Source organism: Kineosporiaceae bacterium (genome assembly GCA_016713225.1).
In the GTDB taxonomy this organism is placed as follows: domain Bacteria; phylum Actinomycetota; class Actinomycetes; order Actinomycetales; family Kineosporiaceae; genus JADJPO01.
On the sequence record JADJPO010000011.1, the window covers coordinates 403,701 to 519,043 of the forward strand.

Consider the following 115,343-nt stretch of genomic DNA (forward strand, 5'->3'; position numbering starts at 1 on the left):
CCTGCCGAGCCCGGCACCCCACTCACGGCGACGACGACGCTCTGACTCGTCACGCGTGGTGCGTCACCGGGCTGCTTTCCCCGGAGGTGACCCGCCATGGCCCGCCCGTCCCGCCCTCTCGCCCGCACCCTGCCCCTGGCTGCGCGGACCATTCCGCTGCGCCCCCTCGTCGCGGCGACCAAGACCGTCAACGGACGACGCCCGGCGATGACCGCCGCTGCCACACCCCCCGAGTCCAATCGCCTGCTGCTCGACGCTGCGGTCGACTGGGCGCTCTACATCGAGGGCATCCGCCAGGAACACCAGGATTTCGACGCTGCCTGCGCCGTGGCCCGCTCGGGTGAGGGCTTCATCTGGCTGGGGCTGCACGAGCCGACCACCAACCAGCTGAACCAGCTCGGTGAGGTCTTCGACCTGCACGAACTGGCCCTCGAGGACGCCTCCAACAACAAGCAGCGGCCCAAGATCGAGCGCTACGACGACATGCTCTTCCTCGCGCTGCGCTCGCTGGCCTACATCGACCGCGACGACCGCATCGGTGAGGGGCTGGACGGCGGCGACATCGTCGAGACCGGCACGGTCATGGTCTTCCTCGGCGAGTACTACGCGGTGACGGTGCGCCACGGTCGTCATGCCTCGATGCGGGGGTTGCGGCGCCGGCTCGAGCAGGACCCCGAGCAGCTGGCCCTGGGGCCGTCCGCCGTGCTGCACGCCGTCTGCGACAAGGTGGTCGACGATTACCTGGCCGTGGTCGACCAGGTCAACGAGGACATCGAGGAGATCGAGACCTCGGTCTTCACCCAGCGTCGCATCACCGATGTCGAGCGCATCTATCAGCTCAAGCGCGACATCATCGAGATGAAGCGCACCGTGAGCCCGCTCGCCGGGCCGCTGCACGAACTGGCCCACCGCGCCCAGGGCCTGGTGCACCCCGACATCCGCGAGTACTTCCGCGACGTCGAGGACCACCTGATCCGGGTGCGTGAGCAGGTGCAGAGCTACGACGAACTGCTCGGCTCGATCCTGCAGGCGGGCCTGGCACGCCTGACCGTCAGCGAGAACGAGGACATGCGCAAGATCTCGGCCTGGGTCGCGATCGCGGCGGTGCCCACGATGATCGCCGGGGTGTACGGCATGAACTTCGACTACATCCCCCTGCTGCACAACCAGTGGGGCTACCCCATCGTGTCGCTGGTGATGCTCACCATCTGCGGCACGCTGTTCCGAGGCTTCCGCCGCAACGGCTGGCTCTGAGCGCCACGCCACCTCCCCTCTCCCCCGCCTCTCACCTCCCACCTCCCACCTCCCACCTCCCACCTCCCACCTCCCACCTCCCACCTCCCACCTCCCACCTCCCACCTCCCTAAGATCACCGTTTGGGATCCAGATTCCGGTGTTTTTGTCCCGGATCCGGAGTCCAAACGATGATCATGGATGGGGCGGGGGGGTGAGGGGATGCGGGGCGCGAAACGCGCAGTGCTGGGCCTCGCGACGAGCACCGCGATGCGTCCCCAGAGGCGCCGCGTCGTCCCACTGTCCACAGGCCGGCTCGGCAAGGGCCACCGCGGCTTCCCCTTCAGGCGAGGCTGCGCGACATGGGGAGCCACCGAACCGGCACGCCGTCCATCTCCGCGCGCCAGGCAGGCGTGTTCACGGCGGCGCAAGCTCGCGACGAGGGTTGGACTCCCGACCAGATCCGTCACCGACTCACGCGCGGCGGCTGGCAGCAGATCGCCGGTCGCGGCCTGGCCGCACTCGACGGCCCTGTCGGCCCCTGGCAGCTGGCTTGGGCCACCCATCTGACCTGGCCGGACGTCGTCCCGTGCCGCACCCTCGCCGGTGCCATGCACGGGCTACCGGTGCACCTGGAAGCACCCGTTGACGTCTACGCGCCACCCGGACGGCGACGCGCGTCGGGGATCCGAGTGCACCGATCCCCGTGGACGCTGGACGAGCCGACCACCGTGCGCGGCCTGCCGTGCACCTCGTTGCGGACCACCGCCCTCGACTGTCTCGCCACCCTCGACTGGCCCCGCGCCCTGGATCTGTATGCCTGGCTCAGCACCCGCGACATCCTGACTCGCGACCTGATCCTCGACGTGATTCGCTCCGGGACCGGACGACACGGCGTACCTCAACTCCTGCGTCTCGCCCGCGTCGTGCGGACCGGCGCCGTGAGCGCGGCCGAGGATCTGTTCCACCAGATCCTGCGCCGAGGCGGCCTCGCCGGGTGGGCCGCCGGCCAGAAGGTGTTCGACGACGTGGGCCTCATCGGCGTGGTGGACGTCTTGTTCCGCGCAGAGCGGGTCGTGGTCGAGATTGATGGCAGGCGTGCCCATTCCGATGCTCGCGTCTTCCAACAGGACCGCGAACGACAGAACCGACTGCTGGCGGCGGGCTACCTCGTCCTGCGCTTCACCTGGTGGGACCTCACCCAGCGCGCGGACTCCGTCGTGGACCAGATCCGCAGAGCCCTCAGCACCCGCTCATGATCACCGTTTGGACTCCGGATTCGGGACAGAAACACCACAAACTGGATCCCAGACGGTGATCATGACGGGGGTGGGTGGGAAGGCTCAGGCCTCGGGCGCCTCGGGGAGGGGGCGGGTGTCGCGGTCGGCGGCCTCACGGGCCTCCCGGGCCTCGCGGGCCTCACGATCGGCCTTCTCCCGAGCCTCGAGGCGGCGTTGCTCCATCACCTCGCCGTAGGTCAGACCGGTCGGCGGCGAGTCCGGGGTGGCGGGCGAGGCAGGCGCACCCGGTGGGGAGGTCACGGGCTGGGACGGCGTCCACCCCGTCGGATGCGGTGGCCCGCAGGGCTCACCCGGGCCCGGACCCGGGGACGGCGCACCGGTCGGCGGCGGGCCGAACTGCCCCGGCGAGGGCCAGCCCGGTTGCCCCATCGGGGGCTGCTGTCCCATCGGGTACGGCGATCCCATCGGATTCTGCTCTGCGAAGGCGCCCCCCGGGCCTCGGGACAACCCGGGACCACCCGGCAACTTGGAGAGCAGGTCGGTGGCAGCCCGAGAGTGCTCCGGCATGCAGAGCACCTCATACTCGCTGGCCACGATCTGGCTGGTCGAGGTGAAGTCGCGCCGGCCACCGGTCAGCGCATACGAGATCACCCCGAAGAGCATGCCGAAGGCGCCACCGATGAGCATCGAGGCCACCACGAATCCCCCGGGGTAGTCCGAGCCGAACAAGGTCAGCAGCAATCCGACGAACAACCCGAACCAGGCGCCGGACGCCGCCCCCGCGATGGCAACCCGCCCGTAGCTCAGCCGACCGGTCACCCGCTCGACCATGCGCAGCCCACTGCCCACGATGGTCACGAACTGCACCGGGAAGTGATTGTCCGAGAGGAAGTCGACCGCTCGCTGCGCCTCGAGGTAGGTGCCGTACCGCGCAATCGGTTCACCCCGCGGCGGCGTCGGCAGCCCAGGCTGGCGCTGACGGCCCATCGGTCCCAAGTTCGACATGGTCCCATCCTGGCCTACCGCTGCCCGGCCCGCCCATCCGGGGACTGGCCTGAGATGGCACGCCTCGGCCTGAGACACTGACCGTGTGACTCTCCACCGGGCGGCGCCGAGCGGGCATGGCCCGATCGAGGTCGGCCCGGACGGACGACCCCCGGCCACCGGCCGGATCGAACTGCCCGATCTGCGCAATCTGCCCCCCTTCGGATCCGAGGAGTCCACCGCCGGACCCGAGCCGGCGCCGTCCGGCTCGCGCGTGGCCAAACTCGCACGCAAGGCCAGCTGGAACCTCGCCGACCAGGTCATCACCGCCGCCACCAACACGCTGCTGTTCATCGTGCTGGCCCGATCGGTCAGCAAGGGCCGCCTCGATGCCTTCACCAACGCCTTCTACATCTTCACGTTGATGATCGGCATCGGCCGGGCACTGGTGGGCCAGGTGCTCAGCGTCCGGTTCAGTGACAGCGAGGGGGCGCCGTGGCGCACCGCCCTGCGACAGGCCTTCGGCTTCATCGTGGCGATCACCCTGGCCGCCTCGGCGGTGATCGCCGGGGTCGGGCTGCTGGTGGACGGCCCGCTGCACCAATCGCTGTTGGCACTCGCCGTGGTGCTCCCCGCCCTGATCATGCAGGACGCCTGCCGCAATGCCTTCTTCGCCCAGTCGCAGGCCAAACAGGCCGCACTCAACGACGGTCTCTGGGCGGTCATCCAGTTCGGTGCCATCGCGGCGCTGATCCACTTCGGGCACGCGGATGTCGGTTACCTGGTGCTGGCCTGGGGTGGTGGCGCCGCGGTGTGCGTGCTGCTCGCGTTGACCCAACTGCGCGTCGTCCCCGATCTGCGGGCCGCCCCTGCCTGGATCCGCCGATCGTGGAACCTGTCGCGGTTCTTCCTGGCCGAGAACCTGCTCACCTCCGGCGCGTTCACCGGCGGCTTCCTGATCGTGGGGGCGATGGTCGGTGAGGGCGCAGTGTCGGCGATCCGCGGCGCCCAGGTGCTGGTCGGGCCGCTCGAGACCCTGAGCTCGGCGATGTTCACCTTCACGCTGCCCGAGCTGGCCCGGCGTTCGTGGCTGAGCGTGCGCACCCGATGGAAGATCGCCACGGCGGCGAGCGCCGCCATGCTCACCGTCGCGCTGGCCTACACCGCCGTGCTGTGGCTCATGCCGGACGACGTGGGCCGGCTCATCTTCCGGGCCAACTGGGACGGCCCGAGCACGGTGCTGCTACCCATCGCCCTGGGCTCGGCCGCAGCCCGGGCCTGCCTCGGACCGGCGGTCACCATCTACGCGATGGGTATGGCCCGGCGCACCTTCAAGCTGATGACGGTCGAGGCACCGCTCGTGCTCAGCCTGATGCTGGGTGGGGCCGCGGTGGGCGGTGTGGTGGGCGCCGCCTGGGGTCTGGCGGCCAACCAGGCCCTGCTGATCCCGCTGTGGTTCCTGACCCTGCGCTCGATCCTGCGGCTGCCCCCCGAGGCACTGGCCGCCGAGTCGCTGCTGCACGACGACCACGACACCCCTGACACCGCCGGCACGCCCGGCTCGCCCGACACCGCTGCCCTGCCGGTGCTCGACGGGTCGGGGCGCCCGATCCAGCCGCGGCACGCGGCATTCGGCAGCCTGCCGCTGCCGCCCGGGGCCGGACCGGCCCGCGGGCGGCACACCCGCAACCGCTGAGGCTCAGCCCTCGAGGGCGTAGTCCTCCAGCAACCGTCGTCCGATGATCATGCGCTGGATGTCGGCCGTACCCTCACCGATCAGCAGCATCGGCGCCTCGCGGTAGAGCCGCTCGATCTCGTACTCCTTGGAGTACCCGTAGCCGCCGTGGATCCGGAAGGAATCCTCGACGACGTCCCGGCAGTACTCACTGGCCAGGTACTTGGCCATGCCGGCCTCGAGGTCGTTGCGCTCGCCGGCGTCCTTCTTGCGGGCGGCCATGATCATCATCTGGTGGGCGGCCTCGACCTTGATCGCCATCTCGGCCAGGCGGAACTGCACCGCCTGGTGCTCGGCGATCTTCTTGCCGAACGTCTCGCGCTGCTGGGAGTAGCGGATGCCGAGCTCGAAGGCCCGCATCGCCAGGCCGCACGCGCGGGCGGCGACGTTCACGCGGCCGACCTCGACGCCGTCCATCATCTGGTAGAAGCCCTTGCCCGGTACGCCCCCGAGGATCTGCGCGTCGGTGGTCCGGTAGCCGTCGAAGACCAACTCGGTGGTGTCGACGCCCTTGTAGCCCATCTTCTCGATCTTGCCGGGCACGGTCAGGCCGGGCGCGGTCTCGCCGAAGCCGGAGGTCTTGTCGACCAGGAAGGTGGTCATGTTCTTGTAGACCGAGTTCGCGCCGAGGTCGGTCTTGGTCAGCACCGCGACGAGGTTGCACGAGCCACCGTTGGTCAGCCACATTTTCTGACCGTTGATGCTCCAGGTGCCGTCGGCCTCCTGCGTGCTCTTGGTACGAATCGCCGAGACGTCCGACCCACAGTGCGGCTCGCTCATCGAGAACCCGCCGCGGATCTCACCGGTGGCCATCTTCGGCAGGTAGTGCGCCTTCTGCTCCGGCGTGCCGTGCTGAATCAGCATGTAGGCCACGATGAAGTGGGTGTTGATGATGCCCGAGACGCTCATCCAGCCGCGGGCGATCTCCTCCACCACCAGGGCGTAGGTCAGCAGCGACTCCCCCAGCCCGCCGTACTCCTCGGGGATCATCAGGCCGAAGACACCCATCTCCTTCATGCCCTCGACGATCTCGCTGGGGTACTCGTCCTTGTGTTCCAGCTCGGTGGCCACCGGGATGATCTGTTCGTCGACGAACTCCTTGACCAGCTTCAACATCTCGCGCTGGTCGGCGGTCAGCCCTTCGGTGTGCTGGAGACGTCCCATGGTGGTGTCCACCCCTTCGTGGAAAGTGCAGGTGCGTCACGGCGCAGGTGCCATCGAGTATCGCCACCCCAGCCGCGTCTGGCCCCGGGCTGAGATGTGAACCCCACCACCCACCGAGCCCGAACCAAACCCGCTCATACTCCGCAGGTGACCGCCCATACTCCGCGGGTGACGCGTGACAGCGATGTCATCAGGCCTTCGCGCGACACCTGCGGAGCATGGGCGGGTTGGGGGTGGGTTGGGGGTGAGGGCGGTGAGGGCGGTGAGGACCACAGCGGGATACTCGTTCGATGACGACGCGGCCGCCAGGCACCCCGCGCTCTCGGCCCGAGCCGACGCCGCGAGGGTTCGACTGGGCGGTCGGGATCCTCACCCTGGAGGGAGTCCTGACCGGGGCGTTCGCCGTCTTCGCGCTCGTGATGTCGGTCATCGACGCCTCTGTCGGCGACGTCGGTCTGGTCGGTCTCGCGAGCGTGCGGGCGGATCGACGATGGTGGGTGATCTCGCTGCTGGTCTTGGCAGCAATGGGCAGCTACCGCGTGTGGTCCAGCGCCCTGGACGACGCCCACCTCCGTCCGCAGAAGGCATCGTTCGAGATCGCGGGGATCGCCTGTCTGCTCTGGCCGTCCACCCGCCGATACGTCGCTGCCTCGCGGACGACCCGCGAGGCCCTCGGCAAGGACAGGGAGCAGCCAGACCCAGAGCAGGCCCGATGAGTCCTGCCTGAGGCGCGGGGTGGGGGGCGGATCGAACTTCGGCCCTGCTGGTCCGACATCCCTCCCACTGTGGCCGGGTTGGAGTCACTGTGGCCGAGTTGGAGTCACTGTGGCCCTGGCATATCGGGGCGACAGTGACCTGCCGCTGCGTCAGTGCCCAGTCGGGTAGCTCAGATGCCCCGCACCGGCCGACACCGGGCCGGCGGATTGTCCGACAGTGTGCACGAATTGCATGATCACCGAGGAGCTGGTGTGCGCACCCCAGGCCCGGCGTCCAGCGCGTCGCGACATGGGATTGGGCGGGGCTGTCCAAACCTGGGGATGCTGTTCGTCGTACGGGCAAGCGAGCATCGCACCAGCGGCGCTCACCCACCCTGGAGGACCTCATGCGCTACATGTTCTTGCTCTACTCCGCGCCCGACGCCGGCCCCGCGGACGGAACCCCGGAGGCGGCCGCCGAGATGCAGGAGTGGTTCGCCTACACCCAGGCGATGGTCGAGGCCGGCGTGATGATCGCCGGTGACCCGCTGCACCCGGTGACCTCCGCGACCACCATCACGACCGGGGACGGCGGGACGGTCACCACCGATGGTCCGTTCGCCGAGACCAAGGAGGTGCTCGGTGGGTACTACATCGTCGACGTCCCCGACCTGGACGCCGCGCTGGCCTGGGGCACGAAGGCTCCCACCGCGCGCTACGGCTCGGTCGAGGTGCGCCCCGTGGTCGACCTGAGCACGCTCGGCGCGCCCGCCGGCGCCTGAGCACGGCTGAGACCACCTGATCGTGATCACCTCTCGGGTCGCCCAGGTCTTCGCGGCGCAGTGGCCGGTCCTCGTGGCCACGCTGCGCCGCGACCTGGGCGACCTGGACCTGGCCGAGGAGTCGGCGCAGGATGCCTTCGTCGAGGCCGCCGCCCGCTGGGGACCCGGCACCACGCCGGAGCGGCCGGGGGCCTGGCTGCTCACCACGGCCCGACGCCGGGCCATCGACCGGATCCGGCGGGATCAGCGATTCACCGCCCGGCTGCCCGCCCTGGCCGAGCTCGCGACGTCCGATCACGGCCCCCGACCCGCCGGGGAGCTGGTCGACGACCAACTGGCCCTGATCTTCGGCTGCTGCCACCCCTCGCTCGACCCGGCCTCCCGCATGGCACTGACGCTGCGCGAGGTGTGTGGTCTGTCGACCGGGCAGATCGCGGCGAGCTTTCTGGTGCCGACACCGACCCTGGCCAAACGCCTGGTGCGGGCCAAGGCGAAGATCCGGACGGCGGGTGTCCCGTTCGCCGTCCCGGCGCGCGACCAGCTGCCGAGCCGCAGCGACGAAGTGCTGCGTGTGATCTACCTGATCTTCACCGAGGGCCACACCGCCGCCGAGGGGCCCGCCCTGATCCGCGGCGACCTGTGTGACGAGGCGCGGTGGCTGGCCGGGCTGCTCGCCGACCTGCTCGCCCAGTTGCCCGTCTCCGGCACCGGCGACCACGAACGGATCGTGGCGCTGGCCGAGACCCTCGGGCTGCAGGCCCTGATGCTGTTCACCGACGCCCGGCGCCGCACCCGGCTGGACGACGCGGGACGCCTGGTGCTGCTCGAGCACCAGGACCGAACCCGCTGGGATCGCGCCCTGATCGCCGAGGGCCAGGCCGTGCTGTCGCGCGCGCTGGCGCTGGGACACGTGGGCGCCTACCAACTCGAGGCCGCCATCGCGGGGTTGCACACCACGGCGACGGACTGGCCCGGCACCGATTGGGTCGGCATCAACCGGCTCTACGACCAACTGCGGCTGATCCAGCCGACCGACGTGGTCGCCCTCAACGCCGCCGTCGCCACCTCGATGATCGACGGCCCCGAGGCCGGGCTGAGAGCCATCGAGGCGATCGCGGCCCGCGGCGACCTGGCCGACTACCGCTACCTGCACGCCGCACGGGCCGACCTGCTGCGGCGGCTGGACCGCATGCCGGAAGCCGCGCTGGCGTACCGGCGGGCGATCGAACTCACCGCGAACGAGGCCGAGGCGCGCTACCTGGCGGACCGGCTGGACGCCTGCGAGGAGCCCGGCGCCACATCCTGACCCGCACCCGATGGTCACGGCGCGAACCCGGACGTAGCCTGAACGTCGAACGGGTGTCGCCGGACGCGACGCACACCCGCGCGGCGGAGGTGGCCATGACCCTGACCCGCAACCTCACCGATGCCCTCGTGGTGCGACGCGCCGAACGCATCCTGCGCCGAGCTGGCCGGTCGGAGGCCCGCCGACTCGACCGGGAGCTGTCCGCGTTCACCACGCAGGCCGAGCGCAACGATCTGCTGGCAACCCTCGCCCGCTACCCCGATGAGCTCACCGAGCACCATCGAGAGGTCTTGAACCGGCGTCAGAATCGACGTGCTCGGTAGCCGGCTCAGAAAGTGACCGGCTCAGTAGATGGTGTCCGCCACCCGCTGCGGGTAACTCGCGTCGTACGTGGCTCCGTCGAAGGCGCCCTGGGTGATCTCGGCCATGATCGCGCCGACGGTGGGCAGCTCGTCGGCGGTGCGGTGCAGCTGCGGGTTCCACAGGTCCGCGCGGATCAGCGCCTTCGGGCACTGGGTGTAGACCGTCTGCACCGCGATCTCGATCACGGTCTGGGGCAGTTTGCGCCCGTCCAGGCGCGCCATCGCGTACCGCTCGAGCAGGGCGGGATCGGTGCGCAGCACGGCGGTTCCGTTGACGCGCAGCGTCGTCCCCAGGCCCGGGATCAGGAACAGCAGGCCGACTCGGCCGTCGAGCACGATGTTGCGCAACGAGTCCAGCCGCTTGTTGCCCCGCCGGTCGGGCAGGTGCAGCGTGTGCTCGTCGACGACATGGACGACGGGCGCCGGGTCACCGCGCGGGGAACAGTCCAGTCCCTCCTCGCCCGCCGTGGCCAGCAGCACGAACGGCGAGGCCTCGATCCACCGCCGCTGCAACGGCGTGATCACCGGCGTCTCCTTGAGGCGGCCGCCCTCGGGGAATGCCCCGTAGATCGCCTCGAGTGAGGCGATGTCGGACACCACATCGGACGGCGGGTGCGCGCTCATCACCCCACGGTACCCGCGTCGTCCTCGATCATGATCGAATCGAGAGGTCGAGAAAGCCCCGTTTCGGGCGTCCGAACCGTGCTTTCGTGACCCCTCGATTCGATCACGAGAAATGGAACCGGGTGACGTCGCCGGGAAAGGCGAACCAGGCCATCGCCTTGTGCGGGGTGAACACGCGCAGGCCGCCGGCGTCCGGGCCGGACCAGGCATCGGCGGACGGCGCATAGCCGCGCTCGCCGTACTTGCGACCCAACTCGGCCGCGACCCGCTGCCCCAGCTCACCGGCGACCGGCTCACTGGCGCGGGAGACACCCTCGACGATCACCGCCTCCCAGCCATCGCCGATGTGCAGGGCACAGTGGGGGTTGTCACCCAGGTTGCGGGCGTGCACGGTGGCCGGCGAGCCGTCGTAGAGGAAGTGACCGTCGAGCCAGATGCCCCACCGCGGCACGACGTGCGGGCGACCGTCCGCGCGGGTGGTCGACATCCAGTACTGCGGCGCCTCGACCAGGAGCTGTTCGACGGCGGACCACTCGACCAGCCCGTCGTCGGTCTCGGGGACGCCATACCCCTCGGGCATGATCGGTCGGTCGCGGGCAGGTACCGAGGTCGACGATTCGCTCATCGAGCGACGGTAACGCCGCCAGTCGACCCCTGCGCGGCGATCTGGCGGTGAGGCCCTCGTGAGGGGATCCAGGCCCCACACCGTCGCCGAGGTCGACCCCGGCCGGGGGCCGGTCACCCTCCCCTGATCACGTTGAAGATCACGTTGAGGGATCCGTGCACTTCCGAGCACACGCACTCCTCAACGTGATCTTCACGATCGACGGAAACCCGCAACGTGATCTTCAACGTGATCTCCAGCGGAGCGGGCCTCGCGGCAACCGCCGGGAATGAGCCCGGCCTCGGCGCGGTTGTCGGGGCACGGCCCACGTGACGCCAGATGTCGAGACGGTCGTCTCACATGATGGCAATGCGTTGACCCGCGACCCAGCGCTACGTATCGTCACCAGAGCCCATCCAGAGCGGCCGAGAGACCTGGCTCGTCGACGCCGCAGCAACCACCCGATGACGGGACGGTGCTACCGCCAGGCCGATGGAGGACCTCGTGCAGCAGAACGCCCCGGACGGTGGCGGCGTCCATCTCGTGCGCCGGCACCACGTCGACCTGCTGCGCACCGCCAGCGCCACCTGTCGCGCCTGACCTGTCCGGCCCTCCGGCCCTGTCCGGCGCTGTCGGCCCTGCCCTCAGCAGGCGGCGATCACGGCCACCCGTCCTCGATCGCCACGCCGTGCCCGCTCCGGCTCATCGCTGTCACCCATCTCGAGAGGACTCTGCGTGAGCACCACCCGCACCCGCCCCGCCCGCCCCGAGGGCCAGTGGGCACTGGGTTCCACCGAGCCGCTGAACGCCAACGAGGAGTTCAAGGCAGCCGACAACGGACTCAACGTGCGTGAGCGCGTGGAACAGGTCTACGCCCACCAGGGCTTCGCCTCGATCGAGGCGAGCGATCTGCGCGGCCGGCTGCGCTGGTGGGGCCTGTACACCCAGCGCCGCCCCGGCATCGACGGCGGACGCACCGCCACCCTCGAGCCGCACGAACTGGACGACGAGTACTTCATGCTGCGGGTACGCATCGACGGCGGCGCGGTGAACCTGGCCCAGCTGCGCGTCCTCGCCGACATCTCGCAGCGCTACGCCCGCGGCACCGCCGACATCACCGACCGGCAGAACATCCAGTACCACTGGATCCGCATCGAGGACGTGCCCGCCATCTGGCAGGCGCTCGAAGCGGTCGGGCTGAGCACCACCGAGGCATGCGGCGACACCCCCCGCGTCGTCCTGGGCTCGCCGCTGGCCGGCATCGCGGCCGACGAGATCATCGACGGCACCCCCGCGATCGACGAGATCACCCGCCGCTTCATCGGCGATCCCGACCTGGCCAACCTGCCCCGCAAGTTCAAGACCGCCATCTCGGGCAACCCGAACCTGGACGTCGCCCACGAGATCCAGGACGTCGCGTTCGTCGGCGTGGTGCACCCCGAGCACGGCCCCGGGTTCGACATCTGGGTGGGCGGCGGACTGTCGACCTCTCCCGCGCTGGCGCAGCGCCTCGGCGCCTGGGTGCCGCTGGCCGAGGTGCCGGACGTCTGGCACGGCGTGATCCGGATCTTCCGCGACTACGGCTACCGCCGGCTGCGCAACCGCGCCCGGCTGAAGTACCTGATGGCCGACTGGGGCGCGGCGAAGTTCCGTGAGGTGCTCGAGAGCGAGGCCTACCTGGGCCGGCCGTTGATCGACGGCCCGGCGCCCGCCGAACCGCCTCGGGGACGACGCGACCACGTCGGGGTCACCTCACAGGGCCGCGGCCGGTTCATCGTCGGCGCCGCCCCCACCGTCGGACGAATCTCCGGCGCCACCCTGACCGCCCTGGCCGGGGCCGTCGAGCGGGCCGGGTCCGATCGGGTGCGCTTCACCGTCGACCAGAAGCTGGTCGTGCTGGACGTCGCGGCCGAGGCGGTGGCCGACCTGGTCGACGAGCTCGACGCGATCGACCTGCAGGTGCGCACCTCGACGTTCCGCCGGGGAACCATGGCCTGCACCGGGATCGAGTTCTGCAAGCTGGCGATCGTCGAGACCAAGGCCACCGCCATCGACGTGATCGGCCAGCTCGAGAAGCGGTTCTCCGACGTGCCCGAGTTGTTCGCACCAGACGCACCACAGGTGTCCATCAACATCAACGGCTGCCCGAACGCTTGCGCCAGAACGCAATTGGCCGACATCGGGCTCAAGGGCATTCAGTTGGCCAACCCCGCCGACCCGGACGGCGCCACGGTCGACGGCTTCCAGATCCACCTGGGCGGCGGGTTGGGGCTCAGTGCAGAAGCCCACGGCGGCAGCGGGTTCGGCCGCAAGCTGCGCGGTCTGAAGACCACCGCCGCCGACCTGCCGGACTACGTCGAGCGCGTCGTCCGGCACTGGCTCGAGCAACGCACGGACGGCGAGGCGTTCGCCACCTGGGTGGCACGAGCCGCCGAGGCGGATCTGCAGTGAGCGCCGGCACGGCGTCGGCCGCGGCGAGGGCAGCGGTGAACCACTGTCCGTTCTGCGGCGAGAGCGACCTGCGCCCCACCGACGCCGAACACGTGGGCGACTGGTACTGCCGGTCGTGCCTGCGGCTGTTCGCCGTCACCCCTCACGGCCTGCGCCGCACCATTCCGACGGAGGACTCCCCATGACCGCCACCGCCCTGGACGCCGCCACCTCGATCACGGAACCGGCCACGACCTCGATCCCCTCCACGATCCCGGCGCCGGCCGGCCCGAGCCGGCGTGGTCAGGGGGTCGGCTCGCTGCTCACCGACCCCAGCGACGTCGCCGCTGCCCTGGCCGACGACCCGATCGGCTTCGCCCGACACGCCGACTCGGTGCTCGAGGGCGCCGATCCGCTGACCGTGCTGGCGTGGGCCGGGCGGGCGTTCGGCCGCGAGCTGGCGGTCACCGCGGCCATGGGCGACACCGCGCTGGCCCACCTGGCCTCCCGCGCCGTCCCCGGGGTGCACGTGTTGTTCGTCGACACCGGCTACCACTTCGGCGAGACCCTGGGCACCGCGGACGCCCTGGCCACGACCTACCCGGTGCGTCTGATCACGGTGCGGGCGCAGCAGAGTGTGGTGGCCCACGAGGCCGAGCACGGCCGGCAATACCGCAGCGACCCCGATGCCTGCTGCGCCGTCCGCAAGGTCGCGCCGCTGAACCAGGCACTGTCGGGGTATCGGGCCTGGGCGACCGGGTTGCGCCGCAGCGACTCCCCCTCCCGGGCACTGACCCCCACGGTGCAATGGGACCCCCGGCGTTCACTGCTCAAGCTGGCCCCCATCGCCACCTGGACCGACGACGACCTGGATGCCTACCTGGACGCCCACCCGGACGTGATCTCGAATCCGCTGCTCCAGATGGGGTACCCCTCGATCGGCTGTTGGCCGTGCACCCAGCCCGTGGCCGAGGGCGAGGACGCCCGGTCGGGACGCTGGGCCGGTCGCTCCAAGACCGAGTGCGGGATCCACTACCAGATCTGACGGTGTGCACGAATTGCATGATCACCGACGAGGAGGTGGCGCGGAGGTGATCTGAGCTGGTTCGTTGGCAGGATCCGATGTCGCCCGGGTACGGTCGAGACGGTCCGGGGGGACTCGCCAGGTGAGTTCGGTGGCCGCCTCGAGGAGTGTCATGTCCGATCCTGCCCAGTCGCCGTCCCGTGCCGGGGCCGAGGACACGACGGTCTGGGCGCTGTGTGCCGGCTGCGGCCAGCGCTCACACATCTCGGCCTCCCGGTGCCCCTCGTGCGGTGCCACCCTCGACGTGCCCACGGCACCCATCTCGTTGGCCGACCTCGACGACCTCGACGACCCGGACGACGGCACGAGCCTGATCCGACCCCAGGCCCCCCCGACCCTGGTCACCGCCCCACCGGCCCTGGTCACGGCTCCACCGACCGTGGTCACCGCGGACGGCGCGGCCCTGATCGCCGGTCTCGTGCGCGACACGGTGGTCTCGTCCGTCCCCGTGGTGCCCGCGGCCGTCATCCCTCCGCCACCGGTTCCTCCCGCACCGGTGCCGCCGGCCGCGGGTCACCCGGTCTCGCCCATGCCACCGGCCCCGCCCATGTCAGCGGCCCCGCCCATGCCACCCGCCCCGCCCGTGTCAGCGGCCCCGCCCGTGCCGACGGCTCCACCGATCCAGCCGGTCCCACCGATCCGGCCAGCGCCACCGATCCCGTCGGTCGATGCCCGGCCCTACCCACCCACCGCCGAGCGCTCGCCGCTGGTGCTGATCGGTGCCGGCGTGGGGGTCGGCGTCCTGCTGTTGATCCTGGGCGCCCTGGTGACCGGCCTGTTCGGCGACCGAGGCGACGAGGCGGCCGCCCCGACCGGCACCCCGGTGGCGATCCCGGCTGCCTCGATCACGGCCTCGGCCTCGAGCACCCAGGAGGCCGAGGGCGGGGTCACCTACACCGCCCAGAACACCCTGGACGGGCGCGCCGAGACGGCGTGGAACAGCGACGGTCGGGCGGACGGCAAGGGCCCGGGCATGGTGCTCATCTACCGGTTCTCCGACCCGGTCGACCTCACCACCCTCACCGTGCTGAACGGGTATCAGAAGACGGTGCAGAGCAACGGCAAGACCTCTGACCTGTTCACCCTCAACAGCCGGTTCCGCAGCCTGCGGGTCACCACCGATGCCGGGTCGTGGACCTGGGACCTGCCCGACGATCGCACGCCGCAGACCCTCACCCGGGCCTTCGGCAAGACCTCCAACGTGCGCCTCGAGGTGCTGTCGGTCTACCCCGGCAGCAAGTACCTCGACCTGGCCCTGTCCGAGGTGTCCTTCGCCGCCCGCGGCTGACCCGTGCCCGCCACACACCCACCGCGCAGACGTGGGGCCGCTGGTGTGGCACCCTGCCAGGGTGAGCAAGGTCGAGACGCTGGTCGGATTCTTCGGTGAGCGACGCACCGACGCTCGCCCCGTCGTCCCGGCGCGCGCGGATCTGACCCCGGCACAGCGCGCGCTGATCGCCGAGTCCTGCGCCAAGTCCGGGGTCATCTGGGTGCGCCCGCTGGAGGACGCCCGCCCTCATCTGGCCTGGCACGTGTGGCACGACGAGGCGGTGCACGTGGTCTACGGCGTCGGCGAGCAGATGCTGCCGATGCTGACCGGCCACGTCGAGGTGCAGGTGCCGAGCAAGCACGACCGCAGCCTGCTGGTGGTCTTCGCCGCGACCGGCACCGTGCTGGCCCCCCATACGCCGGCCTGGCAGGACGCCGTGACCGCCCTGGCCAGCGCACGCCTCAACAGCGTGGACACCACAGACGTCCAGTCCGGGCGCTGGGCCACCGGGTGCCTGGTCAGCCGGTTGGATCCGATCACGGTGTTCGCCGCCGGGGCCGGCAGCCGCGAGGCACCCAACCCGGCCGCCACGCCCGCGGGCAACCCGGGCACCACTCTGACCCGCCGCCCCTGGCATCTGGGCGGGCGACGCCGGCGCTCACGCTGAACGCCGACCACGCGGACGCCGCCACCGCGCACCGGGTGTTCGTCGCCCGGTTGGCCGGCATGGCCGTGTTCGACCCCCTCGGCGACCAGGTGGGACTGGTGCGCGACGTCGTGGTGGTCAGCGGCGCCGCAGCGACCGCCAGCCCCCGCGCCGTCGGCCTGGTGATCGAGGTGCCCGGCCACCGGCAGGTCTTCCTGCCGATGACCCGGGTGACCAGCATCCAACCCGGCCAACTGATCATCACCGGGCTGGTCAACCTGCGCCGGTTCGAGCAACGGGTCACCGAGACCCTGGTGGTCGATCAGCTGCTCGGCCGCCGGGTGCAGGTGCGCGGCAGCGGCGAGCCGGTCGTCGTCCAGGACGTGGCGATCTCCCTCACCCGCGCCCGGCAGTGGCGGGTGAGCACGATCTATGTCCGCCACCTGCCCGCCGGCCGGGCCGGCGCCGCGCTGGCCGCGGTGCCCGGCCTGGCCCGGCTCACCCGCCGCCGGGGCGAGACCGAGCTGGTCGACCACACCGCGCTGGACGGCCTGATCCCCTCGGCCCCCGACCGGGCCACCTCCGACCTGCTGGCCTCGCTGGAGGATCTGCGCGCGGCCGAGGCCGCGGAGGCGGTGATGGACATGCCCGCCGAGGACCGGGTGCGGGTGACCGCCGCGCTGGACGTCGAGCGGCTGGCCGACGTGCTCGAGCAGCTGCCCGAGGCCACCCAGGTCGAGATCCTGGCCAGCCTGCGCGACGACCGTGCGGTCGAGGTGCTCGAGGCGATGCAGCCGGACGACGCCGCCGACCTGCTCGGCGAGCTGAGCGACGAACAGGCCGAGTCGCTGCTGGCGCTGATGGACCCGGGCGAGGCCGAGGACGTACGGCGGCTGTTGGCCTACGACTCCGACACCGCCGGCGGCATGATGACCACCGAGCCGGTGATCCTGCCGCCCGAGACCACGGTCGCCGAGGCGCTGGCGCGGGTACGGCGCGCCGACCTGGCCCCGACCCTGGCCATCGGCGTGTTCGTCTGCCGCCAGCCGCTCGAGACCCCCACCGGCAGCTACCTGGGCATGGTGCACCTGCAGCGCATGCTGCGCGAACCTCCCGCCACACCGGTCGGCGACATCCTGGACACCGAGGTCGAACCGCTGGATCCGACCGACCGACTGACCACCATCACCCGGCACCTGGCCACCTACGACCTGGTGTCGGTGCCGGTCATCGATGCCGACGGCAGCCTGCTGGGCGTGGTCACCGTCGACGACGTGCTCGACCACCTGCTGCCCGAGGACTGGCGGACCCATGACGACTGAGCGCGGCGGGCTCGACGTCCCGATGGATCAGCGGCGGGGCCTGTCGGCGCCGCACCTCGATCCCGAACTGTTCGGGCGCTGGTCCGAGCGCTTCGCCCGGTTCATGGGTACGGCCACCTTCATCGCCGCGATGACGGTCTTCGTGGCCGCGTGGCTGGTCTGGAACACCTGGGGGCCGGATCGCTGGCAGTTCGACCCCCGCACGTTGAACTACACACTGCTCACGCTGATCCTGTCGTTGCAGGCCTCCTATGCCGCTCCCCTGATCCTGCTGGCGCAGAACCGCCAGGCCGACCGGGACCGGGTGTCCTTCGAACAGGACCGCCAGCGCAGTGAGCGGGCGTTGGCCGATACCGAGTACCTGACCCGCGAGATCGCGTCGCTGCGGATCGCGGTCGGCGAGCTCACCGGGCTGGTGCGCGACGTGATGGCCGAGCTGCCCCCCGATGAGGTGTCCAGATGGGTCAACCCCGAGCCTCCGGCTGCCGACTCTTGAGGGGTGACCGCCGCCTCGAACCCGATCCCCGGCCTGCCCCTGCGGCGGCGACTGGGTGATGTTCTGGTGGATTCCGGGCTGCTCACACCGGAGCAGCTCGACCTGGCCCTCGAGAGCCAACGGGTCGCCCAGGGTGATCGCCGCCGGCTCGGCCAGGTGGTGGCCGACCTCGGGCTGGCCTCCGAACGTGACGTCGCCGAGTGCCTGGCGAACCTGCTCGGCCTGAAGATGGTCGACCTGTCCAAGACGGTGCCGGCGCCGGACGTCGTCCGGCTGCTGCCCCGCCAGGTCGCCGAACGCACCCGGGTGCTGGTGCTCGACCGCACCCCCCAGGGCCTGGTGGTGGCCTGCGCCGACCCGACGAACGTGCTGGCGCTGGACGACGTGCGGCTGCACACCCGCTCGCTCGAGCTCACCGTGCTGGTGGCCACCGAGACCCAGATCCGTGATCAGATCAACCGCGCCTGGGCGCTGGGGCAGGACGACTCCTCCGTCGCGGCGCTGACCGACGAGGGCGAGGACGACGAGGGCGACGCCGGGCCCAGCGGCGGCGCCGACGACGAGGCGCCGATCGTCAAGCTGGTCAACCAGATCCTGGCGGACGCCGTGCGCACCCGGGCCTCCGACATCCACGTCGAGGTGCAGCGCGACGCGCTGCGGGTGCGCTACCGGGTGGACGGTCTGCTGCGCGATGTGATGAACGCGCCGAAACGGATCGCGACCCCGGTGATCAGCCGCATCAAGATCATCTCTGGGCTGGACATCGCCGAGCGTCGGGTCCCGCAGGACGGGCGCACCCGGTTCTCCCTCGAGGGCATGGCGATCGACGCCCGGGTCTCGACCCTGCCCAGTCTGCACGGCGAGAAGGTCGTGATCCGGCTGTTGGCCCGCGGCGATGCGATCCCCTCGCTCGAGGGTCTGGGTTTCGAGACCAAGCAGCTGGCCACGTTCCACGCCTCGCTCGCCGTCCCGCAGGGGCTGGTGTTGATCACCGGACCGACCGGATCCGGCAAGACCAACACGCTCTACTCGGCGATCGCCGAGATCCGCACCCCCGAGAAGAACATCGTCACCCTCGAGGACCCGATCGAGGTGCAGTTGCCGGGCATCACGCAGGTCGGCGTGAACGTCAAGGCGGGCATGACCTTCGCGGCGGGGTTGCGCTCGATCCTGCGTCAGGACCCGGACATCATCCTGGTCGGCGAGGTGCGTGACGGCGAGACCGCCGAGCTGGCCCTCAAGGCCGCCATGACCGGCCACCTGGTGCTCACCACCCTGCACACCAACTCGGCCGTCGCGGCGGTGACCCGGCTGGTCGACATGGGCATCGAACCGTTCATGGTCGCCTCGTCGCTGACCTGCGCCATCGCCCAGCGCCTGGTGCGTCGGCCCTGCGAGGCCTGCGCCGCGCCCTACATGCCGGACGACGTCACGCTGACCCTGCTCGGCCTGACCAAGGCCGACCTGGCCGGCGCCCGGCCGATGAAGGGCGTCGGCTGCTCGGAGTGCGGCGACACCGGCTACCGCGGCCGCACGGCGGTCTACGAGGTGCTCGAGGTCGACGGCGCGATGCGTCAGGTGTTGCTGTCCGACCCGAGCGAGGCGGCGATCTCGGCTCAGGCCCGGGCGTCCGGCATGGCGACGTTGCGGGCCGCGGCACTGGACAAGGCCGCCCACGGCCTGACCACTTACGAGGAGGCGATCCGGGTCACCCACGCGGATCACTCGGGCGGGTCGAGCTGCCCCGCGTGCCGGCGTCCGGTCGAGCAGGGCATGGTGGTCTGTCCGTGGTGTGCCACGACGGTCGACCGCGGACACTGCCACAAGTGCGCCAAGCAGTTGGACGCCGACTGGCGGATCTGCCCGTGGTGCCGGACACCCGCGGAGCCGTCCCCCACGGCACGGCACGTCACCAGCGCCGCGAGCCGACCGCCCGCCGCCCGGCCCCCGCACCAGGCACCAGCACAGCAGGCGCCCCAGCAGGCACAGCAAGCCCCACCACAGCAGACGCCACAGGCTCACCAGCCGGCACCCCAGCGGCAGGCTGCCCCACAGCAGCCCCAGCAGCGCCCGCCGCAGGCACCCGCCCAGCGCCCCGCTCAGACTCCACCCGCTCACCAGGTCCCCCGCCAGAGCGCACCGGCGAACCCCCCTCAGGGCGTCCCCACCCGGACGCCGCCGGGCGCCGCACCGCCGGCTCAACCGGCGCGTCGTCCGGCGTCCCCGCCCGCATAGCGGACCGGCCGCGCCCCACCCGTCGAGGCACCCTACGATCGGGGTATGTCTGCTACGTCCACGTCCCCCTCGCTCGACGCGATCCGCGCCGCCCTGGCCACGGTGAACGATCCCGAGATCCGCAAGCCGATCACCGAACTCGACATGGTGCGGGCGGTCGAGGTCGACGACGCGCACGTGACGGTCGACGTCCTGCTCACGGTTCCCGGGTGCCCGATGAAGGACCAGATCACCCGTGAGGTCACCGCGGCGGTCAGTGCCGTCGAGGGGGTGGAGCAGGTCACCGTCACCCTCGGGGTGATGAGCGAGGAACAGCGCACCGGCCTGCGCCAGAAGTTGCGCGGCGGGCCGGCCCAGGGCCGCGACATCGTGTTCAACCGCGCCGGTAACACCACCCGGGTGTACGCCATCGCCTCCGGCAAGGGCGGCGTGGGCAAGTCGAGCGTGACGGTGAACCTGGCGGCGGCGATGGCCGCGCAGGGCCTGGCCGTCGGGGTGCTGGACGCCGACGTCTACGGCTTCTCGGTGCCGCGCATGCTCGGCGTCACCGGACAGCCGACCAAGGTCGACGACATGATCATGCCGCCGGTCTCCCACGACGTGAAGGTCATCTCGATCGGCATGTTCGTGCCCGGCAACCAGCCCGTGGTCTGGCGTGGCCCGATGCTGCACCGCGCCCTGGAGCAGTTCCTGGCCGACGTCTACTGGGGCGACCTCGACGTGCTGCTGCTCGACCTGCCGCCCGGCACCGGCGACGTGGCGATCTCGATGGCCCAGCTGCTGCCGACCGCCGAACTGCTCGTGGTGACCACCCCGCAGACCGCCGCCGCCGAGGTCGCCGAGCGCGCCGGAGCGATCGCCCTGCAGACCAAGCAGCAGATCATCGGCGTGGTCGAGAACATGTCCTGGCTGGAACTGCCCGACGGCTCCCGCATGGAGCTGTTCGGCGCCGGCGGCGGCCAGGCGGTCGCCGACTCCCTCACCCAGGCGGTCGGGGTGAAGGTGCCGCTGCTCGGCCAGGTGCCGATGGACGTCGCGCTGCGCACCGGTGGGGACGACGGCACCCCCGTCGTCCTCAGCGCCCCGAACACCCCCGCCGCCCAGGCGCTGCGCTCCGTCGCCGAGACCCTGGCCGCTCGCGGCCGCACCCTGGTCGGCCGCACCCTCGGCCTGACCAAGATCAGCTAGCCCAGCCGCCACCAACCACCACCCCCCCAAACCCTCGGTGATCATGTAATCCGTGCACGTTTTGTGCACGGATTACATGATCACGGGGGGTTTGGGGGCGGGGTGGGGTGGGCCTCAGGTGGCGTCGGGGTCGAAGCGCGGGCCGGACGCTGCGGCCCCCGCCGCACCGGCCGCACCGGCCGCACCGCTGGTGGGTTCGGCCGGTGTCGAGCCCGCCGACCCGGTCGACCCGGGCTGACCCGTCCGGGACGAGCCGTTGGACGTCGCCCCGCCGGACTTCAGGCCCAGCGGGTCGTCGGGGTCGAAGGTGTCGGCCAGGGCCTCGCGCACGATGCGGCGCGGGTCGTACTGGCGGGGGTCGAGCTTGCGCCAGTCGACCTCGTCGAACTCCGGCCCCAACTCCTGACGCACCTGCTCGGTGGCGCCCTGCGCCATGCGACGCAGCTCCTTCACCAGCCGGGCCAACTGTTGGGTGTACTGCGGCAACCGCTCCGGGCCCAGCACGATCGCGGCCACCGCGAGCAACACGATGAACTCGGGACCGCTGATGCCGAACACCAGCGAACCTTAACGCCCGGCCGCGACCAGCGTCACCGTGACCGTGCGCTCGGACCCACCACGACGCACGATCAGCTTGACCGTGTCGCCCACCGCCTTGGCACGGATCGCCACGATCAACTCCACGGACGACGTCACCGGCCGCCCGTCGATGGCGACGATCACGTCACCGGCCTTGATCCCCGCCTTGTCCGCCGGGCCGCCCGGCTGAACCGGTTGGGTGCTGCCCTCCGCCCGCTCCAGGACGCGCACGCCCTCGCCGTCGTAGGACGAGTCGAGGCTGACCCCGATGATCGGGTAGTCCGCCTTGCCCTTGGTGATCAACATGGCCGCGATCCGGCGGGCCTGGTTGGACGGGATCGCGAAGCCCAGGCCGATGTTGCCGCCGGTTCCCCCGACAGCCCCGGGGGCGCGCGCGATGGCTGAGTTGATGCCGATCACCGCGCCGGCGGCATCGACCAGCGGGCCACCGGAGTTGCCCGGGTTGATCGCCGCATCGGTCTGGATCGCGTTGATGTACGAGGCATCCGAGGCCGACTCCCCCGCGCTGACCGGTCGGTTCTTGGCACTGACGATGCCCGTCGTCACGGTGCCCTGCAGCCCGAGCGGCGCCCCGATGGCGATCACCGGGTCGCCCACCGTCACGGCGTCCGAGTCACCGAACGTCAGTGCGGGGCGGGTGCCGGTGTCGACCTTCAGCACGGCCAGGTCGTAGGAGGCGTCCTTGCCGACCACCGTGGCCGACTTGTGGGTACCGTCATCGAAGACCACGGTGAGCTTGGGGTTCGTCACGGCCGAGACGACGTGGTTGTTGGTCAGCACGTGGCCCTGGCCGTCCATGATGAACCCTGACCCACTGCCCTCCCCCTGGCTGCCGCTGACCATGATCTGCACGGTGCTGGTCAGCACGGTCGAGGCGACGGCGGCCACGCTGTTGGCGGGCCGGGTGACGGCGGGGGCGGGTACCACCCGGCCGGACGACGTCCCGCCGGCCGGTTCGATGCCCACGGACGACAACGTGCCGGTGCGCGCCATCAGCCACACCCCGGCAGCGCCCCCGAGCACCCCGAGCAGCAGGACGGCGGTCGCCGCGGCGAACAGCCGCGCACCGGTCATCCGGCGGCGAGCGGTGCCGGCCGCCACCCGGGCGAGCAGGTCGGCGTCCGCCCCCGCGGTGGTCGCCATGGGCGCCGGCGGCGGTCCCGGAACCGGAATCGAGCCCGGAATCGGAGTCGGGCTCGGAGTGGCCACCGCCTCGTAACCCGGCGGAGGCGGCAGCGGGACCGGAGCCGTCTGCGGCAGCGGCGGAGGTGCCCCGGTATCCGTCACCGGTCTGGTCGGCCGGTCGCCGGAGACCGGTGCGCCGTCGGTCGTCGAGGGCCGCGCCCAGCCGTGGTCGGGGTGCTGCGTCATCGAGCGAGGAACCCTCCGGATCGGTGATCGAGCCGGACGCCGGGTCAGCGTCCGGGCGCGGTGCCGCCGAGCCAGCGCCCCGGCAGGGCGTTCACGATCGGCAACCCGGTCATGGTTATCACAGTCCGGGCCATCGACAGGTTCGCCTGTGGGGTCATGGCCGCGTTCACCGACGGTGAGACCACACTCAAGGCGAACACCCCGGCGCCCAGCACGCCCATCGATCCGGCGACCGTGGCGGCGAAGCGCGTCCGGCCGGGCCGGCGGGACAGCCGTGCGCGACGGCGGCCGAGGACGGGCCGAACCGCGGCAGCCGCGGTGTCCGGCACGCCACCGGGACGCGAGGCAGCGGGGCGGCGCGACCCGGACGGGCCGGCGTCCGGACGAACCGCGGTGTCCCACGGTGCGGGGCGGGCCGCAACCAGCCGATCGTGCTCCGCCCGATCGCCCGTGGCCGGGCCGACGGTGACCATCGGCTCGTCCCGCGGTGCCGCCGGGTCGTCGTCGAGCGGTTCGGCGACGTCCGCCGCCAGGGCCGGCACGGCCAGCAGCCGCGCCATGAAGTCCCCGGACGGCGCCGGGCCGGCCAACGCCGACAACCGGGCCTTGGTCAGCCGCTCGGCCTCGACCATCTCGCGGCAGCTCGCGCAGACGCCCAGGTGGGCGTGCGCCGCCTCGGCCTCGGCCGCCCCGAGGCGAGCGTCGACCAGATCGCTGATGCGCGACTCCAGGTGGCTCATCGGGTCACCCCCGTGCCACTGCTGAGCACGATCGGGCCGACGCTGGTGCGCGTGGCCGCGGGGCGCGAGCGATCGGCGTCCGGACGGCGGTGGGCCAGGGCCTGACGCAGCTGTGCCCGACCGCGGTGGATCCGGGAGCGGACGGTTCCCAGTTTGATGTTCAACGTGGCCGCGATCTCCTCGTAGGACAGACCTTCGATGTCACACAGCACCACCGCGGCCCGGAACTCGGGGGGCAGGGTGTCCAGCGCAGCCTGGACGTCACGGTCGAGGTTGTTGTACTCCCACATCCGCTCGGGGCCGACGTCCGACCCGGCGATGCGGGTGTCGGCGTCCTCGGGCAGGGCATCGAAGCGGATCCGCTTCTTGCGGCGGACCTGGTCGAGGAACAGGTTGGTGGTGATCCGGTGCAGCCAACCCTCGAAGGTGCCGGGGGTGTAGGAGGACAGCGAGCGGAACACCCGCACGAAGACCTCCTGGGTCAGGTCCTCGGCATCGTGCTGATTGCCGGTCAGTCGGTAGGCCAGCCGGTAGACCCGGGCCGAGTGCTGGGTGACCACTTCTTCCCAGCTCGGCGGGGTCCACGGCTCCTCGGCGGCGCTCAGCGGGACGGCGCCGGGCACCCGGATCGGGGCAGCATCGACGGCAGCACCCTGCCCGCTCTCGCCCGACTCGCTCACCACGGCCCTCTCCCCGAGACGTTCCCTCAGCGTCCGGCGACGCAACGAGCGCACCGGTAGAGGTACGGCATACACCGACACCTGGACTCCCATCCTCGCCCACGACGGAGCTTCTGCCCAGCCAACGGGGCCGACGCGGCCCGGGTTCCCGGCACTCTGGCGCCCCAGCGCAGCACCGTCGAACTAGGCTGGGCACCGCTGGAACTCACACACGGCATGAACGCACCGGCAATTTCCGTCATCAGAGCAGTCCCGCCGCACCACCCGACGACCGACAGGAGTGCCACGATCAGCGCCCCGAGCCCTGCCACCTGGGCCTACACCGAGAACTTCGTACCCGAGGACGACGTCGTCGACCGGGCGCGCGGTCGTGCCCGTGAACTGGGCTGCGAAGCGGTGACCCCGGGTGCCGGCGCCGTGCTGGGGCTGCTGGCGGCGGCGGTGCAGGCCCGGGGCGTGGTCGAGATCGGCACCGGGGCGGGGGTCTCGGGGATCTATCTGCTGCGGGGCATGCCCGCCGACGGCGTGCTGACCACGATCGACGTCGAGGCCGAGAACCAGCGGGCCGCCCGGGAGGCGTTCGGCGAGGTGGGCGCGCGGCCCAACCGCACCCGGGTGATCTGCGGCCGGGCCCTCGACGTCCTGCCGCGACTGACCGATGCGGCCTACGACCTGGTGCTGGTCGACGCCGGCCCCGGGCAGTGTGAGCGCCATGTCGAGCAGGGGCTGCGGCTGGTGCGACCGGGCGGCGTCCTGGTGGTCAACGACGCCCTCTGGCACGGCCGGGTGGTCGACCCGGCGCAACGGGACGGTGCCACGACAGCGATGCGCGAGGCGGCCAAGCGCCTGCGGGACGACGACCGGCTGCTGCCGGCCCTGTTGCCGGTGGGTGGCGGGCTGCTGATCGCGGCGCTGCCGGCCACGAATGGCACCTCGCCGGGGGTCATGGGGGGGCGCGAGGTGAGACCCCACTGACCGACGACCCCTTCGTCACCCAACCGGTACCGGTCCAGGCCGGTACCCCGACTCCCCCACGCCGTCTGCTGCGCGGTTCGGAGCAACTCGCCCATCTGGTGGGGGCGCGTCTGCTGGTCGGGATCACGTTCCGCGACCCCAGCGGCTCGGTGCTGCGCTCGGACCAGTTCTGCGGCCGGGTGATCGAGGTCGCCGAGGGCGTGGTCGTCGTCGAACGCGGCGGTGAGCAGGCCGTGCTACCGGCCGATGCCGGCGCCTACGAGACCGCCCAACCCGGCCGATACGTGCTGCAGAACACCGGCGAGGCGGTGGTCGACCCCGACTACCTGACCGTCTGGGACGTCCAGGTCGATTCCTGACCGACACCTGACGCGCTCCTGGACGACGCGGCGCACCGCCGACCCGGCCGGCGTGCTCAAGCTCGCCCCGCGCACACCGATGTTCCTGCCATGGCTCTCTCCGGCTCTCGCCTGCCCGCGCTGGCCCTCGCCGGTGCCGTGGCGCTGCTGGTCGCGGCGCCCCTGGGCGGGTGCAGCGACCGTTCGCCCGCCGCGGTGCCCAACCGCCAGGTGCAGGACGACGACGGCGCCCCCACGCTGCAGCAGTACGCCTCGGGTCAGCTCGCCTTCGGCGACCCGGCGAAGGCCGGCTACGCCCCGGTCGCCGAGCCCGATCTGCAGGACCAGGGCAAGCAGGCCCCGGTCACCCGTCCGGTGCTGCGCACCCCTGAGCAGGCGCTCGCCGGCATGGGTACGGTCCGGATCACCGCAGGAGTCGAGACGCTCTCGCACCTCGCCCCGGTCGATCACGCGCCCGCTGCGGGGTCGGTACCGCACACCCGCGACGGCAATCGGCGTAACGACCTCGGCGAGCTGGTGGTACTCGACGACACCGCTGCCCTGGCCTGTGGCGACGTCGAGATGGCACTGCGGCAGTTCGATGCCGGACGGCGCGAGAACGCCGCCGAGCAGCTGCGCAAGGCGGCCGGACAGCTCGAGCACTCGATCACCCCCGGCATCACCGCCTGGGTGAAACCCTTGGCGACGATCGCCTCGAACGGCTCCGATGTCACCACCGCGGTCGCCTTCCTGACCGTGTGCACCGACGGGGGGTACGAGCTGTGAGCCGGGCGCGCGTCGTCCGCGGTGTCCGCGCTGTTCCGGCCCGCCGGCGACGGACGGCCCCGGTGACGCTGGCGCTGGCCGGCCTGGTCGCCGGGGTGCTCGGCGCGGCCGTGGGTACGGCGCCCGTCGCCGCTGCTGCCACCACAGCCCCGGTCACGGCCGCCGCGGCGGCCGACCCGCAGCCGACGCCCGTTGCGGTGGACAACCTCGACCTGGTGCCGGTGAAGACCTGGGGCGTCTCGGGGCTGGACTCGGCGAACACCCAGACCTCGACCCTCGACGTCCTGGTCTGGGACATGGTGCAGGTCGGCGGGCGGTTGTTCGTCGCCGGCGGGTTCCTCAACGTGCAGCAGGATAAGACCACCACGCCGATCCCGCAGAAGTTCATCGCCGCCTTCGACGTCAACACCGGCGCCTGGATCGACACCTGGCGACCCCAGCTCGATCGGGCCGCGTACTCGGTGGCCGGCTACGGCGGCAAACTGATCGTCGGCGGTGAGTTCACCACGGTCAACGGTCAGCCGCGCAAGGGCCTGGTCGCGCTCGACCCGCTCACCGGGGCCGTCGACTCCTCGTTCGCCGGCTCCGTCGACCGCCCGTGGTCGACCGCTCGCGCCATGGTGCGCGACCTGGACGTCGAGAACGGCCGGCTCTACGTCGCCGGGAACTTCTCGCACCTCGTCGGCGCCGGCAACGCCCGGGTGCCGGTCTACAAGGCGGGCCGGTTCACCTCGACCGCCGGAGCCGTGGACACCGCGTGGAAGCCGGCGATCACCGGCTCGTCGGTCTGGGGTATCGACGCCGACACCACGACCCATCAGGTCACCGTGGCGGGCTACTTCACCGGCGTGAACGGCCTGGCCGGCAGCGGCTACTTCCACACCGTGGACGACGCCACCGGTGCCTCGGCGCCGGGTATGAAGGCCGTCCCTCGCAACTACCCCGCGAGCCAGCCGGAGTTCTTCGACGCCACGGTGGGCAACGGACTCGTCTTCGCCGTCGGTGAGCAGCACGTGCTGCAGGTGCTCTCGCCGACCGACCACACCATGCTCGGTTACCACCACACCGGCTACGTGAACCCCGGGTTCGCCTACAACAGCGGCAGTTTCGCCGGCGGGGCCTACCAGGTGGGGGTGCGGATCGGGAACATCGTGTTCGCCGGGTGCCACTGCACCTATTCGACCCGCAACGGCTACGTGAACCACTTCTCGTCCTACACCGGCACGTTCACGCCGAACCGGCTGGTGATGGCCTACGACGCCACCACCGGGCGGCTGATCGAGAACTTCCTGCCCGACATCAACTCACCGCGCGACGGCACCTGGGCGGTCACCAGCGACACCAATGGCTGTCTCTACGTGGGCGGTGACTTCCACGTCGGCGGGGTCGACCACGCCAAGGCCCGATGGCTCGGCGGGTTCGCGAAGCTGTGCCCCAAGGGCTACGACCCGGCCGCCCAACCGGCGGTCGGCGCCGACCGCTACCTGCCGGCCGGATCCGTCTGGTCCTACGACGATTCCGGCACGGATCGGGGAACCGCCTGGCGTGAGCCCGGTTTCGACGCCGCGTCGTGGAAGAAGGGGCCGGCCGGCCTCGGCTTCGCCAGCGGCGAGAAGACCTCCCTGGCCACCGGGCACACCACGTACTACGCACGAACCAGCTTCGAGGTCTCCGGTGCGCTGCCGCCGTCCCTGGCCCTGAAACTGAAGGCGGACGACGGCGCCGTGGTCTACCTGAACGGCCGCGAGGTTCTGCGCGACAACCTGCCGGGTGGCACCGTCACGGCCGCCACCACCGCGGTCGAGTGGCGCGGTGGGGCCGCGGAGAACTTCACCGTGCACACCGTGCCCGCCTCGGCGCTGGTCAAGGGCACCAACGTGCTCGCGGTCGAGGTGCACAACGTCTGGAGCGGCAACAACGACCTGGCCTTCGACCTGGACGTCGCCTCCTCGGACGTCGTGGTCGCCGCCCCAGCCACGCCGACGCCGTCCGCGAGCGCCACCGCGACGCCCCCGGCGGCGGCCACCGCCCTGGTGCCGCTGGGCTCGACCTGGGCCCACACCGACTCGGCGAACGGCGAACCGGCCAACTGGAAGGCCGGCCTCGGTGGCGGCGCCAGCGGCCCGGGTGAGTTCGGCTTCGGGGACGGCGACGAGAAGACGGTGCTCACCGCCGGCCGCCAGACCTACTACTTCACCCGGACGTTCGATGTCGCCGATCCGGCGCCGTACGCGAAGGGGCTGACCCTGTCGTTGGCCGCGGACGACGGTGCGGCGGTCTACCTCAACGGCGTCGAGCTGAAGCGGGTCAACCTGCCGGACGGCGTCCTCGGCCCCGACACCAAGTCGGTGATCTGGGTCGATGCCGCCGACGAGAAGGTCAAGACCTACGCCGTGCCTGCCACCGCACTGCAGGCCGGAGCCAACGTGATCGCCGCGGAGGTGCACCAGGTGTACGCCGGCAACAGCGACCTGAGCTTCGACCTCGGCCTGGGCTGAGGGCAGTGCGCGGCTGACGCTGACCGGGCGCGGTCACTTCTGAGCCCGTGCGGTCACTTCTGAGCCCGTGCGGTCACTTCCTAGCCTGTGCGGTCACTTCCAACCGGGTGCGGTCACTTCTGACCGATCTGCGGTCACTTCGAGCACCTGACAACGCTGTCAAACGGTCGGAAGTGACCGCACTCAGCGGGCTGAGGGCTGAGGGCTGAGCGAGGGTGTGAGAGCTGAGCGGCAGGTGATGGGGTGTGGGCTGAGCGCAGGTGATGGCTGGGGGCTTGGCGGGAGGTGGTGCTGGGGTGACGTGATCGGGGCTGAGCGATGGGGGCTGAGTGAACGGGCGCGGATCAGTCCGTGCCGGGACCAGGGCCAGACGCGAACCCGGCCGGCCCCTCGGCGACCGCCACCACCTCGACCCGGGTGATCTCGATGGGGGCCGAACCGATCATCACGCTGACCGGGGCCGTGGGCGCCGCAGCGGTGAACGAGGCGTGGAAGGCGTCCCGCGCCGCGGCGGTGGCGAAGACATAGGTGCCCTCGAACCACTCGCCGGCCACCATGCGCCAGGTCTTGAAGCTCAGGCCGTCCAACTGGGAGAACCGGGCCAGGGACTCGGTCACCACGTAGTCGCGCAACTGCTGCTCGAGCCCCTGGGGAGCACCCGTCAGTGACCACCGTGCCGCGAGTCCATACATACCGCCCACCCTAACCAGACCCTTGGTGATCATGTAGTTCGTGCACGCTCGTGAATGGATTCACGAGCGTGCACGAATTACATGATCACGGCGGGTCTCGTGAGGTTGGGGTCGGTCAGCCAAGGCCTCCAGGTAGCGCAACAGCAGCCGGGCGCCGTAGCCGGTCGCGCCCTTGCACACCTCGTGACTCACCTTGTCCGAGCGGGCCACCCCGGCGATGTCCAGGTGCGCCCAGCGGCGCCGTCCGGCGAAGGACCTCAGGAACAGGGCCGCCGTGATCGCCCCGCCGCCGATCGAGCCGTCCAGCGGCACGTGGCGCAGGTCGGCCACCTCCGAGTGCAGCGCCGGGGTGTAGTCCTCGACCAGGGGCATCCGCCACACCTGCTCGCCGCTCGCCCGGGCCGCGGCCTCGAGCGATCGGGCCAGGGCGTCGTCCTCGGTGAACAACGCGGCATACCGGCGGGCGAGCGCCATGGTCGCCGCCCCCGTCAAGGTGGCGATGTCGATCATCACCTCGGGATTCAGGTGCGCCTCGGCGTAGGCCAGGGCGTCGGCGAGGACGAGGCGTCCCTCGGCGTCGGTGTTGGCGATCTCGACCGTTCGCCCGCCGTAGCTGGTGATCACATCGGCCGGACGGTACGAGGAGCCACCGAAGCTGTTCTCCGCCAACGGCAACAACCCGGTGACCGGACGACGCACCCCGGCGTCGCGACACGCGGCCAGCGCGGCGAGCACCGCGGCCGACCCGCTCATGTCCGTCTTCATCGGCACCATCGCCGCCCGCGGCTTGAGCGAGATGCCGCCGGTGTCGAAGGTGATCCCCTTGCCGATCAGCACCACCGGCGCGCGCCGTGCATCGCCCTCCGGCCGGTAGTCCAGCCGTACCATCGCCGGTGGTGAGGCGGACCCACCGCCCACCGCGACCAACCCACCGAACCCCTCGGCAGCGAGCCGGTCGGCGTCCCAGACGGTGATCGTCAGCCCGGCCTCGGCGGCGACCTGCCTGGCCTGCTCGACCATCCAGGCAGGGTTCTTGACCGAGGACGGGGTGACGGCCAGCACCCGGGCCCGCACGGTGGCCTCGGCGTCCCGCCGGCCCGCGGCGACCGCCGCGGCGTCCGGGGTGCCGAACATCGTGATGCGCCCCACCGGACGGGCGTCGTCCCGGTTCTTCGTGCCGGTCGCCGGTGGCGCGTACCCGCCGAGCAGCAGGCCGGTCACCCCGGCGCGCACCCGCGACCGCTCGCGGCCCGCGACCAGAGAGGTCGCCAGCGTCCGACGGCCCCGAACCCTGCGGCCCAGGGCAGCACCGGCGCGGCGCAGATCATCGGGCTCCCCGCCCCCGACACCGATCAGCAGCCAGTGCACCGACGCCACCGGCACCCGGGTCACCTCACCGGCCCGCCCCCGCACCTTCTCGGCGGCGAGCACTGCGTCGAGGTCGATGCCGTGGGCGGCGGCGGCGCGTCGTCCGGCGGCGTCGATCACGACCGGTTCGCCCTCGACGGGACGCCCCACCGTGGTGGCCAGCACCTCGGCGTCCACCTCGGCATTCGCCTCGGACGGGTTCGGCTCGCCCGTCACCAGTTCACTGATCGGCACCTTCACGCGGTCAACCTAGCCGGACCCGCCCTGGCCTCGCCGAACCCTCATCCCGCCGGACAGCATCGAACCCCGGACCGAGTCGGTCCGGGGTTCGTCGCGGTTACTGTCGCGCCACCACGATCAACCAGTGATCAGGGGAGGACTGCCTTCAGCGCGTCTCCGAGGTCGCCGGCTTCTGCCGGTGTCAGCTCCACGACGAGCCGCCCGCCACCCTGAAGGGGCACGCGCATCACGATGCCGCGGCCCTCCTTGGTCACTTCGAGCGGGCCGTCGCCGGTCCTCGGCTTCATGGCCGCCATGCGGCATCCCCTTTCCTCGTGAGGTGCCCGCGCGGGGTGGATCCGCACAGTCCAGTCGGAGCATTATCCCTTGCCGGGCTGCCGGAGGCGAAACGGGGGTCGAAACAGCGTCCGTCCGGGGTCACGGCAAGGTCACGGTGGGAAGCCTCCGACACGCCAGATCGTGACGATCCACACCACTTGGAGCATGAATCCTCCGGCCGTCAGTGCCCGACGATAGGCGGCCGACGGCGAGAGCACGAGCAGCAGTACGCCCAGCGGAAAGGTCAACAGCAGATACCGGGCCAGACTCGTCGTGGGGTCCAGGACGGCGATCAGATAGGCGCCGTAGGCCACGCACCAGACCCTCAGGTCGGCTCCCAGGACCCGGGCGATCGGGCGGGTCAGCCACCAGAGCATCACCACCGGGATGGCGACCAGCAGCACACGCCCCACGAACACCCCGAGGTAGCGGGCCGAGGCATCCAGCCACGGGTCCACGGGCACGAGCCCACGGCCGTACCGCCAGGCGGCCATGGTCTCGGTGTACGCCGCCGCACGCCCGGTGACCACCGCAGCGGTGATCGGCCAGCTCACCGCCCCGATCCCCGCGGTCACCAGCAGCCCCGCGGCCGTCCCCGGCCGATCGCGAAGCCGTCGGACGGCGTGCACGGCGGCCACCAGGGCCAGCGGCACCGCGATCGGGCGGGCGAAGCCGACGATCAGCAGCGCGATCATCGCGGCCGGGTACGCCCTGCGTTGCAGGCACCAGAGCACGGTGACCAGCATCAACACCCCGAGGGCGTCGCTGTAGGGCAACTGCAGCGCCGGAGCTGTCGGGAACGAGCCGAGCAGGGCCACCGACCACAGCGCGACCTGCGGTCCGGCCAACCGCTCGACGAGCGAGCGCAGCACGACCGCCGAGGCCAGGGCACACCCGATCGCCACCAGCCAACCTGCCACCGGCCACCCCAGGCCGAGGGCCATCAGGGCCCGCGCGAGCAGCGGGAACACCGGATAGAAGGCCCAGGGGTTCTGCTTCACCTCACCGGTGAGCGGATCGAGGGGCAACACCTGCGGGTAGCCGCCCTGGGCCACCTTGCGATACCAGGCGCTGTCCCACCGGGCGATGAACTGCAGGTAGGACCAGTCGGCGGTGCGTCCGGTCGCGTCCACCACGGTGAACCGCGAGGCCCGATCCAGCAGGAAGGCGGTGAGCAGCATGCACCCGGCCATCACGACCAGCGCCTGCGCCCAGGGCGGGGTGCGCAGCCACCGGTCGAGCAGGCGGACGAGGCGAGTGTGGCGTCCGGTCAGTCGCGGCAGCCCGACCGGTGGGGTGGGTGCGGCGGGCAGATCGAGCCGGTCGGTCATCCCGGGCCACCCGGCGTGTCGGAGGCGTGACGCGCCCAGCACCCCTGGAGGTGATCGTTCACCAGCCCACAGGCCTGCATCGCCGCGTAGGCCGTGGTGGGGCCGACGAAGACCATCCCGTGCCGGCGCAGGGCCTTGGCCAGGGCGACCGAGGACGGCGTCTTCGCGGGCACGTCCCCCAACCGAACCGGCACCGGACGGGCGTCGGCCGGAGCCTCGGGGAGGTCGGCGTCCCGGACGGCGAACGACCACACCAGCGCATCCAGGCCGCCGTGCTCGCGCAACGCCACCACGGCGGCGGCGTTGGTGATCGCCGCATCGATCTTGGCTCGGTTGCGCACGATCGCGGCATCGGCCATCAGTCGCGCTCGATCGGCATCGGTGAAGGCGGCCACGGCCTCGGGATCGAACCCGGCGAACGCCTGCCGGAACCCCTCGCGCTTGCGCAGGATCGTCAGCCACGACAACCCCGACTGGAACGCCTCCAGGGTGAACCGTTCGAACAGCGCCTGGTCGCCGTGCACCGCTCGACCCCACTCGGTGTCGTGATAGCCGACGTAGTCGGGGGCCGAGACACCCCACGCACAGCGCGCGAGCCCGTCGTCCCCGATCACCAGCCCGCCGGCGGCGAGGTCCGGTTCGCTCACTGCACCTGCTCCTCGTGTTCGATGTCGCGGGCCATCGCCCGCAGCACCCGGTCGAGCCCGAGTCCGGTGACGACGGCGATCAGCCGAACCAGCGGCCGGGGCACCACGACGTCCTCGACCCAGTGCACCCGGCTGCGGCCGGCGTCCAGTGGCTCGACCTCGAACTCGGCGCCGCCCCGGACGACGCGACCCAGTTTGACGACCTCGCAGCGGCCGGTGGCCCCGCCCTCGGGTGGCTGCCAGGCCACGACCTCCATCACGTCGTCGAACCCGAGAGCCGCCAACGGGCGTGGCGCCGCGGTACGCCCGACGAAGCGCGCACCGAGACCCAGCCCGGACGGCGTGAGCGTACGCACCGTGGTCAGCGGCACCCAGGCACCGTGCCGGGGCCAGTCCACCAACACCGCCCAGACCTGCTCGGCGGGCGCCGCCACGTCGATCGTGCGCAGAACCCGGCACCGCGCGAGCAGCCTCACCGGCGCTCAGTCCTCGGTGTGGGGCCGGCGCATCGGCGGGTGGTTGGCGTAGGCGTCGTCGGCGTAGGGCTCGTCCAGGTAGGGCTGCTCGACGTAGGCATCGACCAGGGCCGGCTGGTGGCCGGGCTCGGTCGGCACCTGGCTGAGTCGCTCGATCTCGGCGTCCCGGCGGGCCAGTTCCTCCGCCAACCGGTCGAAGGCGGCATCCACCTGGTCCATGCGATAGCCGCGCAGCGCCGGGGCGAACCGGACGTGGTCGAGGTCGCCCACCACGAGTTCGCCGTCCGGCAGACCGGTGGGCGGCAGCGACGACGTGGCGGCGTCCAGACCGCCCCCGATGCGTCCGAGCGCTACGGCGACGACCAGTCCGAGGACCACGATCGTGAGCACGATGAAGACGAGCGTCACGCGCTGATCCTCGCATATGCCGCTGTGCAGCCGATCCCCTGCGGGCCAGGGGACGTACCTCGCCCGATCGAGGACCAGACGAGGCTCCCGGTGAGTTGCGCGCGCTGTCAGAGCCGGCGGTACATCACGTGCAGGCCGACCAGACCGTGCCGGGCGCTGCGGAAGGCCTGCGGCACCGTGCCGATGATCTCGAAGCCGAGCGTGCGCCAGAGGTCGACGGCGCCGGTATTGGTCTCGACCACCGCGTTGAACTGCATCGCCGCGAACCCGGCGGCCTGCGCCCGGGCCAGCACCGCCTCGGCCAGCAGCCGGCCGACGCCGCGACCGCGCGCTGCCGAGGCGACCATGAAGCTCGCCGTCGCGACGTGATCACCGCGGCCGGGCCGGTTCGGCCCGTACTTGGCCGAGCCGAGCACCTCGCCCTCACCGTCCACCGCGACCAGCACCTGCATCGGTGCGGGTTCGAACCACAGCGGGCGCGCGTCGTCCGGGCCGAGGCCCTCGGGGTAGGCATAGGTCTCGCCGTCCGCGACGATCGTCGACCAGAAGGGCCAGATCGCGGGCCAGTCCGCCTCACTCGCCTCGCGGACGACGAGCCGGCGTGCCGGGTCGTCGACGGGTTTGCCGGTCATCGCGTGCTCACGCCGTCCTCACGATGTGCTCACGACGTGAACAGGCCGCTGTAGGCGTTGAGGGCCGGCTGTCCGCCGAGGTGGGCATAGAGCACGGTCGAGTCCTCGGCGATCTCGCCGCTGCCGACCAGGTCGATCAGCCCCGCCATCGACTTGCCCTCGTAGACCGGGTCGAGGATCACGCCCTCCAGGCTGCCCACCAGGCGGATCGCGTCGAGGGTGGACTGCACGGGAATGCCGTACTTGTCCCCCGCCCACCCCTCGAGCACCGTGATCTCGTCATCACGCAGCTCGCGGCCCAGGCCGATCACCTCGGCGGTCCCCCGGGCGATCCGCTCCACCTGGTCGCGGGTCTCGGCCAGCGTCGCGGAGGCGTCGATGCCGATCACCCGGCGCGGCCGCGGGCCGTCGGGCAGGTCGGCGAAGCCGGCGATCATGCCGGCATGGGTCGAGCCGGTCACGGTGCAGACCACGATGGTGTCGAAGAAGACGCCGAGCTCGGCCTCCTGCGCGGCGACCTCGTGCGCCCACCCGGCGAACCCCACCCCGCCCAGGCGGTGATCGGAGGCCCCCGCCGGGATCGCGTAGGGCACCCCACCTCGGGCCCGGACGTCGTCCAGCGCCTGCCGCCAGCTGTCCTTGAACCCGATGCCGAACCCGGACGGGTCGAGGCGTACCTCGGCACCCATGATCCGCGACAGCATGATGTTGCCGACCCGGTCGTTGACCACATCCGGCCAGTCGACCCACTTCTCTTGCACCAGAACGCACTTCATACCCAGATGGGCGGCGACGGCGGCCACCTGACGCGTGTGGTTGGACTGGAAGCCACCGATCGAGACCAGGGTGTCGGCGCCCTGCGCGAGCGCCTCGGGAACCAGGTACTCGAGCTTGCGCACCTTGTTGCCGCCGTAGGCCAGGCCGCTGTTGCAGTCCTCCCGCTTGGCCCAGATCGCCGGGCCACCCAGGTGGGCGGACAAGCGCTTCAACGGGTGCACGGGGCTGGGCCCGAACATCAACGGGTACCGCGGGAGGTCGCTGATCGCCATGGCGCACACGATGCCACGAGCGGCCCAGAGCCACGGTCACGAACTGGTCGTGCCGTATAGACCTACGGAATCGGTTGTATTGGTCCCGATCGGCACACGCCTTCCGCAGTCCAGTAGGCGTTTCACAACGCATACGGCATGATGGACGACATTCCTCTCGCTGAGCCCTGCGCTGAGTGACACCAAGCCCGCCTCCCTGGAGCCGACAAAGTGACCGAGACCCGGACCTGGCCCGCCCACGACCCTGCGACCCGCCGGTCGCTGCCGACCACCTCGACCCCACTGGACCCGGCACGCGTCGAGCAGCTGCTCGTCGCCGAGTGGGAGCGCTTCACCGCGGCCACGCCGGGCTCGGCCGCCCACAACCTGCAGGCCAGCAAGTCCCTCCCGCTCGGGGTCACCTCCTCGTTCCAGCACTGGGACCCGTACCCGATCTCGATCGCCTCGGCGCGCGGCGCCTGGCTGACCGACGTCGACGGCCGCCGACTGCTCGACCTGTCGATGGGTTTCGGCGCCATGATGGTCGGCCACCTCAACCCGGTCGTGGTCGAGCATGTTCGGCACGCGCTCGAGTCGGTCGGCACGCTGTTCGTCACCCCCTCGCCCACCGCGACCGAGGTCGCCGAGCTCTTCCAGCAGCGCTTCGGGCTCGACCTGCTGCGCTTCACCCAGTCCGGTACCGAGTCGCTGATGTACGCCGTCCGCGCGGCTCGCGCGTACACCCAGCGCAAGGCGATCATCAAGATCGAGGGCGGCTACCACGGCGGCTACGACCCGCTGCAGGTGTCGGTCAAGCCGGGCCTGGACGAGATCGGCCCCGCCGACGCCCCGACGCCGCAGGTTCCCTTCGACGTCGAGGCCGGCACGGTGCACGTCGTGCCCTACAACGACCTGCCGCGGCTCCAGACGATCCTGGCCGAGCACGGTCGCGACATCGCCTGTGTCGTCATGGAGCCGGTGCTCGAGAACCTCGCGATCGTGGTGCCGGACGAGGGCTACCTCGCCGGGGTCCGGGCGGCCTGCGACGCCAGCGGCGTCCTGCTGATCTTCGACGAGGTCAAGACCGGACTGACCGCGGGCTATGCCGGCGCGTCCCAGCGACTCGGCGTCCGGCCCGATCTGATCACCCTCGCCAAGAGCATCGGCGGCGGGCTGCCGCTGGCGGCGTTCGGCGGACGCCGCGAGGTCATGCAGGTCGTGGTCGACGGGCGGATGGCGCACTTCGGCACGTACAACGGCAACCCGCTGGTGATGGCCGCCGCTCGGGCCGTCGACGAGATCTGCACCCATGAGGCACTGGCGGCCGCCGAAGGCATCAACGTGCGCACCCTGGACGCGATCGACGAGGTCATCACCGAGTTCGAGCTGCCGGCGCACACCGTCGGGCTCGGCCTGAAGGGCTGCATCACGTGGTCGACCACCCCGGTGCGCAACTACCGCGACTACAAGGCCACCGACTTCCGCGTGGCCGAGTTGTCGTGGCTGTGGGGCGTCAACCGCAACATCCTCACCCCGCCCGGGCTCGACGAGCAGTGGCTGGTGTCGTTGGCGCACACCGACGACGAGATGGCGGTGCTGGTGTCGGACTTCCGGCAGCTGGCCCAGGCCCTGCGGGCCTGAGTCGGCGGGCGGCAACCTGCCCGTTCACCGGATCGCGCCCGTTCAACCCACCTCGGCCTGCGCTGCCTCGGCACGGGCTCGCGTCAGCACGTCGGCGAAGGCCTCCACCGGCTGTGCCCCGCTGACGCCGTAGCGACGGTCGACGACGAAGAACGGGACGCCGCTGACACCCAACGAGCGCGCCATGTCCTGGTCGGCCCGCACTGCGTCCGCATGGCGGTCACCGGCCAGGACGTCGCGGGCCAGGGTCTCGGGCAGGCCGGCCTCGACGGCCAGCCGCACCAGGGTCTCGACGTCCCCGATGTCCTGCCGGTGGGTGAAGTGGGCCGCGAGCAGGGCTTCCTTCAGGGCCGACTGCACCGCCGGACCGCCGTGGGCCAATGCGGCGTGCAGCAGCCGGTGCGCATCGATGGTGTTGGTGAGTACCGCGGCACTCTGGTCGTAGGTCAGGCCGTCGGCGGCCGCGATCGCGTCGACCTGCGCCACCATCTGCTCGGCCTGGGCGATCCGAGCGGCCGGCTCACCGGTGCCGTACTTGCCGGCCAGGTACTCGACGGTGCGTGGGCGGGGCCGGCCGTCGCCCGGCCTGGGGGCCGAGGGGTCGAGTTGGAACGAGCGGTAGATCACCTCGACGTCGTCCCGATGGGCGAAGCCGGCCAGTGCGGCCTCGAACCGCCGCTTGCCGATGTAGCACCACGGGCACACGACGTCGGACCAGATCTCGACCTGGATCGGGGTTGTCATGCCGCGGACAACTGCCACCGAGGTGATCCGATTCCCGATGGCGCCGACCGATCGCCGAGCGCGCTGCCTGCCACCGTCAGCCGACGTCGAGACCCAGATCGTGGCGCGAGGCCTGATCGAGGTCGACCAGGGCCTGGCTCAGCGATCGCAGCAGCTCGGGCAGATCCTGCCCCGACACCCGCACGGTTCCCACGCACGTGTCGTCCTGCCAGATGCTCAGCACGACCCGGTTCTGCTCGGGGTGGCTGCTGACCCGCAGCGCCCGGCCGCGCGCGTCCCGCCCGACGACGATGTCGCCGCGCCGCGGAATCGGACTGACGCGCATCCCTGCAGTGTGCGCCGACGATCCCGGGCCGTCCACAGGCAGCCGCTGTGCACCGCCTGTGATCACCCCCGCGGCGGACCGGGTCACCGCACGACGCCGCACGCCCCTGGCGTTTCACTGTTGCCCTGACTGGGTCACTGTTGCCCCGTTTCACCCCGAGCTCAGTGGCTCCGACCCCAGGACAGTGCTCACCACCCCAGAAGAGTGCCGAGCCGAGGGACGGGTGGCGACCACATCCACACACAGCGATCTTCACGCCGTCCCCAGACCCCTCAGTGAAGATCGCCGTGCGTGAAAGTGGTCGCCATCGTCGTGCGGTCGATCCACCAACTGCTGGTCCACCGAGTTGCGGGTCCGTGATCTCCCTCAGTCCAGGGGGTCGGCGAACCGGCGCACGGTCTCGATCGCCTCGTCGACGTCGTCGGTCAGGGTCAGCAGGTCGAGGTCACCGGGCGAGATCATTCCCTCGGCCGCCACGACCTCGCGGATCCAGCTGATCAATCCACCCCAGTAGGCCGAACCCATCAGCACGATCGGGAACGAGGTCACCTTGTGGGTCTGCACCAGCGTCAGTGCCTCGAACAGCTCGTCGAAGGTGCCGAACCCACCGGGCAACACGATGAAGCCGGTGGCGTACTTCACGAACATGGTCTTGCGCGCGAAGAAGTAGCGGAAGTGCACGCCCAGGTCGACCCACTCGTTCATGCCCTGCTCGCGAGGCAGCTCGATGCCCAGGCCCACCGAGACACCGCCGCCCTCGATCGCACCCTTGTTCGCGGCCTCCATGGCACCGGGACCGCCGCCGGTGATCACGGCGTATCCGGACTCGGCCAGCCGTCGTCCCACCAACTGCCCGAGGGCGTAGTTGGGGTGCTCGCGCGGGGTGCGCGCCGACCCGAACACGCTGATCGCGGGGCCGAGCTCGGCCAACGCCCCGAAGCCCTCGACGAACTCGGCCTGGATACGCATCACCCGCCAGGGGTCCTGGTGCAACCAGGAGGTGGGTCCCCGCTGATCGAGCAGTCGCTGATCGGCTGTCGTCGCCGGCACCTGAGATCCACGCAGCGTGATGGGGCCTTTGTAGTACGCAGCGCTGCGAGCGGAGGTGCGTTGTTCGGTCATGCGCTCACTTTGGCACGGCGGCCCTCCCCCATCCGGGTCGGACGCGACTGGCTCACCACGGCAAACTGTCACAGCGCGCTACTGTTCGTCCGTGCAGAGTTGGCGGGCGGACTCCTCGGGCGGAGCCGGTGTGTCGGCACCCGAGCCTGCGCGCGCCGCGACACCGCGGGCGGGCGGGGGACGACCCGCCAATCGCCCCCGCAACGAGGTGATCGAGACCGAGCGGCTGCTCGTCCAAGGACGCTTCGGGGACCCGGTCGCCGCGCTGGCCGAACTCGAGCAGTACCTGCCCGGATTGCAGCGGCACGCCGACCACGAGGCCTGGCCCCTCGGCTTGTACGCGCGGGCCTTCCTGATGCGACTGGCGGGGGCCAACAAGGCCGAGGTGGTCGCTGCCTGGACCATGCTCGAGAGCGCCGCCGCCGAACGCCAGCTGCCGGTCTGGGTGGCGATGGCCTGCGCGATGCGCGCCCGGACCCGACTCGAGAGCGGCGAGGCCGGCGCCGCCATGGGCGACCTGGCCCGCATCCATCTCGATGCCCTCACCGACGAGCTGACCTCGATCGCCGGGTTCCGGTTGCTGGACGCCGCCGCCGCGGCCTTCGCCCGCATCCGCCTGTTCGATCGCGCGGACGACGCCCGCTCGCTGCTCGAGGCCACCATCAGCGGTCACGAGCCCCTCGACCAGGCCACCCACTGGGCAACCTGGGCTGCCGAGTTGGCCGCGCGGGCACTGGAGCCGGTGGCCCGCGGGGCCACCGACCCCGAGCCACGGCTGCTCGATCGCGCCGTCCAGATCGCCGAGCGGGTGATCGCGCTCGGGGTGAGCCCGGTGCCCGAGCCGCTGCGCCGGGTCGCCAACGGTGTACGCGCCCTGTCCGCCAGTTACCGCGGCCAGCCCACCGAGGCCCTCAAGCTGCTCGGCTCGGACGCGTTCGGCGAACCCCTCGGCCTGCAGGCCCCCGAGTCCCAGCTGCTGGTCGTGGCGGCCCTGCACGCCCACACCCTGGTCGGCTCCCACGCCACCGCGCGCAGCCTGGACGAGAGCGTCTCCCGGCAGTTCGGCTCGCTGCCCAACATCGTGCTCGAGGTGTGTCGCGCCCGGGAACGGCTCTGGCTCGAGCGTGAGGCCCGCGGCGATCTCAATCGCCCCACCACCCGGCTGACCGACCTGCTGGTCCGGCTCAGCTGGCAGGGCATGGAGTTGGCCGGCGAGACCGCCCGCCAGGCCATGGAACACCAGCTGCTGGTCACCGAGAGCCGCACCGATGCCCTCACCGGGGTCGGCAACCGCCGCGCCCTCGATGAGGAGATGGCCGCCATGCTGCGGTTCACGCAGTTGCCGGTCGCGATGGTGCTGGTCGATCTCGACGACTTCAAACAGGTCAACGACACCTTCACCCACCTGGTCGGCGACGAGGTGTTGCGGCAGGTGGCCCGCACCCTCAGCGAACAGGTCGGCCCCGGCGACCGGCTGGTGCGCTACGGCGGCGACGAGTTCGTCGTCCTGCTGCCGGGGGCCGGCGACGCCGAGGCGACCAAGGCCGCCCGACGGATGTCGCGGGCGATCCACACCCTGCCCTGGGACACCGTGGCCTCGGGACTGCGCGTGCGGGTCACCACCGGCTGCGCGGCGCTGTACGCCCTGACCGGACGCCGCCCGGCCGCCGATGCCGAGCGACTGTTCCGCCGTGCCGACGAGGCACTGCTCGAGGCCAAGCGCCGCAGCCGGGTGAGCCTGCCCGCCCCCGGCTCGGTGATGCCCGACGCGATCGGGGCCATGCCGGAGGAGGCCCCCGAGTCCGCCGAGGTCGCACCGCCGCGCGAGCGCACCAAACCGACCTCGGCCAGACCGCGTAAGCGCGCGACCCCCGAGAGGGGCACGACCAAGACGCCACGCAGCAAGGCGGCGACCGCGCCCTCGTCGACGGCCGGGGCCGCCGCACCGCCACCCACCGAGGTTCTCGACCTGCGCGAGGCACCCTCGTCGACGGCCGGGACCAATCCCCCGCCCACCGCGGCACGTGGCGGCGATCTGCGGGCCCGGCACGCCCTGGGTGACGTGCCGGACGACGAGCCGCCCGAGGCCACCACGGCCGAGGTCCGCCCGGTGCGGCGGAGCGGTCGGCGCGCTGCGGTGATCGACCTGTCCACCGGCCAGAGCACGGCCGCGGCATCCTCGTCCGGCTCGTCCGGCTCGTCCGGCTCGTCGCGGTCTGCCACACCGCGCGACTGACACACCGGTGATCCTGGCCCGATATCGGCCGTTGCTCGCGGTGCCCGGGGTTCGCCGGGCACTCTGGCTCGGCCTGGCGATCCGCACCCCGATGTGGGCGGCCAACGTCGTCCTCACCCTGCACGTGGTCGGCGCGCTGCACCGCAGCTATGGCGCCGCAGGCGTGGTGACGATGGCCGCGACGATCGCGCTGGGCATCAGTGGCCCGTGGCGCGGCCGGCTGCTGGACCGGCGAGGACTGCGCCGCATGCTGGCCCCGTGCCTGGCGGTGAACCTGGTGTGCTGGAGCGCGGCACCGTTCCTGCCGTTCGAGGCCCTGGTGCCGGTGGTCGCCCTGGCCGGGTTGTACGGCATCCCGGCGTTCTCGATCACCCGCCAGATGATGATGGCCGCCACCCCGCTCGACCAGCGCACCGCCGTGCTCTCGCTCGAGTCGGTCGCTCTCGAGGTGTCGTTCATGATCGGCCCGGCACTCGGGGTGTTGCTGCTGACCTGGTGGCCGACGACCTGGGTGCTGCTGGGCTGCCAACTCGGCGCCTGGGCGGGCGGGCTCGCGTTGTGGTGGGCCAACCCCTCCCTGCAGCACGAGGACGAGACCGATGGCCCCGAGGTCGCCGCGGCGGCCACGTCGACCAAGGCCACCGAGGCTGCCGAGATCACCGAGGGATCGGCCCCCGCCGACCCGCGACGGGTCCGACCGCTGTGGCTGACCGCTCCGGTGCCCGCCATGCTCGGGATCAGCACCGCGACGGTGCTGCTGCTGGTGGGCAGCGACCTGAGCATCGTGGCCGCCCTGCGCGCCATGGGTCACCCCGCCTCGATCGGGCTGATGCTGACCCTGTGGGGTGCCGGGTCGGCGATCGGTGGGGTGATCTACGGCGGCCTGCACCGGCGGATGTCACCGGTCTGGCTGCTCGCCGGCCTGGCGCTGACCACCCTGCCCGCGGCGTTGGCCGACGGTCCGGTCGTGTTCGGTGCCCTGATGGTGCTGGCCGGGCTGTTCTGCGCGCCCACGCTGACCGCCACCGTCGACGAGCTCAGTCGGGTGGTGCCGCTGGCCCGGCGCGGTGAGGCGATGGGCTGGCAATCCGGGGCCACCACGGCCGGCAGCGCGCTCGGCGCTCCGGTGGCCGGTTTCGCCATCGATCAGGCGGGCTGGCAGGGCGGGTTGACCCTGACCGCGCTGGTGGGGTTGGCGGTCAGCCTGGCGGCGGGGTCAGCCAGCGCCGTAGGGCGTCGGCGCAGGCGGTGAGCTGAGCCGCGGGGCAGCGTTCGTCGTCCCGGTGGGCCAGCAGCGGATCGCCCGGCCCGAAGTTCACCGCCGGGACGCCCAGCCCGGTGAACCGGGCGACGTCCGTCCAGCCGAACTTGGGCTTGGGCGGCTGACCGATCGCGGCGACGAACGCGGCGGCCGCCGGGTGACCCAGGCCCGGCAGCGCGCCGTCCGCGGCATCGACGACGGCGACCTCGAAGCCGTCGAACACCTCGCGCAGGTGGGCCTGCGCGTCCGCCACCCGCCGGTCCGGCGCGAACCGGTAGTTGACCGTCACCAGGCAGTGGTCGGGGATCACGTTGCCCGCGATGCCCCCGTGGATCGCCACCGCGTTGAGCCCCTCGCGGTAGGTCAGACCGTCGATCGTCACCTCGCGGGGCAGGTAGGACGCCAGCCGCGACAACACCCGCCCGGCGTCGTGGATCGCGTTGTGTCCCATCCAGGATCGGGCCGAGTGGCTGGCCACGCCGTGGGTGGTGACCTCGACGCGCATGGTGCCCTGGCAGCCACCCTCGACGGTGCCGTCGGTCGGTTCGAGCAGCACGGCGAAGTCGCCGGCGATCCAGTCCGGGTGGCGCTCGGCCAGCCGCAGCAAGCCGTTGCGGGCGGCGTCCACCTCTTCGTTGTCGTAGAAGACGTAGGTGACGTCGCGCGCCGGTTCGGTGAGCGTGACCGCCAGGTGCAGCTGGACGGCGACCCCGCCCTTCATGTCGACCGTGCCGCGGCCGTGCAGCACGGCCTCGCCGTTCTCGTCGAGGATGCGCACCGGCAGGTTCGGCGTGCCGTCCGGGCGCTTCGCCAACGGCACCGTGTCGAGGTGGCCGGCGAGCACCACCCGCTCGGGCCGGCCCAGGTGGGTGCGCGCCACCACGGCGTCGCCGTCCCGCAGCACCTCGAGGTGGCCGGCCTCGCGCAGCACCGCCTCGACCGCGTCGGCCAGGGGGCCTTCGTTGCCGCTCACCGACTCGACGTCACAGATCGCCCGGGTCAGCCCGACGACGTCGCGCACCTGCGAGGCCAGCTCGCTCGCCATCTGTTGCATGCGCGAAGGCTAGTGGGAGCGGCCGCGAGCCGCCGCGCCGCCACGAGCCGACGCAGGCACTGTCGGACGCCGCATAGGCTTGCGGCATGACCGCGTCCGCGACCCCCTCCGCCACTCATCGCGCCGCGTGGGCGCACGGCCTGGCCACCGTCGCCGTCGGCGGCACCGGGCCCGAGGTGGTGCTCGACACCTGGTACCCGGCACCCCGCCTGGGCGAGCCGGACGGCTCCCCCGCACCCGCCGAACTGGTGGCGCTCGCCGGCGCCGACGCCGCGCGGGGGGTCGAGCGACGCGTGGTGACCACGGTCATCGACCTGGACGCCGCACCCGCCGACGTGAGCGATGCCTACCTGCGGCTGCACCTGCTGTCACACCGGCTGGTCGCCCCGCACGCCCTGGCCATGGCCGGCATCTTCGGGGTGCTGACCAACGTGGTGTGGACCAACCGCGGCCCGTGTGCCGTCGAGGGCTTCGAGCTGACCCGGGCGCGGCTCGCCACGACCGGACCGGTGGTGGTGCTGGGGGTCGACAAGTTCCCCCGGATGACCGACTACGTCGTGCCCACGGGCATCCGCATCGCCGACGCCGATCGGGTGCGCCTCGGCGCCCACCTGGCCGAGGGCACCACGGTGATGCACGAGGGATTCGTGAACTTCAACGCCGGCACCCTGGGCGTCTCGATGGTCGAGGGGCGCATCTCGGCCGGCGTGGTGGTCGGTGACGGCTCGGACGTCGGCGGTGGCGCCTCGATCATGGGCACCCTGTCCGGTGGGGGCACCGAGGTGATCTCGATCGGACGGCGCTGCCTGCTCGGCGCCAATGCCGGCATCGGCATCAGCCTGGGCGACGACTGCGTGGTCGAGGCCGGCCTGTACGTCACGGCCGGTACCAAGCTGACCCTGCTGCCCGGCGGGCAGGCCGTGAAGGCGGTCGAGCTGTCAGGCGCCAGCGGTCTGTTGTTCCGCCGCAACTCCCTCACCGGTGGGGTCGAAGCCGTTCCACGCGAAGGGAAGACGGTCGAACTCAACGCTGCCCTGCACGCCAACGCATGAGTCGGTGGCTGCGGACCCTCGCGGTCCTGGTGGTGGTCGTCCTGGTCCTCGGCGCGGGCTGGGTGTGGCTGCGCGGCGTGCTGGATCGGCTGACCCTGCTGCCCGGCTGCTCGGCCACGGCGCTGGGCACGACCGCAGTGCTCGACCCCGAGCAGTCCGGCAACGCCGCCGTGATCGCCGCGGTGGCGGTGGATCGAGGCCTGCCCGGCCGGGCGGCCACCATCGGGATCGCCACGGCGCTGCAGGAATCCAAGCTGCGCAACATCGACTACGGCGACCGGGACTCGCTCGGCCTGTTCCAGCAGCGCCCCTCGCAAGGGTGGGGCACCGCCGAGCAGATCATGGACCCGGTCTATGCCACCAACGCCTTCTACGACGTGCTGGTCAAGATCGAGGGATATCAGAGCCTGCCGATCACCAAGGCGGCGCAGAAGGTGCAGCGGTCGGCGTTCCCGTCGGCGTACGCCGCGCACGAGACCGAGGCCCGGGCGTTCGCGTCGGCGTTGAGTGGGTACTCGCAGGCTGCGCTGACCTGCAAGCTGCGCGACCCCGAGAACCTCTCCCGCGAGCAGGTGGGGGCCGCGGGGCTGACGCCCCGAGCCGCCTCGGTGGCCACGGCGTCGGCCGCCGAGACCGGCCGCACCGGTGCCTCCGCCGGGGCCGAGGACGGCACCGCGGTGCGCTTCGTCCTGACGGGGGCAGAGGCCACGCGGATGTCGTGGGCGCTGGCGCACTGGGCGGTGGCCCGGGCCGACGGACTGCACGTGGTGGCGGTCGAGGTGGGCGGTCGGCAGTGGCGGCGCGATCACTCGCAGGACGGGTGGACCAGCTTCGCCGGCGCTCCCTCGACCGGCAGCGTGATCGTCCGGGTGGCCGCGGGCGGCTGAGTCGGGTGGCGCGGCACGACCGCGGTGATCAGGCAATCCGAGCACACCGCGCCGCAGGAATCGCCCCTCAGTCGGTTGGGCTGACGTCGGTCGGTGTGACGTCGGTCGGTGTGACGTCGGTCTGGCCGACGTCGGTCGGGGCGGAGTCCGTGAGGGTCGAGTCCGTCGGAGTGGAGTCGGTCGGGGTCGTGTCGGTCGTCGCAGAGTCGGCAGAGTCGGAGGGCGTTGCGGACGGGCTCACGGAGAGGCTCGCGGAGAGGCTCACGGACGGACTGGTTGATGACGGACTCGAGGACGGACTCGAGGACGGACTCGGTGAGGACGCCGGCGAGGGCGTCGGCGTCGGCGAGCTGGATGGCGAGTTGGATGGCGACGGCGATGGCGTGGGGCTGGGCCGACCGGTGGGACTCGCGGCAACGGCCGGCGGACCGATCGGCACCTGCCCGGAGGCAAACGCCGCCGCGAGCCGGATCACGGTGTCGGCGTAGGCAACCGAGTTGTTGTAGCGCAGCACGGCCGAGCGCAGCCCGACCGGGTCGGCGAGGTCGGCGCCGCCATGGCAGAGGTAGGCGGCCGCGGTCAGCGCGGCGTCCCGCAGGTTCTGGGGGTCGGGTGTGCGGCCCGGATCGGCCGAGCGCGCGAATCCGGCCCAGGTGCCCGGCAGGAACTGCATCGGGCCGACCGCGCGGTCGAACACCGGGTCACCGTCGAGGCGACCGCGGTCGGTGTCCATCACCCGCGTGGTGCCGGGCCGGCCGCCGTCCAGCCGGATGCCGATGATGGGCGGACGCACGACGCCGTCCGGCCCGAGCACGGCGCCGCCGAAACGGCCGTTGTCCGACTCCACGGTGCCGATCGCGGCCAGCAGGCTCCAGGGCAGGTGACAGCCCGGATCGGTGCGGGCCAGCCGGTCCGCGGCGCTGCGATACGCGGCCAGCGCCCCGGCGGGAAGGCCCGGCGACACGATGCGGCCGGCGGGTACCGGGTCGCTGCTCTCGTGCGTGCGCAGCGGGGCCGGGCGCGTGGTGGGCGCCATCGTCGACGTCACCGATGTTGTCGATGGCACCGGCCCAGACGACGAGGCGAGCTCGGTGGCGTAGCGCGCCAGACGTTCCAGGTCGACGGGTGGTGCGGCCTGCGTGAGTGGCGGCGTGGCCGCCGACTCCAAACTGGTGCGCACGTCGTCCCGGCTCGCCCCGCCGGCCCCGGCGGCCGACAGTGCGGCGACGCAGGCCAGCAGGACGGCGCCGCTGATCGCCCAGGAAGCGACCGACCGAGCACGGTGCCTCGGGGGACGGGGCGTGAACCGGTGGCGGGGCAGGGCGTCGCGGGGGCGCGGGGCAGGCGGATCCGCTCGATGTCGAGCCATGCGCGCCCTCCCCGTGTGCCACCCCTACCAGGGTGCAACGGGTTGCGACGTACGTCATCTGCTCAGGCCGTCCACCACCCCGTGATCATGCAATCCGTGCACAAAACGTGCACGAATTGCATGATCACGGGGTGGTGGACGGGTCGGGGCCCCTACTTGGTCGGGGCCGGCGCGGGTGCGGTCACGGCGAATCCGGTGCCCGGGGCGAACGTCGTCACGCTCGGCGGGATCGCCTTGAGCATGTCGATCTGGGCGCAGGCCGGGCAGTTCTCGTACCCGGCCTGACGCGCCTTGTTGGCTGCCGCCTCAGCCTCGGCCTGCTTGACCTTGGCCTGAGCCTCGGTCACCGCCGCGAAAGCTGCCTGCGACTTGTTGATGGCCTCCTGCACGGCTGCCGGCAGGGTGATCTTGGCGAGGTTGAACCGAACGTTGGTGATGAACGCCCCACCCAGGGTGGCGTCGAAGTCGACCGCCAACGTCTTGTTGATCTCGTCCTGGATCTTGGAGATCTTCAGGTTGCTCTTGCCCGCCGAGGCGTTGACTGCCTGCAGACTGCCGCCGTTCTGCACGAGGGCACAGGAGGCCTGCAGCTCCGAGCACTGCACCGACCCGATCTGCTCACGCAACGCGTTGCTGATCACCGGGCGCACGATCTGGTCGAGGAAGGTCGCCCAGCCCTCGTCACTGTCCCAGGCATACCGGAACTCGCCGTCCGCGCCGCGGTACCTGCGGGTGCCGTACTTGTCGTCGAAGGCCTTCAGCGCCTCCGGATCCGCGCTCAGCTGGAAGTACACGGTGCCCTCGACGCCCACCTCGACGCCGTCCGCGGTCGGCAGGTTCTCGACGTCCACACCGGTGCGATCACCTCGCGTGCTGTCACCGGTGATGGTGTAGAAGCGCTGCTGGGCCGGGTAGGGGTGCTTCTGGGAGAAGAACCCGATCCAGGTCACCCCCGAGGCGGGCGGCACGATCTGGCGGATCCGGTTGTTGTTCAACGGACCGCCGTTCCGGATCACCGCCACCTCACCACCAGCGGTCTTGGTCACCGCGGTGGGCAAGAGCGCCGCCAACCCCGCCACCACGAGCACGCCGATGATCGCCCGGCCCCTCACCCGGGGCATCGACCGCGCGAGCGCCTTGCCGTGCGGCCGCGTGGCGTCCTTCGACGTCCCGCCATCGGCTGTCCCGGTGTCGCTGTCCTTGTCGCCGTCCTTGGTGTCCGCCACCGGACTCATCCTCCGCTCCGCACCGGCATCCGCCGGGTAGACAAGCCGTCCGACGATCACCAGCGAAGATCGGTTCCCGCCGGGTGTGCCGCCTGCGCACCCATCGGCAGGTCGACGCCCCACCCTGACAGCCGGAGCACCGGCGCATCGATGCGAGAATCGTGTCTCGTGGAGACCAGCACCCCGACCGACCCAGCGACCGACCCAGCGACCGACCCAGCCGACGAGCTCGACGCGAGCATGCGCAGCGACTGGGTGGCCCGGTTCGCCGACGAGGTCATCGCCGAGGCCGACCGCCGTCTCGCCGCCGACCCGACCCTGGCCGGCAAGCCGATCATCTGCGCCTCCGGGGTGAGTCCGTCCGGCCCGATCCACCTGGGCAACCTGCGCGAGATCATGACGCCGCACCTGGTGGCCGACGAGATCCGCCGACGCGGGCGCGACGTCGTCCATCTGTTGTCGTGGGACGACTACGACCGCTTCCGCAAGGTACCGTTCGGCATCCCCGGGGTCGACGAGAGCTGGAACGAACACATCGGACGACCGCTGACGGCGATCCCGGCACCGCCCGGCAGCGCGCACGCGAACTGGGCCGAGCACTTCAAGGCGCCGATGCTCGAGGCGTTGGCCCGCATGGGTATCGAGGTGCACCAGCTCAGCCAGACCACCAAGTACACCGCGGGCGACTACCGCGACCAGATCCTGCTGGCGATGCGCGAGCGGCAGCGGATCGACGCCGTCCTGGGTCGATACCGCACCAAGAAGGCCGCCCCGGCTGCGGGCACGACCGAGACCACCGACGATGCCGACGAGAACGCGCGGGTCGCCGCCGAGGGATCGGGCGCGGCAGCCGAGGACGACGGCGCCGGCGCGTCGGGTTATCACCCCTACAAGCCGTACTGCACGGTGTGCGACAAGGACCTCACCACCGTCACCGCCTACGACGACGAGACCACCGAGCTCGGCTACACGTGCGCAGCGTGCGGTCACCACGAGTCGGTGAAGCTGGCCGAGTTCACCCGCGGCAAGCTGGTCTGGAAGGTCGACTGGCCGATGCGCTGGGCCTACGAGGGGGTGGCCTTCGAGCCGTCCGGGGTGGACCACACCAGCCCGGGGTCCTCGTTCACCGTCGGCACCGAGCTGGTCAGCGAGATCTTCGGTGCCCCGGGGCCGATCGGGCCGCGCTACGCCTTCGTCGGCATCAGTGGCATGGCCAAGATGAGCAGCTCCAAGGGCGGGGTGCCCACCGCGATGGACGCCCTCGAGCTCATGGAGCCCTCGCTGCTGCGCTGGCTGTACGCCCGCCGTCGGCCGAACCAGGCGTTCAACGTCTCGTTCGACGCCGAGATCGCCCGGCTCTACGACGAGTGGGATGCGTTGGGCCGCAAGGTGTCCGCCGGTACCGCGAGCCCCGCCGACACGGCGTCCTACCATCGCGCCCGCTCGACCCAGAGCGCCGGCGTGCTGCCGCAGACGCCGCGCCCGGTGGCCTACCGCACCCTGGCCTCGATCGTCGACATCACCACCGGGGACGACGCCCAGACGCTGCGGATCCTGGCCGACCTGGACCCGGCCGACCCGGTGGCGAGCCTGGACGACGTCCGGCCCCGGTTGGATTGCGTCGAGCGGTGGGTGGCCACGCTGCCCGCCGACCAGCGCACCCAGGTGCGCACCACCCCGGACGCCGCGCGCCTGGCCGAACTCGACGAGACCCAGCGCGCCGGGTTGCGGCTGCTGCTGGACGGTCTGGCCGACCACTGGTCGCTCGATGGACTGACCACTCTGGTCTACGGCGTCCCCAAGCAGCAGTTGGGCCTGGCCCCCGACGTCAAGCCCACCCCGGAGCTGAAGGTCGCCCAGCGCGCCTTCTTCGCCCTGCTCTACGAGCTGCTGGTCGGCCGCGACACCGGCCCCCGACTGCCCACCCTGCTGCTGGCGGTGGGCCAACCCCGCACCCACACCCTCCTCACCCCCTGATCCACCCCCAACCCTCTCCCCAACCCGCTCATGCTCCGCAGAAACCGCGCGATGCTCCGCCGGTGACGCTCGCAAACGTTGTCATCGGACGACGTCCCGTCACCTGCGGAGCATGAGCGGGCGAGGAACGCGCAGCCGAACTGCGCGGGTGCGTAACGAATCGGTTGCCGTCCTTCGGGCAGGTCGTGCCTTCACGCTAGGTTGCTGGACGATCCGATCTCTCGATCTCGCCAGGAGGCTCTCCTCATGACCACACGCAGATCCGCGCTGTTGGCACTCGGCGCAGCGGCCGCACTCGGGCTCACGGCCTGCGGCGGGGGCACCGGCGCCTCGTCGGCCGGTGGCGCCAGCGCCGACGCGAGCGGCTCCGCGGCCAAGGTCAGCTCGATCAAGATCGTCGCCGCGGAGTACAGCAAGGACAACACGAAGGCCTTCTGGGACGCGTTCGCCACCGCCTACAAGGCCAAGACCGGCACCACGCTCGAGGTGCAGGTGGTCAGCTGGGACAGCATCGACCAGACCTCCTCGACGATGGTGCAGAACAACCAGCCGCCGGACATCCTGAACCTCAACGTCTACGCCTCCTACGCCAAGGACGGCCTGCTCTGGTCGGCCGACGACGTCCTGTCGGATGCCGCCAAGGGAGATCTGCTCGACGCGTTCGTGAAGTCCGGGACCTACCAGGGCAAGCTCTACGGCATGCCGGACCTGTCCAGCGCGCGGGCGTTCTTCTACAACAAGGACCTGTTCGCCAAGGCCGGCATCGCCGCCCCGCCGAAGACCTGGGCCGAGTTCGAGGACGACGCCAAGAAGATCACCGCGCTGGGCAACGGCACCGTCGGGTACGCGATGCCGCTCGGCCCGGAGGAGGCCCAGGGCGAGTTCTCGATCTGGACGTTCAACAACGGCGGCGACTGGAAGGCCGACGGCAAGTGGACGATCAACTCGGCGAAGAACGTCGAGACGCTGACCTTCTTGAAGAAGCTGGCCGTCGAGGACAAGGTCACCCAGAACAACCCCGGCAAGACCAACCGCGCCGACGCCTTCGACCTGTTCAAGTCCGGTAAGGCCGGCATGGTGGTCGGGTTCTCGCCGCTCGCCGGCGCGCTCGACGCCGACAAGAAGGTCAACTACGGCGTGGCCCCGATGCCGACCAAGGACGGCGGCGCGCCGCAGACCTTCGGTGTCACCGACTACCTGATGGCCTTCAAGAAGCCCGGTAACCAGGAGGCGGTCAAGGCCTTCTACGACCTGTACTACCAGAAGGACCAGGTCAACACCTTCATCAAGAAGGAGGGCTTCCTGCCGGTCACCAAGAGCGGTCTCGAGGTGTTCGCCTCCGACCCGAAGCTGAAGGTCTACCTCGACACCCTGCCCAACATTCACCTCACCCCGACCGACGACCCGACCTGGGACAAGATCAAGCTCGCGGTGCAGCAGAACATCGGTGCGGCCACGGCGCCCAACGGCGACCCGAAGGCCGTGCTCGACGGGCTGCAGAAGACCGCCGAGACCACGAGCTGACGTTCCCGGTCATCCAACGGTGATCACTCGATGAACACGCGCGGCCGGTCCGGTCCACTGCAGGCACTGCTGTGGATCGGGCCGGCCCTCGCGCTGATCGTGGGGGTCGTGCTCTTCCCCGCGGTCCGCCTGGTGCAGGCCTCGCTGAATCGCTTCTCCATCACCGGGTTACGCCAAGGTGGCGCGGGGTGGCGCAACTACCGGGCGGTACTCGAGCACCCCACCTTGGGCACGGTGCTGACCAACACCGTGATCTGGGTGGTGGCGGTGGTCGGGCTGACGATCCTGGTCTCGCTGATGCTGGCCCAGTTCCTGAGCAAGGAGTTCCCCGGACGACGCGTGGCCCGCCTGGCGCTCATCGTGCCGTGGGCGGCGTCCCTGCTCATCACCTCGCAGCTGTTCGTGCTGCTCTACGACTACAACTACGGATTGCTCAACGCGGCCCTGAAGAAGATCGGCGTGATCTCGGAATCGATCGACTTCCTCGGCGACGACTCCTGGACCCTGGCCTCGATGATCGTGGTCGGGGTGTTCGTCTCGATCCCGTTCACCACCTTCGTGTTCGTGGCCGGGCTCAACGCCATTCCCGATGACCTCCACGAAGCCGCCCTCGTCGACGGCGCCTCACCCTGGCAGGGCTGGCGCCTGATCACCTTCCCGTTGCTGCGTCCGGCGATGCTGGTGGCCACGGTGTTGAACACCATCTACGTGTTCAATTCCTTCCCCATCGTCTACACCCTCAACGACCGCAACCCCGGGTTCGCTCACGACACCACGATCACCTTCATGTACAAGCTGGCCTTCAAGAGCCAGGAGAAGGACGTCGGGATGTCCGCTGCCGCAGGCCTGCTCAACGTCGCCCTGATCCTGGTCGTGGTGGCGATCTACCTGAAGGTCGTCGACTGGCGGGAGGAGACCCGATGAGTCCGGCCGTCAGCACCACCGGCACGAACCCGACCGCGGCGACCACATCGACAGCCCGGACGCCGCTCTGGCGGCGGGTGCGCCGTCCGGTCATGGGTCTGGCCGGAGCCGTGATCACGCTGGCCTTCCTCGCGCCCTACCTGGTGATGGTGCTCGACTCACTGCGCACCAGCACCGATGTGAAGACGACTCCCCCGTCACTGTTCCCGCGCGAGTGGCAGTGGTCGACCTACGGCCAGGTGCTCGGGGACGAGCGGTTCCTCAACTGGCTGAAGACCTCGCTGGTGGTCTCGGTGGCCTCGACGGTGATCGTGGTGCTGGTGGCGGTGCCCGCGGCGTACTACACGGCGCGGTACCGGTTCCCGGGTCGGACGGCGTTCCTGATCCTGGTGCTGGTGACCCAGATGTTCTCGCCCACCTCGCTCGTGGTCGGCATCTACCGGGAGTTCTTCGAGCTCAACATGGTCAACACCTATGGGGCACTGGTGCTGACCAATGCGGCGTTCAACCTGGCGTTCGCGATCTGGATCCTGAACTCGTTCTTCTCCTCCATCCCCAAGGAGGTCGAGGAGGCCGCCGAACTGGACGGCGCGGGCCAGTTCGCCCGACTGTGGCGGATCATGTTGCCGCTGACCCGCCCGGGCCTGGTGACCGCGACGATCTTCACCTTCATCGCCGCCTGGAACGAGTACGTGGTCGCGTTGACCCTGATGATCGACGACGACAAGAAGCCGCTGACCGTCGGCATCCGCGCCTACGTCACCGGGTACGAGCAGCACTGGGACCAGATGTTTGCCGCCTCGGTGATCGCCGTCGTCCCGGTCGTCGTCCTGTTCATGCTGATCGAGAAGCACCTCGTCGGCGGCCTCACCGCCGGCGCCGTCAAGTAGCCCCACCCCGAGCCACACCCCGAGCCACACCCCGAGCCCAACCCGCTCATGCTCCGCAGGTGACGCCTCATGCTCCGCTACTGACGGTCGACAACGTCGTCAAAGGGCCATACCCGCGCCCCTGCGGAGCATGGTTAGGTTTGCGCCATGGTGCGACGTTTCCGGCGGACACTGGCCGAACGGCCGCACTACGTCACCGCTCTGATCGTGCTGGTGCTGCTCGGCGCCGGGCTGATCGTGCTGGCCGTGCTGTTGCCCGCGGGCGCGATGCGCGACCTGCTGATCAACCTCGGCGCAACCGTGGTCGGCGTCGTCCTCACGGCGGTCGTCCTCGAACCGCTGATCGAGATCGCCCGCCGACCCGAGGAGCGCATCCTCACCGCCTTCCCGCACCGCGAGTTCATCAGCGGTGTCGCCGGTGCCCGGCACACGGTCAAGATCATGGGCGCCTGGCCCTATGTCATGGACCAGCCGTGGCGCCAACCCTTCCTGGACGCCGCGCGCTCGGCTCTGCGCGCCGGCGCCTCGGTGCGCATCCTCACCATGGACCCGATGAGCCACGCCGCCGAACAACGTCAGGACGACCTGGGCACCTCGGTCGACGTGGCGGCCCTGATCGCCGACACCCTGGTCGAGCTCGAATCGTTTCGCGACTCGCTGGATTCCGCTGCGGCCCAACGCTTCTCGGTACGCATCTACTCACTGCTGCCACCGGCTCGGCTCTACCTGACCGACCAGCGGGCGCTGTGCTCGTTCCTGTCCCAGGGCACGAACCTGGGCACCGACGTCCGGCACTACGACACCAGCATCATGTCCGGCCTGGCGCGGTTCGTCGACGAACAGTTCGACGTGATCTGGGGCCACCGGACGACGCGCGCCCTGGACTCGTACTGGCACCTGCCCCTGACCACCAGCAGCGACGGACGGCGCTACGACGTCCAGTACGTCGAGCTCGATGAGGTCATCTACGTCGCCTCGCGCCGCCTGATCGACGTGCTGTTCCGCCGCCGCCTGCAGGATGAGCAGGTCAGCGTGCCGGTCAACGGCTCGGTGGCGGTGTTCACCCTCGAGGCCTCCCTCGACAGCAGCGACGAGGTTTCCGGCATCCGGACGGCGCTGGATCGCAAGTACGGCAGCCGCAGCGAGCTGCGCCAGGGCCTGGGCGCCGTGGTCAAGCTCATCCCACTCCCCACGCCCGACTGACCCGACCCCACGACGTCCGACCCCACGACGTCCCACCCCCAACCCGCTCATGCTCCGCAGGTGACCGGGTTTGCCCCCGCGACGACGTTGTCATGCGTCACACGCGGAGCATGACGGGGCACCCGCGGAGCATGAGCGGGTTGGGGTTGGGGCGGGTTGGGTTCAGGTGAGGCGGGCGGGGAGTTGGACGGCGTCCGCGTCGGTGATGCTCAGGGCCACTCGCACGTGGCGTGCGGCTGCTGCGCCGTAGAACTCCCCCGGCGCCACCAGGACGCCGCGTTCGGCAAGCCAACGCACGGTGTCCCAGCACGGCTCGTCGCGCGTCGTCCACAGGTAGAGCCCGGCCTGCGAGTGCTCGATCCGGAACCCGGCCGCGGTGAACGCCTTCAGCGCCAGGTCGCGTCGCGCCCGGTATCGCTCGCGCTGCTCGGCGACGTGTGCGTCGTCCGTCAGGACAGCGGTCAACGCGGCCTGCACCGGCGCGGGCATCATCATGCCCGCGTGCTTGCGGATCTCGAGCAACTGCTGCACCAGCGCGACGTCCCCGGCCACGAACGCCGCCCGGTACCCGGCGAGATTCGACTGCTTGGACGTCGAGTAGACCGCCAGCAGCCCCTCGTGCGACCCGCCACACACCCGGGGGTCCAGGATGCTCGGCACCTCCGCCACGTCCCAGCCGAGCTCGGCGTAGCACTCGTCACTGGCCACCACGGCACCGATCGAGCGCGCCCAGGTGACCACCTCGGCCAGCTCGGCCACACCCAGCACCGCACCCGTCGGGTTGGACGGCGAGTTGACCCAGATCAGCCTCACCCCGGCCGAGGCCTCGGGCGAGAGCACCCCGTCGGCCGGCAACGGCGTCGCGCCGGCCACCCGCGCCCCGACGTCGTAACTCGGGTAGGCCCGCTCGGGGAACACCACCACATCGCCCGGGCCGAGCCCGAGCAGGGTCGGCAGCCACACCACCAGCTCCTTGGAGCCGATGGTGGGCAGCACACCGTCCGGGTCGACGTCCGGCACCCCGCGGCGCCGGGCGAACCAGGCGGCGACCGCCTCGCGCAGTGCGGGCGTGCCGTAGGTCGCCGGATACCCCGGGGCATCGGACGCCGCGATCAGCGCCTCGCGGGCCACCGCCGGCGTCGGGTCGACGGGCGTACCGATCGAGGCATCGATGATGCCCCCGGGGTGCCGGCGGGCGAGGTCACCGAACGGTGCCAGCCGGTCCCACGGGAAGTCGGGCAGCGAGCGCAGCTCAGTGCCCTTCGGTCTGCTGCGGCGGCAGCGCGGCGATGATCGGGTGGTCCTTGGCGATCTTGCCGAGTTTGGCGGCGCCGCCGGGCGAACCCAGGTCGTCGAAGAACTCCACGTTGGCCTTGTAGAAGTCCTCCTTCCACTGCTCCGGGGTGTCGTCCTCGTAGTAGATGGCCTCGACCGGGCACACCGGCTCACAGGCACCGCAGTCGACGCATTCGTCCGGGTGGATGTACAGCGATCGCTCGCCCTCGTAGATGCAGTCGACCGGACATTCCTCGATGCAGGCCTTGTCCTTGAGGTCGACACACGGCAGGGCGATGACGTAGGTCACGGTAGGTCCTCCTGTGCGTTGCGCGCGCACGTAGTCGGGCGGTTCCGGCAGCGGGTCAAGTATCGCGGTCCCGGGCAAGTATCGCGCGGTCGACGGGCAACCTTGACCGAGGGGTGAGACGCCACGCACCACATCAGCCGAGCAGGGTCAGCTCCATGACCGCCTTGGCGGTGTGCATCCGGTTCTCGGCCTGGTCGAACACGCGGCTGTTCGGCCCCTCGAACACATCGTCGTCCACCTCACGCAGATCGGGCCGAGCTCGGGCCGCCTCGGTGTCCAGATCGTGGAAGGCGGGCAGACAGTGCAGGTAGATCGAATCCGGACGCCGCGTGGCCGCCATCATCGCGGCCGTCACCTTGTAGTCGCGCAACAGGGCGATCCGCTCGTCGGTCTGGTCCTCCTCGCCCATCGACACCCAGACGTCGCTGTACAGCGCCGCCGAGCCGTCCAGCGCCGTGGACCAGTCGTCGGTCACGGTGATGGCGCCCACGGGGCTCTCGCGCCGTGCCAGCAGCCCGGCGATCAGCTCGGGGTCGGGGTGCAGCTCGGGCGGCGCGAGGATGCGCAGGTCGAGCCCGATCTTGGCGGCGGCGATGGCCAGGGTGATCGCCATGTTGTTGCGGCCGTCGCCGACATAGGTCAGGGGCAGGCCACTCAGCTCGCCGAAGTTCTGCCGCAGCGTCTGCAGGTCGGCGAGCACCTGGGTCGGGTGGTACTGCTCGCACAGGCCGTTCCACACCGGGACGCCGGCGTGAGCGGCAAACTCGGCGATGGTGGCGTGCTCGAAACCGCGGAACATGATCCCGTCAAACATCCGGCCCAGCACGCGGGCGATGTCCTTGGTCGACTCCTTGACCCCGAACCGGATGTCGTCGCGGGTGAACACCTCGGCGTGAGCACCGGTCTGGGTGGCGGCCACGATGAAGGCGGCCCGGGTGCGGGTGGAGGGTTTGAGGAAGATCAACGCGATGGCCCTGCCGGCCAGGGTGGCCACGTTCGCGCCGTCTCGGCGGCGCTGGCGCAGCAGCTCGGCCCGCTCGACCAGTTCGAGGATCTCGCCCCCCGTGACGTCGTCCAGGGTCAGCAGGTTGCGGCCGCGCAGGGTCGAGAACGCGCTGGCGGAACCCGGCCGAGACTCGGGCCGGGAGACCGGGGTGGGCATGGACGACCCCTCCGAGAGGCAGCTGTCGAATCGAAAGATCAACCCTAACATGGGACTTCCCGCAGCTCAGGGGCCATTGAGCCCCTGGCGAACCGGCAGAATGGGCTCTCGTGACGGCAAGCCCCCGCGACGGTCGACACCCATCCCGACGGCCCCTCGTGGCCGGCGCCGCGATGGTGATCGCCGTCCTGTCGGCGGGCTGCAGCGACCAGGCGACGCCCACCCCTCCGGCGCGCAGCCTCCTGCCGGCCGGTGCCGGGACGACGCCCGCCCCCGCCCGCACGTCCCTCGCCGCCACCCCGACACCGAGCCGGACGTCGAGCCCGACACCGACTCCGACCAGCCCGACACCGACGCGGACCGCCACCGTGGCCGGCATCGACGTCTCGGCCTACCAACCCCACGTCGAGTGGGCGGCCCAGCGCCGCAGCGGCGTCCGGTTCGTGTGGATCAAGGCCAGCGAGGGCACGACGTGGCGCAGCCCGCACCATGCCACCCAACGCGCCGGGGCACGTGCGGCGGGGCTCTTCACCGGGTCGTACCACTACGCCCGCCCCCTCGGCGCGACCGGGGCAGCCCAGGCCCGGGCCTTCCTCGCCGCCGGGGGCGGCTGGACCGCCGACGGTCGCACCCTGCCCGGAGCTCTCGATCTCGAGAAGAACACCGGGGACGCCGCCGGCGGCGATCCCTGCTACGGCCTGTCCCCCGCCCGCATGCGGGCCTGGATCCGCAGCTTCACCACGACCTATCGCACCCTGACCGGACGCGATGCGCTGATCTACGTCCGAGCCGACTGGTGGAACCGGTGCACCGGGTCCGACACCACCCTGGCGGCCTCGAACCCGTTGTGGCTGTACGACCACGAAGGCGTGGCCGGGCCGCTGCCCGCCGGCTGGACCCGGGCCACGGTGTGGCAGTCCGGCGTCCGCGGCGGGCTCGACCGCAACACCTTCTTCGGCACCGAGGCTCAGCTGCGCGCCTGGGCGGCCGGGTCGTGAACAGGACGTCGGCTGCCTCGCTGGCCGAGCTCGAACGGCTCGAGCTGGCGCACTGGCGGCCGAGCCACTGCGAGCCGCTCGGGCCATGGCTGCTCCGCGCTCACCACGGATTCACCGGGCGGGCCAATTCCGTTCTCGCCCTGGGGAATCCGGCCACCCATGGGCTCGACCTGGGCGAGGCGTTACGACGGGTGCACGCCTTCTACACCGCACGGTCGCTGCCGGTGCGGATGTCATTGCCGGTTCCAGCGGACTGCCCGGCCCCGGTCGCCGGCCCGGCCACCGCACTACCCGTCGAGGCCCTGGCCGCCCTGCCCGAGCTCCGCGACGGCGCCGAACAGCTCGCGCTGCGCGCCGCCGTGGACGCCGCGGGCTGGCACCCGGGGGCGGGTACCAGCGCCTACACCCTGACCAGCACGCCCGAGCGGCTGCTGGCCGAGCCGGCGACGCCGTTGCCCGACGGCCTGGACGCCACCCGCACCGACACCCCGGACGCCGCGTGGCTGGCCACCTACCGCTACCTCGGTCAGGACCTGCCCCCCGCCGGCAGCTCCCTGCTGCTGTCCGCGCCCATGCAGGCGTTCTTCACCGTGCGCGATCCGGCAGCCGACGTCACCGCAGCGGTGGCCCGCGGCTCGCTCGACGGCGACCTGGTCGGAGTGACCGCGGTCGAGGTGCACCCCACCTATCGCCGCCGCGGCCTGGCCCGGCACCTGCTGTGGGCCATCGCCGACTGGGCCGCGGCCGCCGGCGCTCGCCGAGCGTTCCTGCAGACCGCAGCCGCCAACGGCGCGGCGCACCGGCTCTACCTGTCGAGCGGGTTCCGCGTGCATCACCGCTACGACTACCTGACGCCGACGAGTTGAGACCGTCGGGCGGAGGTCGTCGGGCGGAGCTCGTCAGCGCCCGGGCCGTGGGCCCGGTACCAGGTTCGTGTCGCTCGGCTTCGGGCCGCAGATCACCTTGTCCTCAGCGATGTACGTGGTGCGCCAGGTCTGATCCTTGACGACCTTGCCGTCCTTGAGGACCTTGCGTCTCACGGACACGTCGAAGCCCGAATTGGCGTCCTGCGCCACGCAGTTCGGCCTCGGGTCGTACACCGTCTTGGGCAGTCGAGGGTTGCTGCGCTCGCTCTTGGAGGCGATCACATCGTCGTACTGCTTGGTACTCCAGAAACTGACGTTGACGGTGTTGGTCACACTCGCCTCGACCAGCACGCCGTACGGAGAGTCGTTGCGCCACTTCAGGTCCACGTTCGGGTAGTTGACCGTGGCCTCGCGCCCCTCGGGATAGCGCGAGATGTAGAACGAGTGCGGCATGTGATGGACGTCCTCGAGACCGGCGAAGAAGACGTTGTTGTAGATGGTGGTCGCCATCTGCGACACCCCACCGCCGTAGCCCGGAACCAGTCGGCCGTTCATGATCGTCGGTGCCTCGGCGTACCCTTTCTCGGGAGTTCGCTTGCCCAGCACCTCGTTCAGGCTGAACACCTGCCCCGGCAACACCAGGGTGCCGGTGACGGTGCGGGCCGCGATGCGCAGGTTGTTGGTGCGCGGCGCGTTGGACGTCAGATTGGTACTGAACGTCGAGACCTTCTCCTTCACACCGAGCGCCGTGGCCTGCTCGGTGGTCAGCTTCGGCTTGGCGACGGCCGCGGCCAGCACCAGCTTGCGGTCAGGTGCCAGCAGAGCCGTCTTCGCCGCAGCCGCCAGCGCCACCGGGTCCAGCGTGACGCCGTCCTTGGACGGGATCACCGTCGGGACGCCGTCCTTCAGCACGATCTTGGCGTCCTGCGGCTTCTGCTCGGTCACGCTGCCGGCGGCCAGGACGGCGGTGCGCAGCGCAGCGCCGTCGACGACGAGTTCCAGCCGGCCCTTCGAGGCGGCGCTGGGCGCCATCGACAGGATGGGCTGCACCGCGGCCTGGGTGATGGTTGTCGTGGTGCCACCGATCACCACGGTGAGCGGCCCCGAAGCGGCCTTGGCGGCGTCCTCGGCGAGCGCCCGGTCCACCTCGGTCTGGGTGATCACGGGTTGGGTCTGCTTCACCGGCAAGCTGAGGGTGCCGGAGCGGGCGAGCCACCCCCGGGCCACCACCTCCAGTGCGGCGTCCACATCCAGGCTGGTGCCGGTCACCGCGGCGACGGCGTGCGGGCCGGCGGCCTCGAAGGTGATGTCGCCGTTGACCGGCGGCTGGGCGGTCTGCTGGGCGATCGCCTCCAGCGTGGTGCGCAGCGCCGTCCGGTCGGCCCCGGGCAGGGCGGGCTCGTCGGCACCGCCGACGATCTGGTGCCAGACCCGTGACGGGTTGACCGCACCGCCCAGGACGGCGTCGACGCTCGCCGCGGCATCCAACCGGAGGCCGGCCGCAGTCGGGTCGAGGCTCGCCTGACGCCCCCCCACGGCAACCGGGATCGGCAGGCTGGCCGACGGGGCGCGGGCCGAGAGCTCGGTGATGGCCCGATCGCGGCGCAACCCACCCAGCTCGACGCCCCCGATGCTGGTACCCCGGGGGACGAGGTCCACAGTCGCTGCCGCGGCCACCGCACCGCCGAGAGCCCCGAGCAGCAGAACCGAGGCCGTCACCAGGACGGCGCGGCGGCGGCCGTTCCGGTGGTCGGCCGCAGGCGGCGGACCACCGACGGATGCACCGGGCAGCAGCGTGCCGGCCGGGGACGAGGACCAGGTGGCGGGACCGCTGGACAGCAGGGTGCCGTCGGCAACGGTGTCCCCGGCGAAGGGATCCGCGACCACGGCGCCTGCGGCAACTGGAGAGGACGGTGACGGCGTCTCACGTGCGGCGCGAGCCGCCGCCTCGGCCTCAGCCAGGGCCTGCTGGTCGACGGGGGGCAACGGAACCGGCCGCGGCGAGACCGCGGGGGCGAACACCTCCGAGAGGAGGTCCATCCCCTCGGTGGGCGGAGTGACGTCGACGTCCGGGCCGGCGTCCGGGCCGACGTCGCCGACAGACGCCTCGGGCGGGGCAGCGGGCATCGTCAACGGGGCTGTCGGCGGCAGCGGCGGTGGCACCGGAGCCGGAGCTGGCGCCTGCGCCGGGCCCGGAGCCGGGGCGGGTACGGGAATCGGTGCCGGGGTGGCTTCGGGAGGGGGTGTGGACGTCGGCGCCACCGGACGTGCAGCAGGCAACGGGATGGCGTCGGTGGGGTGGACCCACTCGTCACCCGCGACGGTTGCCGCGACGACCGGTGCGACGACGACCGGTGCGACGACGTCCGAGTCCTCCTCGGCCGGCTCCGCGTCGCCGGGTGCTTCGGCGACGAGTGCGACGTCGCCCGCATCCGCGTCGACCAGATTCGCGTCGGCCGAGTCCTCGTCGCCGGGTGCTGCGTCGTCCGATTCGCCGACGCCCGATTCGCCGTCGGCCGATGCACCGCCGGCCGAGGCCGCGTCTGCGGGTGCATCATCGTGGGGGGCTGCGTCATCCGACGCGGCATCGCGTGGCGCAGGCTGTTCCCCCTGCCCCCCGACGGTGCCGGATCGCGTCATCCAGGCCAAGAGGTCGGCCGGCGAGGCCCACCCGGGCCGGGAGCCGGGCGAGGCGTCCTCCTCGGATTCCTCGGATTCCTCGGCCGTCTCGACAACCTCGACCGCTGCCCCGGACGCCCCCGGCGCTTCGACCGTGTCCCCGGCCTCACTCGACTCCATCGGTTCGCTGGAGGTCACCGTGATCACCTCGGGTTGATCCGCGGCCTCTGCGGATCGGCCGCGGTCACTCAGGGCGTCAGTCACAGCGGCATCGTAAGGCGCCCGAGACGACCGCGACGCCCAGGTCCGACGAGGTGGGACGACAAAGAGTCACGAATGGTGTCAGTCAGTCGCGGACTGCGGTCGCCGCTGAGCAGATCGTCACCGCAGGTCGCGGTAGCTACTGCGGTAGTAGAGCAGCGCTCCGGCGTCGGAGTCGGCCAGCACGCAACCGAGCACCTCACCCACCACGATGCTGTGGTCCCCGGCGGCCACCACCTGAACCGTGCGGCACTCCAGCCAACTCAGCGCCTGTTGGAGCAACGCCACCCCGGTGTGCTCACCGCGCACGTGGGCCACCCGGTCGAGTTGGCCCGGCAGCGGCCGTCCCCGGGTGGCCAACCAGGTCGAGGCGCCCTGCGCCGTGGCATCCAGCACGCTGACGCCCCACCGTCCGCTGGCGAGCACGGCGTCGTGAAACCGGGCCTCCTGCTCGACGCAGACCAACACCATCGGCGGCGTCATCGACACCGAGGTGAAGGCGTTGGCGGTCATCGCATGATCGACCCCGTCCACCACGGTGGTCACGACGCAGATGCCGGTGGCGAAACGGCCGACCGCCCGCCGAAAGACCTGGGGGTCGGCTTCGGCGGGCGGAGGCGTGGCCGGTGTGGGCGAGGTCGTCGACACCCGATGGAGACTACGCGGTCGTTGTGGGCTCTTTGCGCTGAGTCGGAGCCCACCAGGCACCGCCGGTTCGCAGATCCACCGTGGCCGGCGGGGCGATCCGCTGGGTGGGCCAGGACGCCGCGGCGGGCACCTCGGACGCCGTCCCCGGACTCACGCGGACTCGCGGCCGCTGATCGCTCGCCTGGTGGGCCGCCTGAGCGGCCTCCAGGACGTCGGTGATCTCGCGTCCGATGAGCTCGTGGCGCTCCAGCAGCGCATCCCGCAGCGCCTCGACCAGGTGCCGGTTGCCGGCCAGCAACCCGACAGCCCGTTCCTTCTGGGCCGTGAGCAGTCCCTCGACCATCCGGCGGCCCTCACCGTCACCGAGTACCCGACCGACCAGGCCCGGGTCGCCGAAGGCCGACCCCTGCACCGCACCGAACGAGATCAGCGTGTCAGACATGCCGGCCTGACCGACCATCTGGGCCGCAACGTTGGTGGCGTAGGTCAGGTCGCCGGCCGGGCCGGTGGAGATGTCTCCGAAGAACAGTTCCTCGGCCACCTGACCACCGAAGGCGATGCACATCAACGCCTCCAGCTCACTGCGTGAACGGGTGTAGACGTCGGCCGTGTCACCATGCGCCAGCAGCCCCAGGGCATCGGCGCGTTTGACGATGGTCAGTACCTCGAGCCGGCGCTGCGGTGCCACCAGCCAGGCGAGCGTGGCATGCCCGGCCTCGTGCGTGGCGATCAGGTTCTTCTCGTGCTCGGTGTAGCCGACGGGTTGACCGAGGCCCACCTCGATCACCATCCGGGCCCGCTCCAGGTCGGCCCAGTTGAGGCCGTCGCCGTCGCGCCGGATGGCGTTGATCAGCGCCTCGTCGAGCAGGTGCTCCAGCATCACCGGGGTATAACCCTGCGTGATGCCTGCCAGAGCATCACGACGCTCGTCGTCGTCCATCTCGCTCTCGTGCGCCTTGCGGCCCAGGAAGTGGTCGATCAGCTCGCGGCGTCCGGCATGGTCGGGCACCGAGAACACCAGCCGGCGGTCGAACCGGCCCGGACGCAACAGCGCCGGGTCGAGCCCGTCGGCCCGGTTGGTGGCCGCGATCACCAGCACCTCAGGGGCCTCGGTGCGCGGCCGCGGGATCTGACGCGAGGCCGGCAACAGGGTGTTCACCGCATCGATCACGGCGCTGCGCATCCGCTCGCCGGTGGTCGGGGTGTCGAACGACTGCATCTGTACCAGCAGTTCGTTCACCACCCCGCCGACGCCCTCGCTGGTCATCGACCGATGGACGACGCCCCCCGCCGGGTTGACGGAGGCTGCGGAATACATCGCCGGCAGGCCGGTGAGACCACCGCAGTCCAGGGCGGACATGCCCACGACGGCCCGGCTCGATCCACCAGGTGTCATCGCCGCGCCCGAGTGGGCCACCGCGGGCATGCCGCCCCGCGTCATCGCGATCGCGTCGATCTCCTCGATGAAGGCGATGGCCCCACCCTCGGCCCGGGCGGCCTTGCGCAGTTCGGTGAAGAAGGCCCGGATCTTGCGCGAGGTGGCGCCGTAGAACATCGACTGGAACGAGGTCGCCGAGACGAACAGGAACGGGACCCCGGCCTCGGCGGCCATCGCCTTGGCCATGTGCGTCTTGCCGGTGCCGGGTGGGCCCTCGAAGAGCAGGCCGCGTCGGGGGCTGCCGCCCATCTCCCGCCGGAAGGTGCGGGCCGACAAGAACAGGTCGAGCGAGCGCTTCACGTCCTCGGTGACCGGGGCCAGGCCCTTGACGTCCTCGAACCGGACGTCGAGCTGTTCGGGGCGGTAGACGAGGTGTGGCGAGCGACCGGCGAAGACGTAGCTGCCGAGGGTGGCGGCGATCATCGCGGCGAAGAAGATGCCGGTCATCAGGTAGATCGGGTCCACCGTGGGCATCGCGGGCAGCACATGGTCGGCGATGGCCAGGCGGTAGCCCACCCAGGCCAGGACGACACCGAGCCCGGCGGCCAGCCGCAGCACCCGGAACCGCCGGCGGCGCTCGCGCATCCGGGCCACGTCCGTGATCAGCGGGCGGGTCGAGCGCGACGCGGCAGCGAGCGTCTCCACCGGGGTCGCCGTGGATGCGGTCATCACGATGGGTGCCTGCGTCTCGTCCTCGGCGTGCCTGCCCATGTCACTCCCGGTCTCGTTCCGCCCGGCTGATGATTACCGGTAGTGACGATGATGCGGACCAGGGGGCCGTGGGTGCCACCCTGAACACTCTCAGTCACCCAGGCGACGGCACCGATTCACTCGGACAGCCCCACCCTCGGTGATCATGTAATCCGTGCACGCTCGTGAATTGCTTCACGAGCGTGCACGGATTACATGATCACCGAGGGTTTGGGAGGCCGGCGAAGAGGTCGGTGAGCGGCTCGCCGTCCGGCCTCGGGTGAGTGCCACCGGCGAGGCGGTAGTACTCGACCGGGGCGATCAGCTGCCCCAGGTCGTTGCTCAGCGCGAAGTAGGGCTCGTGAACGCTCACCTGGGTGGCGTGAGCGCGCAAGGCAGCTGCCTTGCGCGCCAGCACCGCATGCCCGTCGACCGCCGCGCTCACCTCCTCGTCGGCGACCACCACCGGCGACGGCGCGGCGTCCGGCCAGGGGGCGAACGGGTTGCCCGGCTCGGCGAGCCGTGCCCGCTCGGCGGCCGCGACAGAGGCCGGCACCACGATCCAGAACACCCGCGCCACCGGCCAGACGGCCAGCTCCACCGCACGCATGGTCACCCGATGAGCCTGCACGTGATCCGGGTGCCCGTAGCCACCGCTGGGGTCGTAGGTGATGACCACCTGGGGCCGGACGTCGTCGATCACCGCCGCCAGCAATCCCGCGGCACGCTCGACGTCCGCCACCGCGAAGGCGTCCGCTGCGACGTCCTCGGGCAGCACCACGCCACCGGCGCCGTCCAGCGCCATGCCCGAATCGATGAACCGCACCCCGGACGCCGCCCCGAGCCACCGATGATCGCTCACCCCGAGCGCGAGCATCGCCTCGGCCAGCTCACCCTCGCGATGCCGGCCCAGAGCCGCCCCGTGCAGGTGGGCGAGCTGCGGCGGGATCACCTCGCCCTGCTCACCTCGGGTGCAGGTCACCAGGCACACCTGCGCGCCGGCAGCGGCATAGTGCGCCATGGTGGCGCCGGTGGTGATGCTCTCGTCGTCCGGATGAGCATGCACCAGCATCAGCCGGCGCTGGGACCGGCGGTCCGGGCCGGGTCGATCGGTGGAGGTCATCCCGCCGAGGGGTCGTCCTGGGTCGGGATGAACGAGACCGCCTCGGACTTCGGCTCGGGGAAGTGGCAGGCCACCTGGTGGCCCGGCTCCAGCTCGACCACGGGTGGGACCTCGACCGAGCACTGCTCCTGCACCTTCCAGCACCGGGTGCGGAACACACACCCGGACGGCGGGTTGGCCGGCGAGGGCAGATCCCCTTGCAGCCGAATCCGTTCCACCTTGGAGGTGAACGCGGGGTCCGGCACCGGGACGGCCGAGAGCAACGCCTTGGTGTAGGGGTGGCGGGGCGACTCGTAGAGCGTGTCGCGGTCGGCATTCTCCATGATCTTGCCCAGGTACATCACGACCACCCGGTCGGAGATGTGCCGAACCACCGACAGGTCGTGGGCGATGAAGACGTAGGCCATCTGCTGCTCGGCCTGGATGTCCTCGAGCAGGTTGACCACCTGCGCCTGGATCGAGACGTCCAGGGCCGAGACCGGCTCGTCACAGACGACCAACTGCGGCCGCAGCGCGATCGCTCGGGCCACGCCGATGCGCTGCCGCTGGCCACCGGAGAACTCGTGCGGGTACCGGTTGTAGTGCTCCGGGTTCAGGCCCACGCGCTCCATGAGTTCCTGGACCGCTGCCTTGACGCCGCCTGCGGGCTTGACCTTCTGGATCTCGAAGGGCGCGGCGACGATCTCGCCCACACTGTGCCGGGGGTTGAGTGAGCCGTACGGGTCCTGGAACACCATCTGCATCTCGCGGCGCAACTGCTGCAGCTCGCGGCCCCCGACCGTCGTGATGTCCTTGCCGGCAAACTCGATGGTGCCGGCGGTCGGGTCCAGCAGGCGCAACATGGTGCGTCCGGCGGTGGACTTGCCGCAGCCCGACTCGCCGACCAGACCGACGGTCTCGCCGCGCGACACCTGCAGCGAGATGCCGTCGACGGCCTTGACCGGGTCGTCCGGTAGCCGGATGATGCCCGGCTTCTTCACCGGGAAGTGCTTCTTCAGGTCGGTGACCTTCAGCAGGGTCTCGCCGACGGCGACGCGGGGCGCACCGCTGAGGTCGGGCAGGCTCTCGGTGGCGCTCACTCGGGCTCACCACTTTCCTCGGGGCGGAAGGCCGCGGCGTCCGACTGCCCGCCACTGCCACGGAACTCCAGGCGGCTGCGATCCCTGGCCGTCAGGAAGCACCGGGCCTCTTGGCCGCCGCCCACCGGGACGAGCTCGGGCATCTCCTGCCGGCACCGGTCGTCGGGTACCTCGTCCCGATGCGCGCACCGGGGATTGAACGAACACCCCGACGGCAGGTTGATCAAGGACGGCGGGCTGCCGGGGATCGGATCGAGCGCAGCCTGGCGGGACTGGTCCAGGCGCGGCATCGACTTGAGCAGGCCGACGGTGTACGGATGCTTGGGCCGGTAGAAGACGTCGTTGACCGTGCCCTTCTCGACCGCCCGACCGCCGTACATGACCATGATGTCGTCGGCCATCCGGGCCACGACGCCGAGGTCGTGGGTGATCAGGATGATCGCTGATCCGAACTCGCGCTGCAGGTCCTTCATCAGGTCCAGGATCTGGGCCTGCACGGTCACGTCGAGCGCCGTGGTCGGTTCGTCGGCGATCAGCAGTTTGGGGTCGTTGACCAGTGCCATGGCGATCATGGCGCGTTGCCGCATCCCACCGGAGAATTCGTGCGGGTACTGGTCGATCCGCTTGCCCGGATTGGGAATGCCGACCAGGCCGAGCATGTCGATGGTGCGGGCACGGGCCTGGGCCTTGGTGACCTTGTTGTGCACCCGATAGGCCTCGATGATCTGATTGCCCACCGTGTAGTACGGGTGCAGGGCCGACAGCGGGTCCTGGAACACCATGGCGATGTCCTTGCCGCGCAACGCCCGCAGCTCGTCGTCCGGCAGCAGCAACAGGTTGTCGTCGCCGAGCCGGATCTCACCGGTGACCTGGGGCCCGAGTGCCACGATGCAGGCCGAGGATGGCCTGGCTGGTCACCGACTTGCCCGACCCCGACTCCCCCACGATCCCCAGGGTCTTGCCGGCGAACAGGTCGAACGACATCCCGTCGACGGCCTTGACCAGGCCGTCCTCGGTGGGAAAGTGCACCTTCAGGTCGCGCAACGACAGCACAGGGGCGCCGGGGCGGCCGGCGGCCGATGGGGACGAGAGCGTCTCGGCAGTCATCGAACCCTCCTAGGCCAGTTTCACGCGTGGGTCGATGAAGGCGTACAGCACGTCGACGATGATGTTCGCCAGGATCACGAACGAGGCCAGCAGCACCACGATCCCCACGGTCATCGGCAGGTCGAACGTCTGAGCCGACTGGACGGCGAGCTTGCCGAGCCCGTCGTAGTTGAAGACCTGCTCGGTGATGATCGCCCCACCCAGCAGACCGGCCAGGTCGAGCCCGGCGATGGTGACGATCGGCGTCAGCGAGGCCCGCATGGTGTGCTTGAACAGGATCCGAGCGGGCGAGAGGCCCTTGGCCTTGGCGGTGCGCAGGTAGTCCTCACTGAGCGATTCCAGCACGAAGGCCCGGGTCAGCCGGACGTAGCCGGCGGCATAGAACAACGCGAGCGTGAGCGCAGGGAGCAACAGCCCCTGCAGCCAGAGCAACGGCCCGTCCTTGAAGGCGGTGTAGGTCGGGATGGGCACGATCGTCCACTTCAAGGCCAGGAAGATGTAGAGGGACAAGCCGATGAAGAAGGTCGGGAAGGCATAGAACACCAGTGCCACACCGACCAGACTTCGGTCGATCAGGGTGCCCTTGCGCAACGCGGCGACCACCCCACCGACCAACCCCATGATCATCCAGAGCAGGAACGCGCTGACGGCGAGCGAGGCCGAGACCGGGATCCGGTCCTTCAGGATCGAGCCCACCGGCGCGTTGGCCATCGGCGAGTACCCCAGGCAGGGTGCGTCGCAGCGGGCGATGGTCTCGGGGGCCACCTTCTTCAGTTCCGGGTCGTCGGGAAAGTCGCGACCCACGGCGATGCCCTTGACGAAGTTGACCCATTGCACCGGCCAGGGCTTGTCGTACCCCAGCGCCTTGCGGTTCTGCTCGACGAGTTCGGGGGTGCAGTTCTTGCCGCACGTGTAGCGGGCCGGGTCGGGACCGGAGAAGAACATGGCGAAGGTGATGAAGCTCATCACCAGCAACAACACGACGCCGATCGCCAGTCGGCGGATCACGTAAGCAACCATGTGTGTTCAGCCCCTGCGGGCTGTTCGCTCCTCTCGCGGGCTCCGTGAACCGGCACCTGAACCAGCACCGTGCCGTTGCACCGATGGCAGGTGGTGGGCAGGCAGTCGAGACTGCCTGCCCACCACCGATGACGCCGACCAGGTCGTGCGTGTCGTTACTTCGCGACGCCGACGGCGCCGAGGTCGACGTACATGTTGGTCGCCGGGCTGTTGCTGTACCCGGTCACCTTGGACCCGTAGAGGAAGAAGAACTTCGTGATCTCCAGCGGGATGTACGCGACGTCGTCACCGAGCTTGGCGTCGATCTTGGCGTAGGCCTCGGCCTGGGCGTTGACGTCGGGCAGGGCCGCCGCCTCGTCCAGCATCTTGTTGACCTCGTCGCTCTTGTAGTTGCCGTAGTCCTGCCCGTTCGACTTCTCGGTCAGGTTGATCCGCGAGTCGAACAGCGGCGGGATCACGGTCGAGATCGCCGGCCAGTCAGCACCCCAGCCACCCCAGACCACGTCGGACTTGTCGTTCGCCGGGTTCTGGACGATGTCGTAGTAGGTGTCGGTCAGCGGGTCGAGCGTGACCTTGAAGCCGGCCTTGTCCCAGGTGTCCTTCAGCGCCGCAAAGGCGTTGTCACTGGTGGGGGTACCACCCTGGTAGGTCACCCGGATCGGGTACGGCATCGGCACGCCGGCCTCGGTGAGCAGCTTCTTGGCGCCCTCGATGTCACCGGTGTCCGGCGCGGTGAACGCCGGGTTGTCCTTGTACCCGACCAGAGCCGGGCTGACGATCGACTTGGCCGGCTTGGCCACCTTGTCGCCACCCAGAGCCGCGATGTAGGCCGACCGGTTGGTCGACATCGCCAGTGCCTTGCGGACCTTGGGGTCCTTCATCCGGTTGAAGTTCGGCAGCAGGTAGTTGGTGAACGGCGACTCGGGGTTGGCCGAGCGCTCGGCCACCGGGCCGGTCACCTTGGCGAAGAACGCCGGCGGAACCTGGCGGTCGGTGACCGCGGTCTTGTCGTTGCCGCTGTCGGCGATCAGTCGCTGGGCGATGATCTCGTTCGAGAGACCCTCGACGAAGACGATCTTGTCGGGCAGGGCCTTGCGCTGACCGTCGGTCTTGGGGTCGTACTGGTCGTTGCGAATGAACGTGCCGCCCTTGTCCTTCTGCCACGGGGTCTCGAGCTTGTAGGGGCCGTTCGAGAAGATGGCGTAGTTGGACTGGTCACCCTTGTCCTGGTCGGCGCGGTAGGCGTCGAAGGTGCGCAGGGAGGCGATCGCCAGCGGGAAGTCCGGCCACGGCTTGTTGAACCGGTAGGTGATCTTCTTGCCCTCGCAGGTGACGGCCTTGTCGTAGTCGGCCTGACCGACCTTCTTGTACGGGCCGTTGTAGATCGCGGCGCCGTCCTTCTGCGGGACGTCGAGGTAGCCCAGCTGGTAGTTCGGGCCACCGGTGATGACATCGACGGCGAACGACCGCGAGAACCCGTACTTCAGGTCCTCACACGTGACGTCCTTGCCATCCTGCCACTTGATGCCGTCCTTGAGGGTGAACGACCACTGCTTGCCGCCGTTCTCGGACGTGCCGGTGTCGGTCGCCATATCCGGAACAGGCACGACCGACTTCTTGGCGTCGTCCGTCACCGGGAACTGCACCAGGCTGCGGTAGACCATGCGGCTCAGGTCGGCGAGGTCACGGCCGATGTAGGTGCGCTGCGGGTCGAGGTGCTCGGCCGGACGCTTCGTCAGGTAGTAGATCGTCCCGCCCGCAGCAGCGGACCCACCCGAGGCGGCGGACGTGGAGCCGGAACTCCCCGTCGAGCTGTCCGAGCCGCAGGCGGCCATCGTCAGTGCGACGGCGGCTGCGATCGTTGCCGCCGACGCCCTCGTCTTGTGGGTCATGCACTCTCCTTAGAGTCTGTTGTACCGACGCCTCGGCACAACACCTGCCAGCGGGTTCGCCGGCAGGAGATCGGGGGTAGACCGGTCATCGACCGGCCTTGGGGTCCAACGCATCGCGCAGGCCATCGCCCAGCAGGTTGAAGCTGACCACCAGGGTGGCGATGAACAGAGCGGGGAACACGAAGAAGGCGAAGTCGCTCTCGGCGTAGTTGGTCGAGTACGTCAGGATGTTGCCCAGCGTCGGGGTGGGCGGCTTGATGCCGACCCCCAGGAAGCTGAGCGCCGCCTCGGCCGAGATGAACTGCGGCAGCGTGAGGGTGAAGTACACCAGGATCGGCGCCCACAGGTTCGGCAGCAGTTCGCGGAAGTAGATCCGGCCGTTCTTGGCGCCCAGGCTGCGCGCGGCCTCGACGTACTCGCGCTCACGCTGCGACAGCACCTGCCCACGGATCAGCCGGGCGAAGCTGGGCCAGCCGAACAGGCCCAGGACCAGCACGATGTACACGCCGTTGGCGATGTTGCCGGACGGGATGCCCATCGAGATCAGCTGATCGATGAACACCCCCGACAGCGCCAACAGCATCAGGGTCTGCGGGAAGGACAGGGTCAGGTCGACCATGCGGCTGATCAGCATGTCGACCCGGCCGCCGAGGTAGCCCGAGACGATGCCCAGCACCGTGCCGAGCACCACGGCTACCAACGCTGCACCCAGCGCCACCGTGAGCGAGTAGGTGATGCCCAGGATCAACCGGGAGAGCACGTCACGACCGGTGCCGGGTTCCACGCCCAGAGGGTGCGACCAGCTCAGCCCACCCTTCTCGTTGGGCAGACCACCGGTGGCCGTGTCGATCAGGTCGTTGTGAATCGACGTGGGGTCGAGGATCCCGGTTGCCGACAGCACCGGCGCCGAGACGGCGAGCACCAGGAAAACCGCTACCACGACGAGCGAGACCATGGTCAGCTTGTCCTTGAGCAGCCGGCGCAGGGCGAGGCGCGTCAACGACAGACCCTCGACGGCCTTCGCAACCTCGGCCGTCCCGGCATGAGTCAGCTGTACCTGGGGCCCGAGTGTCACCCGGCACCTCCTTTCCCACCAACGTCCAACCGGTCGTCTTGCGGCAACAGGCCCTGACCACGCCAAGTCCTTCGGGGCCGATGTAGCGGCACAGTAGCCCACGCCGTTCAGCGCGTGTAGCACCTGCCGAACGACGGACAACCGGGCGTAACCACTCCCTCACCGCGACGACCGACCGACCGGTCGAGCGTCCGTCACTCACTGCGCATTTTGGCGCGCTCTGACCACTTTCAGTGGCGAATACGTCAGTGGCGGCCTGCGCGAGGCAGCAATCGGTCACGACTTCGTAACGACACGCCCTGTCCGGCCTCGCGGTAACGATTTGATAGCCGCGGTCCAGCCGAGCCCGTCAGGCCTTCTTGGCCCGCGCTGTGGCCCGGCCGCGCTCCACCTGATCGAGCACCACCTTGCGCAGCCGGACGGCGTCCCGCGTGACCTCGACGCACTCGTCGTCCCGGCAGAACTCGAGGCACTGCTCCAGCGACAGCTTGCGTGCCGGCACCAGCCGCTCGAAGTCATCCGAGGTCGACGCCCGCATGTTGGTGAGCTTCTTCTCCTTGGTGATGTTGACGTCCATGTCGTCGGCGCGGGAGTTCTCCCCGACGATCATGCCCTCGTACACCTCGATGGTCGGCTCGACGAACAGCGTGCCGCGCTCCTGCAGGTTCGTGATCGCGAACGCGGTGGCCGCGCCGGTCCGGTCGGCGACCAGTGAGCCGCTGGGCCGGGTGCGCAGCTCGCCCACCCACGGCTCGTAACCCGTGAACACGTGGTGGGCGATACCGGTACCGCGGGTGTCGGTGAGGAACTCGGTGCGGAAGCCGATCAGGCCGCGCGAGGGAACAGCGAACTCCATACGCACCCAGCCGGTGCCGTGGTTGCTCATCTGCTCCATCCGGCCCTTGCGGACGGCGAGCAGCTGGGTGATCGCGCCCAGGTACTCCTCCGGGGCGTCGATCGTCAGGTGCTCGAACGGCTCGTGCACCTTGCCGTTGACCACCTTGGTGACCACCTGCGGCTTGCCCACGGTCAGCTCGAAACCCTCGCGACGCATGGTCTCGACCAGGATCGCCAGCGCCAGCTCACCGCGGCCCTGCACCTCCCAGGTGTCCGGTCGCTCGGTGGGCAGCACCCGGATCGAGACGTTGCCGACCAGTTCGCGATCGAGGCGGTCCTTGACCAGGCGCGCGGTGACCTTGGCGCCCTTGGTGCGACCGGCCAGCGGAGACGTGTTGGTCCCGATGGTCATCGAGATCGCCGGCTCGTCGACGGTGATCAACGGCAGCGGGCGCGGGTCGTCCGGGTCGGCCAGGGTCTCGCCGATGGTGATCTCGGGAATCCCGGCGACCGCGATGATGTCGCCCGGCCCGGCGCTCTCGGCCGTCTTGCGCTCGAGCGCCTCGGTCATCAGCAGCTCGGTGACCTTGACCTTCTGCATGGCGCCGTCGTGACGGCACCAGGTCACCTGCTGACCCTTGCGGATGGTGCCCGAGTGCACCCGGCACAGCGCGAGCCGGCCCAGGAACGGCGAGGCGTCCAGGTTGGTGACGTGGGCCTGCAGCGGCACCTCGTCGTCGTACGTCGGCGCCGGCACCGTCGACAGGATGGTCTCGAACAGCGGCTGCAGGTCGGGACTGTCCGGCTGGGTGCCGTCCTCGGGGCGGGTCAGGCTGGCGCGACCGGTCTTGGCCGAGGCGTAGACGATCGGGAACTCGAGGGCCTTGTCCGGGTCGACCCCGGTGCCGTCGATCAAGTCCATGAACAGCTCGTAGGTCTCGTCGACGACGGCCGAGATCCGCGCGTCCGGCCGATCGACCTTGTTCACCACGAGTATCACCGGCAGGTGCGCCTGCAACGCCTTGCGCAACACGAACCGGGTCTGCGGCAGCGGACCCTCACTGGCGTCGACCAACAAGGCGATGGCATCGACCATCGACAGGCCACGCTCCACCTCACCACCGAAGTCGGCGTGACCGGGGGTGTCGATGATGTTGAACGTCACCCCACCCGCCGGCGCGCCCTTGCCGTCCCACCGCACCGCGGTGTTCTTGGCCAGGATCGTGATGCCCTTCTCCCGCTCCAGATCACCGGAGTCCATCGCGCGTTCGTCGACGTGTTGGTGCTCCCCGAAGGACCCGGTCTGCCAGAGCATCGCATCGACCAGCGTGGTCTTGCCGTGGTCGACGTGGGCGACGATCGCGATGTTGCGCAGGTCGTCGCGGGTACGGATGGGCATGCGGAAACTCACTTCATCGAGATCGGGGAGGACGGCCCATCGTAGTCGGACGCCGCGACGTCGCGGACGCACGGCCAGGTTCCGGCCGCCGTCCGCACCGATTCGGCCGCCAGCAGGGCGTGGCCGATGGCCCGGGTGACCACGTCGGCCGCGGCCTGCAGGATCGCCTGAAACCCCAACAGATCAGGTGCGGCCCGCTGCCCGGTGGCGAGCGCGAACACGGTGTCGCCGTCCAGCATGGTGTGCACGGGGCGGATCGCCCGGGCCATCCCGTCGTGGCCGAGGCCCGCCACCTTGGCGCACTGGGCCTTGGTCAGGGCGGCGTCGGTGGCGATGACCCCGATCGTGGTCGCCTGCGGGATCACCGGGGCGCCGGCCTGCAGCAGCGGCAGCGGAACCCGGACGACGGGTGCGTCGTCGAACTCGCCGTCCAGGCCGAAACCCGCCGCGTACAGCCGACCGGTGACCGGGTCGAGGCAGGACCCCATCGCGTTGACCACCATCAAGGCGGCCACGGTGACCGCGTGAGCGCTGACGCCGTCGCTGCCACCGCCACCGCCACTGCCACTGCCACTCAGCACCAGGCTCGCAGTGCCCACCCCGCCTCTGAAACCGCCTGCCACAGCGCCGGTTCCGGCGCCGACCCCACCCTGGGCGCACGCCGGGCTCGAGGCATCGGGGGCACTGTTCAGGGCGGCGTCCAGGGCGCGCGACCCGAACGCGGCGTCCGGCCGGGCGGCGAAGTCACCACCGCGGCCCAGGTCGAAGATCACGGCGGCGGGCACGATCGGCACCACCTCACCCGGCGCCCCCACCGGGTAGCCGATGCCGCGCTCGGCCAAGCCGACCATCACGCCGTCCGCTGCGGCCAACCCGAACGCACTGCCGCCGGTGAGCACCACCGCGTGCACCCGCTCGACCAGGTTGCGCGGGTCGAGCAGGTCGGTCTCGCGGGTACCCGGCCCGCCGCCACGCACGTCCACCCCGGCCACGGCACCCTCGGGCGGGGCGAGCACCACCGTCGTGCCGGTCAGCCAGCCGTCGCCACGCCGATCAACGTGCCCGACCCTGATCCCCGCGACATCGGTGAGGGCGTTGTGCCGGCCCGCCCGCGGCGGTGGCGACGACGTGCTCATCGCGCGCCCACTCCCCCGGCCATCTCGATCAGCCGGGCCACGATGGGTTGGTTGGAGGGCAGCCAATCCACACAGTCCGCATCTGCCTCGGCGCCCGCTGCGGCGGCGCCGGCCCAGGCGCCGGCGTCGAGCCAGGCGATCGCGTCGTGATCCTCGATGGCGGCCGGTTCGCCCGTCGCCACCTGCGCCCACCACACCCGCATCCGATAGCCCGGCCGAATCGCCCAACCGGGGCGTGCGTCGTCCGGGTCGGGAACTTCTCGGCCGAGCGTGACGGTGACACCGAGCTCCTCGGCCAGTTCGCGGTGCAGCGCCGCCACGTGTTCCTCCCCGGGTTCGACGCCGCCGCCCGGCAGTTCCCACAGCCCGGCAGCCCACGCGGGTTCGGTGCGCCGCGCCGCGAGCAGGCGCCGCGGAGCTCTGAGATCGTCGACCACGGCCGCGGCGACCACCCACCGGATGTGCTCCATCGGCTCAGCCTGGCAGAGTTCGGGTATGTCCTCTGCCGCTCCGCGCCTGCTCGACGACGCCGAGATCACCCGCCAGCTGCTCGACCTGCCGGGGGTGGTGCGCGGCGTTGCCGGAGCGCTGACCCTCGCCGTCCGGGCACCGTCCTTCGAGGAGGCCGTGCAGCTGGTGCGCCTGGTGGCCAAGGACGCCGAGTTGATGAACCACCACCCCGACATCGACCTGCGGTGGTGCACCGTCACCTTCACGCTGTCGACTCACTCGGCGCGCGGGGTGACCCAACTCGATATCGAACTCGCACACCAGATCCTGCAGTCCGCCATGGCGGTGGGCGCCGTCACGTTGCCCGCGCCGCACCGGGTCGAGGTGGCACTGGACGTCGCCGACGTGGACGCCGTCCGGCCGTTCTGGACGGCGGCTCTGGGCTACGTCGAACGTCAGGGGGACGAGGCGATCGAGCTCGTCGCCGGCGACGGGCAGGGACCCTCGCTCTGGTTCCAGACCACGGCCGCCGACGACCCGCGACTGGCGATCCGGTCGCGGTTCCACCTCGATATCCATGTGCCCGCCGAGGCCGTGTCGGCACGACTCCAGGCCTGCCTGGACGCCGGGGGTCGGCTGATCAGTGAGGCGCATGCCCCGGCGTGGTGGGTACTGGCCGACCCCGAGGGCAACGAGGCGTGCCTGTGCACCTGGCCGGCGCCGAGCACGAGCACGCCGTGAGCGCGACCCTGGACGAGGGTGCCCACGACGACGAGGCGCACTCGGGCGCCGTTGCCGGGCAACTGAACTGGTTGCGCGCAGGGGTCCTGGGCGCCAACGACGGCATCGTGTCGGTGGCCGGCCTGGTGGTCGGTGTGGCGGGCGCGACCACCGACCGGACGGCGATCCTGACCGCCGGCGTCGCCGGACTGGTGGCCGGAGCGTTGTCGATGGCCGGCGGCGAGTACGTCTCGGTGAGCACCCAGCGCGACACCGAGCGCGCCCTGCTCGACCTGGAACGCTGGGAGCTGGCCAATCTGCCCGAGCACGAGCTCGAGGAACTCACCGCGATCTATCAGGGCAAGGGGCTCGACCCCGAGCTCGCCTCCCGAGTGGCCGAGCAGCTCACCGCCCACGATGCCCTCGGCGCCCACGCCGAGGCCGAACTGAAGCTCGACCCGCACGAGCTGACCAGCCCCTGGCAGGCGGCCTGGGCCTCGTTCGTGGCGTTCTCGGTCGGCGCGCTGTTGCCGTTGCTGGCAATCCTGCTGCCGCCGCAGTCCTGGCGGGTGGGGGTCTGCTTCGTCGCCGTCATCGTGGCGCTGGCCGTGACCGGTGGGGTGAGCGCCTCGATCGGCAAGGCCCCGATCCGCCCGGCGCTGGTGCGCAACATCGCGGTGGGTGCGCTCGGTATGGCCGTCACCTTCGGCGTCGGGGCCTTGGTCGGCACCCAGATCTGAGCACGACTGCTGGACTGGTCGACATGAGTCCCGATCGCGCCCACGAGGGCGAACCATCACCGAACGCGCTGACCCTGGCGAGCTATCAGGCTCACGTCGACGACTACGTCCGGGGGGGCCCCCCCGCCGCCGCGGCGCCGGCGGCGGGGGGGGCCGCGGGGGGGGCCGGGGGGCCGGCGGCCGCGGGCCGGCGGGGGGCGGGGGGGGGGGGGGGGGGGGGGGCGGCCCGGCCGGCGGACCGCGGGCGCGGCCGGGGGGCGCCGGGGGGGCGGGGGGGGGGGGGGGGGGGGGGGGGGGGGGGGGGGGGGGGGGATGCCACTCCAGCCTTCGTGGACCTGTTGCGCGCCAACGGACATCACGATGCCTACCACCTCGACATGGTGACCGATCCGTTGCCCGAGGGCTACGACGTCATCATGTCGGTGGCCGCGATGCTGCACCTGACCCGGCCACAGTTCGAGGACCTGGTCGCCCGGGTTCGGACTGCACTGCCCGACGCCGGGCGATTCGCGTTCTCGGTCAAGGAAGGCGACGGTGAGGCCTGGACCACGGTCAAGCTCGGTGCACCGCGCTACTTCTGCTACTGGCAGGCTCACGACCTCCGAGACCTCGTGCAGCGCCATGGCTTCACGGCCCGGATCACCCATTCTCGAGGGCCGACCGGAGAGCCGTTCGTCCGCGTGATCGCCACCCCGGACGTGTCGTGCTGATCACCTCACGCGGCCTGGCCGAGTACCGGGCGATGTTCTCCCTCACCGAGGCCGACCTGGCCGGGCGAGTGCTCGATTGTTGCGCGGGCGCGGCGTCCCTGGTGGCCGAGGCGAACGCACGCGGCGGACAGGCCGTGGCCGCCGATCCGGTGTTCGCGCTCGGCCTCGACCGGGTGGCGGACGCCGTCCGGGCGAGCTCGTCCGGTGGGCAGCAACTCGTCGACGACCACGAGGACCAGTTCGTCTGGCACTGGTACGGCGACCGCGGCAGGCGCGACCGGATGCGTACCGAGGCCGCCGAGGTCTTCCTGGACGACGCGCGCCGTCACCCGGGGCGCTACCTCGCCGCGGAACTGCCCCGGCTGCCGTTCGCCACCGGCAGTGTCGACCTGGCGCTCTGCTCGCACCTGCTGTTCACCTGGGCCCGACGGTTCGATCGGGCCTGGCACCGGGCGGCGCTGGTCGAGTTGGCCCGGGTGGCCACCCAGGTTCGGGTGTTCCCGCTGGTCCGGGCCGGGGACGGTTCGCCCACCCCGTTCCTGGACGATCTGTTGGACGATCTGCGGGGCGCGGGGCTGACCCCGCGGGTGCAGCAGGTCGAGTACGAGTTCCAGCGCGGCGGCAACCAGATGCTGATCGTCGATCACACCTGACCGGGCCAGGATGGGCACCATGCAACTCGCCGAGCTCACCGCCACGGTCGAACGGGTCTCCGAGGGATACGCCGATCGCTTCGGCATCGACCGCACACCGGATTGGTTCCTGATGAAACTCCAGGAGGAACTGGGCGAACTCACCCAAGTGCACCTGCAGCGGCAGGGTCAGGCACGCACGAAAGGCCTGAGTGCGCACGAACTGGACGAGGCCTTCGGTGGCGAGGTGGCCGACGTCCTCGGGCAGCTGCTGCTGTTGGCCCACCATCACGGCATCGACCTCGAGCGCGAGATGCGCCGTAAGTGGTTCCGCTGGTTGCCGACCCCCGCGCGAGACGGCCCGCAGCCGGTCGAGTGATTACCGGCATCTGGGCCACGCCATCCCCGCGGGCTGATTACGCTCGATCATCAGAACGCCCCATTCGGGGATCACCCGACCGCCCGATGGGCAGCCCTGAGGAGACCATCCATGTCCACCCGGAACGAACGGATCCAGACGATCCTGCGCGACCTCGTGGGCAGCACGCCCGACATCGAGGGCGCCGCCCTGGTCACCACCGATGGCCTCCCGCTGGCCGCAGCACTCCCCCAGGGCACCGACGAGGACCGGGTGTCGGCGATGGCCGCTGCGGCTCTGTCGATGGGGTCGCGCATGGCCGCCGAGCTCAAGCGCGGCACGCTGGAACAGGTGTACGTCAAGGGAAACGCCGGCTACGTCGTGATGATGCAGGCCGGTGAGGAGACCGTGCTCGAGACCATCTCCTCCAGCGATGCCCGACTCGGCCTGCTGCTGTACGAGATGAAGGTGGCGGCCAAGGAACTCGCCAACCTCGTCTGAGGCGAGGCCTGACCGTGAACGCCATGCGTGACATGCAGCCCGAGGACGTCCCGGGGCAGGGCACCCCTCACGTCGTGCGGTACTTCGACGGATCCGCCCGGGTCGTGATCACCACCGAGCACGAAACCCTTTTCCCCACAGGCGAACTCATCGTCTCGCAGACCGATCTCGACGGGATCATCACGATGTGCAACGAGGCTTTCGTACGCATGTCGGGCTACAGCCGCGAACAGCTTCTGGGTGCGCCGCACTCGATCCTGCGCCACCCCGACATGCCTCGGGCGGCGTTCGCCGACCTCTGGACGACCATCTCGGACGGCAAGCGCTGGAGCGGCTACGTGAAGAACCTGCGGCGAGACGGCGGCTTCTACTGGGTGTACGCCACCGTGATCCCGAAGATTCGTGGCGGCGAGATCGTGGGCCACACATCGGTGCGGCGTCAGCCCTCGCGAACCAAGGTCGCCGCGGCCGAACAGCTCTACGTCACGATGCGCCGAGACGAAGCCGCCCCCGCGGCGGCGGAGGTCACGTCGTGACCTTCGGATTCGCCATCAGCCCCGACGTTCACGTTCGTGACATCACCGACTGGTTCGTGCTGAACACCCGGCTGCAGCGGCTCACCGGTCAGCCCATCCGGGCGACCGTCTACGACGACTTCGGCGACCTGCACCGGGCCTATGACGACGGCCGGGTCGACTTGGTCTACGCCAACGCCGCCGACACCGCTCTGTTGGTGCGCGACCACGGTTTCCTGCCCGTCGCGGCACCACAGGAGGTCTCGGACGAGGCCGTCGTCGTGGTGGCGCAGGACGGACCCCTGCGTTCCCTGGATGATCTCGGCGCACATCTCACGGTCGCCGCCACCGATGCCCCGGACGTCGAGCGGATCTGCCGCATCCTGCTGGAGCCCGCCGACCTCACCTCGGCCGACATCGACCTGGTGATGCAGCGCAACTACGTACTGGTGGCCAAGGCCGTGATGTGGGGGGAGGCCGAGGCCGGCTTCTTCCTGCGGGCCGCCTACGACCAGCTCTCCCAGGTCATCCGCGCCCGGCTGCATCCACTGATCTCCAGCCGGATCTACGTGGTGAGCCACTGCCTGCTGGCAGCCCCGACGATCGCCCCGCAGGTCGAGACGGTGCTGGCCGGCTTGCGGGCGCTCGCTGCCGACCCGGCGAACGCCGCTCTGCTGGCGGCCCTGGGCGCCCCTGCCGGGTGGAAGCGGATGACCCGGGAGGACACCGAGTTCATGATCGATCTGATGGACGCCCTGGCCCAGCAATAGGCCTCGAGCACGACGCCGTGCGCCGGTCTGGGTTAGGTTCGATCTGCGACGTCCCCGGTAGCTGACCAACCACCACGCGCGATCCCGGGGCGTGAGGGAGAGCCATGAAGTCGCCGTCCGGGCGAAGCGCCCACCTGGGTCGGCTGGTCGCGACCTCGGGACGCGAGGGGGGCGCTGCGATCGCCACCGCGGTCGGGGCGCTGGCCACCGGCGGGCAGCGTGCCCGCCACCTGCTGCGCACCCGCTACCCCACCGTGGCGGTCACCGGCATGACCGGCGTCGGCAAGACCGCGCTGGCCGACCGGATCAGCCGCAAGGCGGCCGAGAACGGCCAAGCGGACGTCGGCTCGGCCGTCCTCGAGAAGCGCACCCGCACCACCGGGTCGTTGCGCGGGTTCCGGTTCCGGGTGGTGCCCGGCGAGAACGCCGCGACGCGCCTGGGCGCGCTCGACCAGGTCTTCCACGACGAGGCGGTGGACGGCGTCCTGCACGTCGTCGCCAACGGCTACGCCACCGGACGGCGCGCAGCCGGCATCAGCGGCTCGGCACCGGTCGATCGCGAACTGCAGCTGGCACGAGAGCTGGACGACTGGACCATCACCGCCCACCGCATCGCCTCGATGGCAGTGCGCCGCGACAAGCCGACCTGGTTGGTGATCGCGGTGACCAAGGTCGACCTGTACCCGGACGAGATCGAGTCGGTGGTGCGCTCCTACTCCCCCGGCGCCGGCACGCCGTTCGCGGTCAAGCTCGACGAACTGCGTGCCTTGGCGGGGGCGGCCAAGCTGTCGGTCGACGTCCTGCCGGTGTGCGCCGAAGGCGGCAAGAACTCAGCCGTCTCGGCCAAGCAGCGCGATGCCTACGTCGCCGCCCTGGAGTTGCGCATGGCCCAACTCTGCGGGCATCGCTGACGCCACCCGCCTCGTGCGGTCACTTCCGGCCTCGTGCGGTCACTTCTGAGCCCGTGCGGTCAGTTCTGGCCCCGTGCGGTCAGTTCTGACCTATCTGCGGTCACTTCCGGTGAATGACATCGATGTCATCGGTCGGAAGTGACCGCACTGATCCGGCATTCGCGCGGACACCGGCCTCGACCTGACCGACGAACATCACGTCCCCGAGGTCAGGCGAGGGTTTCCCGCCGGGGGGTCGCAGCGGGGAGGATGGTCTGGTGACGAGCGCGCGCGAGATCCTGACCTACGAGACCTTCGGCACCGCCTGCCGCGAACTGGCCCAGGCTGTGGCGGACGACGGCTACGAGCCCGACCTGATCCTGTCCATCGCCCGCGGCGGGCTGGGGCTCGGCATGGGGCTGGGCTACGCCTTGTCGGTGAAGAACCTGTCTGTGATCAACGTCGAGTTCTACACCGGTGTCGACGAGCGCCTGGACGTGCCGATCATGCTGCCGCCGACCCCGGCCGCGGTGGACCTGTCCGGTTTGAAGGTGCTCATCGCGGACGACGTCGCCGACACCGGGCGCACCCTCGAACTGGTGCACGAGTTCTGCCGCGAGCACGTGGCCGACTCGCGGATCGCCGTGATCTACGAGAAGCCCGCCTCGTCGGTCAAACCCGACTACTCCTGGAAGCGCACCGATGCCTGGATCGAGTTCCCCTGGTCGACGCTGCCCCCCGTGGTGACGCGAGACGGGGCCGTCGCGCACTGAGCAGTCAGCGAAACCGGTCACTGAACCGGGTGACCGAGCCGGGCTACTGAACCGGGTGAGCCTCACCGGGCATGGGCGTCAGCGACCCGATCTCGTCGGCGATGTCGCCGGTGACCGGACAGCGCCAGACCGCGCGATCTTCCTCGCCGCTGGCGGTCAGCGGATGAGTGCGGGGGTGCTGCGGGCAGATCGGCCAGCAGGCACGCCGTCCGATGCCCGGCAGCGACTCGACGACCACCTCCTGCAACTGGTCGGCCACCGTCACCACGGCCTCGGCCCACGAGGCGAAGGGACGCCGCCAGATGCCGGCGCCCGTCCCGTCGGATGCCCAGAACCAGGCGGCCATGTCGTCCTCGGGATCGGCCACCTCGACCCGAATCAGCCCCGGGTGACATCTCTCGAGATCGTCCAGCACAGGGTGCAGCGCGTCGACGATCGTTGCCGGCTCGCTCATCACCTCAGCCTGGCCGGTCGGTCGCCAGGTGTCACCCGGTTTCGCCCTGGGTGCGGCGGGCCTCGCGCAGGGCCACCGGGGGGGGCGGGGGGGGGCGCCCCCCGCGCCCCCCCCGGGGGGGGGGGGGGGGGGCCCCCGGGCGGGCGCCCCCCCCCCCCCCCCGGGGGGGGGAACCGTGCGGCGGGCATCGCGCCAGGCGATCCGTGCCGTCTGCCACCGCGGCGAGACCACGTCCTGCCCGCCGCGGCGGGACCGCAGCTGGGCGATCAGCCAGTCGGGTGCCGCCGCCTGCTCGATGGCCGCCGACTTGGTGAGCAGCTCGCCCGTCGCCAAGGTGTGCCGGGCGCGCGCCATCGCTGTCAGCCCCAAGTCGGCGATGACGGGATCCAGCCACATCCAGGGACGCCGCGCGGCCCACGCCCAGTAGCCGGCGAGCTCGGCCCGGACTGCACCGCGCACGTCGTCCTGCGACATCGCCGGCAGCACGTGCTGCGGCGGCCGGCCGAACATCGAGTATCCGAACCAGACGAGCTCGGCTCGGGTGAGCCGCGAGAGTGGACGGTGGATCAGCTCGCCGTGCGTCCAGGTGGGGTGGGGCGCGTCGCTCTCGGCGAGCCGGGCCGCAGCCACGTAGGCACAGCCGAGGTTCACCCCGGGGCCGGCCGCGACCTCGAACTCCCGGTGCAGGTTCGTCAGTGCCCGCAGTCGATCGCCGTCCATCACACCGTCGACCAACGCCACCAGGTCGAGGTCGCTGACGCCCGCCCGGTAGTCGCCGGTGGCCGCCGACCCGGCCACGAACAGCTCGCTCACCCACCCCAGCTCGCGCAGCCGGGAGGCCCACTCGGGCAGCGCCGGGATGGGGTGGCGCGATCGCGCGCTCCCCGGCGTGGGCTCGGACATGGCGGAACGCTAACAACCGCACCGCACTAGGGTCACCGCATGATCCTCGAGCAAGCCATTCTGCCCATCCGGCCCGGTCGGGAGGCGGATTTCGAGGCGGCGATACGCCAGGCCCGCCCGCTGGTCGCCGATATGCCCGGGTTCATGGACATCCGTGTCCTGCGTGGCATCGAGTCACCGTCGCACTACCTGCTGCTGGTCGAGTGGGACAGCGTCGAGGCCCACGAGGTGGGCTTTCGGCAGTCGCCGAATTACCAGCAGTGGCGAGAGCTGTTGCACCACTTCTACGACCCGTTCCCGACCGTCGAGCATTACGCCCCGATCGAGTTCTGACGCTGGGCGGCCTCCGCCGTACTCATCCGAACATGCCCTGCATCTGGGTGATCTCCTTCTGCTGCCCGGCGATGATCGCCTGCGCCAGACGCTCGACCTCGGCGTCTTCGGTGGAGGAGAGGACGTCACGAGCCATCGTCACGGCGCCCTGATGGTGCTCGATCATCATCTCGAGCCAGGCGCGATGGAACTGAGCGCCCTGGGCCGCCTTCAGTGAGGCCATGGCTTCGTCGGACATCATGCCGCTGGTTCCGTGGTCCATGGGGGCCGAGGTCGGGGCTCCCCACTCCCCCAACCACTCGTTCATCATGGTGATCTCCGGGCCCTGTGCTGCCTTGATCTGCTGCGCCAATCCCTCGAGGCTCGCGGAGGCGGAGGCATTCATCAGCGCGAGATCGGCCATCTCGACGGCCTGCTGGTGGTGGGGGATCATCATCTGCGCGAACATCACGTCGCCGGCGCGAGCCGCAGAGTCCGTCGGGGAACCACCCGGCATCGAGCTCGACTGGCCGGACATCCCGCCGTGAGGCGTCGCGGCGTCCGTGGTCGTGCCGCAGGCACCCACGACGAGGACGGCGGCCAGGGCGACCGCGGCCAGGGCGAGGGGTCGTTCGGTGCTGGACACAGACTGTCACTCCTTGGTGGGCAGGGTGGATCGGCGCGTACGGATCCCACCGTCGACGCACCCTCCGATGGATTCGTCGGGGTTTCGCCGAAGATTCGATGAAGATGCACACGCCGGGTCGAGATCGCTCCGACGGCGGTGGGACGGACGACCGCCAACTGGCACCATGGCCTGGTGAGCTCTGCCGAGGATCAACCCCCGGAACCCGGGCATTCCCCCTATCCGGCCTCGCCCCACGAGCCGCCCAACACCTGGAGTGAACCTCCGGCCGCGCCGCCTGCCACGCCCGGGGCGGGTCGCAAGCGCGCCGGACGCATCGCCACCGCCGGCGTCGCCGGTGCCGCCCTGGCGAGCAAGGCGGGCCTGTTCGCCAAGATCTTCGCTGTCGGCAAAGGGCTGGCCCTGCTGGCCAAGCTCAAGACGGTGCTGTCGTTGTTCGTCTCGGTCGGGGTCTACGCGATCTTCTGGGGCTGGCGATTCGCACTCGGCTTCGTGTTGCTGATGTTCGTGCACGAACTCGGCCACGTGGTGGCGTTCAAGGCCCAGGGCAAGCAGGTCACCGGTCTGATGTTCATCCCGCTGCTCGGGGCGTACACCGAGGCCAAGGGCGAACACGGATCGGTGGCGGAGCAGGCCTGGTCGGCCCTCGCCGGACCCATCGCCGGGGCAGCGTCGGCCTACCTGGTGCTCTACGCGGCCGACTTCACCGACTCACTGTTGCTGCGCGCGCTGGCCTATACCGCGTTCCTGCTCAACGTGTTCAACCTGATTCCCATGCTGCCGTTGGACGGCGGGCACGTCGCCGGAGCGCTGCACCCCGCCCTGTGGTGGGTCGGGGTGGGTCTGGCCGTCGCGCTGTTGCTGTGGCGTCCCTCGCCGATCCTGTTCCTGGTGCTGATCCTGGGTGGCGTGGAACTCTGGCGACGGCGCAAGGCGCGCCGCGCCGGCGTCCCCGACGAGTACCTCCAGGTGCCGATCGCCGCCCGCCAGGCGATCGCCGCCACGTACGCCGTCACGGCGATCGCATGCTTCTACGGCATGCACATCGCCTACGTGGCCACCCCCGCCTGATCCTGCCTCGCACATCCAGGCAGCCACGATTGTGTGTGGTCGACTCGTGCCATGTCGTCAGTTCGACCGCACAGAATCGGCGTCCGGCTTCTCTCGGATCAGAGCCCGTTCTCGCTGCGGTAGACGGCGACCAGCGCGTTCGCGTGGCCGTGCCCGAGGCCGTGTTGCTCCTTCAGGAACGTCACCTGCTCCAGGTGCTTGGCCCCCCGGACGGCGTCCAGCTGGCTCATCCAGTGCGTGATCGGTTGGCCGTACTTCTTCTCGATCGACGGGAAGTACGAGCGCGGTCCCTTGACCTGCTCTGCCATGTCCAGTCCTCCACGAGAGGGTGTGCCGCGCCAGGTCAGGGTAGACCCATCGTGATCAGGTCGAGTGGTCGAAGAAGCACCGTTCTGCACGCCGAAACGGTGCTTTCTCGCCCGACGCACCGGTTTGGCTAGAGTTCCCGAGCACAATGATCACGTACGGAGGGCGACGGACATGTTCGCAGTGGTGATCTTGGGCGCATTGTCGGTCGCGGCCATGTTCGCAGCCATCCGGGCACTCCCGGCGGCCCGCGCGGGATCGCGGGATCGCGGGCTGAATCAGGCCTGGTCCCTGGCCGGAGTGGGGATCATGTGGCAGGTCCTTGCCGAGTTCCAGCCCGAGGTCGTCACCGTGGCCCGAGCGGGCAGCGCACTGATGCTGGTCGGCGCTGCCGCGATGACGATCATCACGTGGCGGGGGGAACGCCGGGCCGGGCGCGAGGAGAGCTGAGGCCCGGTCGAGGTCTGGCCCCTGGTTCTCGACGCGCGTCGTCGTCAGGCGACGAACAGACAGAACGTGTGCCCCGCCGGGTCGGCGTAGACGCGCAGTGGCTCCTGCGGATCGTCCGAGCGATCGAGCACCAACCGCGCACCGAACCCGAGTGCCCGCTCGTGCTGGACATCGAGATCCTCCCGGCTGGGCACGGTCAGATCCAGGTGGAGCTGTTGCGGCACGTCGGGCGCGGGCCAGGTCGTCCGCTCGAGCCGATCCACCTGTTGAAAGGCGAGACTCCGCTGCCCGGTCCGCGTGAGCAGGACCAGCCAGTCCGGGGCGGGGTCGCCGGGCCCGAACGCCGCGGGCTCGTCCCCCGCGCGATAGACCAGCCCGAGCAGTTCGCGGTAGAACTCCGCCAGCTGCCGGGGGTCCGTGCAGTCGAGCACGGTTTGCAGCAGCTGGGGGTACGTCTCGGCGCCCTCGTCCACGCCAGGACGCTACCCGGCTGGTCAGCGTTGGGCGCGATGGAATTCCACCGCCAGGCGGACCGGACCGGTCAGCTCGAGGTGATGCCGACGTTGCGGCGGGATGGCGACGGTCGCGCCGGCCACCAGGTCGTGCGCCTCGCCGTCATCCTCGAACACGAACCGGACGGCGCCCGCATGGACGACGAGCCGCCCCCACACGCCGGCCGCAACCTGATGTGCCGCCAGCAGCCCCGCCGGGACCGTGTGCTCGTCGAAGGTCGGTGTGACCCGGACGAACTCCACGTCGTCGGGCAGGTCGCCGATGCTCGCCATGGTCGAAGGCTACGCATGGTGAGTCAGTGGGTCATATGTAGGCATCCGCACGATGGGAGATCTTGATGACCTCGACGATGACCTCCTCGTCGAGGATGCGGTAGATGACCCGATACATCCCGCGTCGCGCGCTGAAGTAGCCCTCGAGGTCGAACCGCAATGCCTTTCCCACCCGATGTGGATTGGCCAAGAGGTCGCCACTCACGAACTCCCACACCGCGGCGGCAACCGCCTCGGGCAGGTCCCGTTCCAGGCTCCGCCGTGCGGAGGGACTCAGCCGCAGCGCATAGGTCACGCCGCTCCCCGGCCGGAGCGCTTGGCCATGATCGACGCCATCTCCTCGCCCGTCGTCCACTCGGCGTCGGGCCGTTCGCTGGCCCGAATGGCCGCCATGGCCTCGGGATCCGAGAGGACCTCCAGAGTCTCGACGAGCGCCTCGAGGTCCTCCACGGACATGAGCACCGCCGCCGGGCGCCCATTCTTGGTGATCACGATGCGCTCCCAGGTCCCGGCAACCGTGGCGACAAGTTCGCTCAGTCGAGCCTTGGCATCAGCCAAGGAAGTTGTTTCCATGACCAGAATTCTAGGCAGGATTAGGTTCCCTTGTCGACCGAGCATCACCAGCGAACGGCTGCCGGCTGGACGATACAGCGACCCGGCGATTCAACGGTGGCACTGTCGGTCGCTGGACGTCGACGAGGCAGCAGCGACCATTCGCCGATGGCGCGAGGCGTGGGAAACCGAGACCGGCGCATCCTGGGCAGTGACCGATCGCGAACGTCGAGTCCTCGGCCGCGTCGGCTTCCGCGAACTGCACCTCGCGGACGGCGTCGCGGAGGTCGCCTATTGGGTGCTCGCGAGTGCCCGGGCCGAGGCGTGGCGAGCGCGGCGGTGACCACACTCAGCACCTGGGCGTTCGACCAGATCGGCCTGCAGCGAATCGAGCTGAGGCACTCGGTCGAGAACACCCTGTCCTGCCGAGTAGCCACCGCCGCCGGCTTCACGGCCGAGGGCACACTGCGAGGGGCCGCTCTCCACACCGACGGTTGGCACGACATGCACCTGCACGCCCGCCTGCGCACGGACCAGGACGACGGGCCTCGAGCCGAGCGGGCTACACGTTGAACCGGAACTCGACCACGTCGCCGTCCACCATCACATAGTCCTTGCCCTCGATGCGCACCTTGCCGCGCGACTTCGCCTCGGCCATCGACCCGGCGTCCACCAGGTCGGCGAAGCCGACCACCTCGGCCTTGATGAACCCGCGCTGGAAGTCGGTGTGGATGACCCCGGCGGCCTGGGGCGCCGTCCAGCCCTGGTGGATCGTCCAGGCGCGCGATTCCTTCGGGCCGGCGGTGAGGTAGGTCTGCAGGCCGAGAGTGTGAAACCCGATGCGCGCCAACTGGTCCAGACCCGAGACGTCCTGCCCGACGCTGGCCAGCAACTCGGCCGCCTCGTCGGGTTCGAGCTCGACCAGCTCCGACTCCAGCTTGGCGTCCAGGAAGATCGCGTCGGACGGCGCGACCAGCGCGCGCATCGTGTCCTGCAGCGCGGTATCGCTCAGGCCGGACTCGTCGACGTTGAACACGTACAGGAACGGCTTGGCCGTCATCAGCGACAGCTCGCGGATCGGCCCGAGATCGAGATCCGTTGCGTACAAGGGCGTTCCGGCGTTCAGCTTCTCCACCGCAGCGAGGGCCGCATCCAGCACAGCACGGTCGGTCTTCTTGCCCTTGACCTCCTTCTCGATCCGCGGGATCGCCTTCTCGAGCGTCTGCAGGTCGGCCAGGATCAGCTCGGTGTGCACCACCTCGATGTCGTCGGCGGGGTCGACCCGACCCGCGACGTGCACCACGTCGTCGTCCGCGAACGCCCGCACCACCTGGCAGATCGCGTCGGCCTCGCGGATGTTGGCCAGGAACTTGTTGCCCAGCCCTTCGCCCTCGCTGGCGCCCTTGACGATGCCCGCGATGTCGACGAACGACACCGTTGCCGGCACCAGGCGCTCACTGCCGAAGATCCCGGCCAGGACGCCGAGGCGTTCGTCGGGCAGCGCGACCACGCCGACATTGGGCTCGATGGTCGCGAACGGATAGTTCGCCGCGAGGACGTCCGCCTTGGTCAGCGCGTTGAACAGGGTGGACTTGCCGACGTTGGGCAGTCCGACGATGCCGATGGTGAGGGCCACGAGGACGAGAGTCTACCGGCGTCAACCTGCGACCCGAGCTGGACGTGTTCCGTTAGCGTGGGCGCCACCGGTCTCCGCTGACCGGAACGAGGGGGGGACTTCGTCGCATGAACCGCATCAGCAGCCCCGGCCACGCTCCCGGACGGCGCCTGTCGCGCCTGATCGAAGTCGTCACGCTGGTCGTGGCGGCAGCCTTCACAGCTACCGCCGCCACCGTCGTGACCGCCGCACCGGCGCACGCCGCCACACAGGTGGGCAACGACATCTCCTGGCCGCAGTGCACGATCGAGCAGGGCGGCTACGGCAACCCGATGCCGGCCACGACCACCGGCTTCGTCGTCCTCGGGTTGACCCACGGCAGCGCCTTCACCGTGAACCCGTGCCTGGTCGAGCAGGCCCGCTGGGTGCGGGACAACTACCGGCCGTTCCACGCCTACGCCTTCGCCAGCTATCCCACGCGAGCCCAGATCGCCCGCTACGGCACGACCGGCCCGTTCCCGTCGAGCACCTACCTCGGCAAGATCCGCAATGTCGGCTACGCCGAGGCGGCCCACGCGGTGAACACGCTGCACCGGATCGGCCTGAACCCCCCGCGAGTGTGGATCGACGTCGAGCACAAGGGTCAGCCCTGGGTGGCGCTGCCCGGTAACCCCACGGCCGCGATCTACAACCGCGCCGTCCTCGAGGGCATGCTCGCGGCGTTCGCCAAGACCAAGATCCCGACCGGCTTCTACAGCAACCCCGACGGCTGGGCGACGATCACGGACAACTGGCAGCGCCCGGACCTACCGTTCTGGGCCACCGTCGGCACCCGTGGCCAGGCCGTGGCCGAACAGGGATGTGCCGCCACCGGACGCAACGGCGGCCCGGTCCACCTGGTGCAGTGGTGGGTCAACACGCCCCAGCCCGTCGACTGGAACGTCTCCTGCCCCGGCTACGTTCTCGCCGCGCCCAAGGTCACCCTCAGCTGGCCGACGATCTCGAGCACCCGCAGCAAGGTCGGTCACACCAGCGTGGTGCTCACCGCCGGACCCTCGCGCCGTCAGACCTGGCAGCTCACGGTCACCGACGCCTGCACCGGCAAGCGCATCACCCAGGTCGGCGGCGTCACCTCGGACAAGATCGTCACGACCTGGCGCGGACGGCGAGCCGACGGCACCCGGGTGCCACCCGGCCTGTACCGGCTGACCCTGAAGACCGGAACCCGGACGCCGCCCACGGGACCGGCTTACGCCCCGTTGCACCAGGTACTGCCCACCTCGGGCACGGCCAAGACCTGCATGGCGGCGCGCGCGCTCGGGTGAGGTATCCGTTGGTCATCGGATGATCCGTCCATCATCAGGGCGGTCCATGACGCAGACTCAGGGGTTGTGACCCTTCGTCGTCTGCCCCTGCTCGTCGCCGGACAGGTGCTCGGTGGCATCGGTGTCGCCAGCGGCATCGCCGTCGGTGGCCTGCTCGCCGAGAAGCTGTCGGGATCGGCCTCGTTGGCCGGGCTGGCGCAAACCGCGTCGGTGCTGGGCGGCGCGCTGCTCGCCGTCCCGCTGGCTCATCTGGCCGAACGGCGCGGTCGATCGGCGTCACTGACCCTGGGGTACCTGATCGCCCTGACCGGCGGGGTCGGGGTGATCGCGGCCGCGGTGCTGGGCCTGTTCCCCCTGCTGCTGCTCGCCATGGCGATGTTCGGCGCCGGCACCGCGGTCGGACTGCAGGCACGCTACGCCGCGATCGACGGCGTCGATGTGCTGCACCGTGGTCGGACGCTGTCACTCGTCGTCTGGGCGACCACCATCGGGTCGGTGCTGGCCCCGAACTTCTCCGGCGTCGGGGGCCGGGTGGGGACCGCGGTCGGCATCCCGGCGCTCGCCGGGCCGTTCCTGTTCTCGCTCATCGCGTTCGGCCTGGCCGGCATGCTCACCGCCGTCCTGCCCGGCGGACGGATCCCGTTGAGCCACAAGAACTCGACCGTGACGATGTCCGATGCCTGGCGCGCGGTGCGGACGCGCCCGGCAGCGATCGCCGGGCTGACCGCGATGGCCGGGGCCCACGCCGCGATGGTGGGCGTGATGGTGATGACCCCGGTGCACCTCGGCCACGGCGGCGCCACGCTGCAGATCATCGGCGTGGTGATCAGTGTGCACATCGCCGGCATGTACGCCCTGAGCCCGGTCATGGGTGTGTTGACCGACCGCTGGGGTTCGCAGCGCACCATCCTGCTCGGCGTGGGCATCCTGCTGGCGTCACTGTTCAGTGCTGCGGCCTCGGGCGAACACCAGCACGTCCAGGTGGGGTTGGCGCTGAGCCTGCTGGGGCTGGGCTGGTCGGCTTGCATGGTGGCCGGGTCGTCGCTGCTGTCGGGCAGCGTGCCGGACGACGTGCGCACCCGGGTGCAGGGCGTCGGTGACCTGGTGATGGGCATGACCGCCGCCGCGGCCGGTGCGCTCGCCGGCCCGGTACTGGACGCCGCGGGCTACAGCGTGTTGTCGCTGGGCGCCATCGGCTTGCTGGTACCGATCGTGCTGCTGGTGCTGCGGTCCCTGCTGACCCTCACCCCCACCCCCTCTCGGTGATCATGCAATCCGTGCACAAATCCTCGGTGATCATGCAATCCGTGCACGCTGTCGTTCGGCGGCGCCGGCGCGACCACGCCGCCGTGCACTGGGCACGTTCGTCGCCGGCCAAGACGCAGCCCGGGTGTTGTCGGTGGTCGGTGGCACGCTGCGCCCATGACCGCAACGACCATGCTCGCGCTGCTCGCCGGCCTGCTCGGTGGCGCCGTCCTGACCTGGCTGCTCGCCGTGCCGCTGCACCGCGAGCGTCTGGCCCGCGCACTCGGCGAGAGCGAACTACTGCGCGAACGCATCACCGACCTCGAGGGCGCCGCCTCCCAGGACCGTGAACTGGCCGCCACCCTGGCGCCTCTGGCCGGCAGCCTCGGCCGGGTCGAACAGCAGGTGCAGGCGTTGGAGCGTGACCGCATCGCCCAGATGTCGACGCTGAGCGAACAACTCGCCCTGGTGCGCACCCAGACCACGGCCCTGGCCGGGGCGCTGCGCTCGCCGACCTCGCGGGGAGTGTGGGGTGAGGTGCAGCTGCGCCGGGTCGTCGAGCACGCCGGCATGCTGGCGCGGGTCGACTTCACACCGCAGGCGCACGTTATGTCCCCGAACGGCGGCAGCGTGCGGCCCGACCTGGTGGTGCACCTGCCGGGCGGCAAGAACGTGGTGGTGGACGCCAAGGCGCCACTGGCCGCGTTCCTGGAGGCCAGCGAGGCCCCACTCGATCATCCGGACGGCGCCGCGCGCCGCGCGCAGGCCGCGACCGCCCACGCGAGGGCCTTGCGAGCCCATGTCGAGGCGCTGGCAGCCAAGGAGTACTGGCGTGCCTTCGACCCTTGCCCTGAACTGGTGATTTGTTTCGTCCCCGGTGAGGCGTTCCTGGCCGAGGCGTGCTCGGCCGACCCCGCCCTGCTGGAGCACGCCATGGCTCGCCGGGTCGTCCTGGCCACACCGACCACCCTGCTGGCCCTGTTGCGCACCGTGGCCCTGACCTGGCAGACCGAGGCGCTCAGCGGCTCGGCCCGCGAGGTGTTCACCGTGGGCCGTGAGCTCTACGCCCGCCTGGGCACCCTGGCCGGTCACACCACCCGGCTCGGCCGCTCCCTCGAACGGGCCGTTGAGGACTACAACGGTCTGGTCGGCACCCTCGAGCGGCGCGTGCTGGTCAGCGCTCGGCGGCTCAACGACCTCGAGCTCACCGACGACGTGCTGCCCAGTCCGACCCCGCTGCTGGTGACGCGGCGCCCGTTGACAGCCCCGGAGCTGCTCGACGACGCCGCTGGTTAGACTCGCGCGTCGTGGAACAGCCCGTCGCAGTGCCGCCTGACGTCCCGATGCACGAGACGCCTGTCGCCCCCGTGGCGAAGCAGAGCGGCGAGGAGTTCGTGGCAGCGCTGCGCGGGGCCGCCCCCTATGTGCACGCCCATCACGGACGCACCTTCGTCATCGCCTTCCCCGGTGAGACCTGTGCCCGGGCGAACTTCGACGAGCTGCTGAGTGACATTGCCCTGCTGTCGAGCCTGGGCGTCAAGCTCGTCCTGGTGCACGGCGCTCGGCCTCAGATCGACAGCGAGTTGGCGATCCGCAGCCTGACACCGACCTATGCCGGCGACCTGCGGATCACCGATGACGCCGCGATGACCGCGGTCAAGGCCGCCGTCGGGGCACTCCGAATGGACATCGAGGCCGCGCTGTCGAGCAGCCTGGCCAACACACCCATGGGTGGTGCCCGGATCAAGGTCGTCGGCGGCACCTGGGTGACCGCCCGCCCGGTCGGCGTGCGCGACGGCGTCGACCATCTGCTCACCGGTCAGGTGCGGCGGGTCGACATCGAGGCCATTCGTGAGGTGTTGGCCGCCGAACGGATCGCCCTGCTCTCCCCCGTGGGGTACAGCCCGACCGGCGAGGCGTTCAACCTGCGCAATGCCGACGTGGCCGAGGCGGTGGCGATCGGGCTGGGTGCCGACAAATTGGTGTTCGTGCTCGAGTCCGATCCGTCCACCTGGGCCATCGCCTCCTCGGCCGGCGACGCCGGGCACCTGCTGCTCGGTGAGGCCGAGCGTTCCCTGGCCGGCCGGCCGGTGATGGACCAGCTCTCCGCCGAGGACCGCAATTGCGTGCGGGCCGGGCTGGCCGCCGGACGCTCGGGCGTCAAGCGCGTCCACCTGGTCGGTGCCGGCACGGACGGCGCATTGTTGCGCGAGCTCTACACCCGGGACGGCGCCGGGCTGATGCTCTACGCCGACACCGACTACGAGGCCACCCGGCAGGCCACCATCGAGGACGTCGCCGGCATCCAAGCCCTGATCAAACCGCTGGAGTCGGCGGGCATCCTGGTGCCGCGATCGCGCGAACAACTCGAACTCGACATCGACACCTTCTCGGTGCTGGTGCGCGACGGCACCGTGATCGCCTGCCACGCCCTGATCGAGTACCCGGACGACGATGCCGCCGAATTCGCCTGTGTCGCAGTGCATCCGCAGTACCGCGGTGGGCATCGCGCCCGCAGCCTGCTGTTGCGAGCCGAGGTGACCGCCCGGCGGCGAGGAATCTCGCGGTTGTTCGTGCTGACCACCCGGACGACGCACTGGTTCGTCGAGCACGGGTTCGTCGCGGGTGGGCCGGAGGATCTGCCGGGGACTCGGCAGGCGGCCTATGACGCGCGGCGGAATTCGCATGTGTTGGTGAAGGCGTTGTAACGCTTGGTTTGTTCGTGGTTCCGGGTGGGGGTGGGTGGGGTTGTCGCGCGCGGCGATCCATCCGCGCTCGCAGGCTCGCGCTCCCGCCAGGCCCAGCCAGCCCGCGACACCCCACCCACCCCCACCCTCTACGCCACCCCACCATGTGCTTGGGTTGGCGTGAAAACCATTGTGGGGTAGACGAATTCGACGTCTTACCCAATGGCGTTCGAACGGGTGTTCCAGTAGAAGCGGTGCATGTTCAGGCCCGACCTGTTGCACGACGCGGACGCTGAGGTGGCTCGGCTCAGCGCCGAGGTCGACGCGTTACGCGGCGAGGTCGAGGCACTGCGCGCGGAGAACTCGGTGCAGCGTGAGCAGCTGGCCGGGCACTCCCCCAGCCAACCTCGACGCGCCCTCGAGCCCCGCTCATGCTCCCCAGGTGAGGGGTTCATGCTCCGCTGAGAACGCCCTGAGAGGGCCTCGGGGGAGCATGAGCAGTCACCCGCGGAGCATGAGCAGGTTGGGGTGGGGTTACGGGTGGGGATTACGGGGCGGAGCGCTTGAGGTCTCGGCGCAGTTCGTGGGGCAGGGAGAACAGCAGGTCCTCCTCGGCGGTCCGGACCTCCTGCACCTCGCCGTAACCTCGCTCGGCCAGCCAGTCCAACACGCCCTGAACCAGCACCTCGGGTACCGACGCTCCCGACGTCAGCCCCACAGCGGTCACGTCGTCCGACAGCCAGGCCTCGTCGAGTTCGGCGGCCCAGTCGACCCGGTGCGCCGCGCGCGCACCGTGCTCCAGCGCCACCTCGACCAGGCGCACCGAGTTCGACGAGTTGCTCGACCCGACCACGATCACCAGGTCGCACTCCGGGGCGATCTTCTTCACCGCCACCTGACGGTTCTGCGTCGCATAGCAAATGTCGTCACTCGGTGGGTCGGCCAGCTGCGGGAACCGCTCGCGCAGCCGGCGCACCGTCTCCATCGTCTCGTCCACCGACAGCGTGGTCTGGCTCAGCCACACCACCCTGGCGGGGTCGCGCACCGTCACCGACGCGACGTCGTCCGGGCCGTTGACCACTTGGATGTGCTGCGGCGCCTCGCCCGCGGTGCCCTCGACCTCCTCGTGACCGGTGTGCCCGACCAGCAGGATGTCGTAGTCCTCCCGCGCGAACCGGATCGCCTCCTTGTGCACCTTGGTCACCAGCGGACACGTCGCATCGATGGTCCGCAACCCCCGCTCCGCGGCCTGCTGGTGCACCACCGGCGCCACCCCGTGCGCCGAGAACACCACCAGCGCTCCCTCGGGCACGGCGTCGGTCTCGTCGACGAACACCGCACCGCGCTGCTCGAGCGTGGCCACCACGTGCCGGTTGTGCACGATCTGCTTGCGCACGTACACGGGCGCGCCGTACAGGTCGAGGGCCTTCTCCACCGCCTCCACGGCCCGGTCGACCCCGGCGCAGTAGCCCCGCGGCGCAGCCAGCAATACCCGTCGTGCTGTCTCGACCTGTTCCGTCTCGACCTGTCCTGTCTCGCTCACGCCGGTCATCGTAGGCAGGCCTGCGTAGTGTTGGCCCGGTGAGTCCACGGGACATCCCCACCACGGCGGGCGCCACCACCCCCGACAAACCCTGGCCGGTGCGCCTGCTGACCTCCAAACTCACCGAGTACCTCGCCAAGGCACCCGCGGTCTGGCTCGAGGGCCAGGTGGTGCAGCTCACCCGCCGCCCGGGTCAGGGCACCGTCTACCTCACCCTGCGCGACACCGACGTCGACCTCTCGTTCTCGGTCACCCTGGCCGCCCGCGTCCTCGACGCGTTGCCCACCCCGCTGCACGACGGCAGCCACGTCGTGCTGCACGCCCGGCCGCAACTCTTCCCCCGACGCGGCTCGCTCAGCCTGGCCGCCGACGACCTGCGCCCGGTCGGCGTCGGCGAACTGCTCGCCCGCATCGAGCACTTGCGCCGCATGCTCACCGCCGAGGGCTTGTTCGCCGCCGACCGCAAGCGCCCCCTGCCCTTCCTGCCGCACACCATCGGCCTGATCTGCGGCCGGGCCAGCGCCGCGGAGAAGGACGTCGTCGACAACGCCCGCCGTCGCTGGCCCGAGGTCGGCTTCGACATCCGCGCGGTCGCCGTCCAGGGACCCAACGCCGTCCCCGACGTGCTCACGGCCCTGGCCGCCCTGGACGCCGAACCCACCGTCGAGGTGATCGTGATCGCCCGCGGCGGCGGCTCGCTCGAGGACCTGCTGCCGTTCAGCAACGAGACCCTGCTGCGCGCCGTGGCCGACTGCCGCACCCCGGTGGTCAGCGCCATCGGCCACGAGGTCGACTCCCCGTTGCTCGACCTGGTCGCCGACGTGCGCGCCTCCACCCCCACCGACGCCGCGCGCCGCGTCGTCCCGGACGTCGCCGAAGAACGCGCCGGCATCGCCGCCGCCCGCGCCCGCGCCCGCGCCGCGGTCTCGGCCCGCATCGAGCGCGAACACCACCTGATCGCCGACCTCCGCCGCCGACCGGTGCTGGCCGACCCCACACGACTGATCGCCCCGCACGCCGCCGAGATCGACACCGCCCGCCGGCGCGCCCGCAGTGCCCTCGCGACCCGGCTCGATCGAGGCGCGGACGACGTCACCCACCTGCGTTCACGGGTCGCCGCGCTCTCACCGGCGGCCACCCTCGCCCGCGGCTACGCCGTGGTGCAACGCACCGACGGCGCCGTGGTCCGCGGGGCGCACGAACTCAGCGCGGGCGACGCGGTACGGATCCGCCTCGCCGAGGGCCGGCTCGACGCCCAGGTCACCGCGACCCTCACCGGGACCATCACCGAGACCATCACCGAGACACCGCCCGGCTGATCGATCCGCGCCGACCCTTTCCGTGCCGGCCCTTTCCGTGCCGCACCATTCCGTGCCGCACCATTCCGTGCCGCACCATTCCGTACAGTGGCGCCGTGGCCGCCAAGAAGACAGCACCCTCGCCGAGCAGCGCGGCATCCGACCCGAACGCCGACGTCGCCGACCTGGGCTACGAACAGGCCCGCGACGCCCTGGTCGACATCGTGCGCCGACTCGAGAACGGCGGCGCCAGCCTCGAGGAGTCCCTCGCGCTGTGGGAACGCGGCGAGGCCCTGGCCACCCGGTGCGAGCAGTGGCTGGACGGCGCCCGCGCCCGACTCGACGCCGTCCGGCCGGGCGACCTCGACGAGACCTGACGTGCCCCGACGAGATCTGACGCTCAGCTCTGAACCTGGCGCAACACCTGCTGCAACGCCGTGATCGCCTCGGTCAGGGACGCCGGCACGGTGGTGTCGTAGGCGACCACCGTCGCGCCCTGATACCCGATGGTGTAGATCTGCAGGTCGGCCCCCGCACCGGGCGGATAGGTGTGATCGCCACCGAACAGACCCGATCCCTCGAGAGCCCGGCGAATCGCTGCCAGTTGCTCGGCCTCGACCCGCCCCACGCTCCGCCGGCCGCTCACGGTCGCGGACGCCGCGCCGTCCGGCTCGATCGTCAGCTCGCGCAGCTGACCACTGAACCCGCCCTCGACCTTGAACGTGATCACGTTGTGCTCCGTCTCGTGAGAGTCACCCGCTGTCGTCGGCCGAGCGGCACTGGGCGGCAGGATCGATGTCGGGGTCGGGGTGGAGGTCCGGACCGGCCCCGAAGCGACGGACACCGAAACGCTCACCCCGGTGGACGGTACCGTCGCGGGCGCAGCGGCACCGCCGCAGCCACCCACACACACGGTGGCCGCGGCGATCACCAGTACGCGCTGCGCGGTTCTCATCCGGTGCAGGTCACCCCACACCCACCGCGCGCCACGCCCCTCGCACCACCTGGGTCGCTCCCTTCGTGACCCTCCCGGCCTTGACCAGGATCCGCGCCGACTCGGCCACCTGGGCCGCACCCTGCGCGAAGGTCGCGTTCTGGGGCAACTTCTGCAGCGCGTGGTACCAGATCCGGGTCGCCTCCATGGTGTCACCGAGTTCGGTGGCCACCAGGTAGAACGCCCGGTTGGCGATGCCGGAGTTGATGTGCACGCCACCATTGTCGGCGCTGCCGGTGAAGCGGTCGGCGTAGTGCGCCGGCTGCGGGTCCTTGCCCAGGATCGGGTTGTCATAGGCCGTCCCCGGGTGGGCCATCGACCGCAGCGCCTCGCCGTAGAGCTCCGGCCCCATGATCTCGTCACCGATCAGCCAGTCCGCGTCGTGGGGCTTCTCCCCCGCGGCCCACTGCGTGATGGCGGTGCCGAAGACATCACTGAAGTGCTCGTTCAGCGCACCGGACTCGCCCTGGTAGATCAGGCCGGAGGTGAACTGGGTGACCCCGTGGGCCAGTTCGTGGGCCACGACGTCGAGCGAGCGGGCGAACCCGCTGAAGATGACGCCGTCCCCGTCACCGAAGGTCATCTCGTCGCCGTCCCAGAAGGCGTTGTTGAACTGGGACCCGAAGTGCACGTTGAGAACCAGGTCCATGCTGCGGTTGTCGATCGACTCCCGGCCCAGGGCGGTGTGGAAGAAGGAACGCACCGTACCGGCGCAGTCGTAGGCGCTCAGCGTGTCGGCGTCGTCGGTCTCGGGCTCTCCCTCGGCCCGCACCAGCACCTTGCGCTGATCCGTGGTGTTCTGGCTGTCGTAGACCTCGCGCCGCGAGGTGCCGGTGGGCTTGGGCGCCAGCGCCAGCACCCCGGCGTGGCCCGCGCCATCGGCCGCCGCCGCCTGCAACGCACCGGCGCGACGCTTGCGCGCGGCGTCCGCCAAGGACTGTTGCTCGCGTTCGGCGGCAGGCCCAGAGGTGTTCTGGGCGACCTCTTTCTGCACGTACGGCGGGACGAACAGGCATCTGCTGCCGACAACGGGGTATGGCATCTCGACCTCCCGAGTAGGTGGCCACCCGGACTGGTGAAACCACTCTGGGACGTAGAGGCGCCAACAGCCGGATAGATACCGGACGTCGCGGTCGGTCTCAGTCCACTCGGCACACGGGGTCGACCATCGCCCCCTGGCGCCGCAACAGCACGATGACGTTGCGCTGCTCGTAGGCGGTGAATCCGCGCCGCAGGGCCTCGGCGTAGGCCTGCGCCGGGGGCACCCCCTGCCAGCCGGTGTCCGGCCGGCTGAAGTCGAGCACCATCCAGGTCGCCAGGTTGTTCGAGCGACCCACCCGGGTGACGTAGTCGCGTCCGGTCAGCTGCGGCGCCATCGTGTTGTCGGCCTCGACGCAGACGCCGTCCGGGATCAGCGGCAGCACCTCGTCGATCGCCCGAACCCGCAGGTCGCGTGCCCAGAAGCGTTGGGTGGCAAGGCGACCGAGCGGGTAGTCACCGGCCTGAACCAGCATTCCCACCACCAGCACGGCGGTGCACCCGGCCAGCCAGCCACCCACCAGCCGGGCCCGGACGACGCGCGCCCACCGCGCCGGGCGACCCTCCAGCCGGCGAGCGAGACCGGCCACGGCGTCCACCGCGGCCAGGAACATGATCGGCGCGAGCACCGAGGAATAGTGGAAGTTGGTCGTCCACAACAGGTCTCGCTCGTTCAGCATCCGCTGCGCCAGCAGCGGCAGGGTGAGCAGCACGTAGCGCGAGCCCAGGCACGCGTAGAGCACCGGCATGCCCAGCATCAGCAGGGTGTGCGCCTTCTTCCAGGGCGTCACCATCATCACCAGGACCGACCAGGGGTGGGTCAGCACGAACCGCAGCGCGCTGGCCGGGTCCGGGCCGAGCGCCGGGAAGGTCCAGTAGACGAAGCCGACGCCCCCGGCGAAGTGCGGGATCACCACCGCGGTGGCCAGTTCGTAGCCGGCCACGCCCAGCACCATCAGGGCGCCGCCCCAGACCAGATCGGCGCGCTCCGGCCGCAGCCGCCACGCACCCTCAGCGCCACGCCCCCAGCGCACGGCGTGCACGGCGACCAACACCCCGACCAGCAGGACGACGGTGCCCATGTCCTCCCGGGTGGCGAGCAACCCCAGGCAGGCCAGCAGCGTCGTCCGACGGGCCCGTCGATCGACCGCATCGATCACCAGCGCCAACAGCGGCACCGCGAAGGCGATCTCGTGAACATCGAACTGCACCATGCGCTGCAGCGGCCAACTCACCACGTAGAGGCCGGCCACCACCACCGCCGGCCGCGATCCGAGCCGTCGTGCCGTGAAGGCGGCCACCGGCACCACCGACACCGCGATCAGCGCCGCCTGGGCAGCGAGCAACATCCGCGGGTCGTCCCAGACCCAGTACAGCGGCGCCCACAGCGCGATGATCGGGTGGAAGTGGTCCCCGAGCAGGTGATACCCCGGCGCCTTCAACGGCACGACGGGGGCCTCGAACCGCGCGTAGGCCCGCACCGCCTGGTCGAAGATGCCCAGGTCGAACCCGGTCGTCAGGTACCGGGCGTGCCGCGCCCAGGAGTAGGTGACGTCGATCAGGAAGGCGGCGACTGCCACGAGGGCGAGCCACTGCCGGTCGCGCCGGGTCACGAGCCGAGTTTCAGCCGATCGGCCAGGACCTTGGCGTCCCCGGTGCCGCCGACCTTGGCCAGGATCAACGTGGTGCGCTTCGGCTCGCGCAGGAGCAACGAGGTCACCTCCTTCTCGGGCTTGACCAGGACCTGCCAGGTGCGGCCCGCGGCAACCAGCTCACCGGACGGCGTCCCGCCCTGGGTGAGGGAGCTCTGCCACCGCTGGTTCCACCCCGGGGCCTGCATCAGGCCGACGTAGCGTCCGGCGTCGGTCAGGTAGTTGACGGTCCAGGTCGACAGGCCGCCGGTGTCGCGCCGGACGTCGGCACTGCTCACGGTCCAACCGGGCGGCACCACGGTCTCGACGGTGAACCCCAGCTCGGTGCTCGCGCCGCGCGCGGGCGGAACCAGGTCGATCGCCGGCCGCTGCACCGATGTCGGCCGAGGGATGAGCAGCACCCAGATGATCACCAGGCCGAGGATGGCCAGCGTGGCGAGCAGCATGGCCGAGGCCGTGGTGCGCCGGCGCGGGCGCGGCGGCGGCAACTCGGCCGGCTCGGCCATCTCGGCCGTCTCCGTGGCCTCCGTGGCCCCGGTGGCCTCGGTGGCCGACCTGGGCGGCGAATCTGCAGCTGCGGCAGGCTGATCGATGGGCACGAGCACTACCATCCCACGTCATGGACGACGTGCTGGTGGTGGGTGAGGCCCTGGTCGACATCGTGCGCCGACTGGACGGCAGCACGGACGAGCACCCGGGTGGCAGTCCGGCCAACGTCGCGCTGGGGCTGGGGAGGCTCGGCCGGCGGGTCTCGCTGCTGACCCGCTTCGGGGACGACGCCCGCGGCGCCTCCATCCGGGCGCGGCTCGAGGCCTCGGCGGTTCAGATCGTTGCGGCGTCCCAGAGCGCGGCGCCCACCTCGACCGCGACCGCCACGCTGGACGCCGCCGGTGTCGCGACCTACGAGTTCGAGATCGACTGGCGGTTGCCGGACGAGGCCCACTCGCTGGCCCAGCTCGGGCGCGGCGGCCTGCCTGCTCGTGCCCTGCACACCGGCTCGATCGCCGCCTTCCTGCAGCCGGGCGGCGACGCGGTGTACGACCTGGTCGCCGAGGCCGCCGGGTCGATGACGATCACCTACGACCCCAATGCGCGGCCCAAGCTGATGGGCGATCCGGCAGCCGCCCGCGAGCGCGTCGAGCGGTTCGTGACGCACTGCGACCTGGTCAAGGTCAGCGACGAGGATCTGGAGTGGCTCTCGCCCGGCGAGGATCCGGCCGAGGTGGTCGAGCGGTGGCTGCAGCTGGGGCCGGCCGTGGTGATCCTCACCCGCGGTGGGGCCGGTGCCCTGGGCGTGTGCCGGGCCGGTCAGGCCGATGTCTCCCCGGTTCCGATCACCGTGGTGGACACCGTGGGCGCCGGTGACTCGTTCATGTCGGGCCTGCTGGACTACCTGGCCGAGGCGAACCTGCTCGGCGGCGAACACCGCGCGGCGTTGCAGGCGCTGGACCTGAAGGACCTGACGGCGATGCTCGAGCACGCCGTCCGGATCTCGGCGATCACCTGCCAGCGGGCCGGTGCCGACCCGCCCACCCGCTCCGATCTGGCCTGAGGCCCCGGGCGCCGTCCGGGCCGCACTCAGGTCGGCGGACGGCCCGTCGTGCGCCGCAGCACCAACCGGACGTCGTGGAAGCGCACCTCGGCGTCCGACTCTGCCTCGTCCCGCGGGTCGAGTCGCCCGATCAGCCACCGGGCTGCCGCTGCCCCCTGGGCGGCGACCGGCTGGGCGACCGTGGTCAGGTCGAAGGTGTGAGCCAGCTCGTGGTCGTCCAGACCGACGATCGAGACGTCCTCGGGGCATCGCAGCCCGCTGTGCCGCAACGCCCGCAAGGCACCGAAGGCCATCTCGTCGGACTGGCAGAAGACCGCGGTCGGTGCCCCGCCCGGCTGCGAGAGCAGCGCGGTCATGGCCAGCTCGCCGCCCTCGGCCGTGAACTGACCATCCCGCTCCCAGCCGGGACGCACCTCGATGCCGGCCATCGTCAGCGCCTCGCGGTAGCCCTGGGTCCGCCAGCCGGGCACGCTGAAGTGCTCCGGGCCGTCGAGGTCACCGCCGATGCACCCGATGCGCCGGTGGCCCAGATTGATCAGGTGCTGCACCGCCAGCCGGGCGGCAGCGACGTTGTCCACCCGCTCGCCGTGCACCCCGGTCATCGGTTCGGCCACCCCGGCCAGCGGCACCCCCAGCGAACGCAGCGAGGTGATCTCGCGGGCGTCCAGCGGAAGGGCGACCACCAGAACCCCGTCGACCCGGCGCCGCAGCGGCAACGTCTCGAAGAACTCGGCCCGGCGTTGGGAGTCCGACAGCACGTGCAGGATCAGGTCGTACCCCCGCCCACGCAGCACCTCCTCGATCCCGCGCAGCACCTCGGCGAAGAACCACCGACCGGCGTAGGGCAGGACGACGCCGATGGCGTTGATCCGACCCGTCACCAACCCGGAGGCCAGGGGCGAGACGGTGTAGTCGAGTTCAGCCGCCGCGGCGAGCACGCGGTCACGGGTGGCGGGGGACACATTGGGCGTGTCACGCAACGCACGCGACACGGTGGCGACCGAGACGCCTGCACGCGCGGCGACGTCCACGATGCTGGCACGCGAGAACGGGCCGGTCGTCCTCGTGGACGGCCGGCCCTGAGGCAATGGCGAGACTGCGCGCACGTCAGAGGCCCTTCCCTCCGGCCGAGACGGTCCGGAGGTTTTGCTGCCAAGGTGACATGTCCGGAGTCCGCTGGCAAGCGCTTGCAGGCGCGGATTCAGCCCGATCCGCAGCACGTCGGCGCGACCGGGTGCTCGGTGAGCGGGAGCACCACCCGAACAAAGGTTTACATCTCTACAGTGGCCCTCGAGCATCCCCCGAGTGGACACCGCTCGGTGACCACGGGTAGGTAGACCCATCCAGGTCGGTCCCTCACGCGCCGAGGAGGAACTGTGAGCGTCGACGTCGCCGGCATGATCCAGTCTGCCCGTGGACAGGCGACCACGGACGGTGAGGGATTACTCGAACGGCTGGAGCGCTGGGGCCAGGACCTGCTCACCGGGCTCGGGGTGTTCGCCGAGCCGCCGGTCCAGCAGGTGCTCGACCTGGTGATCGCTGCCCACAACGCCCGCCGTCCCGCGTTGCGCGCCCTCGACCACCGCCGACTGCTGCGCTCGGATTGGTTCAGCGGCCCCGACCAGGTCGGCTACGTCTGCTACCCCGATCGGTTCGCCGGCACCCTGGACGGCGTCCGGAGCAAGATCGACTATCTGGGCGAGCTGGGGGTCACCTACCTGCACCTGATGCCCTTGCTGCAGCCCCGCTCCGGCCCGGACGACGGCGGGTACGCCGTGCAGGACTACCGCACGGTGCGTTCCGATCTCGGCACGATGGCCGACCTCGAGAAGCTGAGTGACGCCCTGCACGAGGCGGGGATCGCGCTCACCCTCGACCTGGTGCTCAACCACGTGGCCAAGGAACACGCCTGGGCGCGGGCCGCGGTGCGCGGCGAACAGCCCTACCGCGACTACTTCATGTTCTTCCGCGACCGGACGATGCCGGATGCCTACGAGCGCACCCTGCCCGAGATCTTCCCCGACTTCGCCCCGGGATCGTTCACCTGGGAGGAGGAGATCACCCACGCCGACGGCAGCCGGGGCGCCTGGGTCTGGACGACGTTCAACAGCTACCAGTGGGATCTGGACTGGTCGAACCCGGACGTGTTCTGCGAACTGCTCGACGTGATCCTGTTCCTGGCCAACATCGGTGTCGACTGCCTGCGGCTGGACGCCATCGCCTTCCTGTGGAAGCGGATGGGCACCAACTGTCAGAACCAACCCGAGGTGCACGACATCGTGCAGGCGCTGCGGGCCGCCGTCCGGATCGCCGCCCCCGGGGTGATCTTCAAGGCCGAGGCGATCGTGGCCCCGGAGGATCTGCCCGCCTACCTCGGCACCGGCCGCCATGCCGGCAGGGTCTGCGACATCGCCTACCACAACAGCCTCATGGTGCAGCTGTGGTCGGCCCTGGCCACGGGGTCGGCGGACCTCGCGCGGCGCGCGCTCGCCGTCCCGCCGCCCAAGCCGGTCACCACGGCCTGGACGACGTACGCCCGGTGCCACGACGACATCGGATGGGCGATCTCGGACAGCGACGCCGCCGCGGTGGGCCTGTCCGGCTATCACCACCGCCAGTTCCTGGCCGCCTGGTACGACGGCGAGTTCACCGGCTCGTTCGCCCGCGGCGAGCTGTTCCAGGTCAACCCGGCCACTGGCGATGCCCGCACCAGCGGCAGCCTGGCCAGCCTGGCCGGGCTGGAGGCGGCACTGCACCATCAGGCACGCACCGGATCGGACGCCCTGGTCGGCCCCGCCCTCGGCCGGATCTTCCTGCTGCACGCGGTGATCTACGGCTACGGCGGGATCCCGTTGCTCTACATGGGTGACGAGTTGGGTCTGCTCAACGATCACAGCTACACGTCCGACCCGCGACTGGCGCAGGACAACCGCTGGCTGCACCGGCCTTGGATGGACTGGGACGCCGCCGCACAGCGCACCGACCCGCAGACCATCGTGGGGCGGATCTTCGGTGGCCTGGCCCACCTGGGCCGGCTGCGCGGGCAGCTGCCCTCGCTGCACGCGGCCGTCGAGAGCGAACCGCTGGACGTCGGCGCGAGTGGCTTGTTGGTGCTGCGCCGCCGACACCCCGCCGGCACCCTGCTGGCGGTCTACAACGTCTCGCCACACTGGCAGCACCTGCCCGCTGAGCCGGTGCGGGGGGCCGGGTTGACGCGGCCCTGGGATCACATCTCGAGCTTCGCCCTGCAACACGAGGGGGCCGACTCCGACGGACACGGTGGCTTCTACGCCGTGCCGCCGTACGCGGCCTGGTGGCTCACCTCGGGCTGAGCCGGGGTTGGGTCGTCGGGCTGGGTCGTCGGGCTGGGTCGTCGGGTTGGGATGGGTTCGATCGGGCCGGGCCACACGGGTGATCAGCGCGCCGCATTTCCCTCCGGGGGCGCCGATGCCGTTCACTGTGCATCGACATGTTCGACGGTGCCCCCCTTCCTGCTACGGCCCGGTGGCTGGCCGGCCTGCTGACCGCTGCCCTGCTCACCGCAGCCGGTGCCGGCTGCGGGGCGAGCACCGCCTCGAAGACCGCCTTCCCTGACGGCGCGGGTGCCGCGCCGTCCGCGCTCGCGGCCGGATCGGACGCCGAGAGCTCGATACCTGCGGGACTGGACGGCGACGCCTCGGGCGGTGCACCCGCGTTCGTCGGTGCCAGCCGCGGTGGTCTGCACCCCTCGGCCCTGCCCGAGGACCAGCTCGACCCCGGCACCTCACTGACCGGCACCGAGACCGAGAACCGCCAGTCGGGGGTGTCGGACTGGATGACCGCGGAGCCGAAGCCCGGGGTCCGGATCGAGGGGTATGCCGACGCGCTGAGCGTGCTGGCAGGTCAGTCGGTCGGGTTGCACGTCAGCTCGAGCGGTCAGACCTTCACCATCGAGGTGCTGCGCACCGGCGACTACCAGGGCCGCTGGGCGCGGCTGATCTGGAAGAGCCCAGCCATGCCCGGCGGGGTGCGTACCGGAGTCGTGCGCGACCCCGCCACCCGCATGGTGAGCGCCGGCTGGCCCCGCTCGGCCGCGCTGGACACCACCGGCTGGCCCGCGGGGGCCTACCTGGCCAAGCTGATCGGCTCGGACGGCGCCACCTCGTTCGTCCCGTTCGTGGTGCGCAACGCCACCAGTACCGGCGCCGTCCTGCTGGTGCACAGCATGGCCACCTGGCAGGCCTACAACCAATGGGGTGGGCCGAGCACCTATCGGGGCTACGAGAAGGACGACAAGGCCGAGGACTTCGAGCTCCGGTCCGTGGCGGCGTCCTTCGACCGTCCCTACGCGCGGGGGTTCGGCACCGGCACCTTCCTGACCAAGGAGTTGCCGGTGGTGGCCACCGCCGAGCGGCTCGGGCTGAAGCTCAACTACGCCGCCGACCTCGACCTGGAGCTGCACCCCGAGGTGCTGCAGGGCGCCGTCGCCGTGGTGCTGCTCGGACACTCGGAGTACTGGTCGCGGACGATGCGCGCGAACGTGACCACCGCCCGTGATCAAGGCGTCAACCTGGCGTTCCTGGGCGCCAATGCCGTACACCGGCGGATTCGACTGGCGCCGTCCCCGCTGGGGTCGGGACGCGTCATGATCAACTACAAGCTGGGCGAGGTCGACCCGGTCAAGACCGAGGACACCACCGCCGACTGGGGCAAGAAGCCGCACTCTCAGCCGCAGTCCTCGCTGGTGGGCAGCATGTTCGAGTGCGCCCACGCCAACGGCGATCTCGTGATCACCGACCCGATGGCGTGGCCGTTCGCGGGGCAGAACCTGGCCGACGGCACCCGGCTGCCCGGGGTGGTCGGCCCCGAACTCGACCGGGTGAACCTGGTGGTGAGCACGCCACGGCCGCTGCAGGTGCTCGCCCACTCCCCGTGGTCTGCCGCGACCAGCCGGACGCCTCGGACGTCACCTGGTACAGCGCGCCCTCGGGTGCCGGGGTCTTCACCGCCGGGACGCTGCGCTGGGTGGAGTCGATGACCAGCACCAACCCCCTGGTCCGCCGGGTGATCACCCGGGCGACCGAGCGGGTGCTGATCCAGGTCGCCCGCCCCCGCGCCGGCGCCCGGGTGGTCGCCCGCGACAACGTGGCCGAGTTCTACACCGCCGACGGCAAACTGGCCTCGACCGCCCCGATCACGCCCGGCCCGTCCACCACCGAGGACAGCGTCGACCCGGAGGCCGCCGCGTCGGCTCCGCCGGCCCGGCTGGGCGCACCGGCCTCGACGCTGAACCCCTGACCCTCGCCCCTGACCCTCGACGCCCTGACCCTCGACGCGGCCGTGACGTGGTGCACGCCACGCCCTGGGGCGAGGCCGACGGGCGCGCACTAGGCTCGACCGCGTCGCCCTGATCGACGCTGATCGCCCTGATCGGCCCTGATCGACGAGGAGAGTTGCGATGTCCGCCGCCGCTTCCGGCCCTGAGTTCGTCTACACCGACGTGACCCCGCTGGGTCATGTGGACACCCCCTTCCGACTGCTCACCACCGAGGGTGTGCGGACGATCGAGGCAGCCGGGCGAACCTTCCTCGAGGTGGACGCCGAGGCGCTGCGGCTGCTGAGCGAGACGGCGATGCACGACATCGCGCACTACCTGCGCCCGGCGCACCTGGCGCAGCTGGCGAAGATCTTGGACGACCCCGAGGCCTCGGCGAACGACAAGTTCGTCGCACTCGACCTGCTGCGCAACGCCAATGTCGCGGCCGGTGGGGTGCTGCCGATGTGCCAGGACACCGGCACCGCGATCGTGATGGGCAAGCGCGGCAGCCAGGTGCTGACCACCGGGGTGCGCGACGAGCAGGCCCTCTCGCGCGGGGTGTTCGACGCCTACACCCGGCTCAACCTGCGCTACTCGCAAATGGCGCCGTTGAGCATGTGGGAGGAGAAGAACACCGGCACCAACCTGCCCGCCCAGATCGAGCTGTACGCCGAGACCGGCGAGGGGTCGGAGAACGTCTACAAGTTCTTGTTCATGGCCAAGGGCGGTGGCTCGGCGAACAAGTCCTACCTGTTCCAGGAGACCAAGGCCCTGCTCAATCGGGATGCGCTGCTCCGTTTCATGGATGAGAAGCTGCGCGGCCTCGGGACGGCCGCCTGCCCGCCGTACCACCTGGCCATCGTCATCGGCGGAACCAGCGCCGAGTACGCCCTCAAGACCGCCAAGTACGCCTCGGCGAAGTACCTGGACGGCATGCCGACGGCGGGTTCGCCGTCCGGGCACGGGTTCCGGGACGTCGAGCTCGAGGCCGAGATCCTGAAGCTGACCCAGGACTTCGGCATCGGGGCGCAGTTCGGCGGCAAGTACTTCTGCCATGACGTCCGCGTGATCCGGCTGCCCCGTCACGGTGCCTCGCTACCGGTGGCGGTGGCGGTGTCGTGTTCGGCCGACCGTCAGGTGCTCGGCAAGATCACCCCCGAGGGGGTGTTCATCGAGCAGCTCGAGTTCGACCCGGCGCACTACCTGCCCGAGGTCACCCACGACGAGCTCGCGTCGTCCGGTGCGGCGGCGGAGGACGTCGTGCGGGTCGACCTGAACCGGCCGATGGACGAGATCCGGTCGCAGCTGACCCAGTACCCGGTCAAGACCCGGCTCTCGCTGACCGGCCCGTTGGTGGTGGCTCGCGACATCGCCCACGCCAAGATCAAGGAGCGGTTGGACGCCGGCGAGCCGATGCCGTCCTACCTGCGCGATCACCCGGTCTACTACGCCGGCCCGGCCAAGACCCCGACCGGCATGGCGTCCGGCTCGTTCGGCCCGACCACCGCCGGGCGGATGGACTCCTACGTCGACCAGTTCCAGGCCGCCGGTGGCTCGATGGTGATGCTGGCCAAGGGCAACCGCTCGAACGCCGTGACCAAGGCCTGCGCCGACCACGGCGGCTTCTACCTCGGCTCGATCGGTGGCCCCGCCGCCCGCCTGGCCCAGGACTGCATCAAGCACGTCGAGGTCGTCGAATACGCCGAACTCGGCATGGAGGCCGTCTGGAAGATCGAGGTCGAGGACTTCCCCGCCTTCATCGTGGTCGACGACAAGGGCAACGACTTCTTCTCCGAAGTCATCAAACCCGTCCTCACCATCACCCGCACCTAACCCCCTTCTCACTCCCCCGTCCCCCCCGTCCCCCCTGTCCCCCCGTCCCCCTGTCCCCCGTCCCCCCGGGTCCTCAACCCCAACGAGCGCGATGTCACGTTGCGCTCGTCTGGCGAGTGCGACGTGACATCGTGCTCGTCGCACATGAGCGTGATCTCGTGGGGTGATCGGAATGGGTCGACGCAGAGTGACACCCCGGACGCCGCCACCCACCCCGGTGCCTCGGCGGACTCTCGATAGAGCAGGACGGCGCCCTCGACCCTGCCCAGGCAGCAGTCGAGGGCGCGAGTCGGACGTCACGCAGCCGGTATCACGAGAATGCCCTCGGGCACGGTGCGCCCGGCAGCCAGGGCGAGCATGGCGTTCAATTCACGGACGAAACGGTCCGGCGCCGAGGTGATCTCCACCGGGGCGAAGTTGATGACCAGCAGACCACCGGCGACCATGCGCCGTGCACGCTGCATCGTGTGGACGTAGTCCGCAGGAGCCAGGTGCCACGCGAAGGAGTCGATCTCGAGGGCCAGGCCGTACTCCGGCCAGTAGGCATCAGGCCTCAACTCGCTGCCATCGGGCAGCCTCAGCCGGACGTTCCACAGGGGCGCCGGTATCCCAGCCGTCCGCATCACCTCCCGGGCCACGCCCTCGGCGATCGAGCGGACGCCGTCGGACACCTCGGCGAGCGCGAATCGGGCCAGCGCCGTCCGTGCCCGGGCCGAGGCGACGAGCTCTGCGGCCAGCTCGGGAACCGTGCACGTTCGGCGTTGGACCACGGTCGCCACAAGATGGCGAACCTCGCCCAGGACGGCGGTCCTGCGACAGGTGTCGACCAGTGCTCGGGGCACCGGAGCGTACGGAATCCCGTTCACCGTGACCGGATCGGGCATCCGATGGCTCCGTTCCACGTGCACGGACCCGTGGGACGTCCGATGTCGACCCGCCGGGATCAACACATAGATCTCGGGTCGCGGTGGCAGCGTCCTGAGCCCGGCAGCGTGCAGGGCATCGATGCCGGTGATCACCGCGTCGTCGCCGCAGAAGGCCCTGGCCCCGAGCAGGAGCTCGCGCCGGGTCGGAGTGCCTCGATGGGTCAGCACGACTCCGGGCAGGAGGCGTTGCCATGGCCCACCCACCCCGATCCGTCGAGTGATGGATGCCATCGACACCCCGAGCTCGCGCAATTGGGCGTGGGTGGCCACGTGGCCCTGTGAACCGAGGTGGAAGTCCACCTCGCGAGGATCGAACAGTCGCTTCGTCATGGCCTGAACGGTGAGGCTTGCCTCGGCGGACCGCACGCGGCGTCCGCTGACCTGTGGATGGTGGGACGCCCACCGCATCCTGTGGACGCAACGGCCCGGACGTCGCGAGGCCCGCCAGCCTCACCTCGGGCCAAACATCTACGCACCGTGACGATTTCGGGCGGGCAGCAGGGAATCGCGCTCATCCCCGGCGAGCGCAATGTCACGTCGCACTCGCTGGACGAGCGCAACGTGACATCGCGCTCATGAGGGGTGGGGCCGGGGGGCGGGGGCGGGGGGCGGGGGCGGGGCGGGGGCGGTGGGGGGTCAGGGGGTGGGGGGTCAGGGGATGGGGAGGAGGTGCAGCTCGGTGTTGGCGGTGGCACCGCCGGGGGGGATCACGGCGACGGCGTCGGCAGTGGCCAGGCCGCGGAGCATGGCGGGGCCGGCGAACATCACCGGGTGGCCTTTGCGCACCGGCAACAACCGGGTCGCCTCCGGGCCGGCGGGCACGTCGACCGCGAGGACGCCGCGGCGCACCGGTGCCGGCTGCTGGCCTCGCAGCGTGCGCACCAGCGGGTCGAACAGGGTCAGCAGGCCCGAGACGGCGGCCAGCGGGTTGCCGGGCAAGCCCACCAACGGGCGTCCGTCGGCCAGCACGGCGAGCAGCTGCGGGTGCCCCGGACGAACCGCGACGCCGTCCACCACCAGCCGCGCCCCCAGCGCATCGAGGACGGCGTGCAGGTGGTCGACCGGCCCCCGGGCGGTCGACCCCGTGGTGACCACGACGTCCCCACGGGCCGCGAGCAGCGCCGTCCGCAACGGCTCGACCTGGTCGGGAACCGCACGCGCCGAGGCGATCTCGACCCCGCGCGCCGGGATCCAGGCCGACAGCAGTGGTCCGAGCGCATCACGCAACCGGCCGTCTCGGGCCGGCCCCGAGGTCAGCAACTCATCGCCCAGGATCAGGATGTCGGCCCGCACCCGGCGGACCGACACCTCGTCCAGGCCGGCCGCCGCCAGCAGACCCAGTGCCACGGAACCGATCTCGCTGCCGGCCGGGAGCACCACCTCACCACGTCGACACTCTGCTGCCGCACGACGCACGTCGGCGCCCCACTCGGGCGCTCTCCCCCTGGGCCGCACCAGGCCCGAGGGATCCACCGTCCCGTGCTCACGGCGCAGCACGGCAGCCGCCCCACCGGGCAGGGCGGCACCGGTCGCGATGCCGACCGCCTGGCCGGGCGCCAGCGGTGCGGCGTCCGGGCGCTGCTGCCCGGCCAGAACCTGCCCCACGACCCGCCACGGCGGCGGCCCGGCCACGGCCCAGCCGTCCATCGCCGAGGTGTCCGTGGCCGGCAGATCGCTTCGGGCGCACGCGTCGTCGGCCAATACCGTCCCGATCGCGCCGGCCAGCGGCACCACCCCAGGCGGCACGGCCGACGCGACCCCGGCCGCGCGGGCGAGCGCCTCGCCCCAACTGCACTCGGCGGCGCTCATCGCCCCATCCAGGCCCAGCGCGGACGCCGCACGAACGCCTCGCCGGGGGCCGCCCCACCGCCGCCCCGGCCCCAACCCAGCCACCCACCCTCCCCCCGCCCCCCCCCCACGACCCCCACCCCCCGTCCGCCCCATGCCCGAGACCCCGCTCGGCCTCGTCACCGCGCCAGTGCGCTGCGCTCCGGGTGATCTCGCCAAGGCGGGGGCATGGGGGCGTGCCCCGCCCCTGTGCTCCCGGGCGCCTCGCCGCGCCCCGAGGCCCGCCCCGCCGGCGCGGACCCACCCCCCGGGGAACCCGACCAGCCCGACGAACACCTACCAGGCGGCCGACCACGACGGCCCCCACGTGACACGCGGTCGACGCACCCACGACCACAGCGCCCCGGCCCACCCCACCCACCCAGCGTTGGGGGCGGCGAGCACCAGCGCCGCGAACACGCGGCCGGGGGGGCGGGCCAGGAGTCCACCGCGACAGGCCGCGCCCCACCACACCACGCACCGCCACCGGTTACCGGCTCGGTCCACCCCAACGGGCCTCCGATCGGTGACGCTCGACACCCTGGCAGTCTAGGAGCGTTTGTGGGGCATGCCGCATGTCGAGCCGAGGAGACGACAGCATGCGGTAGGCCAAGATGACCACATGGTCACTGATGGTGCTCCGCAGATCTCCCCGGCACGCGCGTGGGCGGCTCTGGCCCGAGGCAACGAGCGATTCGTCGCGGGGCGCCCCGAACACCCCAATCAGGATCAGTCGCGGCGGGCCGACACCGCCGGTCGCAAGCAGACGCCGTTCGCCGTGGTCTTCGGGTGCATGGACTCGCGCGTCGCCGCCGAGATCGTCTTCGACCGGGGGCTGGGCGACCTGGCGGTCATCCGTACCGCCGGCCACGTGGTCGACAGCAGTGTCCTCGGCTCGCTGGAATTCGGTGTCGTGGCCCTGGGCATCCCGCTCGTGGTGGTGCTCGGCCACGACCAGTGCGGCGCCATCGCGGCGGCCATGGACGCCCACACCCACGGCACGATGCCCCGCGGGTACCTGCGCGAGATCGTCGAGCGGTTGACCTCCAGTCTGGTGACCACGCGCCAGGGCGGC

At 70.8% G+C, this 115,343-nt stretch carries 107 protein-coding genes, 6 pseudogenes and 1 riboswitch (1 of these 114 only partly in view); of the genes and pseudogenes, 59 read left to right on the forward strand and 54 right to left on the reverse strand.

The features are described from left to right. Positions 1 to 96 precede the first annotated feature (96 nt). Together IPK24_24565 and IPK24_24570 are read left to right on the forward strand one after the other, a co-directional pair. Entirely contained in the window at positions 97 to 1,254 is a 1,158-nt protein-coding gene (locus IPK24_24565; protein ID MBK8078629.1) for a magnesium and cobalt transport protein CorA, read from the forward strand. A 341-nt stretch (positions 1,255 to 1,595) separates the two neighbouring features. Further along, entirely contained in the window at positions 1,596 to 2,492 is an 897-nt protein-coding gene (locus IPK24_24570) for a DUF559 domain-containing protein (protein ID MBK8078630.1), read from the forward strand. A gap of 84 nt (positions 2,493 to 2,576) precedes the next feature. Here the strand turns inward: IPK24_24570 and IPK24_24575 are convergent, their stop codons facing one another. Next, a complete protein-coding gene (locus IPK24_24575; protein MBK8078631.1) occupies positions 2,577 to 3,479 on the reverse strand; it encodes a hypothetical protein in 903 nt (300 codons plus the stop codon). An 85-nt stretch (positions 3,480 to 3,564) separates the two neighbouring features. On the opposite strand from IPK24_24575, the gene IPK24_24580 reads away from it, so the two are divergent. Further along, complete coding sequence (locus IPK24_24580; protein ID MBK8078632.1) at positions 3,565 to 5,154, forward strand: hypothetical protein; 1,590 nt, start codon at positions 3,565 to 3,567, stop codon at positions 5,152 to 5,154. A 3-nt stretch (positions 5,155 to 5,157) separates the two neighbouring features. Here IPK24_24580 and IPK24_24585 read toward each other — a convergent pair whose 3' ends face one another. Further along, positions 5,158 to 6,357, reverse strand: coding sequence for an acyl-CoA dehydrogenase family protein (locus tag IPK24_24585; GenBank protein MBK8078633.1), 1,200 nt, complete (start codon positions 6,355 to 6,357; stop codon positions 5,158 to 5,160). A 290-nt stretch (positions 6,358 to 6,647) separates the two neighbouring features. On the opposite strand from IPK24_24585, the gene IPK24_24590 reads away from it, so the two are divergent. The 4 genes from IPK24_24590 to IPK24_24605 all read left to right on the forward strand — a co-directional run bounded on the left by IPK24_24590 (position 6,648) and on the right by IPK24_24605 (position 9,463). Continuing rightward, a complete protein-coding gene (locus IPK24_24590; GenBank protein MBK8078634.1) occupies positions 6,648 to 7,073 on the forward strand; it encodes a hypothetical protein in 426 nt (141 codons plus the stop codon). 386 nt (positions 7,074 to 7,459) lie between these two features. Further along, a complete protein-coding gene (locus IPK24_24595; GenBank protein MBK8078635.1) occupies positions 7,460 to 7,834 on the forward strand; it encodes a YciI family protein in 375 nt (124 codons plus the stop codon). Between the two features lie 16 nt (positions 7,835 to 7,850). Then, positions 7,851 to 9,140, forward strand: coding sequence for a hypothetical protein (locus IPK24_24600; GenBank protein MBK8078636.1), 1,290 nt, complete (start codon positions 7,851 to 7,853; stop codon positions 9,138 to 9,140). A gap of 53 nt (positions 9,141 to 9,193) precedes the next feature. Beyond that, complete coding sequence (locus tag IPK24_24605; GenBank protein MBK8078637.1) at positions 9,194 to 9,463, forward strand: hypothetical protein; 270 nt, start codon at positions 9,194 to 9,196, stop codon at positions 9,461 to 9,463. A 21-nt stretch (positions 9,464 to 9,484) separates the two neighbouring features. Here the strand turns inward: IPK24_24605 and IPK24_24610 are convergent, their stop codons facing one another. After that, positions 9,485 to 10,126 carry a pyridoxamine 5'-phosphate oxidase family protein gene (locus IPK24_24610; GenBank protein MBK8078638.1) on the reverse strand — a complete coding sequence of 214 codons (642 nt, stop codon included), beginning with the start codon at positions 10,124 to 10,126 and terminating at the stop codon, positions 9,485 to 9,487. Between the two features lie 103 nt (positions 10,127 to 10,229). Next, positions 10,230 to 10,751 carry a pyridoxamine 5'-phosphate oxidase family protein gene (locus IPK24_24615; GenBank protein MBK8078639.1) on the reverse strand — a complete coding sequence of 174 codons (522 nt, stop codon included), beginning with the start codon at positions 10,749 to 10,751 and terminating at the stop codon, positions 10,230 to 10,232. 388 nt (positions 10,752 to 11,139) lie between these two features. Then, a riboswitch (SAM riboswitch) is annotated at positions 11,140 to 11,229 on the forward strand. Between the two features lie 236 nt (positions 11,230 to 11,465). Here IPK24_24615 and IPK24_24620 point away from each other — a divergent pair. The 9 genes from IPK24_24620 to IPK24_24660 all read left to right on the forward strand — a co-directional run bounded on the left by IPK24_24620 (position 11,466) and on the right by IPK24_24660 (position 21,401). Next, the gene (locus tag IPK24_24620; GenBank protein MBK8078640.1) at positions 11,466 to 13,181 is read left to right on the forward strand and encodes a nitrite/sulfite reductase; all 1,716 of its coding nucleotides are present in this window, start codon (positions 11,466 to 11,468) and stop codon (positions 13,179 to 13,181) included. Beyond that, the gene (locus IPK24_24625; protein MBK8078641.1) at positions 13,178 to 13,366 is read left to right on the forward strand and encodes a hypothetical protein; all 189 of its coding nucleotides are present in this window, start codon (positions 13,178 to 13,180) and stop codon (positions 13,364 to 13,366) included. Before IPK24_24620 ends, IPK24_24625 begins: the two co-directional genes overlap by 4 nt. Continuing rightward, complete coding sequence (locus IPK24_24630; GenBank protein MBK8078642.1) at positions 13,363 to 14,205, forward strand: phosphoadenylyl-sulfate reductase; 843 nt, start codon at positions 13,363 to 13,365, stop codon at positions 14,203 to 14,205. The genes IPK24_24625 and IPK24_24630 overlap by 4 nt, the downstream gene beginning before the upstream one ends. Before the next feature lie 151 nt (positions 14,206 to 14,356). Next, on the forward strand, positions 14,357 to 15,532 hold the full coding sequence (locus IPK24_24635) for a hypothetical protein (protein MBK8078643.1): 1,176 nt from the start codon (positions 14,357 to 14,359) through the stop codon (positions 15,530 to 15,532). 61 nt (positions 15,533 to 15,593) lie between these two features. Then, complete coding sequence (locus IPK24_24640) at positions 15,594 to 16,181, forward strand: hypothetical protein (protein MBK8078644.1); 588 nt, start codon at positions 15,594 to 15,596, stop codon at positions 16,179 to 16,181. Between the two features lie 59 nt (positions 16,182 to 16,240). Further along, complete coding sequence (locus IPK24_24645; protein ID MBK8078645.1) at positions 16,241 to 17,482, forward strand: magnesium transporter; 1,242 nt, start codon at positions 16,241 to 16,243, stop codon at positions 17,480 to 17,482. Next, positions 17,472 to 17,978: a DUF1003 domain-containing protein gene (locus IPK24_24650; protein MBK8078646.1), complete on the forward strand. Its 507-nt coding sequence runs from the start codon at positions 17,472 to 17,474 to the stop codon at positions 17,976 to 17,978. Before IPK24_24645 ends, IPK24_24650 begins: the two co-directional genes overlap by 11 nt. 3 nt (positions 17,979 to 17,981) lie before the next feature. Next, the gene (gene tadA / locus IPK24_24655) at positions 17,982 to 20,213 is read left to right on the forward strand and encodes a Flp pilus assembly complex ATPase component TadA (GenBank protein MBK8078647.1); all 2,232 of its coding nucleotides are present in this window, start codon (positions 17,982 to 17,984) and stop codon (positions 20,211 to 20,213) included. A 45-nt stretch (positions 20,214 to 20,258) separates the two neighbouring features. Continuing rightward, positions 20,259 to 21,401: an Mrp/NBP35 family ATP-binding protein gene (locus IPK24_24660; GenBank protein ID MBK8078648.1), complete on the forward strand. Its 1,143-nt coding sequence runs from the start codon at positions 20,259 to 20,261 to the stop codon at positions 21,399 to 21,401. 114 nt (positions 21,402 to 21,515) lie between these two features. Here IPK24_24660 and IPK24_24665 read toward each other — a convergent pair whose 3' ends face one another. From IPK24_24665 to sigE, 4 genes are read right to left on the reverse strand one after another with little or no spacing between them, the layout of a single operon-like run. Then, a complete protein-coding gene (locus IPK24_24665) occupies positions 21,516 to 21,959 on the reverse strand; it encodes a Sec-independent protein translocase TatB (GenBank protein MBK8078649.1) in 444 nt (147 codons plus the stop codon). 9 nt (positions 21,960 to 21,968) lie between these two features. Next, complete coding sequence (locus IPK24_24670) at positions 21,969 to 23,372, reverse strand: trypsin-like peptidase domain-containing protein (GenBank protein ID MBK8078650.1); 1,404 nt, start codon at positions 23,370 to 23,372, stop codon at positions 21,969 to 21,971. Positions 23,373 to 23,416: 44 nt separating this feature from the next. Next, positions 23,417 to 24,112, reverse strand: a complete 696-nt coding sequence (locus IPK24_24675) for a hypothetical protein (protein MBK8078651.1) — start codon at positions 24,110 to 24,112, stop codon at positions 23,417 to 23,419. Beyond that, complete coding sequence (sigE, locus tag IPK24_24680; protein ID MBK8078652.1) at positions 24,109 to 24,741, reverse strand: RNA polymerase sigma factor SigE; 633 nt, start codon at positions 24,739 to 24,741, stop codon at positions 24,109 to 24,111. Before sigE ends, IPK24_24675 begins: the two co-directional genes overlap by 4 nt. 267 nt (positions 24,742 to 25,008) lie before the next feature. Here sigE and IPK24_24685 point away from each other — a divergent pair, with 267 nt between their 5' ends. The 4 genes from IPK24_24685 (at position 25,009) to IPK24_24700 (ending at position 29,389) form a co-directional block, all read left to right on the forward strand. After that, positions 25,009 to 25,767, forward strand: a complete 759-nt coding sequence (locus IPK24_24685) for an O-methyltransferase (GenBank protein ID MBK8078653.1) — start codon at positions 25,009 to 25,011, stop codon at positions 25,765 to 25,767. A gap of 98 nt (positions 25,768 to 25,865) precedes the next feature. Next, a complete protein-coding gene (locus tag IPK24_24690; protein ID MBK8078654.1) occupies positions 25,866 to 26,126 on the forward strand; it encodes a hypothetical protein in 261 nt (86 codons plus the stop codon). Positions 26,127 to 26,216: 90 nt separating this feature from the next. After that, positions 26,217 to 26,891, forward strand: a complete 675-nt coding sequence (locus tag IPK24_24695) for a hypothetical protein (protein ID MBK8078655.1) — start codon at positions 26,217 to 26,219, stop codon at positions 26,889 to 26,891. Between the two features lie 62 nt (positions 26,892 to 26,953). Next, positions 26,954 to 29,389, forward strand: a complete 2,436-nt coding sequence (locus IPK24_24700) for a delta-60 repeat domain-containing protein (protein ID MBK8078656.1) — start codon at positions 26,954 to 26,956, stop codon at positions 29,387 to 29,389. Positions 29,390 to 29,733: 344 nt separating this feature from the next. Here the strand turns inward: IPK24_24700 and IPK24_24705 are convergent, their stop codons facing one another. The 9 genes and pseudogenes from IPK24_24705 to IPK24_24745 form a co-directional block, all read right to left on the reverse strand. Beyond that, a complete protein-coding gene (locus tag IPK24_24705; protein ID MBK8078657.1) occupies positions 29,734 to 30,081 on the reverse strand; it encodes a hypothetical protein in 348 nt (115 codons plus the stop codon). A 60-nt stretch (positions 30,082 to 30,141) separates the two neighbouring features. Further along, positions 30,142 to 31,668: a leucyl aminopeptidase family protein gene (locus IPK24_24710; protein ID MBK8078658.1), complete on the reverse strand. Its 1,527-nt coding sequence runs from the start codon at positions 31,666 to 31,668 to the stop codon at positions 30,142 to 30,144. Positions 31,669 to 31,817: 149 nt separating this feature from the next. Next, entirely contained in the window at positions 31,818 to 31,985 is a 168-nt protein-coding gene (locus IPK24_24715) for a DUF3117 domain-containing protein (protein ID MBK8078659.1), read from the reverse strand. A 132-nt stretch (positions 31,986 to 32,117) separates the two neighbouring features. Next, positions 32,118 to 33,338, reverse strand: coding sequence for a hypothetical protein (locus tag IPK24_24720; protein ID MBK8078660.1), 1,221 nt, complete (start codon positions 33,336 to 33,338; stop codon positions 32,118 to 32,120). Then, the gene (locus IPK24_24725; GenBank protein ID MBK8078661.1) at positions 33,335 to 34,108 is read right to left on the reverse strand and encodes a DNA-3-methyladenine glycosylase I; all 774 of its coding nucleotides are present in this window, start codon (positions 34,106 to 34,108) and stop codon (positions 33,335 to 33,337) included. The genes IPK24_24720 and IPK24_24725 overlap by 4 nt, the downstream gene beginning before the upstream one ends. After that, a pseudogene (locus IPK24_24730) lies at positions 34,069 to 34,455 on the reverse strand (SRPBCC family protein). Before IPK24_24730 ends, IPK24_24725 begins: the two are co-directional and overlap by 40 nt. A gap of 150 nt (positions 34,456 to 34,605) precedes the next feature. Beyond that, a pseudogene (locus tag IPK24_24735) lies at positions 34,606 to 34,887 on the reverse strand (DivIVA domain-containing protein). A gap of 89 nt (positions 34,888 to 34,976) precedes the next feature. Further along, positions 34,977 to 35,501, reverse strand: a complete 525-nt coding sequence (locus IPK24_24740) for a GNAT family N-acetyltransferase (GenBank protein ID MBK8078662.1) — start codon at positions 35,499 to 35,501, stop codon at positions 34,977 to 34,979. 29 nt (positions 35,502 to 35,530) lie between these two features. Then, entirely contained in the window at positions 35,531 to 36,550 is a 1,020-nt protein-coding gene (locus tag IPK24_24745; GenBank protein MBK8078663.1) for a 1-aminocyclopropane-1-carboxylate deaminase, read from the reverse strand. 210 nt (positions 36,551 to 36,760) lie between these two features. Here IPK24_24745 and IPK24_24750 point away from each other — a divergent pair, with 210 nt between their 5' ends. Continuing rightward, positions 36,761 to 38,170, forward strand: a complete 1,410-nt coding sequence (locus IPK24_24750) for an aminotransferase class III-fold pyridoxal phosphate-dependent enzyme (GenBank protein MBK8078664.1) — start codon at positions 36,761 to 36,763, stop codon at positions 38,168 to 38,170. Between the two features lie 42 nt (positions 38,171 to 38,212). Here the strand turns inward: IPK24_24750 and IPK24_24755 are convergent, their stop codons facing one another. From IPK24_24755 to IPK24_24765, 3 genes are all read right to left on the reverse strand, one after another. Then, a complete protein-coding gene (locus IPK24_24755) occupies positions 38,213 to 38,902 on the reverse strand; it encodes a DsbA family oxidoreductase (protein MBK8078665.1) in 690 nt (229 codons plus the stop codon). A gap of 88 nt (positions 38,903 to 38,990) precedes the next feature. Next, entirely contained in the window at positions 38,991 to 39,239 is a 249-nt protein-coding gene (locus IPK24_24760; protein ID MBK8078666.1) for a hypothetical protein, read from the reverse strand. Between the two features lie 366 nt (positions 39,240 to 39,605). Next, a complete protein-coding gene (locus IPK24_24765; GenBank protein MBK8078667.1) occupies positions 39,606 to 40,361 on the reverse strand; it encodes a TIGR00730 family Rossman fold protein in 756 nt (251 codons plus the stop codon). Between the two features lie 91 nt (positions 40,362 to 40,452). Here IPK24_24765 and IPK24_24770 point away from each other — a divergent pair, with 91 nt between their 5' ends. Both IPK24_24770 and IPK24_24775 read left to right on the forward strand, forming a co-directional pair. Next, complete coding sequence (locus IPK24_24770) at positions 40,453 to 42,597, forward strand: diguanylate cyclase (protein ID MBK8078668.1); 2,145 nt, start codon at positions 40,453 to 40,455, stop codon at positions 42,595 to 42,597. A 7-nt stretch (positions 42,598 to 42,604) separates the two neighbouring features. Further along, on the forward strand, positions 42,605 to 43,849 hold the full coding sequence (locus tag IPK24_24775) for an MFS transporter (GenBank protein MBK8078669.1): 1,245 nt from the start codon (positions 42,605 to 42,607) through the stop codon (positions 43,847 to 43,849). On the opposite strand, the gene IPK24_24780 is transcribed toward IPK24_24775, so the two are convergent. Then, positions 43,797 to 44,903: a succinyl-diaminopimelate desuccinylase gene (locus IPK24_24780; protein MBK8078670.1), complete on the reverse strand. Its 1,107-nt coding sequence runs from the start codon at positions 44,901 to 44,903 to the stop codon at positions 43,797 to 43,799. The genes IPK24_24775 and IPK24_24780 overlap by 53 nt on opposite strands. 95 nt (positions 44,904 to 44,998) lie before the next feature. On the opposite strand from IPK24_24780, the gene dapD reads away from it, so the two are divergent. Both dapD and IPK24_24790 read left to right on the forward strand, forming a co-directional pair. Continuing rightward, a complete protein-coding gene (dapD, locus tag IPK24_24785; protein ID MBK8078671.1) occupies positions 44,999 to 45,964 on the forward strand; it encodes a 2,3,4,5-tetrahydropyridine-2,6-dicarboxylate N-succinyltransferase in 966 nt (321 codons plus the stop codon). Continuing rightward, positions 45,961 to 46,851 carry a hypothetical protein gene (locus tag IPK24_24790; protein ID MBK8078672.1) on the forward strand — a complete coding sequence of 297 codons (891 nt, stop codon included), beginning with the start codon at positions 45,961 to 45,963 and terminating at the stop codon, positions 46,849 to 46,851. The genes dapD and IPK24_24790 overlap by 4 nt, the downstream gene beginning before the upstream one ends. Before the next feature lie 67 nt (positions 46,852 to 46,918). Here IPK24_24790 and IPK24_24795 read toward each other — a convergent pair whose 3' ends face one another. Both IPK24_24795 and IPK24_24800 read right to left on the reverse strand, forming a co-directional pair. Continuing rightward, a complete protein-coding gene (locus IPK24_24795; protein MBK8078673.1) occupies positions 46,919 to 48,220 on the reverse strand; it encodes a hypothetical protein in 1,302 nt (433 codons plus the stop codon). Between the two features lie 152 nt (positions 48,221 to 48,372). Next, on the reverse strand, positions 48,373 to 49,341 hold the full coding sequence (locus tag IPK24_24800; protein MBK8078674.1) for an SPFH domain-containing protein: 969 nt from the start codon (positions 49,339 to 49,341) through the stop codon (positions 48,373 to 48,375). A 345-nt stretch (positions 49,342 to 49,686) separates the two neighbouring features. Between IPK24_24800 and IPK24_24805 the strand changes: the two genes are divergently transcribed. From IPK24_24805 to IPK24_24825, 5 genes are all read left to right on the forward strand, one after another. After that, positions 49,687 to 51,423, forward strand: coding sequence for a lysine--tRNA ligase (locus IPK24_24805; GenBank protein MBK8078675.1), 1,737 nt, complete (start codon positions 49,687 to 49,689; stop codon positions 51,421 to 51,423). A 246-nt stretch (positions 51,424 to 51,669) separates the two neighbouring features. Further along, positions 51,670 to 52,947 carry an extracellular solute-binding protein gene (locus IPK24_24810; protein ID MBK8078676.1) on the forward strand — a complete coding sequence of 426 codons (1,278 nt, stop codon included), beginning with the start codon at positions 51,670 to 51,672 and terminating at the stop codon, positions 52,945 to 52,947. A 30-nt stretch (positions 52,948 to 52,977) separates the two neighbouring features. After that, on the forward strand, positions 52,978 to 53,871 hold the full coding sequence (locus IPK24_24815) for a sugar ABC transporter permease (protein MBK8078677.1): 894 nt from the start codon (positions 52,978 to 52,980) through the stop codon (positions 53,869 to 53,871). Continuing rightward, positions 53,868 to 54,761, forward strand: a complete 894-nt coding sequence (locus IPK24_24820; protein ID MBK8078678.1) for a carbohydrate ABC transporter permease — start codon at positions 53,868 to 53,870, stop codon at positions 54,759 to 54,761. Before IPK24_24815 ends, IPK24_24820 begins: the two co-directional genes overlap by 4 nt. A 147-nt stretch (positions 54,762 to 54,908) precedes the next feature. Further along, positions 54,909 to 55,964, forward strand: a complete 1,056-nt coding sequence (locus tag IPK24_24825; protein ID MBK8078679.1) for a hypothetical protein — start codon at positions 54,909 to 54,911, stop codon at positions 55,962 to 55,964. 162 nt (positions 55,965 to 56,126) lie between these two features. On the opposite strand, the gene IPK24_24830 is transcribed toward IPK24_24825, so the two are convergent. The 3 genes from IPK24_24830 to argF all read right to left on the reverse strand — a co-directional run bounded on the left by IPK24_24830 (position 56,127) and on the right by argF (position 58,711). Beyond that, positions 56,127 to 57,215 (reverse strand): succinyldiaminopimelate transaminase, encoded by a 1,089-nt coding sequence (locus IPK24_24830; GenBank protein ID MBK8078680.1) that lies wholly within the window; start codon positions 57,213 to 57,215, stop codon positions 56,127 to 56,129. A 1-nt stretch (position 57,216) separates the two neighbouring features. Beyond that, entirely contained in the window at positions 57,217 to 57,549 is a 333-nt protein-coding gene (locus tag IPK24_24835; protein ID MBK8078681.1) for a ferredoxin family protein, read from the reverse strand. A gap of 133 nt (positions 57,550 to 57,682) precedes the next feature. Continuing rightward, positions 57,683 to 58,711, reverse strand: coding sequence for an ornithine carbamoyltransferase (argF, locus tag IPK24_24840; GenBank protein MBK8078682.1), 1,029 nt, complete (start codon positions 58,709 to 58,711; stop codon positions 57,683 to 57,685). A gap of 158 nt (positions 58,712 to 58,869) precedes the next feature. Here argF and IPK24_24845 point away from each other — a divergent pair, with 158 nt between their 5' ends. Next, entirely contained in the window at positions 58,870 to 59,709 is an 840-nt protein-coding gene (locus IPK24_24845) for a hypothetical protein (GenBank protein ID MBK8078683.1), read from the forward strand. After that, complete coding sequence (locus tag IPK24_24850; GenBank protein ID MBK8078684.1) at positions 59,706 to 60,575, forward strand: GNAT family N-acetyltransferase; 870 nt, start codon at positions 59,706 to 59,708, stop codon at positions 60,573 to 60,575. Before IPK24_24845 ends, IPK24_24850 begins: the two co-directional genes overlap by 4 nt. A gap of 33 nt (positions 60,576 to 60,608) precedes the next feature. On the opposite strand, the gene IPK24_24855 is transcribed toward IPK24_24850, so the two are convergent. The 12 genes and pseudogenes from IPK24_24855 to IPK24_24910 form a co-directional block, all read right to left on the reverse strand. Beyond that, positions 60,609 to 63,458 carry a VanW family protein gene (locus IPK24_24855; GenBank protein ID MBK8078685.1) on the reverse strand — a complete coding sequence of 950 codons (2,850 nt, stop codon included), beginning with the start codon at positions 63,456 to 63,458 and terminating at the stop codon, positions 60,609 to 60,611. 117 nt (positions 63,459 to 63,575) lie between these two features. Further along, positions 63,576 to 64,103, reverse strand: a complete 528-nt coding sequence (locus IPK24_24860) for a flavin reductase family protein (protein ID MBK8078686.1) — start codon at positions 64,101 to 64,103, stop codon at positions 63,576 to 63,578. 10 nt (positions 64,104 to 64,113) lie between these two features. Further along, entirely contained in the window at positions 64,114 to 66,210 is a 2,097-nt protein-coding gene (locus IPK24_24865) for an AAA family ATPase (GenBank protein ID MBK8078687.1), read from the reverse strand. Between the two features lie 241 nt (positions 66,211 to 66,451). Beyond that, positions 66,452 to 67,354, reverse strand: coding sequence for an N-acetyl-1-D-myo-inositol-2-amino-2-deoxy-alpha-D-glucopyranoside deacetylase (mshB, locus tag IPK24_24870; GenBank protein MBK8078688.1), 903 nt, complete (start codon positions 67,352 to 67,354; stop codon positions 66,452 to 66,454). After that, entirely contained in the window at positions 67,351 to 68,415 is a 1,065-nt protein-coding gene (locus IPK24_24875) for a dipeptide ABC transporter ATP-binding protein (GenBank protein MBK8078689.1), read from the reverse strand. Before IPK24_24875 ends, mshB begins: the two co-directional genes overlap by 4 nt. Positions 68,416 to 68,429: 14 nt before the next feature. Further along, a pseudogene (locus IPK24_24880) lies at positions 68,430 to 69,540 on the reverse strand (ABC transporter ATP-binding protein). A gap of 9 nt (positions 69,541 to 69,549) precedes the next feature. Continuing rightward, positions 69,550 to 70,560: an ABC transporter permease gene (locus tag IPK24_24885; GenBank protein ID MBK8078690.1), complete on the reverse strand. Its 1,011-nt coding sequence runs from the start codon at positions 70,558 to 70,560 to the stop codon at positions 69,550 to 69,552. Positions 70,561 to 70,715: 155 nt separating this feature from the next. After that, complete coding sequence (locus tag IPK24_24890; protein ID MBK8078691.1) at positions 70,716 to 72,452, reverse strand: ABC transporter substrate-binding protein; 1,737 nt, start codon at positions 72,450 to 72,452, stop codon at positions 70,716 to 70,718. Positions 72,453 to 72,537: 85 nt separating this feature from the next. Further along, positions 72,538 to 73,473 (reverse strand): annotated as a pseudogene (locus IPK24_24895) (ABC transporter permease). A gap of 403 nt (positions 73,474 to 73,876) precedes the next feature. Beyond that, positions 73,877 to 75,763, reverse strand: a complete 1,887-nt coding sequence (gene typA, locus IPK24_24900) for a translational GTPase TypA (protein MBK8078692.1) — start codon at positions 75,761 to 75,763, stop codon at positions 73,877 to 73,879. Positions 75,764 to 75,771: 8 nt separating this feature from the next. Further along, on the reverse strand, positions 75,772 to 76,899 hold the full coding sequence (locus tag IPK24_24905) for a P1 family peptidase (GenBank protein ID MBK8078693.1): 1,128 nt from the start codon (positions 76,897 to 76,899) through the stop codon (positions 75,772 to 75,774). Next, the gene (locus tag IPK24_24910) at positions 76,896 to 77,369 is read right to left on the reverse strand and encodes an NUDIX domain-containing protein (protein ID MBK8078694.1); all 474 of its coding nucleotides are present in this window, start codon (positions 77,367 to 77,369) and stop codon (positions 76,896 to 76,898) included. The genes IPK24_24905 and IPK24_24910 overlap by 4 nt, the downstream gene beginning before the upstream one ends. A gap of 25 nt (positions 77,370 to 77,394) precedes the next feature. Between IPK24_24910 and IPK24_24915 the strand changes: the two genes are divergently transcribed. The 10 genes from IPK24_24915 to IPK24_24960 all read left to right on the forward strand — a co-directional run bounded on the left by IPK24_24915 (position 77,395) and on the right by IPK24_24960 (position 83,958). Further along, positions 77,395 to 78,090: a 4a-hydroxytetrahydrobiopterin dehydratase gene (locus IPK24_24915; GenBank protein ID MBK8078695.1), complete on the forward strand. Its 696-nt coding sequence runs from the start codon at positions 77,395 to 77,397 to the stop codon at positions 78,088 to 78,090. A gap of 8 nt (positions 78,091 to 78,098) precedes the next feature. Next, on the forward strand, positions 78,099 to 78,809 hold the full coding sequence (locus IPK24_24920; GenBank protein MBK8078696.1) for a VIT family protein: 711 nt from the start codon (positions 78,099 to 78,101) through the stop codon (positions 78,807 to 78,809). A gap of 329 nt (positions 78,810 to 79,138) precedes the next feature. Then, positions 79,139 to 79,519: a hypothetical protein gene (locus IPK24_24925; GenBank protein ID MBK8078697.1), complete on the forward strand. Its 381-nt coding sequence runs from the start codon at positions 79,139 to 79,141 to the stop codon at positions 79,517 to 79,519. After that, positions 79,513 to 80,172 (forward strand): hypothetical protein, encoded by a 660-nt coding sequence (locus IPK24_24930; protein ID MBK8078698.1) that lies wholly within the window; start codon positions 79,513 to 79,515, stop codon positions 80,170 to 80,172. Before IPK24_24925 ends, IPK24_24930 begins: the two co-directional genes overlap by 7 nt. Before the next feature lie 19 nt (positions 80,173 to 80,191). After that, positions 80,192 to 80,530, forward strand: coding sequence for a pyrophosphatase (locus IPK24_24935; protein MBK8078699.1), 339 nt, complete (start codon positions 80,192 to 80,194; stop codon positions 80,528 to 80,530). Between the two features lie 111 nt (positions 80,531 to 80,641). Further along, on the forward strand, positions 80,642 to 81,010 hold the full coding sequence (locus tag IPK24_24940; GenBank protein MBK8078700.1) for a roadblock/LC7 domain-containing protein: 369 nt from the start codon (positions 80,642 to 80,644) through the stop codon (positions 81,008 to 81,010). Between the two features lie 23 nt (positions 81,011 to 81,033). Further along, a complete protein-coding gene (locus tag IPK24_24945) occupies positions 81,034 to 81,546 on the forward strand; it encodes a PAS domain-containing protein (GenBank protein ID MBK8078701.1) in 513 nt (170 codons plus the stop codon). Then, positions 81,543 to 82,295 carry a PhnD/SsuA/transferrin family substrate-binding protein gene (locus IPK24_24950; protein MBK8078702.1) on the forward strand — a complete coding sequence of 251 codons (753 nt, stop codon included), beginning with the start codon at positions 81,543 to 81,545 and terminating at the stop codon, positions 82,293 to 82,295. The genes IPK24_24945 and IPK24_24950 overlap by 4 nt, the downstream gene beginning before the upstream one ends. A gap of 134 nt (positions 82,296 to 82,429) precedes the next feature. Next, complete coding sequence (locus IPK24_24955) at positions 82,430 to 83,206, forward strand: hypothetical protein (GenBank protein MBK8078703.1); 777 nt, start codon at positions 82,430 to 82,432, stop codon at positions 83,204 to 83,206. A 257-nt stretch (positions 83,207 to 83,463) separates the two neighbouring features. After that, complete coding sequence (locus IPK24_24960; protein MBK8078704.1) at positions 83,464 to 83,958, forward strand: phosphoribosyltransferase; 495 nt, start codon at positions 83,464 to 83,466, stop codon at positions 83,956 to 83,958. 625 nt (positions 83,959 to 84,583) lie between these two features. Here the strand turns inward: IPK24_24960 and IPK24_24965 are convergent. Continuing rightward, positions 84,584 to 85,315: pseudogene (locus tag IPK24_24965) on the reverse strand (nucleotidyltransferase domain-containing protein). Positions 85,316 to 85,354: 39 nt separating this feature from the next. On the opposite strand from IPK24_24965, the gene IPK24_24970 reads away from it, so the two are divergent. After that, positions 85,355 to 85,648: an antibiotic biosynthesis monooxygenase gene (locus IPK24_24970; GenBank protein MBK8078705.1), complete on the forward strand. Its 294-nt coding sequence runs from the start codon at positions 85,355 to 85,357 to the stop codon at positions 85,646 to 85,648. 22 nt (positions 85,649 to 85,670) lie between these two features. Here the strand turns inward: IPK24_24970 and IPK24_24975 are convergent, their stop codons facing one another. Continuing rightward, entirely contained in the window at positions 85,671 to 86,165 is a 495-nt protein-coding gene (locus IPK24_24975; protein MBK8078706.1) for a DUF305 domain-containing protein, read from the reverse strand. A gap of 282 nt (positions 86,166 to 86,447) precedes the next feature. Here IPK24_24975 and IPK24_24980 point away from each other — a divergent pair, with 282 nt between their 5' ends. Beyond that, the gene (locus tag IPK24_24980; GenBank protein ID MBK8078707.1) at positions 86,448 to 87,344 is read left to right on the forward strand and encodes a hypothetical protein; all 897 of its coding nucleotides are present in this window, start codon (positions 86,448 to 86,450) and stop codon (positions 87,342 to 87,344) included. A gap of 98 nt (positions 87,345 to 87,442) precedes the next feature. On the opposite strand, the gene IPK24_24985 is transcribed toward IPK24_24980, so the two are convergent. Beyond that, positions 87,443 to 87,652 carry a DUF4287 domain-containing protein gene (locus IPK24_24985; GenBank protein MBK8078708.1) on the reverse strand — a complete coding sequence of 70 codons (210 nt, stop codon included), beginning with the start codon at positions 87,650 to 87,652 and terminating at the stop codon, positions 87,443 to 87,445. A 172-nt stretch (positions 87,653 to 87,824) separates the two neighbouring features. On the opposite strand from IPK24_24985, the gene IPK24_24990 reads away from it, so the two are divergent. Continuing rightward, the gene (locus tag IPK24_24990; GenBank protein ID MBK8078709.1) at positions 87,825 to 88,100 is read left to right on the forward strand and encodes a hypothetical protein; all 276 of its coding nucleotides are present in this window, start codon (positions 87,825 to 87,827) and stop codon (positions 88,098 to 88,100) included. A gap of 44 nt (positions 88,101 to 88,144) precedes the next feature. Here IPK24_24990 and IPK24_24995 read toward each other — a convergent pair whose 3' ends face one another. From IPK24_24995 to IPK24_25010, 4 genes are read right to left on the reverse strand one after another with little or no spacing between them, the layout of a single operon-like run. Continuing rightward, positions 88,145 to 88,573 carry a VOC family protein gene (locus IPK24_24995; GenBank protein ID MBK8078710.1) on the reverse strand — a complete coding sequence of 143 codons (429 nt, stop codon included), beginning with the start codon at positions 88,571 to 88,573 and terminating at the stop codon, positions 88,145 to 88,147. Positions 88,574 to 88,594: 21 nt separating this feature from the next. Further along, positions 88,595 to 88,885: a DUF1971 domain-containing protein gene (locus tag IPK24_25000; protein ID MBK8078711.1), complete on the reverse strand. Its 291-nt coding sequence runs from the start codon at positions 88,883 to 88,885 to the stop codon at positions 88,595 to 88,597. A 31-nt stretch (positions 88,886 to 88,916) separates the two neighbouring features. Continuing rightward, entirely contained in the window at positions 88,917 to 89,180 is a 264-nt protein-coding gene (locus IPK24_25005; protein MBK8078712.1) for a type II toxin-antitoxin system RelE/ParE family toxin, read from the reverse strand. Beyond that, the gene (locus IPK24_25010) at positions 89,177 to 89,458 is read right to left on the reverse strand and encodes a type II toxin-antitoxin system Phd/YefM family antitoxin (GenBank protein MBK8078713.1); all 282 of its coding nucleotides are present in this window, start codon (positions 89,456 to 89,458) and stop codon (positions 89,177 to 89,179) included. Before IPK24_25010 ends, IPK24_25005 begins: the two co-directional genes overlap by 4 nt. Between IPK24_25010 and IPK24_25015 the strand changes: the two are divergent. Then, a pseudogene (locus IPK24_25015) lies at positions 89,457 to 90,010 on the forward strand (GNAT family N-acetyltransferase). The gene IPK24_25010 and the pseudogene IPK24_25015 sit on opposite strands and share 2 nt — an antisense overlap. Here IPK24_25015 and ychF read toward each other — a convergent pair. Beyond that, positions 90,000 to 91,073 (reverse strand): redox-regulated ATPase YchF, encoded by a 1,074-nt coding sequence (gene ychF / locus IPK24_25020; protein ID MBK8078714.1) that lies wholly within the window; start codon positions 91,071 to 91,073, stop codon positions 90,000 to 90,002. The pseudogene IPK24_25015 and the gene ychF sit on opposite strands and share 11 nt — an antisense overlap. Before the next feature lie 107 nt (positions 91,074 to 91,180). On the opposite strand from ychF, the gene IPK24_25025 reads away from it, so the two are divergent. The 5 genes from IPK24_25025 (at position 91,181) to IPK24_25045 (ending at position 96,774) form a co-directional block, all read left to right on the forward strand. Further along, positions 91,181 to 92,377: a hypothetical protein gene (locus IPK24_25025; protein MBK8078715.1), complete on the forward strand. Its 1,197-nt coding sequence runs from the start codon at positions 91,181 to 91,183 to the stop codon at positions 92,375 to 92,377. A 30-nt stretch (positions 92,378 to 92,407) separates the two neighbouring features. Further along, positions 92,408 to 93,643, forward strand: a complete 1,236-nt coding sequence (locus IPK24_25030; GenBank protein ID MBK8078716.1) for an MFS transporter — start codon at positions 92,408 to 92,410, stop codon at positions 93,641 to 93,643. Between the two features lie 156 nt (positions 93,644 to 93,799). Continuing rightward, complete coding sequence (locus IPK24_25035; GenBank protein ID MBK8078717.1) at positions 93,800 to 94,918, forward strand: DNA recombination protein RmuC; 1,119 nt, start codon at positions 93,800 to 93,802, stop codon at positions 94,916 to 94,918. A gap of 47 nt (positions 94,919 to 94,965) precedes the next feature. Continuing rightward, positions 94,966 to 96,330, forward strand: coding sequence for an amino-acid N-acetyltransferase (gene argA / locus IPK24_25040; GenBank protein ID MBK8078718.1), 1,365 nt, complete (start codon positions 94,966 to 94,968; stop codon positions 96,328 to 96,330). A gap of 237 nt (positions 96,331 to 96,567) precedes the next feature. After that, positions 96,568 to 96,774: a hypothetical protein gene (locus tag IPK24_25045; protein ID MBK8078719.1), complete on the forward strand. Its 207-nt coding sequence runs from the start codon at positions 96,568 to 96,570 to the stop codon at positions 96,772 to 96,774. A gap of 82 nt (positions 96,775 to 96,856) precedes the next feature. Here IPK24_25045 and IPK24_25050 read toward each other — a convergent pair whose 3' ends face one another. Continuing rightward, the gene (locus IPK24_25050) at positions 96,857 to 97,861 is read right to left on the reverse strand and encodes a 4-hydroxy-3-methylbut-2-enyl diphosphate reductase (protein ID MBK8078720.1); all 1,005 of its coding nucleotides are present in this window, start codon (positions 97,859 to 97,861) and stop codon (positions 96,857 to 96,859) included. A gap of 29 nt (positions 97,862 to 97,890) precedes the next feature. On the opposite strand from IPK24_25050, the gene IPK24_25055 reads away from it, so the two are divergent. Together IPK24_25055 and IPK24_25060 are read left to right on the forward strand one after the other, a co-directional pair. Further along, positions 97,891 to 99,171, forward strand: a complete 1,281-nt coding sequence (locus IPK24_25055) for an exodeoxyribonuclease VII large subunit (protein ID MBK8078721.1) — start codon at positions 97,891 to 97,893, stop codon at positions 99,169 to 99,171. A gap of 95 nt (positions 99,172 to 99,266) precedes the next feature. After that, positions 99,267 to 99,527, forward strand: a complete 261-nt coding sequence (locus IPK24_25060) for an exodeoxyribonuclease VII small subunit (protein ID MBK8078722.1) — start codon at positions 99,267 to 99,269, stop codon at positions 99,525 to 99,527. Between the two features lie 23 nt (positions 99,528 to 99,550). Here IPK24_25060 and IPK24_25065 read toward each other — a convergent pair whose 3' ends face one another. The 4 genes from IPK24_25065 to IPK24_25080 form a co-directional block, all read right to left on the reverse strand. Next, positions 99,551 to 100,105: a hypothetical protein gene (locus IPK24_25065; GenBank protein ID MBK8078723.1), complete on the reverse strand. Its 555-nt coding sequence runs from the start codon at positions 100,103 to 100,105 to the stop codon at positions 99,551 to 99,553. A gap of 10 nt (positions 100,106 to 100,115) precedes the next feature. Next, positions 100,116 to 101,186: a peptidase M4 family protein gene (locus IPK24_25070; GenBank protein ID MBK8078724.1), complete on the reverse strand. Its 1,071-nt coding sequence runs from the start codon at positions 101,184 to 101,186 to the stop codon at positions 100,116 to 100,118. Positions 101,187 to 101,283: 97 nt separating this feature from the next. Beyond that, positions 101,284 to 102,795, reverse strand: a complete 1,512-nt coding sequence (locus tag IPK24_25075) for a DUF2079 domain-containing protein (protein MBK8078725.1) — start codon at positions 102,793 to 102,795, stop codon at positions 101,284 to 101,286. After that, positions 102,792 to 103,433 (reverse strand): DUF4245 domain-containing protein, encoded by a 642-nt coding sequence (locus tag IPK24_25080; protein MBK8078726.1) that lies wholly within the window; start codon positions 103,431 to 103,433, stop codon positions 102,792 to 102,794. Before IPK24_25080 ends, IPK24_25075 begins: the two co-directional genes overlap by 4 nt. 20 nt (positions 103,434 to 103,453) lie before the next feature. On the opposite strand from IPK24_25080, the gene IPK24_25085 reads away from it, so the two are divergent. After that, a complete protein-coding gene (locus IPK24_25085) occupies positions 103,454 to 104,386 on the forward strand; it encodes a carbohydrate kinase (GenBank protein ID MBK8078727.1) in 933 nt (310 codons plus the stop codon). Positions 104,387 to 104,412: 26 nt separating this feature from the next. Here the strand turns inward: IPK24_25085 and IPK24_25090 are convergent, their stop codons facing one another. Further along, positions 104,413 to 105,684: a LacI family DNA-binding transcriptional regulator gene (locus IPK24_25090; protein MBK8078728.1), complete on the reverse strand. Its 1,272-nt coding sequence runs from the start codon at positions 105,682 to 105,684 to the stop codon at positions 104,413 to 104,415. Between the two features lie 99 nt (positions 105,685 to 105,783). Between IPK24_25090 and IPK24_25095 the strand changes: the two genes are divergently transcribed. The 4 genes from IPK24_25095 (at position 105,784) to IPK24_25110 (ending at position 111,515) form a co-directional block, all read left to right on the forward strand. After that, the gene (locus IPK24_25095; protein MBK8078729.1) at positions 105,784 to 107,718 is read left to right on the forward strand and encodes an alpha-amylase family protein; all 1,935 of its coding nucleotides are present in this window, start codon (positions 105,784 to 105,786) and stop codon (positions 107,716 to 107,718) included. Positions 107,719 to 107,855: 137 nt separating this feature from the next. After that, on the forward strand, positions 107,856 to 109,403 hold the full coding sequence (locus tag IPK24_25100) for a hypothetical protein (GenBank protein MBK8078730.1): 1,548 nt from the start codon (positions 107,856 to 107,858) through the stop codon (positions 109,401 to 109,403). Next, complete coding sequence (locus IPK24_25105) at positions 109,400 to 109,663, forward strand: hypothetical protein (protein MBK8078731.1); 264 nt, start codon at positions 109,400 to 109,402, stop codon at positions 109,661 to 109,663. The genes IPK24_25100 and IPK24_25105 overlap by 4 nt, the downstream gene beginning before the upstream one ends. 160 nt (positions 109,664 to 109,823) lie before the next feature. Next, entirely contained in the window at positions 109,824 to 111,515 is a 1,692-nt protein-coding gene (locus tag IPK24_25110) for a fumarate hydratase (protein MBK8078732.1), read from the forward strand. Positions 111,516 to 111,811: 296 nt separating this feature from the next. Here IPK24_25110 and IPK24_25115 read toward each other — a convergent pair whose 3' ends face one another. Beyond that, on the reverse strand, positions 111,812 to 112,771 hold the full coding sequence (locus tag IPK24_25115; GenBank protein ID MBK8078733.1) for a hypothetical protein: 960 nt from the start codon (positions 112,769 to 112,771) through the stop codon (positions 111,812 to 111,814). A gap of 321 nt (positions 112,772 to 113,092) precedes the next feature. After that, positions 113,093 to 114,250 (reverse strand): molybdopterin molybdenumtransferase MoeA, encoded by a 1,158-nt coding sequence (locus IPK24_25120; GenBank protein MBK8078734.1) that lies wholly within the window; start codon positions 114,248 to 114,250, stop codon positions 113,093 to 113,095. A 640-nt stretch (positions 114,251 to 114,890) separates the two neighbouring features. Here IPK24_25120 and IPK24_25125 point away from each other — a divergent pair. After that, positions 114,891 to 115,343 carry the 5' portion of a carbonic anhydrase gene (locus tag IPK24_25125; GenBank protein MBK8078735.1) on the forward strand. Its footprint extends 207 nt past the window's final position, so only the first 453 of its 660 coding nucleotides appear in the window; its start codon is at positions 114,891 to 114,893; its stop codon lies off the right edge, out of view.

Coding starts and splice junctions, on each gene's coding strand:
- dapD (MBK8078671.1), top strand. CDS start 44,999: ATGACCGCGTCCGCGACCCCCTCCGCCACTCATCGCGCCGCGTGGGCG.
- IPK24_24670 (MBK8078650.1), bottom strand. CDS start 23,372: ATGACGCAGCACCCCGACCACGGCTGGGCGCGGCCCTCGACGACCGAC.
- IPK24_24635 (MBK8078643.1), top strand. CDS start 14,357: ATGTCCGATCCTGCCCAGTCGCCGTCCCGTGCCGGGGCCGAGGACACG.
- IPK24_25070 (MBK8078724.1), bottom strand. CDS start 101,186: ATGCCATACCCCGTTGTCGGCAGCAGATGCCTGTTCGTCCCGCCGTAC.
- IPK24_24795 (MBK8078673.1), bottom strand. CDS start 48,220: ATGGCTCGACATCGAGCGGATCCGCCTGCCCCGCGCCCCCGCGACGCC.
- IPK24_24915 (MBK8078695.1), top strand. CDS start 77,395: ATGTCCTCTGCCGCTCCGCGCCTGCTCGACGACGCCGAGATCACCCGC.
- IPK24_24590 (MBK8078634.1), top strand. CDS start 6,648: ATGACGACGCGGCCGCCAGGCACCCCGCGCTCTCGGCCCGAGCCGACG.
- IPK24_24650 (MBK8078646.1), top strand. CDS start 17,472: ATGACGACTGAGCGCGGCGGGCTCGACGTCCCGATGGATCAGCGGCGG.
- IPK24_24760 (MBK8078666.1), bottom strand. CDS start 39,239: ATGCGCGTCAGTCCGATTCCGCGGCGCGGCGACATCGTCGTCGGGCGG.
- IPK24_24685 (MBK8078653.1), top strand. CDS start 25,009: ATGAACGCACCGGCAATTTCCGTCATCAGAGCAGTCCCGCCGCACCAC.
- IPK24_24970 (MBK8078705.1), top strand. CDS start 85,355: ATGATCCTCGAGCAAGCCATTCTGCCCATCCGGCCCGGTCGGGAGGCG.
- IPK24_25090 (MBK8078728.1), bottom strand. CDS start 105,684: ATGCTCGAGGGCCACTGTAGAGATGTAAACCTTTGTTCGGGTGGTGCT.
- IPK24_24985 (MBK8078708.1), bottom strand. CDS start 87,652: ATGGCAGAGCAGGTCAAGGGACCGCGCTCGTACTTCCCGTCGATCGAG.
- IPK24_24890 (MBK8078691.1), bottom strand. CDS start 72,452: ATGACCCACAAGACGAGGGCGTCGGCGGCAACGATCGCAGCCGCCGTC.
- IPK24_24805 (MBK8078675.1), top strand. CDS start 49,687: ATGCGCAGCGACTGGGTGGCCCGGTTCGCCGACGAGGTCATCGCCGAG.
- IPK24_24905 (MBK8078693.1), bottom strand. CDS start 76,899: ATGAGCACGTCGTCGCCACCGCCGCGGGCGGGCCGGCACAACGCCCTC.
- IPK24_24575 (MBK8078631.1), bottom strand. CDS start 3,479: ATGTCGAACTTGGGACCGATGGGCCGTCAGCGCCAGCCTGGGCTGCCG.
- IPK24_25025 (MBK8078715.1), top strand. CDS start 91,181: ATGAACCGCATCAGCAGCCCCGGCCACGCTCCCGGACGGCGCCTGTCG.
- IPK24_25050 (MBK8078720.1), bottom strand. CDS start 97,861: ATGACCGGCGTGAGCGAGACAGGACAGGTCGAGACGGAACAGGTCGAG.
- mshB (MBK8078688.1), bottom strand. CDS start 67,354: ATGACCTCCACCGATCGACCCGGCCCGGACCGCCGGTCCCAGCGCCGG.
- IPK24_24585 (MBK8078633.1), bottom strand. CDS start 6,357: ATGGGACGTCTCCAGCACACCGAAGGGCTGACCGCCGACCAGCGCGAG.
- IPK24_24790 (MBK8078672.1), top strand. CDS start 45,961: ATGAGTCGGTGGCTGCGGACCCTCGCGGTCCTGGTGGTGGTCGTCCTG.
- IPK24_24885 (MBK8078690.1), bottom strand. CDS start 70,560: ATGGTTGCTTACGTGATCCGCCGACTGGCGATCGGCGTCGTGTTGTTG.
- IPK24_24720 (MBK8078660.1), bottom strand. CDS start 33,338: ATGACCGACCGGCTCGATCTGCCCGCCGCACCCACCCCACCGGTCGGG.
- IPK24_24945 (MBK8078701.1), top strand. CDS start 81,034: ATGCGTGACATGCAGCCCGAGGACGTCCCGGGGCAGGGCACCCCTCAC.
- IPK24_25065 (MBK8078723.1), bottom strand. CDS start 100,105: ATGAGAACCGCGCAGCGCGTACTGGTGATCGCCGCGGCCACCGTGTGT.
- IPK24_24765 (MBK8078667.1), bottom strand. CDS start 40,361: ATGACCGAACAACGCACCTCCGCTCGCAGCGCTGCGTACTACAAAGGC.
- IPK24_24630 (MBK8078642.1), top strand. CDS start 13,363: ATGACCGCCACCGCCCTGGACGCCGCCACCTCGATCACGGAACCGGCC.
- IPK24_24645 (MBK8078645.1), top strand. CDS start 16,241: ATGGCCGTGTTCGACCCCCTCGGCGACCAGGTGGGACTGGTGCGCGAC.
- IPK24_24935 (MBK8078699.1), top strand. CDS start 80,192: ATGCAACTCGCCGAGCTCACCGCCACGGTCGAACGGGTCTCCGAGGGA.
- IPK24_25115 (MBK8078733.1), bottom strand. CDS start 112,771: ATGACGAAGCGACTGTTCGATCCTCGCGAGGTGGACTTCCACCTCGGT.
- IPK24_25105 (MBK8078731.1), top strand. CDS start 109,400: ATGACCAGCACCAACCCCCTGGTCCGCCGGGTGATCACCCGGGCGACC.
- IPK24_25045 (MBK8078719.1), top strand. CDS start 96,568: ATGTTCAGGCCCGACCTGTTGCACGACGCGGACGCTGAGGTGGCTCGG.
- IPK24_25120 (MBK8078734.1), bottom strand. CDS start 114,250: ATGAGCGCCGCCGAGTGCAGTTGGGGCGAGGCGCTCGCCCGCGCGGCC.
- IPK24_24705 (MBK8078657.1), bottom strand. CDS start 30,081: ATGTATGGACTCGCGGCACGGTGGTCACTGACGGGTGCTCCCCAGGGG.
- IPK24_24940 (MBK8078700.1), top strand. CDS start 80,642: ATGTCCACCCGGAACGAACGGATCCAGACGATCCTGCGCGACCTCGTG.
- IPK24_25095 (MBK8078729.1), top strand. CDS start 105,784: ATGATCCAGTCTGCCCGTGGACAGGCGACCACGGACGGTGAGGGATTA.
- IPK24_24780 (MBK8078670.1), bottom strand. CDS start 44,903: ATGGCGAGCGAGCTGGCCTCGCAGGTGCGCGACGTCGTCGGGCTGACC.
- IPK24_25000 (MBK8078711.1), bottom strand. CDS start 88,885: ATGGCGAGCATCGGCGACCTGCCCGACGACGTGGAGTTCGTCCGGGTC.
- IPK24_24565 (MBK8078629.1), top strand. CDS start 97: ATGGCCCGCCCGTCCCGCCCTCTCGCCCGCACCCTGCCCCTGGCTGCG.
- IPK24_25010 (MBK8078713.1), bottom strand. CDS start 89,458: ATGGAAACAACTTCCTTGGCTGATGCCAAGGCTCGACTGAGCGAACTT.
- IPK24_24715 (MBK8078659.1), bottom strand. CDS start 31,985: ATGGCGGCCATGAAGCCGAGGACCGGCGACGGCCCGCTCGAAGTGACC.
- IPK24_24675 (MBK8078651.1), bottom strand. CDS start 24,112: ATGAGCCACCTGGAGTCGCGCATCAGCGATCTGGTCGACGCTCGCCTC.
- IPK24_24825 (MBK8078679.1), top strand. CDS start 54,909: ATGGTGCGACGTTTCCGGCGGACACTGGCCGAACGGCCGCACTACGTC.
- IPK24_25035 (MBK8078717.1), top strand. CDS start 93,800: ATGACCGCAACGACCATGCTCGCGCTGCTCGCCGGCCTGCTCGGTGGC.
- IPK24_25110 (MBK8078732.1), top strand. CDS start 109,824: ATGTCCGCCGCCGCTTCCGGCCCTGAGTTCGTCTACACCGACGTGACC.
- IPK24_24740 (MBK8078662.1), bottom strand. CDS start 35,501: ATGACCGGCAAACCCGTCGACGACCCGGCACGCCGGCTCGTCGTCCGC.
- IPK24_24865 (MBK8078687.1), bottom strand. CDS start 66,210: ATGACCGCATCCACGGCGACCCCGGTGGAGACGCTCGCTGCCGCGTCG.
- IPK24_24810 (MBK8078676.1), top strand. CDS start 51,670: ATGACCACACGCAGATCCGCGCTGTTGGCACTCGGCGCAGCGGCCGCA.
- IPK24_24745 (MBK8078663.1), bottom strand. CDS start 36,550: ATGGCGATCAGCGACCTCCCGCGGTACCCGTTGATGTTCGGGCCCAGC.
- IPK24_24820 (MBK8078678.1), top strand. CDS start 53,868: ATGAGTCCGGCCGTCAGCACCACCGGCACGAACCCGACCGCGGCGACC.
- IPK24_25085 (MBK8078727.1), top strand. CDS start 103,454: ATGGACGACGTGCTGGTGGTGGGTGAGGCCCTGGTCGACATCGTGCGC.
- IPK24_24695 (MBK8078655.1), top strand. CDS start 26,217: ATGGCTCTCTCCGGCTCTCGCCTGCCCGCGCTGGCCCTCGCCGGTGCC.
- IPK24_24990 (MBK8078709.1), top strand. CDS start 87,825: ATGTTCGCAGTGGTGATCTTGGGCGCATTGTCGGTCGCGGCCATGTTC.
- argA (MBK8078718.1), top strand. CDS start 94,966: ATGCACGAGACGCCTGTCGCCCCCGTGGCGAAGCAGAGCGGCGAGGAG.
- argF (MBK8078682.1), bottom strand. CDS start 58,711: ATGCCCACCCCGGTCTCCCGGCCCGAGTCTCGGCCGGGTTCCGCCAGC.
- typA (MBK8078692.1), bottom strand. CDS start 75,763: ATGCCCATCCGTACCCGCGACGACCTGCGCAACATCGCGATCGTCGCC.
- IPK24_24975 (MBK8078706.1), bottom strand. CDS start 86,165: ATGTCCGGCCAGTCGAGCTCGATGCCGGGTGGTTCCCCGACGGACTCT.
- IPK24_24660 (MBK8078648.1), top strand. CDS start 20,259: ATGTCTGCTACGTCCACGTCCCCCTCGCTCGACGCGATCCGCGCCGCC.
- IPK24_24610 (MBK8078638.1), bottom strand. CDS start 10,126: ATGAGCGCGCACCCGCCGTCCGATGTGGTGTCCGACATCGCCTCACTC.
- IPK24_24595 (MBK8078635.1), top strand. CDS start 7,460: ATGCGCTACATGTTCTTGCTCTACTCCGCGCCCGACGCCGGCCCCGCG.
- IPK24_24815 (MBK8078677.1), top strand. CDS start 52,978: ATGAACACGCGCGGCCGGTCCGGTCCACTGCAGGCACTGCTGTGGATC.
- IPK24_24570 (MBK8078630.1), top strand. CDS start 1,596: ATGGGGAGCCACCGAACCGGCACGCCGTCCATCTCCGCGCGCCAGGCA.
- IPK24_25100 (MBK8078730.1), top strand. CDS start 107,856: ATGTTCGACGGTGCCCCCCTTCCTGCTACGGCCCGGTGGCTGGCCGGC.
- IPK24_24800 (MBK8078674.1), bottom strand. CDS start 49,341: ATGCCCCGGGTGAGGGGCCGGGCGATCATCGGCGTGCTCGTGGTGGCG.
- IPK24_24910 (MBK8078694.1), bottom strand. CDS start 77,369: ATGGAGCACATCCGGTGGGTGGTCGCCGCGGCCGTGGTCGACGATCTC.
- IPK24_24615 (MBK8078639.1), bottom strand. CDS start 10,751: ATGAGCGAATCGTCGACCTCGGTACCTGCCCGCGACCGACCGATCATG.